General features: G+C 58.8%; 102 protein-coding genes and 6 pseudogenes (1 of these 108 running past the window's edge). 38 read left to right on the plus strand and 70 right to left on the minus strand.

Annotation, left to right across the window (positions count from 1 at the left end):
• On the plus strand, positions 1-161 hold a 161-nt coding region (locus WM40_RS28805), incomplete at its 5' end, for a transposase domain-containing protein (RefSeq protein ID WP_162199079.1).
• A 132-nt stretch (positions 162-293) separates the two neighbouring features.
• A pseudogene (locus tag WM40_RS14680) lies at positions 294-628 on the plus strand (DDE-type integrase/transposase/recombinase); the annotation flags it as partial.
• A gap of 137 nt (positions 629-765) precedes the next feature.
• On the opposite strand, the gene xopB reads toward WM40_RS14680, so the two are convergent.
• The 4 genes and pseudogenes from xopB to WM40_RS31465 all read right to left on the minus strand — a co-directional run bounded on the left by xopB (position 766) and on the right by WM40_RS31465 (position 3,717).
• The gene (gene xopB / locus WM40_RS14685; RefSeq protein ID WP_082102804.1) at positions 766-2,493 is read right to left on the minus strand and encodes a XopB/HopD1 family type III secretion system effector; all 1,728 of its coding nucleotides are present in this window, start codon (positions 2,491-2,493) and stop codon (positions 766-768) included.
• Between the two features lie 24 nt (positions 2,494-2,517).
• Positions 2,518-2,736, minus strand: a complete 219-nt coding sequence (locus WM40_RS30155) for a hypothetical protein (RefSeq protein ID WP_157685806.1) — start codon at positions 2,734-2,736, stop codon at positions 2,518-2,520.
• 244 nt (positions 2,737-2,980) lie between these two features.
• Positions 2,981-3,365, minus strand: a pseudogene (locus tag WM40_RS14690) (DDE-type integrase/transposase/recombinase); the annotation flags it as partial.
• Positions 3,366-3,534: 169 nt separating this feature from the next.
• A complete protein-coding gene (locus tag WM40_RS31465) occupies positions 3,535-3,717 on the minus strand; it encodes a hypothetical protein (protein WP_157685807.1) in 183 nt (60 codons plus the stop codon).
• Between the two features lie 349 nt (positions 3,718-4,066).
• On the opposite strand from WM40_RS31465, the gene WM40_RS32105 reads away from it, so the two are divergent.
• From WM40_RS32105 to WM40_RS14705, 5 genes and pseudogenes are all read left to right on the plus strand, one after another.
• The gene (locus WM40_RS32105; RefSeq protein ID WP_082102776.1) at positions 4,067-4,735 is read left to right on the plus strand and encodes an integrase core domain-containing protein; all 669 of its coding nucleotides are present in this window, start codon (positions 4,067-4,069) and stop codon (positions 4,733-4,735) included.
• Positions 4,734-4,956 (plus strand): annotated as a pseudogene (locus WM40_RS32755) (IS6 family transposase); the annotation flags it as partial. The gene WM40_RS32105 and the pseudogene WM40_RS32755, both read left to right, overlap by 2 nt.
• Before the next feature lie 202 nt (positions 4,957-5,158).
• Positions 5,159-5,650 carry a hypothetical protein gene (locus WM40_RS14700; protein WP_157685809.1) on the plus strand — a complete coding sequence of 164 codons (492 nt, stop codon included), beginning with the start codon at positions 5,159-5,161 and terminating at the stop codon, positions 5,648-5,650.
• 48 nt (positions 5,651-5,698) lie between these two features.
• Positions 5,699-5,875 (plus strand): annotated as a pseudogene (locus tag WM40_RS29580) (transposase); the annotation flags it as partial.
• Between the two features lie 28 nt (positions 5,876-5,903).
• Positions 5,904-6,200 (plus strand): annotated as a pseudogene (locus WM40_RS14705) (integrase core domain-containing protein); the annotation flags it as partial.
• A 19-nt stretch (positions 6,201-6,219) separates the two neighbouring features.
• On the opposite strand, the gene WM40_RS14710 reads toward WM40_RS14705, so the two are convergent.
• From WM40_RS14710 to WM40_RS14725, 4 genes are all read right to left on the minus strand, one after another.
• Positions 6,220-7,248, minus strand: coding sequence for a hypothetical protein (locus WM40_RS14710; protein ID WP_036009588.1), 1,029 nt, complete (start codon positions 7,246-7,248; stop codon positions 6,220-6,222).
• A gap of 101 nt (positions 7,249-7,349) precedes the next feature.
• Positions 7,350-8,525, minus strand: coding sequence for a porin (locus WM40_RS14715; protein WP_024903362.1), 1,176 nt, complete (start codon positions 8,523-8,525; stop codon positions 7,350-7,352).
• Positions 8,526-8,607: 82 nt separating this feature from the next.
• Positions 8,608-9,882, minus strand: coding sequence for an enolase C-terminal domain-like protein (locus WM40_RS14720; RefSeq protein WP_236693525.1), 1,275 nt, complete (start codon positions 9,880-9,882; stop codon positions 8,608-8,610).
• A 23-nt stretch (positions 9,883-9,905) separates the two neighbouring features.
• On the minus strand, positions 9,906-11,252 hold the full coding sequence (locus WM40_RS14725) for an MFS transporter (protein WP_081764903.1): 1,347 nt from the start codon (positions 11,250-11,252) through the stop codon (positions 9,906-9,908).
• 393 nt (positions 11,253-11,645) lie between these two features.
• Between WM40_RS14725 and WM40_RS30165 the strand changes: the two genes are divergently transcribed.
• Positions 11,646-11,807 (plus strand): hypothetical protein, encoded by a 162-nt coding sequence (locus tag WM40_RS30165; protein WP_157685007.1) that lies wholly within the window; start codon positions 11,646-11,648, stop codon positions 11,805-11,807.
• A gap of 182 nt (positions 11,808-11,989) precedes the next feature.
• On the opposite strand, the gene WM40_RS14730 is transcribed toward WM40_RS30165, so the two are convergent.
• On the minus strand, positions 11,990-12,880 hold the full coding sequence (locus tag WM40_RS14730; RefSeq protein WP_024903359.1) for an SDR family oxidoreductase: 891 nt from the start codon (positions 12,878-12,880) through the stop codon (positions 11,990-11,992).
• A 98-nt stretch (positions 12,881-12,978) separates the two neighbouring features.
• Between WM40_RS14730 and WM40_RS14735 the strand changes: the two genes are divergently transcribed.
• Positions 12,979-13,857 (plus strand): helix-turn-helix transcriptional regulator, encoded by an 879-nt coding sequence (locus WM40_RS14735; protein WP_046153234.1) that lies wholly within the window; start codon positions 12,979-12,981, stop codon positions 13,855-13,857.
• Positions 13,858-14,315: 458 nt separating this feature from the next.
• Here WM40_RS14735 and WM40_RS32505 read toward each other — a convergent pair whose 3' ends face one another.
• Both WM40_RS32505 and WM40_RS32510 read right to left on the minus strand, forming a co-directional pair.
• Positions 14,316-14,825 carry a DapH/DapD/GlmU-related protein gene (locus tag WM40_RS32505; RefSeq protein ID WP_366520204.1) on the minus strand — a complete coding sequence of 170 codons (510 nt, stop codon included), beginning with the start codon at positions 14,823-14,825 and terminating at the stop codon, positions 14,316-14,318.
• 12 nt (positions 14,826-14,837) lie between these two features.
• Positions 14,838-15,215 (minus strand): annotated as a pseudogene (locus tag WM40_RS32510) (tetrahydrodipicolinate N-succinyltransferase N-terminal domain-containing protein); the annotation flags it as partial.
• 602 nt (positions 15,216-15,817) lie between these two features.
• Here WM40_RS32510 and WM40_RS14745 point away from each other — a divergent pair.
• Positions 15,818-16,873, plus strand: a complete 1,056-nt coding sequence (locus WM40_RS14745; RefSeq protein WP_024903356.1) for a methyl-accepting chemotaxis protein — start codon at positions 15,818-15,820, stop codon at positions 16,871-16,873.
• A gap of 183 nt (positions 16,874-17,056) precedes the next feature.
• Here WM40_RS14745 and WM40_RS14750 read toward each other — a convergent pair whose 3' ends face one another.
• Positions 17,057-18,016, minus strand: coding sequence for an alpha/beta hydrolase (locus tag WM40_RS14750; RefSeq protein WP_236693526.1), 960 nt, complete (start codon positions 18,014-18,016; stop codon positions 17,057-17,059).
• 554 nt (positions 18,017-18,570) lie between these two features.
• On the opposite strand from WM40_RS14750, the gene WM40_RS14755 reads away from it, so the two are divergent.
• Positions 18,571-19,536 (plus strand): stealth family protein, encoded by a 966-nt coding sequence (locus tag WM40_RS14755; RefSeq protein ID WP_046153235.1) that lies wholly within the window; start codon positions 18,571-18,573, stop codon positions 19,534-19,536.
• 105 nt (positions 19,537-19,641) lie between these two features.
• Here WM40_RS14755 and tssA read toward each other — a convergent pair whose 3' ends face one another.
• From tssA to tssE, 15 genes are read right to left on the minus strand one after another with little or no spacing between them, the layout of a single operon-like run.
• Entirely contained in the window at positions 19,642-20,991 is a 1,350-nt protein-coding gene (gene tssA, locus WM40_RS14760; RefSeq protein ID WP_046153236.1) for a type VI secretion system protein TssA, read from the minus strand.
• A 17-nt stretch (positions 20,992-21,008) separates the two neighbouring features.
• Positions 21,009-22,307, minus strand: coding sequence for a hypothetical protein (locus tag WM40_RS27950; protein WP_052738337.1), 1,299 nt, complete (start codon positions 22,305-22,307; stop codon positions 21,009-21,011).
• On the minus strand, positions 22,307-25,315 hold the full coding sequence (locus WM40_RS14765; protein ID WP_052738338.1) for a type VI secretion system protein: 3,009 nt from the start codon (positions 25,313-25,315) through the stop codon (positions 22,307-22,309). The genes WM40_RS27950 and WM40_RS14765 overlap by 1 nt, the downstream gene beginning before the upstream one ends.
• Positions 25,305-26,252, minus strand: coding sequence for a DotU family type IV/VI secretion system protein (locus WM40_RS14770; RefSeq protein ID WP_236693527.1), 948 nt, complete (start codon positions 26,250-26,252; stop codon positions 25,305-25,307). Before WM40_RS14770 ends, WM40_RS14765 begins: the two co-directional genes overlap by 11 nt.
• 3 nt (positions 26,253-26,255) lie before the next feature.
• Positions 26,256-26,693, minus strand: a complete 438-nt coding sequence (locus WM40_RS31480; RefSeq protein WP_236693528.1) for a hypothetical protein — start codon at positions 26,691-26,693, stop codon at positions 26,256-26,258.
• Positions 26,690-27,598, minus strand: coding sequence for a type VI secretion system baseplate subunit TssK (gene tssK, locus WM40_RS14775; RefSeq protein ID WP_236693529.1), 909 nt, complete (start codon positions 27,596-27,598; stop codon positions 26,690-26,692). Before tssK ends, WM40_RS31480 begins: the two co-directional genes overlap by 4 nt.
• Positions 27,595-28,092, minus strand: coding sequence for a hypothetical protein (locus WM40_RS14780; RefSeq protein WP_046153237.1), 498 nt, complete (start codon positions 28,090-28,092; stop codon positions 27,595-27,597). Before WM40_RS14780 ends, tssK begins: the two co-directional genes overlap by 4 nt.
• A complete protein-coding gene (locus WM40_RS14785; RefSeq protein ID WP_157685810.1) occupies positions 28,089-28,385 on the minus strand; it encodes a hypothetical protein in 297 nt (98 codons plus the stop codon). The genes WM40_RS14780 and WM40_RS14785 overlap by 4 nt, the downstream gene beginning before the upstream one ends.
• Positions 28,386-28,413: 28 nt before the next feature.
• Entirely contained in the window at positions 28,414-28,800 is a 387-nt protein-coding gene (locus WM40_RS14790; RefSeq protein WP_024903348.1) for a DUF4280 domain-containing protein, read from the minus strand.
• Positions 28,797-29,537 (minus strand): toxin-antitoxin system YwqK family antitoxin, encoded by a 741-nt coding sequence (locus WM40_RS14795; protein WP_236693530.1) that lies wholly within the window; start codon positions 29,535-29,537, stop codon positions 28,797-28,799. Before WM40_RS14795 ends, WM40_RS14790 begins: the two co-directional genes overlap by 4 nt.
• An 8-nt stretch (positions 29,538-29,545) precedes the next feature.
• Positions 29,546-31,477 carry a type VI secretion system Vgr family protein gene (locus WM40_RS14800; RefSeq protein ID WP_046153239.1) on the minus strand — a complete coding sequence of 644 codons (1,932 nt, stop codon included), beginning with the start codon at positions 31,475-31,477 and terminating at the stop codon, positions 29,546-29,548.
• Complete coding sequence (tssH, locus tag WM40_RS14805; protein ID WP_046153240.1) at positions 31,474-34,287, minus strand: type VI secretion system ATPase TssH; 2,814 nt, start codon at positions 34,285-34,287, stop codon at positions 31,474-31,476. The genes WM40_RS14800 and tssH overlap by 4 nt, the downstream gene beginning before the upstream one ends.
• Before the next feature lie 15 nt (positions 34,288-34,302).
• Complete coding sequence (gene tssG, locus WM40_RS14810) at positions 34,303-35,499, minus strand: type VI secretion system baseplate subunit TssG (RefSeq protein WP_024903344.1); 1,197 nt, start codon at positions 35,497-35,499, stop codon at positions 34,303-34,305.
• A complete protein-coding gene (gene tssF / locus WM40_RS14815) occupies positions 35,496-37,409 on the minus strand; it encodes a type VI secretion system baseplate subunit TssF (protein WP_024903343.1) in 1,914 nt (637 codons plus the stop codon). The genes tssG and tssF overlap by 4 nt, the downstream gene beginning before the upstream one ends.
• Complete coding sequence (gene tssE / locus WM40_RS27955; RefSeq protein WP_024903342.1) at positions 37,402-37,959, minus strand: type VI secretion system baseplate subunit TssE; 558 nt, start codon at positions 37,957-37,959, stop codon at positions 37,402-37,404. The genes tssF and tssE overlap by 8 nt, the downstream gene beginning before the upstream one ends.
• Before the next feature lie 233 nt (positions 37,960-38,192).
• Here tssE and WM40_RS30170 point away from each other — a divergent pair, with 233 nt between their 5' ends.
• The gene (locus WM40_RS30170) at positions 38,193-38,537 is read left to right on the plus strand and encodes a hypothetical protein (protein ID WP_157685005.1); all 345 of its coding nucleotides are present in this window, start codon (positions 38,193-38,195) and stop codon (positions 38,535-38,537) included.
• Positions 38,538-38,645: 108 nt separating this feature from the next.
• Here the strand turns inward: WM40_RS30170 and WM40_RS14830 are convergent, their stop codons facing one another.
• Both WM40_RS14830 and WM40_RS14835 read right to left on the minus strand, forming a co-directional pair.
• Positions 38,646-39,569 (minus strand): transporter substrate-binding domain-containing protein, encoded by a 924-nt coding sequence (locus WM40_RS14830; RefSeq protein ID WP_082102808.1) that lies wholly within the window; start codon positions 39,567-39,569, stop codon positions 38,646-38,648.
• Between the two features lie 179 nt (positions 39,570-39,748).
• On the minus strand, positions 39,749-41,071 hold the full coding sequence (locus WM40_RS14835; protein ID WP_236693531.1) for a citrate synthase family protein: 1,323 nt from the start codon (positions 41,069-41,071) through the stop codon (positions 39,749-39,751).
• 397 nt (positions 41,072-41,468) lie between these two features.
• On the opposite strand from WM40_RS14835, the gene WM40_RS14845 reads away from it, so the two are divergent.
• Positions 41,469-42,827, plus strand: coding sequence for an MFS transporter (locus tag WM40_RS14845; RefSeq protein ID WP_036009583.1), 1,359 nt, complete (start codon positions 41,469-41,471; stop codon positions 42,825-42,827).
• 37 nt (positions 42,828-42,864) lie between these two features.
• Complete coding sequence (locus WM40_RS14850) at positions 42,865-43,803, plus strand: 2-hydroxyacid dehydrogenase (protein WP_036009582.1); 939 nt, start codon at positions 42,865-42,867, stop codon at positions 43,801-43,803.
• 53 nt (positions 43,804-43,856) lie between these two features.
• Here the strand turns inward: WM40_RS14850 and WM40_RS14855 are convergent, their stop codons facing one another.
• On the minus strand, positions 43,857-44,804 hold the full coding sequence (locus tag WM40_RS14855) for an NAD-dependent epimerase/dehydratase family protein (RefSeq protein WP_046153242.1): 948 nt from the start codon (positions 44,802-44,804) through the stop codon (positions 43,857-43,859).
• Between the two features lie 163 nt (positions 44,805-44,967).
• Here WM40_RS14855 and WM40_RS14860 point away from each other — a divergent pair, with 163 nt between their 5' ends.
• From WM40_RS14860 to rutD, 5 genes are all read left to right on the plus strand, one after another.
• On the plus strand, positions 44,968-45,906 hold the full coding sequence (locus tag WM40_RS14860; RefSeq protein ID WP_082102810.1) for a LysR family transcriptional regulator: 939 nt from the start codon (positions 44,968-44,970) through the stop codon (positions 45,904-45,906).
• 191 nt (positions 45,907-46,097) lie between these two features.
• Complete coding sequence (gene rutA / locus WM40_RS14865; RefSeq protein WP_024903334.1) at positions 46,098-47,192, plus strand: pyrimidine utilization protein A; 1,095 nt, start codon at positions 46,098-46,100, stop codon at positions 47,190-47,192.
• A 26-nt stretch (positions 47,193-47,218) separates the two neighbouring features.
• Positions 47,219-47,947 (plus strand): pyrimidine utilization protein B, encoded by a 729-nt coding sequence (rutB, locus tag WM40_RS14870; protein WP_024903333.1) that lies wholly within the window; start codon positions 47,219-47,221, stop codon positions 47,945-47,947.
• Positions 47,948-47,983: 36 nt separating this feature from the next.
• Positions 47,984-48,373 (plus strand): pyrimidine utilization protein C, encoded by a 390-nt coding sequence (rutC, locus tag WM40_RS14875; protein ID WP_024903332.1) that lies wholly within the window; start codon positions 47,984-47,986, stop codon positions 48,371-48,373.
• A gap of 9 nt (positions 48,374-48,382) precedes the next feature.
• Complete coding sequence (gene rutD, locus WM40_RS14880; RefSeq protein WP_046153244.1) at positions 48,383-49,180, plus strand: pyrimidine utilization protein D; 798 nt, start codon at positions 48,383-48,385, stop codon at positions 49,178-49,180.
• Here the strand turns inward: rutD and rutR are convergent.
• Positions 49,177-49,875 (minus strand): HTH-type transcriptional regulator RutR, encoded by a 699-nt coding sequence (rutR, locus tag WM40_RS14885; protein ID WP_024903330.1) that lies wholly within the window; start codon positions 49,873-49,875, stop codon positions 49,177-49,179. The genes rutD and rutR overlap by 4 nt on opposite strands.
• Positions 49,876-50,242: 367 nt before the next feature.
• Between rutR and WM40_RS14890 the strand changes: the two genes are divergently transcribed.
• Both WM40_RS14890 and WM40_RS14895 read left to right on the plus strand, forming a co-directional pair.
• Positions 50,243-51,247, plus strand: a complete 1,005-nt coding sequence (locus WM40_RS14890) for an AraC family transcriptional regulator (protein ID WP_052738341.1) — start codon at positions 50,243-50,245, stop codon at positions 51,245-51,247.
• Positions 51,248-51,523: 276 nt separating this feature from the next.
• Complete coding sequence (locus WM40_RS14895; protein WP_046153245.1) at positions 51,524-51,892, plus strand: hypothetical protein; 369 nt, start codon at positions 51,524-51,526, stop codon at positions 51,890-51,892.
• Between the two features lie 28 nt (positions 51,893-51,920).
• Here the strand turns inward: WM40_RS14895 and WM40_RS14900 are convergent, their stop codons facing one another.
• Entirely contained in the window at positions 51,921-52,568 is a 648-nt protein-coding gene (locus tag WM40_RS14900; RefSeq protein ID WP_024903327.1) for a glutathione S-transferase family protein, read from the minus strand.
• Between the two features lie 295 nt (positions 52,569-52,863).
• Between WM40_RS14900 and WM40_RS14905 the strand changes: the two genes are divergently transcribed.
• Both WM40_RS14905 and guaD read left to right on the plus strand, forming a co-directional pair.
• Entirely contained in the window at positions 52,864-54,846 is a 1,983-nt protein-coding gene (locus tag WM40_RS14905; protein WP_046153246.1) for a hydantoinase/carbamoylase family amidase, read from the plus strand.
• 49 nt (positions 54,847-54,895) lie between these two features.
• Positions 54,896-56,254, plus strand: coding sequence for a guanine deaminase (guaD, locus tag WM40_RS14910; RefSeq protein ID WP_024903325.1), 1,359 nt, complete (start codon positions 54,896-54,898; stop codon positions 56,252-56,254).
• A 107-nt stretch (positions 56,255-56,361) separates the two neighbouring features.
• On the opposite strand, the gene WM40_RS14915 is transcribed toward guaD, so the two are convergent.
• From WM40_RS14915 to WM40_RS14930, 4 genes are all read right to left on the minus strand, one after another.
• On the minus strand, positions 56,362-57,558 hold the full coding sequence (locus WM40_RS14915; RefSeq protein ID WP_081764901.1) for a BMP family ABC transporter substrate-binding protein: 1,197 nt from the start codon (positions 57,556-57,558) through the stop codon (positions 56,362-56,364).
• An 81-nt stretch (positions 57,559-57,639) separates the two neighbouring features.
• The gene (locus tag WM40_RS14920; protein ID WP_046153247.1) at positions 57,640-58,566 is read right to left on the minus strand and encodes an ABC transporter permease; all 927 of its coding nucleotides are present in this window, start codon (positions 58,564-58,566) and stop codon (positions 57,640-57,642) included.
• Positions 58,563-59,669 carry an ABC transporter permease gene (locus WM40_RS14925; RefSeq protein ID WP_024903322.1) on the minus strand — a complete coding sequence of 369 codons (1,107 nt, stop codon included), beginning with the start codon at positions 59,667-59,669 and terminating at the stop codon, positions 58,563-58,565. The genes WM40_RS14920 and WM40_RS14925 overlap by 4 nt, the downstream gene beginning before the upstream one ends.
• A gap of 47 nt (positions 59,670-59,716) precedes the next feature.
• The gene (locus WM40_RS14930) at positions 59,717-61,378 is read right to left on the minus strand and encodes an ABC transporter ATP-binding protein (RefSeq protein ID WP_082102780.1); all 1,662 of its coding nucleotides are present in this window, start codon (positions 61,376-61,378) and stop codon (positions 59,717-59,719) included.
• 124 nt (positions 61,379-61,502) lie between these two features.
• Here WM40_RS14930 and WM40_RS14935 point away from each other — a divergent pair, with 124 nt between their 5' ends.
• The 4 genes from WM40_RS14935 to WM40_RS31490 all read left to right on the plus strand — a co-directional run bounded on the left by WM40_RS14935 (position 61,503) and on the right by WM40_RS31490 (position 64,344).
• Positions 61,503-62,486, plus strand: coding sequence for a LysR substrate-binding domain-containing protein (locus tag WM40_RS14935; protein ID WP_024903321.1), 984 nt, complete (start codon positions 61,503-61,505; stop codon positions 62,484-62,486).
• A 131-nt stretch (positions 62,487-62,617) separates the two neighbouring features.
• On the plus strand, positions 62,618-63,028 hold the full coding sequence (uraH, locus tag WM40_RS14940; protein WP_046153270.1) for a hydroxyisourate hydrolase: 411 nt from the start codon (positions 62,618-62,620) through the stop codon (positions 63,026-63,028).
• 63 nt (positions 63,029-63,091) lie between these two features.
• Positions 63,092-63,940: an FAD-dependent monooxygenase gene (locus WM40_RS31485; RefSeq protein ID WP_236693532.1), complete on the plus strand. Its 849-nt coding sequence runs from the start codon at positions 63,092-63,094 to the stop codon at positions 63,938-63,940.
• Between the two features lie 8 nt (positions 63,941-63,948).
• Positions 63,949-64,344, plus strand: coding sequence for an FAD-dependent monooxygenase (locus tag WM40_RS31490; RefSeq protein ID WP_236693533.1), 396 nt, complete (start codon positions 63,949-63,951; stop codon positions 64,342-64,344).
• A 106-nt stretch (positions 64,345-64,450) separates the two neighbouring features.
• Here the strand turns inward: WM40_RS31490 and WM40_RS14950 are convergent, their stop codons facing one another.
• Together WM40_RS14950 and WM40_RS14955 are read right to left on the minus strand one after the other, a co-directional pair.
• Positions 64,451-65,521 (minus strand): aromatic ring-hydroxylating dioxygenase subunit alpha, encoded by a 1,071-nt coding sequence (locus WM40_RS14950; protein ID WP_036009577.1) that lies wholly within the window; start codon positions 65,519-65,521, stop codon positions 64,451-64,453.
• A gap of 254 nt (positions 65,522-65,775) precedes the next feature.
• Positions 65,776-66,891, minus strand: coding sequence for a porin (locus tag WM40_RS14955; protein WP_024903317.1), 1,116 nt, complete (start codon positions 66,889-66,891; stop codon positions 65,776-65,778).
• A 755-nt stretch (positions 66,892-67,646) separates the two neighbouring features.
• On the opposite strand from WM40_RS14955, the gene WM40_RS14960 reads away from it, so the two are divergent.
• Both WM40_RS14960 and WM40_RS14965 read left to right on the plus strand, forming a co-directional pair.
• Entirely contained in the window at positions 67,647-70,778 is a 3,132-nt protein-coding gene (locus WM40_RS14960; RefSeq protein WP_046153248.1) for a CheR family methyltransferase, read from the plus strand.
• Between the two features lie 188 nt (positions 70,779-70,966).
• Positions 70,967-71,659, plus strand: a complete 693-nt coding sequence (locus tag WM40_RS14965) for a hypothetical protein (RefSeq protein WP_046153271.1) — start codon at positions 70,967-70,969, stop codon at positions 71,657-71,659.
• A gap of 54 nt (positions 71,660-71,713) precedes the next feature.
• On the opposite strand, the gene WM40_RS14970 is transcribed toward WM40_RS14965, so the two are convergent.
• The 8 genes from WM40_RS14970 to WM40_RS15005 form a co-directional block, all read right to left on the minus strand.
• Positions 71,714-72,235 carry a hypothetical protein gene (locus WM40_RS14970; RefSeq protein WP_024903314.1) on the minus strand — a complete coding sequence of 174 codons (522 nt, stop codon included), beginning with the start codon at positions 72,233-72,235 and terminating at the stop codon, positions 71,714-71,716.
• A 12-nt stretch (positions 72,236-72,247) separates the two neighbouring features.
• Complete coding sequence (locus tag WM40_RS14975) at positions 72,248-72,733, minus strand: CesT family type III secretion system chaperone (RefSeq protein WP_046153249.1); 486 nt, start codon at positions 72,731-72,733, stop codon at positions 72,248-72,250.
• A gap of 91 nt (positions 72,734-72,824) precedes the next feature.
• The gene (locus WM40_RS14980; RefSeq protein ID WP_082102782.1) at positions 72,825-74,681 is read right to left on the minus strand and encodes an EAL domain-containing protein; all 1,857 of its coding nucleotides are present in this window, start codon (positions 74,679-74,681) and stop codon (positions 72,825-72,827) included.
• Positions 74,682-75,028: 347 nt separating this feature from the next.
• Positions 75,029-76,498: an efflux transporter outer membrane subunit gene (locus WM40_RS14985; protein WP_036009619.1), complete on the minus strand. Its 1,470-nt coding sequence runs from the start codon at positions 76,496-76,498 to the stop codon at positions 75,029-75,031.
• Between the two features lie 128 nt (positions 76,499-76,626).
• The gene (locus tag WM40_RS14990; RefSeq protein WP_082102784.1) at positions 76,627-79,929 is read right to left on the minus strand and encodes an efflux RND transporter permease subunit; all 3,303 of its coding nucleotides are present in this window, start codon (positions 79,927-79,929) and stop codon (positions 76,627-76,629) included.
• 9 nt (positions 79,930-79,938) lie between these two features.
• On the minus strand, positions 79,939-81,213 hold the full coding sequence (locus WM40_RS14995) for an efflux RND transporter periplasmic adaptor subunit (protein WP_024903309.1): 1,275 nt from the start codon (positions 81,211-81,213) through the stop codon (positions 79,939-79,941).
• 205 nt (positions 81,214-81,418) lie between these two features.
• On the minus strand, positions 81,419-82,864 hold the full coding sequence (locus WM40_RS15000) for an ATP-binding protein (RefSeq protein ID WP_081764898.1): 1,446 nt from the start codon (positions 82,862-82,864) through the stop codon (positions 81,419-81,421).
• Positions 82,861-83,727: a response regulator gene (locus tag WM40_RS15005; protein WP_046153251.1), complete on the minus strand. Its 867-nt coding sequence runs from the start codon at positions 83,725-83,727 to the stop codon at positions 82,861-82,863. Before WM40_RS15005 ends, WM40_RS15000 begins: the two co-directional genes overlap by 4 nt.
• A gap of 296 nt (positions 83,728-84,023) precedes the next feature.
• On the opposite strand from WM40_RS15005, the gene WM40_RS15010 reads away from it, so the two are divergent.
• A complete protein-coding gene (locus WM40_RS15010) occupies positions 84,024-84,200 on the plus strand; it encodes a CsbD family protein (protein ID WP_024903306.1) in 177 nt (58 codons plus the stop codon).
• 154 nt (positions 84,201-84,354) lie between these two features.
• Here the strand turns inward: WM40_RS15010 and catA are convergent, their stop codons facing one another.
• Genes catA through WM40_RS15025 form a run of 3 tightly spaced genes read right to left on the minus strand, consistent with a single transcriptional unit; the run spans position 84,355 to position 86,772 of the window.
• The gene (catA, locus tag WM40_RS15015) at positions 84,355-85,266 is read right to left on the minus strand and encodes a catechol 1,2-dioxygenase (RefSeq protein ID WP_024903305.1); all 912 of its coding nucleotides are present in this window, start codon (positions 85,264-85,266) and stop codon (positions 84,355-84,357) included.
• Positions 85,267-85,308: 42 nt separating this feature from the next.
• Positions 85,309-85,599, minus strand: coding sequence for a muconolactone Delta-isomerase (gene catC, locus WM40_RS15020; RefSeq protein WP_024903304.1), 291 nt, complete (start codon positions 85,597-85,599; stop codon positions 85,309-85,311).
• A 27-nt stretch (positions 85,600-85,626) separates the two neighbouring features.
• A complete protein-coding gene (locus WM40_RS15025) occupies positions 85,627-86,772 on the minus strand; it encodes a muconate/chloromuconate family cycloisomerase (protein WP_046153252.1) in 1,146 nt (381 codons plus the stop codon).
• A gap of 95 nt (positions 86,773-86,867) precedes the next feature.
• Between WM40_RS15025 and WM40_RS15030 the strand changes: the two genes are divergently transcribed.
• Positions 86,868-87,746 (plus strand): LysR family transcriptional regulator, encoded by an 879-nt coding sequence (locus WM40_RS15030; protein ID WP_024903302.1) that lies wholly within the window; start codon positions 86,868-86,870, stop codon positions 87,744-87,746.
• 8 nt (positions 87,747-87,754) lie between these two features.
• Here WM40_RS15030 and WM40_RS32515 read toward each other — a convergent pair whose 3' ends face one another.
• The 3 genes from WM40_RS32515 to WM40_RS15040 form a co-directional block, all read right to left on the minus strand.
• Entirely contained in the window at positions 87,755-88,270 is a 516-nt protein-coding gene (locus tag WM40_RS32515; protein ID WP_413783807.1) for an IS5 family transposase, read from the minus strand.
• Positions 88,162-88,572 carry a transposase gene (locus WM40_RS32520; protein WP_413783806.1) on the minus strand — a complete coding sequence of 137 codons (411 nt, stop codon included), beginning with the start codon at positions 88,570-88,572 and terminating at the stop codon, positions 88,162-88,164. Before WM40_RS32520 ends, WM40_RS32515 begins: the two co-directional genes overlap by 109 nt.
• A gap of 213 nt (positions 88,573-88,785) precedes the next feature.
• Positions 88,786-89,436 carry a helix-turn-helix domain-containing protein gene (locus tag WM40_RS15040; RefSeq protein WP_024903301.1) on the minus strand — a complete coding sequence of 217 codons (651 nt, stop codon included), beginning with the start codon at positions 89,434-89,436 and terminating at the stop codon, positions 88,786-88,788.
• Between the two features lie 98 nt (positions 89,437-89,534).
• Between WM40_RS15040 and WM40_RS15045 the strand changes: the two genes are divergently transcribed.
• Entirely contained in the window at positions 89,535-90,770 is a 1,236-nt protein-coding gene (locus tag WM40_RS15045) for an NAD(P)/FAD-dependent oxidoreductase (protein ID WP_046153273.1), read from the plus strand.
• A gap of 124 nt (positions 90,771-90,894) precedes the next feature.
• Here the strand turns inward: WM40_RS15045 and WM40_RS15050 are convergent, their stop codons facing one another.
• From WM40_RS15050 to phnG, 16 genes are all read right to left on the minus strand, one after another.
• Entirely contained in the window at positions 90,895-91,248 is a 354-nt protein-coding gene (locus WM40_RS15050; protein WP_024903299.1) for a RidA family protein, read from the minus strand.
• Positions 91,249-91,251: 3 nt separating this feature from the next.
• Entirely contained in the window at positions 91,252-92,778 is a 1,527-nt protein-coding gene (locus tag WM40_RS15055) for an amidase (RefSeq protein WP_024903298.1), read from the minus strand.
• Positions 92,779-92,795: 17 nt separating this feature from the next.
• Positions 92,796-94,091: an MFS transporter gene (locus WM40_RS15060; RefSeq protein WP_024903297.1), complete on the minus strand. Its 1,296-nt coding sequence runs from the start codon at positions 94,089-94,091 to the stop codon at positions 92,796-92,798.
• Between the two features lie 143 nt (positions 94,092-94,234).
• Positions 94,235-95,299: a phytoene/squalene synthase family protein gene (locus WM40_RS15065; RefSeq protein WP_024903296.1), complete on the minus strand. Its 1,065-nt coding sequence runs from the start codon at positions 95,297-95,299 to the stop codon at positions 94,235-94,237.
• 118 nt (positions 95,300-95,417) lie between these two features.
• A complete protein-coding gene (locus WM40_RS15070) occupies positions 95,418-96,005 on the minus strand; it encodes a pyridoxamine 5'-phosphate oxidase family protein (protein WP_052738343.1) in 588 nt (195 codons plus the stop codon).
• A 146-nt stretch (positions 96,006-96,151) separates the two neighbouring features.
• Positions 96,152-97,174, minus strand: a complete 1,023-nt coding sequence (locus WM40_RS15075) for an LLM class flavin-dependent oxidoreductase (protein ID WP_046153275.1) — start codon at positions 97,172-97,174, stop codon at positions 96,152-96,154.
• A 315-nt stretch (positions 97,175-97,489) separates the two neighbouring features.
• Positions 97,490-98,356 carry a phosphonate ABC transporter, permease protein PhnE gene (gene phnE / locus WM40_RS15080; protein ID WP_024903293.1) on the minus strand — a complete coding sequence of 289 codons (867 nt, stop codon included), beginning with the start codon at positions 98,354-98,356 and terminating at the stop codon, positions 97,490-97,492.
• The gene (phnC, locus tag WM40_RS15085; protein WP_236693534.1) at positions 98,353-99,174 is read right to left on the minus strand and encodes a phosphonate ABC transporter ATP-binding protein; all 822 of its coding nucleotides are present in this window, start codon (positions 99,172-99,174) and stop codon (positions 98,353-98,355) included. Before phnC ends, phnE begins: the two co-directional genes overlap by 4 nt.
• A 41-nt stretch (positions 99,175-99,215) precedes the next feature.
• Positions 99,216-100,121: a phosphate/phosphite/phosphonate ABC transporter substrate-binding protein gene (locus tag WM40_RS15090; protein WP_024903291.1), complete on the minus strand. Its 906-nt coding sequence runs from the start codon at positions 100,119-100,121 to the stop codon at positions 99,216-99,218.
• 203 nt (positions 100,122-100,324) lie between these two features.
• Positions 100,325-101,587 (minus strand): alpha-D-ribose 1-methylphosphonate 5-triphosphate diphosphatase, encoded by a 1,263-nt coding sequence (locus tag WM40_RS15095; RefSeq protein WP_024903290.1) that lies wholly within the window; start codon positions 101,585-101,587, stop codon positions 100,325-100,327.
• A gap of 97 nt (positions 101,588-101,684) precedes the next feature.
• Entirely contained in the window at positions 101,685-102,530 is an 846-nt protein-coding gene (locus tag WM40_RS15100) for a phosphonate C-P lyase system protein PhnL (RefSeq protein ID WP_046153279.1), read from the minus strand.
• 2 nt (positions 102,531-102,532) lie between these two features.
• Positions 102,533-103,309 carry a phosphonate C-P lyase system protein PhnK gene (gene phnK, locus WM40_RS15105; RefSeq protein ID WP_024903288.1) on the minus strand — a complete coding sequence of 259 codons (777 nt, stop codon included), beginning with the start codon at positions 103,307-103,309 and terminating at the stop codon, positions 102,533-102,535.
• Positions 103,306-104,229 carry an alpha-D-ribose 1-methylphosphonate 5-phosphate C-P-lyase PhnJ gene (locus WM40_RS15110; protein WP_046153280.1) on the minus strand — a complete coding sequence of 308 codons (924 nt, stop codon included), beginning with the start codon at positions 104,227-104,229 and terminating at the stop codon, positions 103,306-103,308. The genes phnK and WM40_RS15110 overlap by 4 nt, the downstream gene beginning before the upstream one ends.
• Before the next feature lie 14 nt (positions 104,230-104,243).
• Positions 104,244-105,434: a carbon-phosphorus lyase complex subunit gene (locus WM40_RS15115; RefSeq protein WP_024903286.1), complete on the minus strand. Its 1,191-nt coding sequence runs from the start codon at positions 105,432-105,434 to the stop codon at positions 104,244-104,246.
• A gap of 1 nt (position 105,435) precedes the next feature.
• Positions 105,436-106,194, minus strand: a complete 759-nt coding sequence (gene phnH / locus WM40_RS15120; protein WP_052738344.1) for a phosphonate C-P lyase system protein PhnH — start codon at positions 106,192-106,194, stop codon at positions 105,436-105,438.
• 5 nt (positions 106,195-106,199) lie between these two features.
• Entirely contained in the window at positions 106,200-106,781 is a 582-nt protein-coding gene (gene phnG / locus WM40_RS15125) for a phosphonate C-P lyase system protein PhnG (RefSeq protein WP_082102789.1), read from the minus strand.
• A 285-nt stretch (positions 106,782-107,066) separates the two neighbouring features.
• Here phnG and phnF point away from each other — a divergent pair, with 285 nt between their 5' ends.
• From phnF to WM40_RS15150, 6 genes are all read left to right on the plus strand, one after another.
• Positions 107,067-107,792 (plus strand): phosphonate metabolism transcriptional regulator PhnF, encoded by a 726-nt coding sequence (gene phnF, locus WM40_RS15130; RefSeq protein WP_024903283.1) that lies wholly within the window; start codon positions 107,067-107,069, stop codon positions 107,790-107,792.
• Positions 107,793-107,941: 149 nt separating this feature from the next.
• Positions 107,942-109,231 (plus strand): alpha-D-ribose 1-methylphosphonate 5-triphosphate diphosphatase, encoded by a 1,290-nt coding sequence (locus WM40_RS15135; protein ID WP_046153283.1) that lies wholly within the window; start codon positions 107,942-107,944, stop codon positions 109,229-109,231.
• A 19-nt stretch (positions 109,232-109,250) separates the two neighbouring features.
• Positions 109,251-110,210, plus strand: coding sequence for a DUF1045 domain-containing protein (locus WM40_RS15140; RefSeq protein ID WP_236693535.1), 960 nt, complete (start codon positions 109,251-109,253; stop codon positions 110,208-110,210).
• Entirely contained in the window at positions 110,207-110,872 is a 666-nt protein-coding gene (phnN, locus tag WM40_RS15145) for a phosphonate metabolism protein/1,5-bisphosphokinase (PRPP-forming) PhnN (RefSeq protein WP_081764896.1), read from the plus strand. The genes WM40_RS15140 and phnN overlap by 4 nt, the downstream gene beginning before the upstream one ends.
• 93 nt (positions 110,873-110,965) lie before the next feature.
• Complete coding sequence (locus WM40_RS30180; protein WP_157685003.1) at positions 110,966-111,133, plus strand: hypothetical protein; 168 nt, start codon at positions 110,966-110,968, stop codon at positions 111,131-111,133.
• Positions 111,134-111,142: 9 nt separating this feature from the next.
• The gene (locus tag WM40_RS15150) at positions 111,143-111,379 is read left to right on the plus strand and encodes a hypothetical protein (protein WP_024903279.1); all 237 of its coding nucleotides are present in this window, start codon (positions 111,143-111,145) and stop codon (positions 111,377-111,379) included.
• Between the two features lie 9 nt (positions 111,380-111,388).
• Here the strand turns inward: WM40_RS15150 and WM40_RS27960 are convergent, their stop codons facing one another.
• Together WM40_RS27960 and WM40_RS15160 are read right to left on the minus strand one after the other, a co-directional pair.
• Positions 111,389-115,015 (minus strand): EAL domain-containing protein, encoded by a 3,627-nt coding sequence (locus tag WM40_RS27960; protein ID WP_052738345.1) that lies wholly within the window; start codon positions 115,013-115,015, stop codon positions 111,389-111,391.
• On the minus strand, positions 115,012-115,343 hold the 3' portion of the coding sequence (locus WM40_RS15160; protein ID WP_024903277.1) for a hypothetical protein. It continues 124 nt past the right edge of the window; only the last 332 of its 456 coding nucleotides appear in the window; its start codon lies beyond the right edge, outside the window; the stop codon is at positions 115,012-115,014. Before WM40_RS15160 ends, WM40_RS27960 begins: the two co-directional genes overlap by 4 nt.

The following is a 115,343-nucleotide window of genomic DNA, read 5'->3' on the forward strand; positions in this document are numbered from 1 at the left end:
AACGTGCGGCCGCCATGTACAGCCTAATCGGTACGGCCAAACTCAACGGGATCGAGCCAGAGACGTATCTGCGCGAAGTGCTAACGCGTATCGCTGATCACCCGGTGAATCAGATCGACGATCTGCTGCCGTGGAACATCGCTTCCAGCAAACCCCGCTAAGCTTAAAAGGCTTATTAAAGTGCCCATTTATTTTTAAATGGGCACTACCGGCATGCCGCCATTCGATACCCGGCCACATGAAATACGCGGCTAACAAGATGCCTTCGGTCGACGCTTACTCTGAAGGCAGACGATGTGATTGATGACTTCAATCGGAAGGATTGTGCATCGATGTAGATTTTTCGATGCCCGCGTTGCGCGTAATTAAGTCATTGAATCAAGTCATTGAATGGCGCGGAGCACCCTTAAAAATTCGGTGCGACCACGGGCCAGACTATGTCAGCGAAGCACTGAAAGACTGGGCAGAAAAGCGTGGCATCCTGCTGCAATTTATCCAACCCGGAAAACCTCAACAGAATGCCTACATCGAGCAATATAACAAAACCGTGAGATACGATAGGCTTGCGCATTACCATTTCGACACCGTCGCGCAATTGCAAGACTATGCGACGAAGTCGCTATGGTCATAAAATCACCAGCGGCCCGATACAGCCATTGGTGACGTTCCGCCGAAACAGAAGTGGACAATCTTAGCTTAGCCTCTACCCTTGAAGACCGTTAATAATGGGGGGGACTACCCCCTAGGGGCAGGTGGCGGCAACTCCTATACCGTTTCTTGTGGCTGCGACGGTTCGGCTGTGACATCCTCATAGGGAATGCGTTCGCCAAACGGCCGTTCGTTGAGGCCGAGGCGGTCGGATACCGACTCTGGCGCGTAACGTCGGATCATGGCCGGAACCGCGTCGAAGGTAGCGTTCATGCCATCGACGACCGCTTGGCCCACATGACGCAGGAACTCATGGTGCGGCGCGAGCATGGCGTGCAGTTCTTCGGGACTGATGTCCCGTCCTGCTTGCGCGTCACGACCTGCACGCGCAAGAATTGTCTGCACCACCCGCGCATGCCGTTGATGGTCAGAATGGAACAGACCCGGAATGCGGACACGCGAGCCGAGCACGAGCAGGTTTAACGCTATTGCCTCGATGGGATTAAAAACTGTGCTACGGAAAATCCGCAGCATCGATTCCGGTACAACATTGAGCGCGCGATCGCCGGCAAGGAACGGTATCATGCCGACAATCATGGCGACGCCCATAGTCTTGACCGCCACGCTATCGCCCGGAGCGATATCGAGTGCGTGTTTCGTGGCGGTCGTGATATAAGCTTTTGGCGTTTCGTCACCATCCGGTCCAGGCATCACGCCATCCTTGATGCTCTGGACCAGCGCCGCACTCATCTTCTCGCGCGCCTCTTTCACTTCAGGCGGGATACCAGATGCGGCGCCGGCGATGGCCACCTCTGTCGCTAGGGCGCTCGCGGTAATGTCGACTGGCTTCGGGCCAGCGTGCCAGTACTGCAGGATGTTGTTCGGGAGCGCCGCGATCGACGAGATGACGCCCGCCTTGCTGGCTTTCTTGCCGGTATCTTTCAGGTCGTCCATGATTTCGCTACGCTTCCACGGTGCCTGCTTGCGAACAGCCTGGAGGATCATCGTGAGCCAGGTTTTGGCACCCCGCGCGGAATTTATGCTCGTAAGGACGAACATGGTGTCGAGCGTTTCGATGACTACCGGCGGCACAGAATCCACGACGGCCGCCGGCAGGATATGGCGTGCCGGCGAGAAGTGCTTGCCGAACAGCGCATCCTTGAGTTTTTGCGATGCCCACAACTCCCATGCCGACCCGATGCCGGCGCTCACCCCAAGGCTGCCCGCCAGGGGAATCAGTTGGGGTTCCTTCTTTGTGGCTGTTTCCAGCATTACTTCCGCGCCGAGACGCACCCTCAGGTCTTGGTTCTGACGGAGGCGGCTGGCGATTTCGGCTTCGAGGAAATCGTCATTGGACGAGACCGTCGGGGCGTGGGCCGCCAGAAAAGCTTCTGCGCGCACCGAAAGCGCGTCGCCCATGGACATCGTTCCGTGCGGCCCGAACGCAAATTTGCCGCTTGCGCCGTTGCCCCGTTCGACGGCCTTTTGCAACAGCGGGATATCGATTTCGGCCTTGAGTTTTTCTTCGACGCGGCTGGCTACGCCGCTGGCGTGCACTTCTTCATGGCGGCTCGCAGGCTTGAAATTCGCCTTGTCCACCGAGAATACCTTTTTGAACTTTTCGAGCGCCGCTTCCGTGTCGGGGTGGGCGTGCAGCGTGACGCGCGTTCCGTTGATTCTGGCGAGCCGCCTCGACTGCTCCAACGTTACTTCCGGGAGTGCATAGTCTAGCAAACTTTGAATGGTCTTATCCGACGACACGAGCCGCCCGTTCTTCCATGAAACGGTGCCCGAGTAGAGAGCCTCACCGTGGCGGACTGGTAGGACGGTGGCGGTATCCTGCACCAGCAAGTGCCCACTTTGCGTCTGTCAGGCGGGGAGCGATGCAAGCCGCCGCAACTGCTGTGGACGGTTGTTGTCGATGCTGGCAGTGGCGCGTGGGGCAGGCATCGACTGCGAACGCTCCAAAGTGCGGGACTGACGGGGGTAAGTGTTGCCAGCGCGCGACGAGGAGGCCTCTCCGTGCTCGATGGAGGACATCGGTGGCGCGTGGTCGACCACCGCAATAGCATTGCGTATTTCTTGCATAGAAAATAAGAGTGGGTTACGGGTAAGACTGTTGAAAATACCTCGCTTATTGAACGGATGCGAACGCGGCACGACTCTACCGAACGCGCAACGCACTAGTGTGTTCCGCACCGAACGGGGTGTGCTATCACCAAAACGTTGTAAGCGCGCCGTGATCCAATCTGTTGCGGAGTTCGAGCGGATATGACGGTTCTGTCGCAATAAGAAATTAGTGTTGTAAGAAATATTATATGTGTAGGAATACTTATGAAATTAAAGAGTCGAATTGCTGAGCGAGCGAGAGTGCCTTAAAGCAGCCGTTTTGACCTTTGCGAATTATAGGCATGGTCTCGATTCCACCAAGGATGATGCGTGCGCAGCGAAAATTCTTGAAGCCCATCATTGGCCGCGTTCGCCGCTTGATCGCGCCGGTGATCCTGTTCGACAAGGTTGTTCAAATACTTTCGCTGGCGAATCTTGATCGGTGTTTTGCGCTTGGCGTTGATCGCTTTCAAAGCGGCGAGATTCAATCCGCTCTTATCGATCGTCACGGTCTCGGGGTCGCCGTTTAGCGCGATTGCTCTCTCGAAATAAACCTGCGCGGCAGCTTTGCCCCAGCGTGCTCGTAGCAGAAGATCAACCGTGTTGCCGTTCAATTACGCTAAACAGCACCGCGCCGTAGCGCCGTAATTCACCTCAACTGTCTAATACCCGCTTTCCCGAATGGGCGTGTTCCGATGCCCGTTCAGTCGGGGAGAAAGTAGCGCTTACCCTATTGCCAAAGCACCTTCGCCGAGGCAACAGAACCCCTTGACTCCCTCAGTTGCAGTCGATACACGCCGCTGCGCCCCCTCCGTCACCACGCGAAGCTGATCCAGCGTAGCCTGCGTCGCCACCTGAAGAGGAGTCGCCAATATTGGCACTGGCACCAGCATATGAAGATTGAGTAAAGATCGCGCTAGTCAACGCGATCAGCAAGCAGCAGAAAACGTTCTTTTTCATCGTTTTTCCCCTATTTAAGCTTCCGTACAAGCTACTTGAGCTAGCGTTTTACAGTACCAAAGCATCATACGGCTGCAGTACAATCAGTTGCGGTGCACCACGATAAGTCAGAGCAAATTGAATAATATTCAAAGCAGCGAAAAGATGTAGCAAGATGCGAAGGTTCTGGCGCGATAAGGCGGTTTGGTATTCTGACGCATGCGAGCGAACAATCCGATCGATAAAGCAAAACCTGACGCCGGCGATGTCGAAAGTGTTTAAACGGCTCCACTATCCGCTGGACGTGATGTTGTTATGCGTGCATTGGTAGGTTGCGTATCCGTTGAGTTTGCGCCACCTCGAAGAGAGGATGGTAGAGCCTGGTATTGCGGTCAACCCCATCCGACCGTTCATCGCTGGGCGCACAGACTGTTGCCGCTACTGGAAAAACCGTTCCGGCTGTGTAAACGCACGGTCGGCAGAAGTTGGAGGATGGGCGAGACGTGCGCTCGATGCGTGGCAATATCTCTACCGTGCTGCCGACAAAGCCGGCAACACGGTTGATTTTCTGCTACGAGCACGCTGGGGCAAAGCTGCCGCGCAGGCATATTTCGATAGGGCAATCGCGCTAAACGGCGACCCCGAGACAGTGACGATCGATAAGAGCGGATCGAACCTCACCGCTTTGAAAGCGATCAACGCCAAGCGGGAAATGCCAATACAGGTAGATATCGGAAGTGAATTTATCTCGCATGCCTTGTATCACTGGGCATATAAAAACGGCGTAATGTTGGACTTCTCACGCCCGGGCAAACCGACGGATTATCCGTTTATCGAGTCGTTCGATGGAAGCTTCCGGGATGAATGCCTGAACGTGCATTGGTTCATGTCGTTGGACGATGTGCGGGACAAGATCGAGCAGTGGCGACAGTATTACAACGAATTCAGGCCACATAGTTCACTGGACAACCTGACGCCGTGCGAGTTCCCACTTGCACACCTAGAAGCCGGAAACCTCCAGGTCAATGTGCTCGGTTAACCGGGGGGAGGTCACTCCGAGCCGAGAGTGGGAGCGCCGCATGGGCGGCTTCAGGGATCGGCGACGAGCCCAGCGTTTCCTATCGAGCTTCGGTTCGATTCGACAGCATTTTGCTCCGAACCGACACCTGCTGGGCACGGCCGAACAGCAGTTTGCTTACCATTCGCTTCGAATCGTGGCGGCAGTTTACGTGCGACGGTCAAAATCCGTGCTCGTTCTGAGCAGCATCACTAACAACCGGTTTTTCAGACTATGCTTATTAACGTGACAATGCCAAGGTGGGAAGCGATGGCCGCAGTAAATAGATGACGGTTTCACGTGTCAAGCTTACCCGGCCGCTTCGCCCACGCGACGATGCCGAACATGGTCGTGCCGTATCCCTACGTGCCAATATGACCTGCGTCACCTCTTGCTGTTAAATTAGTGAGCGACGAGGGGTATCTTATGCCTGTCAATCATACCCACGAGCGCGTCATGGCCGAAGCCCCCAAGTCGCCTGATTCCAAAGGACCGACGTTGTCCAGTGATGACACAAGCAGCGTCCATTCGGAGGTCGTCCCGCGAGCGCAGCGCCGCCGCTTCTCGCCAGCCGATAAGAAGCGCATCCTGGAAGCGGCGGATCGGTGCTCGATGCCTGGTGAAATCGGCGCATTGATGCGTCGCGAGGGCGTCTATTCATTGTCCTTGAGGACATGGCGTCGCCAACGGGAGAGCCCCGGACTTGAGGCTTTGGCTCCCAAAAAAAATGGCCCTAAGCCCTATGAGGCGCGTATTGACGCGCGTCAGCTCGCTCAAGTAACCCGTGAACGTGACCGTTTACAAGCACGCTTGAACAAAGCCTTGCTGGTGATCGATGTCCAAAAAAAACTGGCTGCCTTGCTGGTGACTCCGATCGAATACACCGAGAAATCGTAATGGCGGCCGTGGCGCAACTCACACCGGCGCTCGGCGTGGCCGCTGCATGATGAGAATACGAACGGCCTTCTACGGCGATACTTCCCAAAAGGCGCCAACCTATCCCGATGGAGCGCGAACGAAATTCAAACCGTGGTTAACGCACTGAATACTCGGCCGCGCAAAACACTAGGCTGGAAAACACCTGCGGAAGCGCTGGACGAATACCTAAAGTCCGCTCAATAATCGAGTGTTGCGGCGACCGGTTGAATCTACTCAATATGCAAGCGGCCTGTACCAAGCACTTTTGCGACGTCACAAATTTATCTGCAGCATGAGCCGCAAGGGAAATTGTTGGGATAACGCGGTTGCTGAACGCTTCTTCTTAAATCTGAAAATGGAGCGCGTATGGCAGCGCGACTACACGAATCATGCTGAGGCCAGGAATGACATTGCGTCGTACATCGTCGGTTTTTACAACACCAGGCGCTTACGCTCGGCCCTCGGAAATCAATCGCCGGTTCTGTACGAACGCCTTGCAGCTGTAAAAGAACCTATCGTAGTGTCCTAAATTAGTTGACCACGACAGTTTACGCTGAATGCTCGAGGGAAAAATAATAATCGAGACGCAAGGGTCGACTAGGTGAGAAGGCAACAGCGGTAGCGACGCCACGAGCATTGATCGGATTGGATACGCACGCTGCGCGGCTACCCAGGTCGAATGCGCTGGCCACGGGCTCCACGCCAAGGCATACATTACGCCCATTCCACGGGCCATATTTCCTTCCCCGGTTGCTTATCCATAAAAGGACCGAAGGGAGTAACGCAGCATCCCATGTAAGCAAATAAGTCGCGCATGTCTGCTCGTCAACTAGTTTTATACGGCCATCTACCCCACATAGTTGAACGATCTCCTCGGTATCGTGCGCAAAAGGGTAGCGGTTGAACGCTTCCGTGCTTCCGTCGCGCAGTGGTACCTGTTCCAGCGTGTTGAATAAGCGGCCAGGCATGGCGCGCGATATGCCGGGCTCTGGCCCTCCCGGGTGCGTCATGCCAAAGCGAAACGCGCCAGGTTCGACTCGGAACGCTCCAGGCGCAGCCGGCAGCGCCAGAATGGGATGCAGCCCGATTGGCAGCCTGGCCTCGCGCCTTGCTTCGATTACAACGGTGAAGTGGATCGACGGGGCGCCAGGCAGAACACGTACCGTGCGGATAAGACGGATTATGGGCGAGTCTTGGGGGTAGCGGGTTTCAAGTGAAACGGTCGTGTCGTTAATAAGTACGGGGTGCCAATCGGCGACGCAGCCGTACCCGTGTGAGCACGGATCGTTGTAATCGAGCCCATCCAGGCTATCGGGCGAATCTGTGAGCGATGCCTGCCAGCTCGTCTCAAGGATTTCAGGTGCGGCTGACATGCCAAATGGCACGCATGGAAATTCACCGCGCAGGTGAGCGAGTAACCCGCCAGCATCGGGTGCGATTTCGTCAAGCCACGGTGCCTCGTAGAATGGACGAACCCACCCATGGCCGTGCCTTAGCGCAACGCTGCCCAGCATTGCACCGCGGGAATGCACGAGCAACTCGCCATGAGACCATTTTAGTTGCCAGTGTTTTGTCAATTTTGTCCTCGCTTACGGAACAAATTTAAGGAGACAGCAAATGCGTCAAAACGCCCCGCTCATATCTGCGTGGTGGTGCGGTGCGCGTTGCCATCATCCACTCAGAAAGCGCTCTTGATGCCAAACATTGTCACAAACTGACGTCCGTTCGACGAAGGCGTCGCGTTTTGTGAATCTCCCACGCTCGCCGTGGCCGCAACGATTGCTCCTGCGGCGTTGAGGGTCTGGCCGCCACCGAACTGGTAGGTCTCGAGCAGATAAAGCGTTGTACGTTTGGACAAGTTGTAGTTCTGGGAGAGCGCAATCTGGTGATAACGTGCCGCATCCGTGATCCCGTTCGCGCTGCTGGCGCGGGTGTAGCTGTAACCCACCATGAGGAGCGTCTCGGGAGAGAGTGTGTAGCTCGCGATCGCGCCATACGTGTTGAAAACGGCCGTATCGCGGAACAGCGATGCGCTGCCAGGCTTGAAACGCACATTGCTGTAATTCAACCCCACCATCCAGTTCTCAGCCGTGTAACGAGCCAGCATTGCCGCATACTGGACCGATGCGGCCGATGTGTAGCCAGTGTTCAATGACGATATGCCAAAGCTCGATGCAGAAGCGGCATTCCAGCTCGGCGAGCCGGCAACGTTTCTTAATTGCTGGTAGGCGACGGCAAAGCCGGCCGGGCCGTGGTCGTAATGCAGACCTGCACTGAATGCGCTACCGTTCGTAAGAGATCCTGGTTGTCCGCCCAGCGCGTACATTAGTCCGCCTTGGAGTTCCGACCATTTAGGAGACATGTACTTGACAGAGTTGTTGTATCGGATCCCCGTGTCGAAACCATCGATATCCCCAGGGTGGGCTCCTGTAGCGCCTGTAAGGCCATTGAGCGGCGTATAAGGCCCGATCACATCCCAGTAGACCGGATACTGCCTGCCAACGGTGACCGTGCCGGAAGCGGTATTTGCCAATCCCATGTACGCCTGGCGCTGGAATGCCATGTTCGAACCATTGGCAACGCCTGTATTAAGGTTAAAACCCTGTTCAAGGCGGAAGATCGCAGAGTAGCCACCGCCTAGATTTTCGGTCCCCATCAGTCCCCAACGGTTGCCCGCATACACCCCGGCATTGAGATAGATGTTTTTCGAACCGTTCTGATTGCTGACGTAAGCAAGGCCGTCGTCAACGACGCCATAGAGGGTGATATTCGACTGTGCATGCGTGGCGCTCACGAAGCTCAAAGCTGAAACGACAACAAGTCCGTTTGAAAAGAGATGTTGGGTTAGTTTCATGATTTCGCTTTATTTGATCTATTTTTGAGATAAATTGGACCATCGGAGAAATCGCTACTTGTCAACATGGTGGAAAAATTTATTAAAAATGCGGACGAGAACGTTGTAGGTAATCGGGCTGATACTTTGTCATTTCTGCTCCATCGTCGCGATGAGTGATACCGCACCTCATGTATTGCGCGTGCAACTGGGCTAGCGCATCCTGATCGATAGTGACGCCGAGGCCGGGAGAATTTGTGACGGATACCTTGCCGTCCACGATCGGAATTTTTCCACCGGCGATGATCTCCTCTTCCTGCCACGGATAATGCGTGTCGCAGTCGTAGTTGATTTGCGGGATGGCCGCGCCGAGATGGGTCATTGCCATCAAGCTGATGCCCAGGTGCGAATTTGAATGCATTGAGAGGCCAATGCCGTGTAGCTCACACATGCGTGCAAGAAGCTGTGTGTCACGCAATCCGCCCCAATAGTGATGATCGGAGAGGATCACCTGAACGCCGTTGAGCGTGAGGTTGCGCCGGAATGCATTGAAGTCACATACGACCATGTTTGTCGCGAGAAGCAGACCGGTATCGCGGTGCAGCGTTGACATGTCTTCAAGTGTTGGCGCGGGGTCCTCGAAATACTCGAGAATATTTCCCAGTTCGGCGCCAAGTCGATGCGCGGTTGCGAGTGACCAGTTCCCGTTCGGATCGATGCGTAAAGGGTAGCCGGGAAATGCGGCGTGCAGGGCACGTAGCGTTTCAGCTTCACGTTCAACTGGAAGCGCCCCCGCCTTCAGTTTGATGCTGCGGAAACCGTATTGATCGATCATCCGGCGAGCCTGTGCCACCACTTGTGCGGGTTCGAGCGCGGCGCCCCACGAGTCCGGCTCGTAAGGGCAATCCGCATGCTGCGCATATTTGAAGAAAAGATAAGCGGAGTACGGTACTTCACGACGGACCGCGCCACCTAGCAGTTCACATAGTGGAATGCCAAGATGCCGGGCATGGGCGTCGAGAAAAGCCACTTCGAATGCCCCATAGAGCTTTGCTACCGCGCGGGCCGGATCGCTGCCGGGAGGTGGGCGCTTAGGATCGGGATAGCCCTGCAGCGCCGCATCGGCAACCTTTTGAGCGAGCGCTCGCAGTCCGTTCAGATCCGTAACGGCGTGGCCGTGCAAACGCGCGGCCATCTGTTCCAGCATTTGTACGAACGGCAGATCGCCGTAGGTTTCACCCAAGCCGATCGCACCGCCGCGGGTTTCGATTTCGATAATCGAGCGAAGGGCGAACGGCTCGTGAATCCCGGCGGCGTTAAGCAGCGGGGGGTCCTTAAAAGCGATTGGCGTAACTTTGATGGATGCGATTTGCAACATCATTGATCTCCGGATGAGTGTGCTTAGTAGCGACCGGATCGGTCAGTTTTTTTTAACAGCAGCCACAGGATCAGCATGCCGCCCAAGTCGAAAAGTCCGAGTACAAAAAAGAATGGGGTATAGCCGACTGATGTGACGAGTCCTCCCATCAACAAGAGGAATGCAGTCGAGCCAACGCCACCGACGGTACCCGCCATACCCGTTGCCGTACCCACTTCATTGCGCGAGAACAAATCGGTCGACAGAGAGATGACCGTGGTTGAAATAAGTTGATGACAGAAACCACCTACGCAGAACGCAGCCGCGACGAGATAAGGGCTGGCCAGGAAGCCAATCGTGCTCATGCAGGGCATGATTAATGCGCCGACGGTAACCGCGATGCGCTTGGAATCAATGACGTCCACCTTGAACCAACGCATGGCCAGTCTGCCAATCACACCGCCGGCAATGGCACCGAAGTCAGCGGCGAGAAACGGTAGCCACGCGAGCATCGCCATCTGTTTCATGTCCAAGTGATGAACCTTGACCATGAAAAGTGGCAGGAAAAAAGTCATGGTCGCCCATGCCGGGTCTGCAAGAAACCGCGCGAGTGCCATCGCCCAGAAGTTTCGGCTGTTCAGGATTATCCGGAAGCTGGCCTTGCGCTCGGCAGGGGCCTCGCGAGCAGCGTCTTCGCGCAGCAACGCCAGTTCATCGGGTGTCACAAAACGATTGTGCTGCGGATCGTTATAAAAGAAACACCAAATTAACGCCCATGCCAGGCCCACAGCGCCCGACAGGTAGAACGCATATCGCCAGTCATAGCGGAGGATTGCCCACACGATAAGAGGCGGGGCGATCATCGCGCCAAGAGATGTACCGATATTGAATATGCCAGCGGCGATTCCTCTTTCTCGCGCGGGGAACCAGTTACTGACTGTCTTCATGCCTGCGGAAATCATGCACGATTCGGTAACTCCCATGCCCGCCCGTCCCGCAAGCAGCGCGTTCCATGAACCCGCGAGCCCGTGGCTCATATTCACAAGCGACCAGGCAATGGCAAAAATCGCGAGACCCACTTTTAGCCCGATCACGTCTAGCAAGTAACCCGTGAACATCTGAGTGCCGGCGTAAGCGAATTGAAATGCGCTGACTGCATATCCGTACTGCTCGGTTGTCACATGCAGATCCTTCATAAACGAAGGGGCGGCGACGCTAAACGAAAATCTCGACAGGTAATTGGCTATCGTGCCAAGCATGACGAGGGAGATCATCCACCACCTGAGGCCTTTGACTTTCACTGCTTCTGTCTCCGTGCATGTTTTTCTACGAGCCAAGAAACGCGGTTCGACTCGGGAGGCTGTACGTTGGGAAGCTGGAGAAACGAGCATCACCTTGTTGAGCCGTGACGTCAGTCATGGTATCACTTAGTTTTACTATAGGCTGTGGTTGTCGTATTAAGGCTAACCCTAAATAATGGCTTGTATTATGAATTTATTTTGCAAAAAGTATGTTGTTCCTTTTCACGAATGACCTTATTTTCAACTGGTACGACAACTTATCTATAGGGGATTTTTATAGGACTAGAAAACGTCGTACCAAATTAAGTTGGTTTCGCTCATGCAAGACAACACGCCGCCATTGCCATGCCGATATCCTTCCTGGTGTTTATTTAGCGTTGTCACGTTCGTGTCACAGAAATGAAGTTAGCCTCTGGACGCGTTGGCAACGAATAGCAGGCGAGGCGATGACGGGGAAACGCGAAAGCGTACAAAGCGCTGCTAATGAATGGCTATGATGATCAAGCCGACATTGCACTTGCCTTCTGCAGCGGCGAAGAGATAATGTATGACTACCGCAATTGCGCGCAGCAGTGCTGCATGCTCCACGACCATTTCAGCGGGCTGGGCTGGAAAGTGCCCGATATGCTCGCGCATCTGGAATAGCGACGACGGCTTTTATAATGTTTTTCTCCGACGAGGCTTAGATGGCCGAGCGTGACCGTGTAATTGGCAAAGCAGCAGGGACGGCGGTACAAGATTGTGAATCGTGCTTGGTTACCAACCCGGTTTCTGGAGCGCGATTGACAGGGAAGACGTCGTGCGACGCTAACTGAAAGTAGCGACGTTTATATGCTGTACCGCGCTTCTTCGAGATCTGCAATCAGTGTTGGTCCTGTCGGGTGCCAATTCAACCGCGCTTGTGTCCATGCGCTCGAAGCGGGCATATCCATCCCGACAAACATTCCCATCCATCCGAAATGCGATGAGGCTTCCTCCGGGGCAATCGACGCGGTCGGTAATTCGAGGCCTCTACCCAGCGCTTCGGCGATTTCGCGACTGGTGATGCCTTCTTCGCCGACCGCGTGATAACGTGCGCCCGGTTCAGCTGCCTCCACGGCCAGTCGGTAAAGACGCGCGACGTCGGATAGGTGGCCAGCTGGCCAGCGGTTGCTTCCGGCACCCACATAGGCGACAACGCCTTTTTCACGCGCCACGTCGATAAGCGGGGAAATAAGGCCTTGCTTGAAAGGATTGTGAACTTGCGGTAGCCGTACCACTGATACGTTGATACCCTCTTGCAGCAGTGCCTGTCCCGTCAGCTCGGAGACAATACGTGGATTGGGGTGACCGGGATTGAAGACGTCTTCGGTCGCGGGTTCGCCGTGCTGGCCGCTGCCCATGCCGGTCCCTGACGTGATGATCAGCGGTCTATCGGAACCCGCGAGTGCGGCGCCGAGGGCGGTGATCGCACGCCTGTCCTTTTCGCAATTCTCGGCGAACCGGCTGAAATCGTGGTCGAACGCCACGTGAATAATGCCGTCTGCCTTTGCGGCCCCGCTGCGCAAGCTTTCCGGCTCCTCGAGCGTGCCGCGATGCGGCTCGGCTCCCGCGTCGATGAGCGCTCGCGCGCCCGCGTCCGAGCGCGTCAAACCAATCACCTGATGACCGGCCTGAATGAGTTCGGGGACGAGTGCCGAACCGATGAAACCAGTTGCCCCTGTGAGGAAAATCCGCATGGTGAAGCCTCCTTGGTCGTCAGGCGTCTACTATCCGATTGTTTGCTATCCCGTTAAAGTAGTGATTTCATCATAGTAAAGTGACTAACAGGTTCACTATGCCAATCAACACCCCCGACTCGCTTGGCGCTTTTCTGAGAAACCGCCGTACGCGCCTTGATCCTAAGAGCCTTGGATTGACTGGGCGCAGGCGAACGCCCGGGCTTCGCCGTGAAGAAGTTGCTCAGCGCGCGAATATCAGCCCGACGTGGTACACATGGCTTGAGCAGGGGCGGGGCGGCGCACCTTCGGCGGAAGTGCTGGATCGGATCTCCGGTGCCCTTATGCTGACGCTTGCCGAGCGCGAGCATCTTTTCATGCTAGGGCTTGGGCGACCACCCGAGGTGCGGTACAACCCTGTTAGTACTGTCAATCCCAGGTTGCAGCGGCTGCTCGATTCGTTTGACGCCAGCCCGGCGATCATCAAGACTGCTACCTGGGATGTCGTAGCCTGGAACCGTGCTGCCGCGGTGGTGCTGACGGATTACGGGACCTTGCCGCCCGGTCAGCGCAATATTCTTCAATTCTTGTTCCGCAATCCCGCCGTTCGCGCGAAGCAGCACGACTGGGAGAGCGTTGCCCGTGTCGTGGTCGGTGCCTTCAGAGCAGATGTGGCTCGCGCCGGTCTCGCGTCCGAGGTCGGCAAGCTGGTTGCGGAATTGCGCGGCCTGAGCGCGGAGTTTGACGCACTATGGCAGGACAACGAGATACTTAACCAGAGCGAAGGAGACAGCATCAAGCGACTTCAGCATCCCACGCTGGGGCAGGTCGAATTGGAGTACTCAGCATTTTCCGTTGACGGTAGACCGGACCTGGGCTTGATTGTCTATACGCCGCTCGACAATGGAGTTGCCCAACGAATCAGGGCGCTCGCCGCGTTACATCGACGTGACCTTGTAACCTACGATATTGCCGAAAATAGCATCTCAGTTGAATGATTTCGACACGGTTCAGGGCCGTCGAGTAACCTTCAGCTTGTTTTCCTGAAGTTTGTGACCCGACGACCGTTGTCCGACCAAATTCAGCTGCTCGCAGTAGCATTGTCAACGGCTGCGGTGGTTGCGTAGAGTATCTTTGCCAACGCCTCTCCTTCCACCTAGCAGCCTTTTAAGGAACGAACGGTGAATAGCGGATGATCCGCGATTAGCGGACCTCCGTGTGGCGCCGCTCGATACCCATAAAACGGCGCTTGTGCTTGGGTATTAGAATCGGTTCGAAGCTGGCATTGCAGTCTCGTGCAATCTGTAAATGCAGAAGGCCATCGGATGCATCTTCTTGGCACTGTGCCCGTTGCAAGCTTCTCAGCCCCGGGCTATTAGATTTGATGTGATGTACTTCCAGGCTTTGTCGTGGGTGTCTGACATCAAACCATCAAAAAGAACGGCGCACCTGACATTCAGTCGTTGCTGTGCAGGTTCACGTTCAGCCCTCCCCATTGCGCGGCATTCGTTGGAAATGCCTCGACTGTCCCCGTTTGGCTATTTCGACGGAACAAGAGCCCTGGTCGGCCAGACAACTGTTTTGCCGCGACTACGCTACCATCTGGCATCTTGACCTTTGTACCGGCGGTGACGTATAGACCCGCTTCGACGATACATTCGTCACCGAGTGAAATACCGATACCGGCATTCGCTCCAAGCAGGCTTCGCTCGCCAACTGCATTTTTAGTTTTTCCGCCTCCTGACAAGGTCCCCATGATGGAGGCGCCAGCGCCGATATCCGCGTTTTTTCCGATGACTACGCCTGGCGTTACACGACCTTCAACCATGGATTCTCCAAGCGTACCCGCGTTGAAATTGACGAAGCCTTCATGCATGACAGTCGTACCGATCGCCAAGTGTGCTCCGAGCCTCACGCGGTCTGCGTCGGCAATCCGCACGCCATCAGGTACGACATAATCTGTCATCCGAGGGAATTTATCGACGGATGTGACAGTGAGGTGGTGGTATTCTGCGGCGACCCGCGTGCGTAATTCGCCTACAGCGCTTGGAAGTACGGGCCCAGCCGATGTCCATGCGACGTTTGGCAACAACGCAAAGATTCCATCGAGGTTGACTTCGTTAGGTTTGACAGATCTTTCGGAGAGCAGGTGCAAGCGTAAGTAGGCGTCTTCCGTAGAAACTGGCGGTGCGTCAAGGGATTCAATCACGACGGTGGTTATATCGCTTGAGATCAACCCGACCTTCTCGGCAAGACAACCTCGACGCTGTTCGATCCCAAAGGGTGGAAACCAGACGTCGATGGTTCTGCTGGTTTTCGCATCTTTATAGCGGTGGCCCTTTCGTTGAATAACCATGAAGACTCCGTTCTTATGCCAAATGGGTAGGAACTGTTAAAGTCCAAACGCCGGATTGGGTGATCATAACCCGAACGTGTTTTAGGGAAGATGGCTGACTGGCTTAGCTCATTGATTCTTGTGCTAGTGCCATGGTTGCTTTGTGCGTTGCTGTCTGGGTTTCCCAATCTGTAATTCTTTCCGATAATTCTCAATCGACGGATGCGCCAGATGTGACAATTTCCAACAGATTAGTGCATGTAAAACGCAAAATTAGAAGTACATCTGCCAAAAAACGACCTTTTGCATCATTTCACTTGACCGGGTAATTCTTTCCGATAATTCTAAGCAAGGCGAATCTTTTTCGGTTTGGGTCAGTCACGAAACGGCAGTAGCGGGTTGCCGTTTCGCAAACGCGGTTTTCGTAACAGCGCAATGCACTCAACTCAGGCGCGGTTGGATGCCCGACGCAGTTGCCGTCAGGCCACGCCATACGCCCCTTTTCCCGAAAGCACTTTCGCGCTGTACTCAAATGTTCAACAGACAGTCCGTTAATTTGAGTAGTACTGCAGGACAAGTAGCACATCGCAGCTGGTGGAACGAGAAAATTCTAAAAATAGACCATGGCCACAATATCAAGAAATGACGCTCAATCACCGAAAGGTACTGTTATCGCGGAGTTGACGACGGCAGTTCGCAGGATATCGAGGAACAAGATCGACGAAATCGATCTGATCAATCGCGAGGCGACCTATCTTGCGATCAATGCCCTGATCGAGGCGGCACGCGCAGGGGAAGCTGGCCGCGGCTTTGCAGTCGTGGCGAACCAGGTGAAAGACGTTTCCCGCCGGATCGGGCAGCTCACCGGCGAGTTGGGCGCTGAACTCTCGACAATCAGTGAAGCGATGGTCGCGGAACTGGAGCGACAGCAGGTTCAGCGCCTCACCGATCTTGCACTGAACATGATCGACGTGATTGATCGTAATCTTTACGAGCGCTCATGCGACGTCCGTTGGTGGGCGACCGATGCGGCGATCGTTGATGGAGTGGTGAAGGGCGCTGATGCTGCTGCTTATGCGTCCAAGCGGATGTCGGTGATACTCGATAGCTATACAGTGTATCTCGACATCTGGATGCTAGACCTTGAAGGCCGAGTTCTCGCGAATGGGCGTCCAGCAAAGTTTCCGGTCGCGGGAGTGGTCAATGCCAAGGGCCTGGAGTGGTTCGAAGCCGCGCTGCGTACTCGCTCGGGCGAAGAATATGCCACCGCCAACGTGGACGTGGTCGCAGGCCTGGACGGAGCACAAGCGGCGACATACGCGACCTCGATTAGGGAAGGGGGGGCAAGCAACGGTAAGATCACTGGTGTCCTTGCGGTTTTTTTCGATTGGACGAAGCAGGCATCGGCGGTGCTTGATAACGTGCGGTTGAATAACGAGGAACGCGCCCGCACAAGGTGCATGATTGTCGATGCCACCGGCCGTATCATTGCCGACTCGATACAGACGGTTCAGGATGCGAAGCGATATGCATTACAAGTTCGGAGTACGAATACGGGTGGCTATCGCACAGCCGAAGGGGCGTTCGTGGGATATGCACTGACGCCTGGTTATGAAAGCTATCGGGGAATGGGGTGGTTCGGGGTGATCGAGCAAAGGCCACATTCTGTTGATGGGTGATTTGTGTTGCCCATACGGCTCGCGATGGAGCCGCATCATCACAGCATCAGTCATTGAACTGATAAATTCGGGCGAGCATGTATGACGTGCCTGGTTGTCAGGCGCGGTTTCATGGCGAGTATGTCTCGTCTGAATCGGGGGATGCACCAGATCTCTGCAAACTAGCGGTTTGCGTCGCGCCGCTTAGTTCGCAAGGATGCCAATCGTATGCAACCACACGTCAGCCTGTGCAGGCCATCCCGTGATTGGCAGTGCTGTTCGTCGCAGCCCGAACGCATGGCCACCTTGCGCGTATAAATGCATTTCGGCCGGCACGTGTACCTTCGACAGCGCAATATAATAAGTCAGCGACTGCTGCACGCCATCCACATAGTCGTCTTCTGCTTGCGCCAAAAACGTTGGAGGCGTCTGACTGGACACGGGGATATTCGCGTTGAGCGTGCCATCGGCATTTGCCAGGTGTCCAGGATAGATTGGCATGGCGAAATCCGGCCGTGCACTTTCATCGTCGGCGTCATCCACCTTTGGATATAACTGGCGGTCGAATAGTGTGCTGATTTCCGCCACGAGATAGCCGCCCGCCGAGAACCCCAGGACGCCGATCTTGTGCGGATCGATATGCCACTGCTCTGCATGATAGCGCACCATCCTCATCGTCCGCTGCAGGTCCTGCAACGATGGTGCCGATATCGATCGATTTTGCAGGCGACAATCACATTGCCAAACATAAGGCGCGCTGGGAACGCGATACTTCAGTAGCACACATGTAATACCTTTTACTGTGAGCCAATCACAGACCTCGGTGCCCTCCAGATCAATGGCAAGGGCTTGGAATCCTCCTCCAGGAATCACGACGACCGCTGCTCCCGTTGCGTTTCCTTTCGGCGGATAAACAGAGATCGTTGGGTTCGTCACGTTGGTAACCTCGGTATAGGGCTTGCGCCCTATGTCTCGTGCACTGATTGAAACGTCTTCAGGACCCGGTGTGGGCTGTGCACCGGGCACGGCTCCAGGCCATACTGCAATTTCCGCAATCCCCTTAGCTGCCTGCCATATCATCGGCTTGGCTTGCACGCTTTCTCCTATCACCAGCAGTCCCAAGGCGATGCTCACTTGTTTCATGAAACGCCATTTCTGCAGCATATACATTCCTCTTCAATAACGTATTTCGGTGAAGCCGAACGATCTGTTGGATTTGATGTTGCGCGGTGTCGAGCTTGGATTTTTCATCACTTTATGCAATTGAAGCCTGAAGAGATATACATAAGCTCCGATGCGAACGAGACAAAATATCGCCTCTTCGCAAAGGAATGGCAAACGACATTAAATTGCACTTGAGTAAAGAAAATGTTGTGACGTTATGAAGATACGTCCTTATCTCTCCACTTCATTCACCGCCAGTATCTGCGTGATGCCAGTCGAGCCGCGATCATCCGCGCGATCGTCCGGCGTAAATTCTTGAATGACTCGTAGCCAGGACACCCTGTCGCATTCGGCCCGGATAACGCGCCGTGCTGTCATGTCGACACGATGAATCAATGTCTCGACGACCCGACTGCAACGGCGTGCGTTCCATTGGACATTGCTTCGTGCGTTCGCACGGCCGTTACCCGGGCTATCTTATATTTCGCAGTGATCGCTTGCTTTCAGGGAACGCGGCGCCTTGGTTTTTGCGCCCATATGGATTTCAACCAATTATGCCGAAAATAGATATTGTCTATTTGTGGGTAGATGGACGCGACGCTGCCTGGCAGCATAAACGACATGATGCGTTTCTTGCGCAGCAAACGGCGATGCCATCCGATACGACGCATCATGCGCCTTATGGAAACGTCGCTGGCCGATATCGCGACAACGGCGAGCTTCGGTACAATTTGCGAGCGCTGTCACGTTTCTTCCCTGATCATGGAAACATTTTTATCGTCACGGATCGTCAGGTACCGCATTGGTTATTGCCTGCCCGAGATATCTTCGTGGTCGATCACGCGACGTTAATACCTGCGGGTCGGTTGCCGGTCTTCGATTCCGGCAATATTGAATCGTATGTTCATCGAATACCGGGCCTGTCGGAGCAGTTTATCTACTTGAACGACGATGTTTTCTTCGGGGCGCCCGTCATGCCTCGGAACTGGTTCGATCCTTTCCCGGCGCTTCCGTGCGACCTGGCCCGGATCAATGATGGCATGACGTTGCAGCCCGAGCACCTCGCACCTGTAAATGGCGCGATCATGGCCGGGCAATGGCTGAAATCTCGCTATAGTGACTATGTTCAGGACGCGCGTTTATTCGCGCATGCGCCGCGCGCCTTGTGCCGATCAATTCTCTATGACTTCGAAGTCATCGCGCGAGATGTATTTGATGCAGTGCGCGCCACCACATTCAGGGACTGGCGCGTGCCGCCCGTAATCACTGAGTTGTTGCCGCGTTGGATGTGCCACATTGGCCTTGGTCATCGCATTGAACGAGACACGCTCTACATCAGTTCCGGCGATATTGATGCGGAGCGGTCTTGGCAAATATTATGCGCCCGCTTTGGCGACTTGCCATTCTTCTGCATCAATGACACTTGCGACAATGCACCGGACAATGACCCCCGTCTGACACGCGTTGCGGACGTGTTACAGCATGTACTGCCAACGCCCTCGCTTTACGAGCGGCATTGACCGTAGGGTATCGGGTCTCGTCTGACCCGTCACCGATGTTGCTGTTCCGCGGCCGAGGCGATGCGTGCGTTTGCGGTATAGGTATGGTGGGTAGCCGAGACGTCGCTATAGTTTCACCCCAACCGCGGCGAAATAGCGCTGCATGTCGCCGTCTTCCTGCGAGATATCCTGCATCAGTTCCAGTAGCGACATATTGCCCCATGAGGCGCCGCGCATCAGCAGATAGGGTGTGGGACTGTGCGGCTCTCGTTCGATGAGATAGTTGGCAAGCGCTTCGATCAATTGGTAGGCGTGTCGCCGGTCGTGAACGATGACCGGCCCGGAGGGCGTATGCAACATGACCGACGTCGGTGCCATCGCCTCCGAGCTTTGCTCGGGTGGCGCTGTGCCCGTGTCGGCGTACCCCGTGGGGTCGGGGATGGCATGGAACCGCTCCGCATCAATCGGCGCCAAGTGTGTTGACATGGCCGTCGCCAGTGGATGACCCTCGGCATCTGTAAATGTGTCCGCGTCGCCGTCTTTGCCGGTCCCAACGCGCTGACTTACCGGGGCAACGACGTGTGGGGCACCTTCCGGTATGCGACCTGCAATCAGGCTGATAGCCGCGCGTTGCAGCCCCGACAACGCCACCGCGACCCGCTCGAAACTTGGCGTATCCTGCCCCGCGGCCAGGTCAAGCTTGCCGATCATGCTCGGCAACAACGCCAGCGCCACACCGCAGGACGCGCGCAGTCGTTCCAGCCGAAGCAGCACCTCGCCTCGCGCGAAATCGATCAAGGCTTCACGGCGAAGCGGCGGTGGTCCGTCATCGGGGTCACTGCCGTCATCATGCTCGATGTGGCCGTCGTCGTCGAAGTCGATGTCACGTACGGGTTGGCGTGGTCGGTTCGGCGGGGTCATCAGCAGACGTTGCCAATCGTCCAGCGTTATCACGCGCTCCTCCATTTCCAGCAACGGAAGATAGCGCGTCACGGAAGCGGCCAAGGTGTCGCGTAACCACGTGAACACGCCGAGGCGCGCGTCCAGTTCTCCCTCTCTGATCGACGGATGACCATGAGCCCAATCCTGCTCGATCATGGCCTCGAAAAGCATCAGTCCCGCGCAGACGCCATCGATGCCATGATAGCGGGACCAGGCTTCGCTAAGCCAGCCGGCCAATTGAAAATCCCTTGATTCGGTCCGCAGCGCAGCTTCGCACAATGCGATCACCCGTGGCCAGTCGGCGCGTTTCAACGGTCGGGTCCATTCCCCGCGTGGCAATGTCGGATCGTCCTCCTCGCGCGCCACGCGGATGGTCTGGTATGTCTGTGAGTAGCGAAGCGACGCACCACCGGATCCCTGTGCTGCCTGTTGTGCTTCAGGCAATGGCTGACACACGCCGGCAAGAGTGGCCGCCAGCGGCGCGGGAAGCGTGTAATCGGGTGTCGACGGCAACGCGGTGGCGTGATCGCTCATGATGTTTTCGTTGATTATCAATCGACGCGCGCGCCATGCCAGCTCGGTGCCTGGCGGGGAAAGACACCGGGCCAGGGCAACGTATTCTGCTTCGCGGCCGGGGTGATCTGTATTTGCACGAACACCGTGGCCTGACGCCGTGCCGCGTTACGAGCAATGGCATCCGACGGCGCGGGCGTCTTGCGCGTATTGGGGGCGACCGGTTGTGGCGCCGCGCCCATCGGGAACGATAGCTGCAGCGTGACGGCGCGCGGCGTGTCGCCCAGGCCCGGCTCGGCCACGCGTAGCGTCTGGATCATCGTCATCAGTGCCCACGGATCGGAAAACCGATAGCGAATCGTGCGACCGTCCGTGTCCATCGCCATTTGCGCGTCATCGGGCTGGGCGATGAAGAGGGCGTTTTTCGCGATCCGCAGCGCCAGCGTCAGTGGCATTCCCGGCGTCCAGCGCACGGGATGCGGCATTTCGCTTGCGTGTACTATCTGTGTGCCCGACTGCAAAGACCAATCGATGATCTGATTGCCTTCGCTTTCTTCATCGCGATTCGTGCGGAACGACAGGTGCAGATCGTAGCCAGGGATATCGCCCGGCGCCGTGCCGTCGACCCCGTCGGTGGGATTGGCCTCCGCCGTATGCGGCAGCAGCGGCGACAGGAATCGCCTCACGGCTTCCATCTGCAATGTGAAACGCCTGACTGCCGGGCCGCCGTTGTCGGTATCCACGGCTCCTGCGGTTTGCCGTGCCAGCAGGGCGGAGGCGGCGTCTCGCCACCGCGCCATCACTTCTGCTACTTGTCCCAGGTCGGCAGGCTTCGTCCCCAGCGCGCCAAACGGTGCCATGCCTGCCACTTGCTGGTTGAACGTTGTCGCGAATGCCTCCCATTGCTTGCGGTTCGATTGCGCCTGCTGTTGCGTGCATCGGTTTGACAATTGCAGCCACAGGCGCTGATAGATCTCGGAAAAGTAGTCGCCGTCTAGCGTGGGTACGCTGCCTTCCAGGCGATCCATGCAGTTACTGCCGCGAGCAGAGGGCGGACCGGCGGGGGCGGCGACCGCGGCACCCCCGCCTGGGGCACCGGCGAAGCGCATCAAAAACTGCTCGATGCCCAATAGCGAGCTGTTTGGATTTTTCAACTTATAGCGTCCGATATCCCGCGTGATGGCTTGCCAGCGAACGGCGGTCGGCGATACGGCATCCGCCGGCGTCAATGCCGCCAGATAAATTTCCGCCTGCTGCCCCAAGGCTTGTGCGCGAGCCGATTGCTGTCCGAGATAGGCGGCAAGACCCGCGGCATCGCGTACGCCAAACGTATACATCAGAATGGTCTGTGCCGAAACGCCCTCTTGCGGGGGGCGATCCGCGATGCCGCGTACAGTTCGGAGGCGGTGAGGGCCGTGTCCACGGTCCGCAGATGTTGTAGCGCGTCGCTGGACACCATGGCGCGAACCGCATCGGCTTGCGGTCGCGCGCTGAGTGCATCGAGGAAACCGGCAATATGCAGCAGGCGTGGCAAGGCGGCCTGGAATGCCGTTGCGTCGGCGTCGTTCCCCGGTGCGATCGGGGTAGCGCTGGCGGCACCCGCCAGTTGGTCCATCGCGCTGGCTGCAAACTGCGCGTCTATCGCCGTTTGCAACGCGGGGAGGATGTTCGGGGCGATATGCGCCAGCCCCTCTGTGAGATAGCGTTTGCGGAGATCGGCCAATGCGATGATCTGGTCGAGTTGCGTTTCGTCCCATGTCAGTACGGTGCCGGGTGCTTCAGTCGGCAGGGTTCGGCCTTGCGATGGCTGCATGAACGGTTGGTTGATCAAATTCGTCAACGCCTCACGCAATGCGGCACGCTCGGGCGACAGGGCAAATCGATTCTCCTTGGCCTGCCAGCGTACACCGCTGTCGGGCGCGTCAAAGTGCTGCGCCGTGATTGCGCGGAATGCCGATAATGCCGTCTGCGTATCGGCGCGCATCCGCTCCGAGGCCTCTTGCCCAAGCAATGCGTTGTGGGCGACATGGGCCACCAATCGATCGTAGCCGCTGCCAAGCGATGGACCATCAGGCCGTATCCACGCGCCGCCGCCGCTGGCGACCAGATCGCTCTCTTCCTGAATGCCCACGACGATCTGCGCGTAACGTTGCAGCAATGCCGTTGACGACGTACCGGCACCGCGGAGCATGATGCCATTCAGACCATCGCTCACCACGCGATCCGCTTGCAGCAGTGGATTGTCGTCGAATAGACGCTTGTCCAGGCGCGCATTGCCTTTGTCCAGCGTGCACCGCACGGCGGCGCGCATCACTGGTACGTCAGTGCCGAGCAGCGTATCGATTTCCGTGGCGTGTTGATAAAAATATGGCAGACTCCGCGTGATTTCCCCCTGCGGCTGCACGCCCAGTGTGTAGCCGATGACGATGCGCAGATCCTCGGGACGCGAGGTACTTGCGCGCCGCAGCCGCTGCAACGCGTCCAATGCCGCCTTCAGTTGATCGACCGATGCGACATAGCTTTGCAATGCCGTCATTTCCGGCTGATTGTCGACGTTGAGGCCGATGTGTCTGCCCAGAGCATTGTTCGGGATGACCGGCGGACGGCAATCGGCGCCAATCACCAACTGTCCCGTACTCGGATCACGGTCGGTGCCGGTCAGCGCGGCGACCCGCGCCATGAATTCGCGCCGCACCAGCGTCACGGCGGCTTCTCCGAACGTCCGCTCGAACGCGTCCCCTACCCGATGCTGTAGATCATCGAAGAGCGGCCAGGCGCCGGGCATGAAAATGTACGCCGCTGTCACCGGCGTGAAACGTTCATTCAGGCGCAGCAGCGTCAATGCGCCGTGGCGCTCGCCGTCCGTTGACAGCGGCGTGCCATCCTGCGGCATTGCGGCGGGCATCATGCCGTTTCGGTGCAACTGCCTCAGCGCCTCGACCCATTGCGCGCCTCGCCCGTGCAACTGAGCGCCGGCGAAAACAATGCCTGCGCCCCAGGTCACCAGCAACGCCAATGTACCCCAGCGCAGGCCGCGCCGTAGCGCCGGGTGGCGCAACTGCTGCGTCCGCGACGGCCGTGTCAGCCCGCGCTCCTCGAAAATCTTGCGCTCGAATAAATCGCGCAGGAAGGCCGGCTGCAGTGACAACTGCCCTAGCAGGTCCTGACGTGTTGCGGCGCGCGCGACCGCGTCATCGACCGTTGCGCTGGGCGCGGCAGGCGCCTCGTCGGTTTTCGCGGCATCGGTGTTGCCAAGTGGTACCGTGAATGTCGGTTCACGCCAGTCTGCCTCGACCTGCGGGGCGGTGCTTGCCTGTCGGCGAGCGTCGTCATCAAGCGCCGCCGCCCGCGCCAAGGATTCGCTGCAGTCGCCGGTCAGATACAGACCACGTAGCAGAAAAGGTTCATGATAGGCGCTGGGCCGCATCAGTTCGTCGGTGTAAAGCCGAACCTGCCCGCGCATGGCGTCGATGCGGGCAGGCAGCATGCAGATCGCATTCGCCTGTTCCGGGGAGACGTCCAGTGCCAGCGCCTCGGCGCTGATATCCGAGACGGTATGCAGGATGCCATCGAAAGCGGTATCGATGCGATCTGTCTGGTATTGGCTGTCAAGATCATACGGGGAGGACCATCCCAGCATGCTCGCGCGCATGCCATCCGGTAGTGCGCGCGCGAAAGTGGCGAGGCCGGGCACGTGCTCGCATTCGCAGATCACCAGATAGACCGCGAAGCGCATGGCAAAACGATTCTGCGCGAGCCACAGGCGACGGTGAGCAAGCTTCGCACGGCGTGTCACTTCAAGACGGGCATCGACGGAGTCGTCGAGCAGCAGTGCGGCGGGAAGCGTGAGCACCAGTGAGTCGAATGGACGCTGCGGGCGGTAGGTCCGGCACATTCCCAGGAACGCATCCCATGGTTTTTCGGTGCGATCGTCGTCGGGCGAACCGAGATAGGCACCTTGGATGTCGATGACGATGCCGCGATCGAAGAACGCCCAGGTAATGCCCTGCGTCGATGCTGCCGACGCCGCCTCCGTGCCAAGCATGCTGGAGACCCCTGATTGCGCGACCGGCAGGCGCGTGGCATCTTCGCCTTCGTTCAGCACCAGGACCCAGGGAATGGTGTAACGTTCGTTGCGCGCCGCGATATTCGCTTCGATCAGGGCGACTGCTTCACGGAACGACGCCCGCAACGATTCCTGGCGCAACGTCACGGTACGTGGCGGTTTTTGCCCGGTCTTGCCGGCGTTTCCCTTCATGGCGAAATACAAGATGCCACCGAGCCCGGCGAGCATGGCAAGCGCCAGAAGCGACAGCACAATAAGGAAAAGGCCGTTACTCAGCATGGGACGTCCAACCAGATGGGGAAGGGGCGCCGGCGTCGATGGCAACATTGCCGGAGGTCTGGCTGAAGTGGCCGCGCAACGCATCGCGCACAGGCCAGGTGGTGGTCAGCCAGACCATTTCCGAGAGCGCGAGCAGCACCGCGGCGGCGATCAGGACGCACAGCAGCCAACGGCTCATTGGTGGCAGTTTCCGCGGCGCATGATGCGAGAGCGTATACGCGTAAGTGGCGTCGTCGAGCACACGGTCGCGGCCGCCGAGATCGGGACGCCGTTGAAAAATAAACTGGAACAATGCTTGGCGGTAAGCAAGCAGGCGGGTGTCGATGCCCTCCTGTGCGTCCTGCTGCGGGGGGCGTGGCGTGCTGCTATCGCCATGCACCACGTTCCCGACATCGGTGCCGGGTTTGGTGGCGCCGAGCCGATGCCGCCCTTCGAAGCCCATGGCAAGCGCTAGCAGATACAGCCGCGCCATTTTGCGACGCGACGGCTCGCGATCCGCAAGTAAGGCGTCAATGCGTTGGAAGATAAGATCTCCCGCGATGTTCGACCGATACAGTGACGACTCCAGCAGAAAGCCGGTCCATTCGTCCCGACCGATCCATGGAATGGTCAGCAAGAGTTCATCGGCCAGTGCCACCTTTAGATATTGAGCGTCGGCGACATTGTCGAGTTCGAGTCGGCTGACGTCATGTTCGATCTGCGCGGTCTGTAGTTCGATGAAGCGCAGCAAGTGGCGGTTTACCGTCTGGGCCGCCAGCACGGGGTCGGTCTCGCGCGACTCGGACGTGCGTTGTGGCGTGCGCAAGACCTCGTCCATGAAGGCGCGGAACTGTTCGCTCATCAGGTCGTCATCGTTTTTCATGCGGGCGCGGGCCGGTGAAGTCTCGGTGATGCTATTGAGCGGCGGGATCTGCCTGAGGAACAGGTGCGAAATCATGATCTAGTCTCGTGAGAACAGCACGATTTCATGTGGTCTTTGCGCAGTCGCCCCTTCATTTGGATGACTGATCACCAGTGCTTCACCAGGAAGAATGTCTCCACGGGCGGTGTCCAGCGCATACAGCAGGTATCCCGAACCCGCCCGCACGCCGAAATCAACGACCTCATCGACGCGATGGCGCGCCGCGCCCAGTACGCGGCGCGCGCGCAGTGACGGATACAGCCCTGCCGCACCAATCACGGCGCCACCAATCCACGTGTCAAGATCCTTGTCGGACTGCCCACGCAGCCCGATGTACAAACGTGCGGGGAGTGCCGCGGTGGTTAAACCCAACGAGAACGCACCGGCCTGCAATTCGAATTTCTGTTCGCGATATTGTTGGCTGACTTCTTCAATCGTCGCATCCAACCAGTCGAGCAACGGCGCGAATACCTTCAAGGGGTCCGCATGGTCGTATGGAGGGGGGCCGGGGGAACGGCGCCTGGTTTCAACAAGCTCAACGAACCCAGCATTCGCGATAGCGCGTAATACAACGCCAGCGGATGAAGATGGGGAGTGCGCAGCACCGCTTCGAGTTGTGGCAACTCCGTCAGAAGGCTGCGCAATCGATCTTTCCACTCCAGTTGCGTCAGGCGTTCATCGATGCGTGATGACGGGTTGGCCGTCTGTTTTGCGATGAAAGCCGCTTTCGCACGCAGTTGTGCCACCAGCGCCGCCACCCGCTGCCAGAGCCGGTTTCCCGGCGTGTGCTCCGCGCTGATTTCGAGCAGTGGTGGTAATGTATGGTCGAGTAGAAAGATGTCGTTCTCGCGTACCGCCGCGCCGAGTCGAAGACGCGTGTAATGCACCGAGGGCACGGACCCGGCATGAAGCGCAAGGTTGGGTAGCTGCAGCGACAGATCGACAGGTGGCGCCTCGGACACCTGGTCTTCGATCAATGGCCCAGGCACCGAACGAAAGCGTCGTATCGCACCTTTATGGCGCATGGTTTGCGCAACGGGCAAGGTGAGGTAGATATCGAGCGCCTGCTTATCGAGCTGCTCCGCGTGCGATTGCAACGCGATCTCGAGTGGTGCGTGCAGCGGGTTGGCACTGTCGTAATCAATGGCGGTGCCGTCGGGCAGGACGGCGTCGAGTGCAACAATGCGTAGCGCGCCGCCTGGCAGCATGCCCGGATCGATGATGATGCGGCGAACGCCCCAACTGAATGGCGAGGCCGCCAGGGTCTGCCAGCCGACCAGCGTGTCGAGCCGAGCGGACAGTTGCTGAAAATGTTGCGGCGAAAGGATCATTCCCTCGTGCCACTCGACGCGTTCGACGAGCGGCAGGCGCAGCTCCGTCATGGCAGGCTCTCCAGCGTGTAAGTGGTTGTTTTCATCGTCAGGACGAGACGGCCTTTATATATGTCGATGCGCTGGCGGTGCGCACCCGGCGAGGCATAGCGGGCGAAGACGAGCACGCCGGCCACGCGCGGGCCGGAAAAAGTGCGACGGTCCACATGGAGCGTTTCGTTTGGCACCACCTCCCAACTGCGGTAGCGAAGTGCCTTGGGATAGGTCGTGATCAGGTCTTCGCGATCCTGAAACCATTGTGTCGCCCGCAGCGACAGCAACTTGTCCAGAATCGCAGGGTCACTGACCATCACGATGTCGATGGCCACCGGGCTGTCGTTGTTGGCGTCTTGTGCCGCGATCAACGTCACCTCGCGCCAGTCCACGCGATGGCCCTTCATGCCGAACATCGCGCAGCCACTGAATGCCATGCACAGTAGCGCCGCGCAAAGTAGCGCCCTGCACGACGACGCACGACACCGGCTAGTAACGGAAAGAGGCATCATGGCCGCTCCGTATCCGTGGCGACACTGTCGGACACTGTGGACGGCGTTGCTGCGTCATCGTGGGTGACGACACCTGTGGCGTCATTGCACCCTTCAGGTGACAAGGTGGCAGCGGGTGGTGTGGGCAACGTATCGGCGGCTGCAGCCGTGGCGGCACCTATTATCCCGTTGCCGGGCAGGCCGAATCGCGTACCGATCTGCATGCCGAGCAGGAACACGACGATGGAGAACAGCAGCGCGCATGCGCCGGCGATACCAGCCATTCGAGACGTCATCGTGAAAACGAGCGGCATGACGATGCTCCTGTAGCGTAACGTTGCGTTATGGCAGCGTGGTTGTAAATTGCGCCGGTGTCACGACGCGGATCAGTCCACCCCAGGAACACATCGCTATCGACGCATCCTGCAACGCCGGAACATTGCCGATCGATACGGCGGGCGAGCCCGGCACCCAGGGCGTCAGGGTATTGGGCAGGCAGGGCGCGGGAGTCGGGACGCCGAGTGCGCTTGCCGTCGCGATCGCGACCATGGGGTTGGACGGGCAGTTGCACATGCCGAAGGACGGTATGTTGACAAGGGGCAGATGATCGGCGATCGTCGCCGCCGGTGTGCCGCTTACCACGCGTTTGAACAACGGCACGCCCAGGGTGCTTTGCACCTGACCAAATGCACATCGCAACTGGGCACCGGCGGTAACCAAATGCGTCATGAGCGGCTCATCCATTTTTTGGTGTCGCGTGTGGCGGCGGGCTGTGACGATGCGGATGCAGGGACGGCCGGCGAGGCAGGCGCTTGTGCCGCCGGCAACGCCTTGCCCGCTTGGTCGAATCGTTGCCAGTCCTCTACCCGTTGGCCATCGCGGTAGACGGTGCGTTCTCGAAGGCCGCCATCGGGCCAATAACGCCTTACGGTTCCGTGCAGCATTCCGGCGCGATAGACCGTGTCTTGCGTGACGTTGCCATCGGCATCGAAGTCCCGGCAGGGACCATCGAGCATGCCGTCGCGATAGACGGCAATGCGTGCGGGGCGACCTTCGTTGAAGAACCGTGCTTCACCGTCGAGCTTGCCTTGCCAGTACGGCAAGATCGCGGTAACGACGCCCCCCGGTCCGAAGCAGCGGGTCTCGCCATGCTGGACACCCTGCACGAAGACCTGACGCGCGACCGGCTGCCCAGCCTGATACAGCATCGTCACGCCATGCTGCTGGTCACCCCGATAGTCCGCGCGTCGCAGGCATTGGCCGTCGGCATCGAAATGTTGCATCTCGCCATGCCGCTGCCCGTTTCGGTAACAGGTCCGCGCAACCAGCTGTCCATCCTGGCTGAAGTGTTGCACCTCGCCTTCGAGAGGCCTGTCGTATGACGGCGCGCGATGCACTACACGCTCCGCGTCGTCGTTCTGTTCCACTACATGGGTGGCGGGATACGTTGGAAACGAGAGGGGCATGGCGTGCATTAGTTGATCGACACGAGGCCGCCTCGCAATGTCAGCAATCCGCCGCCGTCCACCGTTTGGGCGGCACCGGCCTTGCTCTCGATCGTCGGTGCTTCATTTGTCATGGTCGTGCCGGCTTTGTGCGCCGCCGAGGTCCCTGCCGTGGCGGTCAACGCAGTGCCGGCGATCGTCGAGAATGTGGTGCCCGAGCGCAATGCGACGGCGCCCTTGACATCGATCGTTAGATTGCCCGATATCGTCAGCGTCATATTGCCTTCGACCGCATGATCCAGATTCGCGTGGTTTGTGCGGATCTCGGCGCCGGTCACCGCCACCTCCCGGGTGCCCTTGACGCGCAGCGTATCGTTGCCGGTTTCGAGCGTGGTCGTGCGATTGCCTTTTTTCAAGATGCGGGTTTCGTTGCCCGCAACGAGGAGGGTGGCGAGATCATTTTCGATATCCACCTGCATGTCCTTCTGTGCGTGCATGAAAAACTGTTCGGATTCGTGCTTGTCTTCCAGTCGTATCTCGTTTCCGGCGTTGCCGTTTTTCGACGAGCGCGTCCGGATGACGCTTTGCGTCTGCGCGCCGGGCAACGTAACCGGCGGGGACTGTGTATCGTTGTAGGCGCTACCGGTGATCAACGGACGGTCCGGATCACCATCGATATAACTGACCAGTACTTCCTGCCCGATACGAGGCAGGAACAGATGTCCCCAGCCCTGGCCGGCCACTGTTTGCGCCACGCGTATCCAGCAAGAGGACGTTTCGTCATGCTTGCCGTGCTGGTCCCAGTGGAACTGCACCTTGACCCGGCCCAACGTGTCCGACCAGATTTCCTCGCCGTGTGGCCCGACCACAATCGCGGTATGCACGCCAAAGACGCGGGGCCGAGGCGTCCGCAATGGCGCGCGAAAGATCGTAATGGCGTCGAAGGACTCGAATGCATTCGAATACGCGCGATCGGTTGCGTGGTGCGTGACGGCGCGTAGCACATGGGCAGTGTTCAATGCGTCCCGCGGATGCCCGGCCACGGTGAAGCGGCCGCCGGCGCGCATGGCGTGATATCGGCTCGCGCCCTGCGCGGTGAGGCTGCCGGCCTGCTGCGCATCAAGGTGGATCCGTGCCAGCCGGGTACCGTCGGTGACGCTGCGATGGCGGCCTGGATAGACGTACCGGGAACCACGGCCACCACTATGCGACGTCTCGGCGCCCAGTGCCGTTGCCGACGCCTGGTAGTCGTAGTCATTGAGCATGACGCGCTGTATGACAAGTGTGTTGACGAGGTCGAATTGGGTGAGCGCGTTGATGGGCGGCACGGGCACGTCTTCCGGCGCAAACGTCAGCGCGTCTGTTTGTGCCAACGGCTGGTGTGCCGACGGACTATCGGCAAGCACCATCGTGTGTGCATTTTGCGTGTAGGTGAAGAAGTAAAAGATGCCTTCTTCTTCCATGAGCCGCGAGATGAATGCAAACGGCGCTTCGTCATAGCAGACGCAGTAGTCCCGGACGGGATAGGTGCCGGTCAACTTGTCTTCGAATGTGATACCGCCCGCGCGCAACACCTGTTTGACGATGTCGACCACAGACTGGTCTTGATAAATCAGGCGGTCCGTGCCCAAGGTCAGCAGGTATGCGCGCGGCGCCATGTCAGCCAGGTAGGTGGCATCGCGATTTTCACCATTGCGGTTGCAGCCGGCGTGCAGGAAACGCGTGACCACGCCGTTGAAATAGCGGATGGGCGCGGTGCCCTGGGACAACGTGACGGTGACCGGTACGCCGATAATGCGAGCCGGGTCCAGATTGGCATCGTTCGCCTGCATCGTCAGTTGAAACTGAAACAGCTCCGACATGGCTTCGCGTCCACTGAATTGCGCAAGCCGCAGCACATCCTCCCCGAACGGCGTACTGACGGACAGATACTGGCTAGCCTGGGTAAACAAGTCGCTCATCGCAACGACCTCTGCGGATGCCGCATCGAGAACGCAAAGGCATAGCCACCGGTTGCGTTCATCGTCATGCGCACCGTGTCGAACGGCTCATCCACCGATATGCGTTCGAGCACCATGCGTGATAATTCCGGCAGGACCATTTGCGTCAGAATGAAATCGATATTGCGCGCGCCGCTGTCCACTTCGGTGCAGCGGCGGGCAATGGCATCGGCCACCTCCGCGCTCCAACCAAAATCCGCGCGATGGTGGCGTGCGAAACGATCGATCAGCGTCGACAGCTTCAGCGTGACGATCGCGCGGATCTGTTCGTCACCTAGGGGGTAGTAAGGCACCAGGACCAGTCGGCCGACAAACGCCGGACTGAAACGTTGCTGCAACGCCGGGCGCAGCAGTGCATTCAGGGTAGTCGGGTCCGGGCGCTGCGTGTTGCGGCAGGCATCGGTGATGACGTCCTGCGCCGCGTTGGACGTGAGCAGGATGACGGTGTTGCGGAAGTTAATGGCAACCCCTTCACCATCTTCCATGATGCCTTTGTCAAACACCTGGAAGAACAATTCCAGCACATCCGGGTGTGCTTTTTCCATTTCGTCCAGCAGTACGACGCTATAAGGGCGACGCCGTACGGCCTCCGTCAGCACGCCGCCGCGACCATAGCCGACGTAGCCTGGCGGCGCGCCCTTCAGGCCGCTGACGCTATGCGCTTCCTGGAACTCGGACATGTTGACGGTAATCAGATTGCGCTCGCCCCCGTAGAGAATGTCAGCCAGCGCCGTCGCGGTTTCCGTCTTGCCCACACCGCTCGGCCCGACCAGCATGAACACGCCTACCGGCTTCCCAGGGTCGTCCAGGTTCGCCCGCGAGGTGTGGATGCGACGTGCAATCGCATCAAGCGCCTGGGGCTGCCCGATCACGCGCTCGGACAGTTTCGATTTGAGATGCAAGACCGTGTGCATTTCATCGGCCAGCATTCGGCCGACCGGTATGCCCGTCCATCCTGAAATAACGTCGGCGACAATCGAGGCATCGACACAGACCGGTACCAGCGGCTCGTCATTCTGGATTGATTCGAGGCCTTTTTCCAGACGATGCAAATGGACGGCGAGATCGGCGTCGCTATCGTTGTCACCGAGCGGTTCGCTGTTTTCTTCGCGGCCTTTGTCCTTTTGGAAAGTCGTGTCGTGCGCGTCGATCTCAGGTTGACCGGTCGCGTCTATCGGCGCATCGACTGGTTCGCTATCCTGCTTTTCGACGCTATCTCGAAAATGTGCCGCGATGCGGCGGCGCATGGCAAGGATTTCATGTACCACGGCTTTTTCCGCAAGGAGTTTTTCGGATAGTTTCCGATGCCGCAGCCGCGCCTCGTCGCGTTCGCTCGCCAAGTCGACAAGCTGGTGCTCGCGATCCATGCCCGTGGCTGCCTCGTGTCGCGCAATACGGATCTGGTTCTCCAGGCTTGCGACAGTTCGTTGCAATACCTCGACTTTCGCCGGGGTGCCGGCCTGCCCGATTGCCACGCGCGCGCAGGCGGTATCAAGTACGCTCACGGCCTTGTCCGGCAGTTGCCGCCCGGAGATATAACGTTGCGATAAGCGGACCGCTTCACATACGGCTTCGTCGAGGATCTCGACGTTGTGGTGCGCCTCCAGTTTGGCGACCACTGCACGCAGCATGTCTATCGCGGCGGTTTCGTCCGGCGCGTCGACCTTGACGACTTGGAACCGGCGGGCGAGGGCGGGATCGCGTTCGACGTACTTCTTGTATTCGGCCCAGGTGGTGGCGGCGATCGTCCGCAACTCACCGCGCGCCAGCGCCGGCTTCAACAGGTTTGCCGCGTCTCCCTGGCCTTCAGCGCCGCCTGCGCCAATCAACTGATGCGCTTCGTCGATAAAGAGAATGATCGGAACCGGGGATGCCTTGACTTCGGCGATGACGGATTTCAACCGATTTTCGAATTCGCCTTTGATGCCGGCGCCTGCTTGCAGCAGGGCGAGGTCCAGCGAGCGCACGCGGACCTGTTGCAACGCCGATGGCACGTCGCCGTCCGCGACACGCTGTGCGAAGCCTTCCACCACCGCGGTCTTGCCCACGCCGGCGTCTCCGGTGAGGATCGGATTGTTTTGCCTGCGCCGCAACAACACGTCGACAAGCTGTCGTATTTCCGCGTCGCGTCCGGTTACCGGGTCGATGCCGCCGTCGGCGGCGAGCCGGGTCAGGTCGATCGTGAACTGATCGAGGGATGGCGTGACGCCAACTCTGCCGATATCCCGCGACGGCAGCCCACCGGCCGCGCTGGCGACCGGTCCGGACAGTGCGCCGGCGCGTGGTGAACCGGCGGGCCCCGGCATGCCGCCAAGGATCGACGGCAAGCCTTCCCGCAAACGATTTCGCGGTATCTTCAGCAGGCTAGGACAGGATTCGAGCAAAGTGCCGCGAAGGATGTCTACTTCGAGTGCCGCGAGCATCAACGTACCGGCGCGCACCTGTTGCTGCCCCAGCAGTAGCGACGACAGTAGCCACGCCTCCTGAAATAATGGCGCGAAATGTGGCGAGAGTGCCGGCGTACGGCCATTCCCTCGCTTGAAAAGATCGACCGCGTCCTGCAATTGTTTTTCGACCAACTCGCGTCTGACATCGAAGACGCGCAGGATTTCCAGAAAATCCGGAACATCGGCGCGCAACAGATGTAGCAGCAGATGCTCCACTTCAACATTGAAATGGGTCTGTTGGACGCAAAGTTCGGCGGCTTTCTCCATCCCGTGTTTGCATTCGGGGTCGAGCCTTGCTAGCAGTTCGCGAATGTCGACTTGCATGTTTTGTCCGATGGGCTAGGCGATAGACCGGTCGCTCAAGGTCAGGCGCGCAGCGGGCAACGCACCCGTCAATTCCGTGCGGTGTGCCAACCATGAGGACCATCCGAGCCGCATTGGTTCCGTCGCCGTCAACCGAACCGGCTGCGCGGCTTTCAGCATCAGGCGCAATACCAGATGTACGTCCATCGGCGATTGCAGATATCGGCGTACCAGCCAGACCATCAGCGCATGCGTCTCGCCGCCGGGCAGGAACGCATCGTAGCGTGCGCGGTCGTGCAGCACGCAGGCTAATTCGATACCCGCTGATTGATCCCAGAATCGCTGACCGAGCCCGCATTGACCGTCGAGACGGATGGTCGTGCCATATTCGCTGCCGGATGTCGCGGCGTTGCCGGCGTCGTGCGATGGCGTGCGATCACCCAGTGTCAACGGGGAAGCGCGATCCAGCGGTACCCATGCGCCAACGAACTGCCTGGCGGTGAATGCCGTGCCCAGCCGGTCATGCAGCAGCGTGAGCAAGCCGATAATCGACCGTGGCGCCGCGCCTAGCAGTCCCGCATGTTGCAGCCACGGCCGCGGTCCGGCGTCCCCCGGCGCGGCGGGGTCCCCAAGATTGGCCAGCGCGGCGGCGCTACGAACCAACGGTGCGTCCCGTAAAGGCGCCGTGTGCAACGATGCCGTATGTTTCTTTCGGCTCCGATAAAGAAATGACAAGAAGCGATGGTGGAAGATATCGAGAAATGCCCCGGTGGCATGATCGCGGGCAGCGTTACGCTGGAGGATCAGCTCCGTGAACGCCACCGGCAACGGCCCCTGAACGCCAGCCAGAGACATCACCGGGGTGGACAGCAGGTAGGCGGGATCCGGCGTCGAGGTCGGGCGCGTTGCGTATCGCGCCGTCCCCGCTCGCACCGTGTGAATATCGGCGCATGGGAACCGCAGCGCGATATACGCGCTGAAACGCACGCCTTCGTTGCGGCCATCGCCCGTTCCCAGCGCGACCCTGCGATCGTCTTCCCGGGTTGCCGCGCGTTCGAGAAGGCTGATCGCCTGGAACAGGTTGTAGCGGTACGGCGCGGCCAGCAAATGCGAAACGCAGGCCGCAAGCGGCGTTGCGGGTGATCGCGTCAACAGCGCGCCGTCATCGTCGCTCGTTGCATCCTCGCCGGTTTCATGCGGTGCAACCGCGTCGAGAGCAATGAGCGTGTTCATAGCAGTTGCTGCAAGCCACTCATCGGTGGCCATTTCTTCCACGTTTCATCCCTGCCGCGCGACACCAATTGCACGAAGGCGTTGATCGATGTGTACATTGCAAAAAAACGACTGAGCACGGCGCTGAGCAGAAGTGGCGAACTGCCTACGAAAGCGTCGGCATCGAATTGCAGGACGATCTCGGTGCCGCGACAAAAGCCACGCCAGCCGTCATGTCCGATATGCGCGGTGGTCGGACGTGTGCCGACGCGGCGGATGCCGTGTATTTGTTTCTGGTTGCGCTCGCTCTGAGTGGCGAACAGCATCAGCAAATCGTGCAGCCAGGCGGCGTGCTGGTCGTCTGTCGCGGCCTTGCCGTGCGCAGGCGAGGTATGCTGCCCGTCGGCTGGGTGCGTATGTGATGCTGACCTGTTTCCTTGTAGCAGGGATTGGTAGTTCAATGTCAGCAGCGATACAAGATGCCAGAGCGTGGCACTTCCAAGCGGCGGATCGAATTGGGATGTCGGGGCGTAAAGGCAATGTGCGCGAACATGCTGGGAGACGGCTTCGAGCAACAGTGTCGCGCCGCGGGTCACTTGTTCCGGCAGGCGACGGTTGGTACAGATCACGGTTGCATAGACGGTCTGTTCCGCAGGGGCGGCTGGCGTATTGTCGTGATCGGAAAATGCAAGATAGATTTCCGTGCCGGACAGGTCCACGCGTAACGCGCGTTCGCGGCGCGCGCTCCATCGTACCCCGGCATCGGGCGTCACCGCTTTTGCGCCATTGCCCGTCAGCGGCGGGATCGTCATCGTGCTGTCCGACAGCGGGTCGATGCCGATAACGGATTCGACGGAATAGATCTCGGTTTGCGCATGGTTGCGCTGATCCGCGACAAGGTGATATTCGTACTGCCGCTGGTCGACGACGATCGGCTCGCTGGTACGCGAGAAAAGATTGATGGCCGGCACGCAGCCGAGCACGAAATTCGCGGCATGCACGGCAAGCGCCGCACCCGCGTTCGATGTCAACGTTGCGTCACCGGTGCGCGACAGCGTGGTCGTCAGGCGTAATACGATATCGACATGGCGCCCTCTGCCCAGCGCACCATCTGGCACGGTCAGATCGAAAAAAAGAAACTTGCGCGGAAACGCGAAGTATTCTTGCAATAACGTATAAGGCAAGTAAGCATGGTCCGGTGGTGCCAGTACCGTTTCATCGGGTGCGAAGCCGACTTCGCGCCATGCCGATGCGGGCAGCATCGTGTTCTGCGGCTCGACTGTCGATAGAGGGTCATCGCGCATCGAGGTTGGCGCGGCATGGATCTCCACCCCCCGGATATTTGCAATCAGCAGGTCGTACAGTGGCATTGTTTCAGTCCAATCGCCATTCAGATGGAATCTCAGCGAGTGGATATCCAGTTCTGAAAAATCGGTGTCGTCACTGGTCGCCAACGTCAGCCGCAACGCATCGGTACCTTCGAAATAAGCGTCTACGACTGTTACAGGCCATAATATGCAGTCCCATGCAGTACGGAAGCGACATGACGCGTCATGCGTGGTGCGCACTTGCATTTCGGTATGGCGCGGCACGCGGTAACCCGCGGTGACCTTGCCTTGCGCCGGATCAAGCGCCATCCGTGCAATCGTCATCGAAGGCACCGGTTGACCGAGCGAGGGACAGGCGTTGGCAAGCAGTGCGGCAGGTACTTGCGGAAAAGATTGATCGAGATCGCGATGCACGCGTGCCGCGAGAAAGGCGCTGGCCTCGATCAGCCGCTCGACGTGCGGGTCGCGCACATCGTCGCCGTGTAGCGCGAGGCTGTTGGCGACCTTCGGATAGCGCTGCGCGAAGGCGCTGCCTTGTTCGCGAAGATAGCCGAGTTCGCGTTTGTAATAATGCAGCAGATCGTCGGATGGCGTGTCATGCATCGCGTGAGTCCGTTGGCAACGCTTGGGTGTCGGGCTGCATGGCCGCGTCGGGTCGAGGAGGGGAGTTGGCGTTCGCCCTGGAAGCCGCGTTATCCGGTCCGGTTCCGGCTTCTGGTGCGATGTGCCCGCTCGTACTCATCGCAAATGTCGTGCGCTGTTGCGCCCGTTGCCCCCACAGCATGCCTTCTATGCGGACTCGCGCATCAGCGCCGCGCTCGGGAGTAGGGGTGATCTCCACGGTCACGTCATGCAGGCGTGGCTCAAAGACGGAGATCGCATGCCGGATCGCTTTTGCCAGCATGGCGCGATCATGGATCGACGCCATTGTCATGGCGGAACTGTCTGGGATCCCGTAGTCGAGGAGATCCGCGGCTTCCGACACGAAGACGTCAAACGGCAAGCGCGAGCGACTGGAAAGCAGGCGCTGTAATTCGTGAAGGATGGATTGCTTCAGAAAGGTGTCTGCCACGTGCGGACGTGTTGCCGCGTGTGCTGGCAGGGCGAGGCGATCGAAAAGCGGCAGGCTGGCAGCAAAGGAATTTTTGGGCATCGAATCACGCGGGTCTAATGAAACGCTTCCCCTACACAGGTAGCCTGTCTGTGCGGCGTGCCGTGAAAAAGTTCCATTTCGCCAACGGTGCGCGGACGTGCATCGGGCTGAATATCGCGCATCTGCCGCGGGACCGAGCGGCGAAGCATTATAATTTGCCCATAGCACGGTGTTCGTGTCCGCGTTTTGCGCGTGCGCACCGAATTTACCCCCTCCGTGATGACTGTCGTTTTATGAATTTTTGGGAAGACGTGTGGCGTCAGACGCCACTCCAATTGTCGGATTTCCCGGTGCTGAAGGTCACTGACGACCACCATGATGGCTGGCTGGCATTCTGTATCATGTTGACGATGCCGGACCACTGGCACGCCAGGGAACGGCGCAACGCGGCCGAACGCGGCCGGCGCGAGCTCGCTCAGGCCATCGAGACCGCATGCCACATAGACATCGACGATCCGACACGGGTGTCGATCGTGAGCATGGGGAATGCCAGCGTCAGTCTGTCATTGCTGGTATCGTTCCGGGACGCGCCGGACGCCGCGCGATTCGCGGCGGTCGCGAAGGTCTTCATGGGGTAGGCGCACCGCATGATTCCGCCGTGCCGTGCTGCGCCCGCTGCCTGGCACGCCCGAGGGCGCCGACGCACGCGACGTACTGCACGCCGCGCAGGCGAGGGGAGACGACTGTTATTGCAGCGGCTTGTCGTTCGGTTGGGTATTGAGCGCTCTTACGTCGTCGCTCATCGGAAAATCGAGATTAACGTTCTTTGGCGGCGTGGGTGACATGAACCATTTCGTGTAGCTCGCCGTCTGTACTCCGGAGTGCTGCCGTTCCGCGATAACGCTATCCACTAATTTCTTGAAGGCCGTGTCCCCCTTCGGCATCATGCAGCCATACGCTTCGCGCGACATCGGCGTACCCACTATTTTCCAGTTCGCGGGCTTGTGCGCCGTGGCGCGATAGCCTGCCAAGACGGGATCGTCCATCATATATGCCGCCACCCGCCCGGTCTCCAGGATCAGGAATGCCGAGGCAGCATCGACTGAACTGACCACATTCATATGCAGGCTCTTGGTTTCGTTGAGCCCTCGCAGCAAACGCTCCGATGTACTGCCCGCGACCGTCACCACGCTCTTACCCTTTAAATCGGGGAAATCGTTGATCGATGACGACGTTGGCACCAGCAGGCGGGTGCCGATGACGAAGAACGTATTGCTGAAATTGACCTGATTTTCTCGTTCGACATTATGTGTGGTCGAACTGCATTCGAACTGGATCTGGTTGTTCTGCACCAACGAGATCCGATTCTGCGAGGTGATAGGCAATTCTTTTACGGGCAGATTGGGCATATGCAACCTCTGCTTGATCGCATCGACGATGGCCATGCTGAGGTCCATCGAGAATCCCATATAGTGACCGTCCTCGCCAAGATACGAGAACGGAAACGAGTTGTCGCGCACCCCCATGGTGATGACGCCGGATTGCCGGATACCGTCGAGCGTCGGCCCGTCCGCGTCCACCGCATGCGCGTTCGGGGACAGCAGAGCAAAGGCAAGCACGATAGTGGGCAGCAAAGGGGGAGTAAACCGCAATAGCGAGCAGCGCGACATGGCCATCCTTGTGGAAGTACGGATAAGGTGAGGGATCAGCGAGGCATCGTTGCCGGACAAATCCCAAAAATCCAGGGTGTCAAAAAGATTCGCTGTTTTCGCGTCGCAAAATGGTCGAGATGTTCGACCTGCTGGCGGCGGTCGACGGTGCCTGGATGGTGATGGCGTAATAAACCTCGTCAGGAGGACGGTTCCTCGGCTATTGGAGGTCCCAGGTAATGCGCACGCGGACGCAGCAGCGTGCCACTGTTGACTTGTTCCATCGCATGCGCCATCCAGCCGACGCTGCGTCCGATGGCAAACAGGGCAAACGCGGCGTCATCGGGCAAGGCGCAATACTCGGCCAGCGCCACCAGCGCGACGTCAATGGTCGGTTTTCGGCTAGTACGCCGATCCACGTATTCGATGGTTGCGCGAATCACATCGGGCACCGGAAACGCGGCCAGCAGAGAGGCCGCCCGCGGATCCCCTTGTGGATAGAGTGGATGCCCGAAGCCGCTCAGCGGCGCCGTGGCGGGATCGCTGGCGGTCAGCGCCGCCCCAATGCGGTTTTCCACACCGTCCCGCGCGGCCTCATCGAGAAAGCGGCGGACCCTTTCCGGGGCGCCGCCATGCCGGGGGCCGGACAATGCAGCCAGACCTGCCAACGCACACGCACCCAACGAGGCACCCGTGGACGCGGTGACGCGCGCGGCAAAGGCCGATGTGGTGAGTTCCTGGTCTGCGAGCAATACCAGGGCACGACGCAAGAGATCGGCATGCCGATCGGCTCGCCATGCCGCGGCGATACGCAGGTGTAATGCGCGCATGTCGAGCACCTGCCGCGGCCTGCCTTTCTTCTCCGGCGCGTTTGCCGTCGCGGTGACATCGAATGGGACAAATCCGCTCGCCAGTCGACCGACAAGGCGTGCGGCTTCGCCAAGCATATCGGGAAAACCCTGGGTATCCGAGGGTACGCCTTCGGCTGCGGCGCGTCCCAGCATCGCATAGGCGCGTGCGCAGGACGGGGGCATGCCGCCCTGCGGCCAGTCGCTTGAAAAATATGGCGGCGTGCGCGAGCACGTGTCGCGATCACCGATGATATCGTTGCGATTGGATCGAAGCGACAAAGCTGGCCTTCCAGCTTGTCCGTCCGCCTCGCCCCACCACAGCCGTTGCGCGGTTTCCTCTAGCGTGTCTGTCTCGGAAAGCTGGATGGCATCAAGACCCCGGTAATAGAGCCGCCCACGGACAACGGTGGAGATACGTGTACTGACGATGGGTTCGCCCCACGCCATCGTACTTGCGGCGATTGTCGTGCGGGCGCGTCCGCGATTGCGTTTGTGGAGTAAAGCCCGCACGTCGGAGGCGGAATAGCGGTTGCGCCCCACGCGCGACGGGTCGCGGCGGACTTCGATCTGGCCTCGGCTAACGTAGGCGTAGAGGGTCTGCTGGCGGACGTCCAACGCAGCGCACGCCTCCTCCTGCGTCATCCAGTCCTTGACGTTGATTGAATCAATCAAGATTGACGCTCATTGGGCAGACCAGTTTAATGCACTAACGGACTGTCTTGCGATGGTCTAAAAAAAGACGACCCGCTACGACGAGAGTGGGCAACTACACAATATAAGAAAAATGGCGGAGCGTGTCGGCACGCGTCGCCAAGACGGAGACATCAACATGATGAGAAAGCGCCAGCCTTCGGCTTCCGTGCGCCGTTTCCTCGCGAGCGGCCCATTCCTGCCAAACCTTGCCTGTCCACCGCTGGACCCCTGAACGCCGCTCGTCCGAACCATTTATTCGATGCGAGCTCACCGCACGCGAGCTTGCCACGTACGGCATGCCATTCGCTTTCGTGACCAGCATGGGATGCGATACCGGTCGGTCCCGCCGGCCTGGAAATTTCCAAGGAGGAGCAGCATGTTTTCCAACAATACGACCCATGCCGTGTCGTCGTCCGCGGCGGTGCGTGCCACGCACACGCGATACGGGATCCTTGCCGCCATTCTGCTATTGGCCACGATCGCCTACGCCGATCGCGCCATCCTATCGATCTCCGGACCAGGCATTGCCAAGGAGTTTGGGCTCAACCACATCCAGTTGGGCTATATATTGTCCGCATTCAGCTGGGCCTACGTGATCGGCCAGATTCCGGGTGGCCTGCTGCTCGACCGCCTGGGCACCAAGACAGTGTACGGCGTGACGTTGATTCTGTGGTCCATCGCGACGATTCTAGTCGGCGTGGTCGGGAAGATCACGACGGACCTGTCCGCGGCGCTCAGCCTCCTGTTTGCATTACGTTTCGCGCTTGGTTTGATCGAAGCCCCCAGCTTTCCAGCGAACGGCCGCGTCACGGTGATGTGGTTTCCGAAGTCCGAACGGGGTTTTGCCACGTCGTTGTTCGCCTCGGCATCGTATTTCGCCGTGGCGATTTTCTCGCCACTGGCGGGGTGGTTGGTACAGCACTATGGCTGGGCGGCGCCATTCTTTACGTTGGGCGTGATTGGCCTCGCCGCGGCGGTGTTGTGGTATGCGGTCATGCATGAGCCGCGCAAGCATCCGCGTGTCTCGGCCAGCGAGCTGGACCTGATGGTTGCCGGTGGCGCGATGATCGATATCGACGCGTCACACGAACGACGTGCACGCCCGGCGATGTCGTGGGGCCTCGTGCCGATGTTACTGGGCAATCGCATGCTGTGGTGTGCCTATATCGGGCAATATTGCACGATTGCATTGAGCTATTTTTTCATCACCTGGTTCCCAATCTACCTGGTCCAGGCACGAGGCATGAATATCGTCAACGCGGGCTTCGCGACGATGGTCCCGGCCGTTTTTGGTTTTCTCGGCGGCATCGCGGGCGGTGTCATCTCGGATATGCTGATCCGAATGGGGTGGAGCATTTCATGGGCACGCAAGACACCGTACATTGTCGGCATGATGGTCGGGTGCTCGCTGGTGCTGTCCGCCTATGTTGACAGCAACGTACTGATCGTCGCCCTGATGGCGTTGGCGTATTTTGGTAAAGGGGCGGCCGCGGGTGCCGGCACCTGGGCCGTCGTCAGCGACACGGCGCCCCGCGAAGCCGTGGGGCTGGCGGGCGCGGTGTTCAATTGCGTGGGGAACATCGGGGGCATCGTGACTCCGATCGTGTTTGGCTACATCGTGCAACTGACCGGTGGCTATACGGTCGGCCTGTACTTCGTTGGCGCGCACTGCTTGCTCGCGGCCATTGTGTATCTGTGCTTCATGGGTAAAATCGAGAGAGTCAAGATGCGCTGAATGCACATCGCCTTATTCCTCCATTCATTCTATCGATATGACAAAGCCCATTATTCTTAATGCCGCGGACTTGCCGGAATGGACGCATGACGAGTTAAATGCATATTTTTCCGTCCGCGACTTGCCCAGGCACGCGGATCAGGTGGCCGCTTTTCTACGCGAGCATGGTCGGTCGATTCGTGGCATCGCACTGCGAAAGACGAAAATCGATGCCGCGTTTCTGGATGCGATGCCGGAGTTGGAAGTCATTTCCAGCTATAGCGCCGGACTTGATAATGTCGACGTGGCGGCGGCACAGGCTCGTGGCATCAAGATCGAGAATACCTCGCATATTCTTGCCGAAGACGTTGCGAACACCGCCGTGGCATTGGCCCTGGCAGTCACACGGCGCCTCGTCGATGCCGACGCTTTCGTGCGCGCCGGGTCATGGTCTGAGCATGTGGCATTTCCGCTGGGCAGGTCGATATCGCGGATGAAAGTAGGTGTCGTGGGGTTAGGCGCAATTGGTTCCGCGGTGGCGAAGCGCCTTCAGGCGCTGGGTGCCGAAGTGGCTTACTTCGGGCCGAACCGTAAGCCGGTCGATCTCCCGTATTACGATGACATCGCACGCCTGGCCGCGGATTCGGATATGTTGATCTTGACTTGCCCATTGTCCGAGGCGACGCATCATCTCGTGAACGCGCGCGTCATCACCGCCCTGGGTCCTCGCGGCTATATCGTCAACGTCGCGCGTGGCCCCGTGATTGATGAAAAGGCGCTGGTCGCTGCCTTCGCGAACAACGCGCTTGCCGGTGCCGCGCTTGACGTGTTCGAGTACGAACCGTCGGTGCCGGAGGCGTTCATCCAGGATCGCCGTCTCGTTCTGGCGCCGCATATCGGCTCGGGAACCGAGGAAACCCGTCGGGCGATGGCCGAGAATGTCGTAGATGCATTGGCGCGGCATTTCGGCGTCGCGGGGCCGCGCTCGAAAAGCTGATCCCGGCGGCGTTACACTCTGTTTGCGCCGGAACGCTCCGGGGCGTGCGATCTTCAGGCGTCCCGTAGCGCGGCGAGCGTGCGCGCGATACCTTCGGGATACGGTGTTTTCGGGATGGGGCCAATGAGCGCCTGTAGTGCCGTGTCATCCAGGATGACCGGATGCGTCAGCAGGTAGTGCATTTCGACAAATTCACGCATGAAGGGATTGAACAGTCCGACGAGCCGCAGCATCGTTTTCCCAGCAACGCGCGTCTTGATGTTTCGACCGGTCTGCCGCGCCATTTCTTCGACCAGCGCTTGCTGGGTGGTCACGCCGGCACCGCCGAGATGCCAGACGCGGCCATACGCCTGTGGCGTTTCCGCTAGTTTCGCTACTACCGGACCCACATCGGGTACATAGACGAATTCATGGGGGCGGTCGATCGGTCCGACCATGTCGGCCTTGCCGCCGCGCACCGCTGCCACCGCTGCCCCGTGTAACAAGCTGGCCGATATCGATGGTCCGTAAAAATCCGGCAGTCTTAGCACAGCGGCATTGATGCGGCCATCGGCATGTGCTTGCAAGACGAGATCTTCCTGCGCTTTTCGCATTCGTCCTTTGAACGTATGCGGTGTCCGTGGATGGTCCTCGCGGAGGGGGAGCGTGCGCGGCATGCCGTATGGATAGACGGTGCCGATCAGGATCACATTGCGGACGCCGGCAGCGATGGCGCCCTCCAGCGTCTTGCGCATCAATGCCGGATGCAGCTCGAATTTCCAATAAGGTATCCCGACCAGGTAGATGATCGTCTCGACGTCCTTGGCCGCCGCGATGATCGATGCGGGTGTATCGGGATGCCAGGTGCGAATGTCGGCAAGTGGGTCCTTGCCAAACAGGCCGCGTAGCAGCTCGGCGTCACGGCCCACCACGCAATAGGATTGACCACGCCTGCCAAGTGCCGATGCAATGCTTTGGCCGACGGCACCCGTGGCGCCGAACAGGGCGATCTTCGGATTCATATGACACGCTATATGTTGGGGTGGATTATCTAGCCGCACCGATGGATTTTTGCGACACGCGGCGCGACGGCGTTCTCGTGCGATCAGCCCAGGCAGTGTGCGGTAATGCGGAGGTAAATGAAATCAGCTAAATTAGCGTTGCAGCTATACAAAAATGCATATCATGTCCAATAGCGAACCCAGTTGGGAGTGGTACCGTACTTTTCTGCAGGTGCTGGCGACGGGATCGCTTTCAGGCGCCGCACGGGCCATGGGCATGACGCAGCCAACGGCCGGTCGCCATATCGATGCATTGGAAGCGTCGCTCGGTGTCACCTTGTTCACCCGTACCCACGACGGATTTGCGCCGACGGACGTGGCACGCGAACTTGAACCCTATGCCGTCAATCTCGCATCGAATGCCGCGGCGTTGCGGCGAACCGCCAGCGGGTACGGTACGGCAATACGCGGCAGCGTACGTCTGAGCGCCAGTGAGGTAATTGGCGTCGAGGTGCTGCCGCCAATTCTTGCCGCGCTGCGCGCCCGCCATCGTGAATTGCGAATCGAACTGGTGTTGTCGAATGCGCCGGACGACCTGCTCAGGCGTGAGGCCGATATCGCCGTACGGATGTTTCGCCCGGAGCAGGCGGCATTACTGGTGAGGCGGGTAGGCGCCATCGAGGTCGGGCTATATGCTCGGGCCGACTATCTAGCGCGGGAAGGGATGCCTGAGTCGCTCGAAGCGCTCGGACGACATGCCACTATTGGCTTCGATCAGGAAACCGCCTTTATTCGTGCGCTTCAGCAGCGCCATGGCGAGAGCCTGCGGCGCGATACCTTTTCGTTGCGCACCGATAGCGATCTCGCTCACTTGGCCGCAATACGCGCGGGTTTTGGTGTCGGTTTCTGTCAATGTCATCTCGCGGCGCGAACGCCGCGGGTGGTCCGCGTACTTGCCGATGCGTTCGTCCTGAAAATGGATACCTGGATTGCCATGCATGAAAACCTGCGAGGCAGTCCACGTTGCATGGTGGTATTTAATGCATTGGCGGAAGGCTTGAAAAGTTATATCGAGCATGGTGCCGACGCTCCGCAGGTTTCCATCGGTCCGGAAACGGGTTGACGTCACGGCGTCCTCCTTTTAGTGCGTCATGCCCATGCATGGGGCGATCACGCACCAACCATGTGATCCAACATGGACCATATAGTCCATGAAAATCAGAGTGATTTTTGTCAAGTTATTGAATCATTGGAATTTCTTCTTTCTGGCACGGAACGTGGATGGGTATTCCCATACTACTGAGGAGCCGCGACATGAAAGTTGGGGTGTTTCTTCCTATCGGTAACAATGGATGGCTGATTTCCAGTAATTCACCGCAGTACATGCCAAGTTTTGCGTTGAATCGCGACATCACGCAACGTGCCGAGCACTATGGCATGGACTTTGTGTTGTCGATGATCAAGCTGCGCGGCTTTGGTGGGAAGACGGAGTTCTGGGATCACAACCTCGAGTCCTTCACGCTGATGGCGGGTCTCGCCGCGGTGACGTCGCGAATCAAGCTTTATGCCACTGCTGCGTCGCTGGTAATGCCGCCCGCGATCGTGGCGCGCATGGCGTCGACCATCGATTCCATTGCCGAAGGGCGGTTCGGCGTCAACCTGGTGACTGGCTGGCAGAAGCCGGAGTATTCACAGATGGGCCTTTGGCCGGGAGATGCTTTTTTTGGCTCGCGGTACGCATACCTATCCGAATACATTCAAGTCATGCGGGATTTGTGGACGACCGGTAAATCGGACCTGAAGGGCAACTATTTCAAGATGGATGATTGTCGACTTAGTCCGCGCCCCAAAAAGCCGGTCGAGGTTATTTGCGCCGGTGCGAGCGACGCCGGCATGGCGTTTTCCGCGCAGTACGCCGATCACAACTTTTGTTTCGGCAAAGGGATCAACACGCCGACTGCATTTGCGCCATCCGCGCGGAGATTGATCGAGGCAACGCGTACTACGGGTCGCAAGGTCTCAACCTATGTGCTGATGATGGTGATCGCCGATGAAACCGACGAATTGGCCCGCGCCAAGTGGGAGCATTACAAGGCAGGTGTCGATCTCGACGCCGTGTCCTGGCTGGGCGAGCAGGCTGCCGCTGACAAGCAGTCCGGGGCCGATACCAATGTCCGGCAGATGGCCGACCCGACTTCGGCGGTGAACATCAATATGGGGACGCTGGTGGGCTCGTATGCCAACGTCGCGCGGATGCTCGACGAGATCGCGACCGTGGAAGGCACGGAGGGCGTGTTGTTGACGTTCGACGATTTTGTCCAGGGGATCTCGCATTTCGGCGAGCGTATTCAGCCGTTGATGCAAAGCCGTGTCGGCGTGGCCTCGCCAGTCACCTCACTGGCTGCCTGACTTTCCTTTCTTGTCCGGAGAGCATCATGCATGATGCAGCACCATCCCCCATCGCCACGTACGGCACGCGTGCGCCCGAAACCGTCGTGGTTCTGCCCTGCAAACCGGAGCCGCTGTCGCTCGATCCAGCAGCTACGGCGCTGATCATCGTTGACATGCAGAATGCGTACGCATCGCTTGGAGGCTATGTCGATACAGCCGGCTTCGATATCTCCGGCGCGCAAGGTACGATTGCCAATATTGCCGCTATTGCCGAGGCCGCGCGTGTGGCTGGCATCCTCGTGGTTTATCTCCAAAATGGCTGGGATGCGGCGTACCAGGAAGCGGGTGGGGAAGGGTCGCCGAATTGGCACAAGTCCAATGCATTGAAGACGATGCGTCGGCGCCCGGAACTGCATGGCCAATTTCTTGCAAAAGGGGGGTGGGACTACGCGCTCGTGGATGCATTGCAGCCACGGCCGGGCGATCTTGTCGTGCCCAAGACACGCTATAGCGGCTTTTTCAATAGCACACTGGACAGTACATTGCGAGCGCGCGGTATTCGCAGTCTTGTCTTCACGGGCATCGCGACGAACGTGTGCGTGGAATCCACGGTGCGGGATGCCTTTCATCTCGAATACTTTTCGGTGATGTTGCGCGACGCCACACACGACCTCGGCGGCAAGGCGATGCAACATGCGAGCGAGTACAACATCGAAACGTTCTTCGGTTGGACATCGGACACGAATACCTTCATCGAAGCCATCAAACGTTGAATAACCCCAGCCAAAGTAAATGCAAGGATATGTCCCATGAAGAAATCGATCATTCCCGCGGGTTCGGGTACGCCAATCGCTCCATTCGTGCCTGGCGTGCTTGCACAGAACACGCTGTACGTATCCGGTACGCTGCCATTCGATGAGAAGAACAATGTGGTTCATGTGGGTGACGCCGCGGGACAGACTCGGCATGTGCTTGAGACGATTTCGCGCGTCGTGGCGGAAGCGGGCGGAACAATGGCCGATGTGACGTTCAACATGATCATGTTGCGTGATTGGTCGGACTATGCCGCCATCAACACGGTCTATGCGGAATTCTTTCCCGGCGAAAAACCGGCTCGATATTGCATTCAGTGCGGTCTGGTCAAGCCGGACGCGCTTGTCGAGATTGCCTCGATTGCGCATATCGACCGCCCGGTCTGAACGCGCGCCATGACCCACTCACTCCATTTCGAGGTACACGGGCCGCGCAATGAAACAACGCCTGTCGTGTTGTTGTCGTCCGGTCTTGGCGGCTCGGCGAACTATTGGCGGCCGCAGATGGGGGCTTTGCGCGAGCAGGGTTTCCAGGTCATCGTCTACGATCAACGGGGAACGGGCCGGAGTCCCGCGACGCTGCCTGACAATCATACGATAGGCGCAATGGCCTCCGACGTTATCGATGTCATGGAGGCAACCGGCGTCGCCAGTTGTCATTTTGTCGGGCACGCGCTGGGGGGACTGGTTGGTATGCAACTGGCGCTAGATGCACCCGAGCGGCTGAACAGCCTCACGCTGATCAATGCATGGCCCGCGATGCGGTCTGCCACGCGACGGTGCTTTGATGCACGGCTGCAATTACTCGATCACGCCGGCGTCCGACCGTACGTCGAAGCGCAACCGATTTTTTTGTATCCCGCTACTTGGATAGAGGCGCACCCTGCACAGGTTGAGACGGAGGTCGAACACGCTATTTATGGCTTCCCGCCGATTTCCAATATGCGGCGGCGCATTGCGGCGTTGAAGGCGTTCGATGCGACGGAGCAATTGTCGTCGATAACGGTGCCGACACTGGTAGTTGCCGCGCAGGATGATGTGTTGGTTCCCAGCAGCGCGTCGCATGCCCTATGCGCGGGTTTGCCCGCCGCCACGCTGCATATGATGGCGCATGGCGGTCATGCCTGTAATATTACTTGTCCTGACGCGTTCAATTGCACGCTGCTGGATTTTCTCGCTGGTCTGAGGTGTTAAGACGTGCGACTGCCTGGCAGGACGCCGTTCAATACGATTTCACAAAGCGTACGTTCGGTCTCTGCAAAGAACGTCGCATCTCTTAGCGTGCTGCCGGTCAGCGCTTCTACCTGAAACGAAAAGTCCGCATAGTGCTGCGTCGTGGCCCACAGAAAGAAAATGAGATGATGCGGCGTGACCGGGGCCAACTTGCCTTGTGCAATCCATTGCTCGATGACCGTGCGCTTTTCCTCCACGATCAGCTTCAGGTTGGAGAGTAGTTCCTCGCCAAACACCGGTGCGCCTTGCATTATTTCAATACAGAAGAGGCGGGACGCCGCAGGATTGTCGCGAGAGGCAAGCAGTTTTTGATGGATATATTCGCGCAACGCGACGGCGGGATTCTGGGCCGGATCGAACGCTCGTAAAGGCAGCAGCCAGATTTGGAGCAGGTCACGCAGCAGGGCTGCATACAGCTCTTCCTTGTTGTTGAAGTAGTAGAGCAGATTCCCCTTCGACACATCCGCGCGCTCGGCGATCTGGTCGACACTGGTTCCATGAAAACCGTATGTTGAAAACAGATCCAGTGCTGCGGCAAGAATCGTTCGACGCTTGGTGTCGATCTGCCGCTGACGCCGGAGTTGGCTCGCTTCGCTGGGTGCGCCGCGCTTGCGTCGCGGCACGCTTTCATCGTCATTACCGCGCAACTTCACCATTGTCTGCCCTGATGTTTTTGATATGGCATTAAAAATAGCAAGCGACTATAGCACATGCATTGCGCCGGTACTTATCACGCGGGAGACGGCGCGTGAACTGCTCAGGGTGCTCTGCGCGGTATGTTTCGAGCCTTCGATTCAAGCACCTGGGCAGAGGTCGCGGCATACAGGGTGGCGCAGGAAACAACGATGACTTGCGCCGCTTGAATAAACCGCGTAAAAATCGGCACATAGACGACACGTCGGCGGTGCGGGATCAGTGACCCCGGCGTGTCCGGTAAGGCGTTGCCAATCCGGATGTGGTCGTAAAGCCGGCTGTGCGACCGAATCGGTCGTCGGCTGCGGTCCATTTCGTATTTGTTTGCCGATGCTGTTACCTTTTTCCGCCTCATCTGGCCTCGTGACGCCCGTCCGTGAGGTCATCGTGCCGGTTCGCTTCGATGTCACAACGCTATCCGCTTCGGCACAGTTATTGGCGTGGCGTGAACGGGTCGGCCAGTTCGTTGACGTGGAAGTATCGCGTGCCAGGACGCAAATACCATTCAATGCGTGGTTCGATCGTTATGCAGTGGGTGACTACGTCTTCGTGAATTGCTATTCGGATCATGTGGCGCTCGAACGATCGATTGGGCGCATCTCGCGTGATAATGCCCGTAGCATCACGTTCCACGTATTCTTTCGGGGCGAGCCCGCCACGATCTTGCGCCATCGGGGGAATCGACACGACGCTCCCGCCGACGTCGGAGTGCTTGCCGCGGATCTGGAGCAGCCACTGCGGTGGGCACGTCAGTTAAGCTGGCATGCCAATATTTTTGTGCCAGCGCGTCGCCTGCAGGCGCAATTCATCGATCCGGGTATTTTGCATGGTCGTTGTCTGGTTGTCGGCTCGCCGGATGTGTTGCTGATCACGGAGATGACTCGGGCGTACGCTCGCGATGTCCGTCAGATGACCGTGCAAGAAGCCCACTTCCGGCTGGAGCGCATCATCGACTTGATCGGCAACGCGTATGGCAAGGACCTTGGGTTGGGTCCGAGCGCACAAGCCGTTGCGCGGGAGCGCGCCATGAATCGGGCCCGCCGGTACATCCATGAGCATTTGTTTGAAAGTGATCTTACGCCGGAGCGCGTCTTGCGAGTATCGGGACTGTCGCGAGCCTCTTTGTACCGGTTGTTCGAACACCAGGGCGGACTCGCTGCCTATATTCGGGATTTGCGCCTGAGAGCGGCCGCGACCGACCTGGTCCGCTTGCCGGACCTGCCGATCAAGGATATTGCGTACTCGGTGGGTTTCAAAAGTGCTTCGGACTTCTCGCGTGCTTTTCGCCGTGCCTTTGACACGACTCCCCAGGAACTGCGCGGCGAGTTGATCTGAAATCAGTCGAAAGCGAGACAATTGCACGTTAAAAACGCCACGGGCAGATGCTAAACCGATGTTTTTCTCAAAAAAATGAGACGCATTGTCAAGCTGCTGAAATCCGTACTGCTAGGATCGACCCGTGCTGGCAGTCCGCGTTCATCGCCATTCTGCCGAGAGAGGAAGGGGGACGCCGAAGTAGGCGAGCGGGCCTGCCGGCGACACACCGGTTGACGGGTAGCAGCATCTGATCCGTCGTTCGGGAATGATATTTCGTTCTTCGAGTGTCTGATAATGAATCACGCCGCGCCGCTTTATGTCCAGTTTCTGCAAGCGTCGAACCTGTCTACCGCTGATTTCGGGTTGCCGAAGCTCGACGCCGTGGAAGAGGAAATTCTGAATACCATCGGTCGATTCCAAGCGGCCGGGCAGCCTTTGTGCGTCAAGGAACTGTTACATAATCCACATCTAGGGTCGCCAAGCCGCATTTTCGACCGACTCCGCGCCATGCGCTCGAGCGGGTGGCTCGCGATGGTGGACGCCGATGACAATCGGCGGAAGCGTGTCATGCTGACGGAAGACGCATTGCGGTTTTTCGATCATCTTGGCGATTGCATCAATCGCGTTGCCGCGGGTCAGCAGCCTTTCGCCGACGACCACTGATCGATTGCCGCCGTAGCGCCAGCATGGCTCATTGGGCGGCGTTTTGCCACTCCGACAGCCCTTCGCGCGTGTTGAGTTCGAGGAACGACGGACGGGCGCGCATCGCAGTGATATAGCGCATCAGGCAAGGCCATTCCGTCGCCGGCCGCGGCATGTGCCGTGACCATCGCATCAGCATCGTTGCCAGAAAATCGACCGTGGTCAGCGCTTCCCCGAGCAGGAATGCACGGTCGTCCGATAAATGTTGATTCAATTTTTCCCATGCCGCTTCAATGCGGCGCCGTGCGAGCGCTTTGACCGCCTCCGCGCCAGCCGGATCGCCATCAGTGGCGGCGTAAAACCAGTCACGCATGGCTGGCAATAGCGTATTTGCGAGATAAATCATCATCTCGAACCACGCGGCGCGATCAGTGGCGCCTGGCGCCGGAGCCAGTGCCGCTTCCGGATGTCGCTCGGCCAGCAGCATGAGGAGTGCGGCTGACTCACCACGGGGAGCGTCATCGACGATCAGCGTCGGCACTCTCCCCTCCGGGTTCAGGAGTCGATATTTCGGGTCATGCTGTGCACCGTTATTGATATCGATGCGAACGGCTTTAAAGGGCAGACCCAATTCCAGGAGCATCCAATGAACGGAGAAGCTGGCGGCGCCCGGGGAATAATATAGGGTATAAGACATCTTTATATTCCGATACGTGTCATTGACGTCATCATAAACGGCTGGAATACAGCCGTCGATCCGTTGCCGGGCAAGGAGCATGAAATCGCCAACCACGGTTGTAACGCAAAGCGTTCATGTGTTGCTGCATAAGCCCTTCATTGTCGCTGCGTTATATTCCCTTTGTTCCGACACGCTATGATCCAAGAATATCGGCGCGCTCGCGTGGCGCTTTTTCCGAGTTTCGCTTGCAAGCGCTGCTTAGGCCAAGGCATGGAACGGCGCGATCCCTTCTCTACAGGGCAGACGAGAGACAATGCAGATGGACAACGACCTCAGCCTTGCGGCATTGAACACCGCCGACCCGTCTACCTTCGTGGCATTGCTCGACGGACTCTACGAGCACACCGAGTGGGTCACGTCTCGGATTGCCGCGCAGCGCCCCTTCGTCAGTGCGAACGCGTTGCTGCATGCTCTCTGGCGCTGTGTGGCAGAGGCCAATGACGACGAACAGCGCGCGCTGATTTGCGCACATCCCGAATTAGGTGTGTTGGCTGGCTCCGTCAGCGATGATGCGGTCCGCCCATCAGAGGTGGTTGACCGTCCACGGAACGGAGACGGGTTGCCTGTGCGTGGCAATCCGACCCTCACGGCTGCATCTGCCTATGAACAGCAAGTTGCTGGGTTGCGCAACGCGCTGCCGGATGCACTGCGTGAGGCATTGCAACACGACAACCGTGCATATCGCGCGCGTTTCGGGTTTCCCTTCGTTTTGGCGGTTCGCGGTTCCGATGGGGCCGGTATGACTCCAGAAAACATTCTCGCGGCGCTGCGGCGCCGTCTGCGACATAACGCCCATGACGAGCAGGCGGAGGCACTGCGGCAAATCAACCGGATCGCCGAGCTGAGGTTGCATAAACGCCTTGGTATTTTACCCATGCGGGGCCTGGCGGTATTGCGTTGGTGCGACCAGTTGGCGATGCATAGCGAAGATGCGGACGCGTTGACCTGTACCTATTTGACGCCCGCCCATCGGGCAAGTGCACGGGATATCGCGCAATGGATGCGTGAAGCCGGTTTGCGCACCCATATCGATGCGTTCGGGAATGTCATCGGACGCTATGTATCAGATGTACCCAACGCCCGTACGCTGTTGACCGGATCGCATTACGATACGGTACGCAACGGCGGAAAATACGATGGGCGGGTAGGCATCCTGCTACCGATCGCGATGATCGCCGGATTTCAGGGCAGGAAAGTGCGCCTGCCGTTTCATCTGGATGTGGTCGCATTTGCCGAGGAAGAAGGTGTCAGATTTCGAACGTCGTTTCTTGGTAGCAGTGTGTTGACCGGTAATCTTCCCGATGCGCTGCTGGCGCGCGCTGATGAGTCGGGCGTACGTCTTGATCGCTTGCTTGCGGAAGCAGGATGGGGTGATGGCATCCACCGCGAGGGGCAGGACGTCGAGACCCCCGCCGCCACACCGACGATCGATGCGGCATGGCTGGCTGCAGTGCGCCGTAAGGCATTGGCACCGGAGTCTTTGCTGGCATATCTTGAAATGCATATCGAGCAAGGTCCTGTGCTGTTTACCGAAGAGGTGCCATTAGGCGTGGTAACCGCTATCTCCGGCAGCAAGCGGTATATCGTACGCTTGGATGGTATCGCTGGACATGCCGGTGCCATGCCGATGACGATGCGGCGCGATGCGGCCGCGGCCGCGGCTGAAATCACGTTGTACGTCGAGTCGCGTTGCAGCGGCATCGCTACATTGGTTGGTACGGTCGGTCGACTGGAAGTGCCAAACGGCTCGGTGAATGTCGTACCGGGCCGTTGTCTGATGTCGATCGATATCCGCGCTGGCGACGATGCGACGCGTGACGCGGCGGTTGATGATGTGATGGCGCACATCGCCGCCATTTGCGCGCGCCGCGGTGTGGAAGTCGGGATCGACCTCGTGCTTGCATCCGATACGGTCCCCTGCGCGCCGGCATTGCAGCAACGCTTCGCATCGGCGCTCCGCGAGTTGGGTCTTCCTTCACGACGCTTACCATCCGGCGCCGGCCACGACGCGGTGGAAATGAGTCGAATCACCGATGTCGGCATGTTGTTCATCCGTTGTGGCAATGGCGGGATCAGCCATAATCCGCTGGAGACGGTGACAGCCGACGATTTGGAACGGGCAGGGCAGGCCTTCGAATGGGTTGTGCATGACCTTGCCAAGGACGAATGGGCAACATTGGATCTCGTGCAAGCGGCGTGTCGGCGCGCGGACGTCGCCGAGGGCGGGAGTCTTTGAACAAGGTGCCGTCACCCGAAAGCCGCGCGACGATGCGCCATGGATAAAGATGACAGAGAACGAAACCCTTTCCGCACCGCACGACGGCGCACCGCTGGCCGCGATCTACCGTGCGTCGTTGTTGTATTTCACGAATGATCCTGCCATCGATGCCGGCGCTTTACAGTGGCATGAGGATGGCGCGTTGCATGTTTGCGGCGGTCGTATCGTGGATGTCGGCGACACCGCCGACGTGCTTGCGCGCGCGGCGATACCAGTGGAAGGACGGGCCGACAAGCCCGTCATGCATGACTGGCGTGGCCGAATCATCATGCCGGGCTTCATCGACACGCATCTCCATTTCCCACAAATCGAGATGATAGGCTCGCCTGCTCCCGGCCTGTTGCCCTGGCTCGAACACTATACGTTTCCAACCGAGAGGGCTTTTGAGGACCAGAGCCATGCCAAGGCCATCGCTGATGTTTTCGTCGACGAACTGTTGCGTAACGGGACGACGACGGCGATGGTCTATTGCAGTGTTCACCCCACGTCGGTCGACGCTTTGTTTCAAACCTGTGCCAAGCGCGACCTGCGAATGATTGCTGGAAAGGTCATGATGGACCGACATTGCCCCCCCTGGATTGCCGATACTGCGGAGCGTGGGGCGCGGGAAACGGAGGCATTGATCCAGCGGTGGCATGGCAAACAACGGCTGGCGTATGCCATCACGCCGCGTTTCGCCCCGACGTCAACGCCTGAGCAACTGGGGTTGGCTGGTGCGCTTGCCCAGCAATATAGCGATACCTACGTCCAATCGCACGTGGCGGAGAACCAGGACGAGGTAGCGTGGGTGCGCGCGTTATTCCCCGCATCACGCAGTTATCTGGATGTCTACGACCACGCTGGTCTGTTGCGGGAACGTGCGATGTACGGTCACTGCATCTACCTCGACGATGAGGATCGCAGGCGGATGGCCAGCACAGGCGCAGCGGCGGCTGTCTGCCCTACATCGAATCTGTTCCTGGGAAGTGGTCTGTTCGATTTCGAGAAAGCACGGGCATCGAAGATGGTGACCACGCTGGCGACAGACGTTGGCGGTGGCACCAGTTTCTCGATGCTGGCAACGATGAACGAAGCGTACAAAGTCGCGCGAATGGGTGGCTATTACCTCGACGCCACGACAATGTTCTATATGGTGACATTGGGTGCCGCGCGCGCCTTGCGACTGGAGGGCACCGTGGGTAGCCTCGGTGTTGGAAACGACGCGGACTTCATCGTCGTCGATCGTCACGCGACGCCTTTGCTGTCTCGTCGCACCGATCGCTGCACCTCCACTGACGAGGTACTTTTCGCTATCGCGATGCTGGGGGACGATCGCGCGATTGCAGCCACGTTTTCTTATGGCCGCTGCGTGCATCGCCGCGCTTGATTCGCATCACGTTGTTCCAAGCGGGGTATGACGCCTACCTTTGCATGCCTGTTGCAAAAATCCGGTCGCGGCACGCGATGTTGTCGCAACTGACCGCGACCGATATGTTACTTCGGCAGACTGCCGTCCACGCCTTCGACATACCAGTTCATTCTCTGTAGCGCGGGATCGTCGAGTTTCTGTCCCGCTGCAATCTTGACATTACCCTGCTGATCCTTGATTGGTCCGGTGAACACGTCCCAACTGCTGGATTCCATGGCTTGCCGCTTGCTGTTCACTGCACTCAGTACCGTGGATGAGAGGGCTTTCGTGTTGACATCCTCAAGCGAGACGGCATGTTGCGCCATGCCCCACCAGACCGGATCCGATTGCCATTTACCATCCAGCACTTGCTGAATCAGCGCGGTGTAATAGACGCCCCAATTTCCTACGACCGATCCGAGATGCGCGGAAGGTCCGTACTTTTCCATATTCGAATCCCAGCCGAATGCATGCACGTGTTTCTCTGCCGCTGTTTGCAGCGTGGCGGATGAATCCGTGTTCTGTATCAGGACATCCGCGCCTTGTGCGATCAACGTCTCGGCGGCTTGTTTTTCCTTGCCTGGGTCGAACCAGCTATTGATCCAGATGACTTTCGTATGGACCTTCGGATTTACCGAGCGTGCGCCCAGCGTGTAAGCATTGATATTGCGAACGACTTCAGGAACGGGTATCGAGGCGACGAATCCAAGGGTATTTGACTTGGTTGTCTCGCCGGCAATGACACCGGCGAGATAGGCGCCCTGATACATGCGGACATCATAGGTGCCGAAATTCTTAGCACGTTTGTAGCCAGTGGCATTGACGAATATCGTGTCTGGGAACGAGCGGGCCACTTTCAGCGCGAAGTCCTGGTATCCAAAGCTGCTGGCGATGACCAGCTTGTTGCCGCGGGCCGCGAGGTCTCGGAACACGCGCTCGGCATCCGCCGATTCTGGAATATTCTCGACACGCGTGATCTTTACCTTATCGCCGAAGGCGGCTTGTGCGGCCTTTGAGCCGGCATCGTGTGCAAAGGTCCAGCCCGCGTCGCCCGGATTACCCAGGTACACAAACGCGACTTCCAGCGGTTTGTTCTCCGCGGCGCTGGCGACAGAGCCCCATACGGTACTCGCGCCGCCGAGTAATGCGCCGGTACAGGTGACCGCAATGGCGTGCAATGCGGCGCGTCGCCGGGACGACGATGCCGATGACACGCCAGCGACGTCGGCCGCATCGGTTGCCTCGATGGAAGTGATGTCGCGGTAAGCGCGGGTGCGATGCATTGTAAACTCCTGGTTTTGCGTGGAATGAGTGGTCGCCGCAGTGAAAACGAGCGCGACGCGAAATCTCGAAATATTTGCGGTTCAGTTGGTGGGTGAAGACTTGCCGAGTGATGCCGGTGCGTTGAGGCGAATCATTGTTTCATTGCGCGATATCAATACGAGGACGACGATGGTCACGACGTAGGGCAGCATTGCCAGGAATTGCGTCGGGATGGCTAGCCCGCTGCCTTGCGCGAAAAACTGGCCGGCGGTAACGGCACCGAAGATCAGTGCGCCTATCAGGAGTCGGCCGGGACGCCATGTTGCAAATACCACCAGTGCAAGGGCAATCCAGCCGCGACCGGCAGTCAGTTGTTCCTGCCAGACATGAAGATAGACCACCGCGTAGTAGCCCCCGGCGAGGCCCGCCATGACCCCTCCGAAGAGCGCGCTGGCATAGCGAATGCCCTGAACCGGAAATCCCATTGCATGTGCCACGTCGGGCGCTTCGCCAACGGCACGCAAGGTCAGTCCGGCCTTCGTGCGATAGAGAAACCATCCAACGCACGGGAACGCCAGGAACGCCAGATACCCCACCGGCGACAACGAGAAAAAGGCGGGGACGACCACCGGAATATGCGAAAGGCCGGGTATGGGCAGTCCCTCGATCGTATGTGGCAGGGTCGCCGAGGTATAGGGCTTGCCGATATAGGCGGAAAGACCCGTCCCGAAAATCGTCAGCGCCAGGCCGGTCGCAATCTGATTGGCGCGCAGTCCAATCGCGACGATGGCGAACAAGAGCGCCATGACCATGCCTGCCAGCACGGCGCAACCCATTCCCAACCAGGGATTGCCGCTGGTGGCGGCCACGGCATATCCCGTAACCGCGCCCACAAGCATCATGCCTTCGACGCCGAGATTGATCACGCCTGACTTCTCGACGACCAGTTCCCCCAGTCCGGCGAGCATCAACGGGACCGCGGCGACAACCGTGCTCGACAGCAAGGCGGACGTTTCGTGGCCGTTCATGATAGTTCCTTTCCGATGGCGGGAGACGTAGGTGTGCCTGGCATGGCTTGCCGGATGGCCTGTGCATGCCGCCACCGTACCCGGTAATGAACCAGGACGTCGCAAGCAAGCAGGCAGAACAGCAATAGCCCCTGGAAAACGCCACTCAATGCTTGTGGTAGCTGCATCGATAACTGGATGGACTCGCCGCCGAGGTAGAGCAGCGCCATCAACATGCTGCCGAGGACAATACCGAATGGATGAAGACGTCCTAGAAAGACGACGATAATTGCCGTAAATCCATAGCCTGGCGACCACGTTGCCTGCAGTTGTCCGATGGGACCGGCTATCTCGCCCATCCCCGCAAGCCCCGCCAAGCCGCCACTGACAAGCAAGGCGGTCCAGGTCGCTCGCGTTGCCGAGAATCCGGCGTAGCGAGCGGCGGCTGGCGCCATGCCGCCGACACGGAGCCGGTAACCGACGGCGGAGAATTTCAGGGTTGCCCATGCCACGGGGATTGCAATCAAGGTAACCAGCACTGATGCATTCAGTCGCGTGCCTTGCCAGAAGACGAGGTGCCAATCACCGGAAAATGTCGGGTAGAGCGCGTTGACGTCGAACATCTCGGATAGCGGGAAATTCATGCCTTGCGGGTCTCGCCATGGCCCACTGACCAGATACACCATCAATTGCGGTGCCACGTACGTCAACATCAAGCTGACCAGTATCTCGCTGGTATTGAAGCGCGTACGCAACCATGCGGGAATGGCGGCCCAGAACATACCAGCGAGCACGCCCGCAGTCATCATCGCGGGCAGTAGCATCATGCGTGGTGTATCGCCACCGTAGATGGCAACACCGCTGGCCGCGATGCCCCCCATCAGCAACTGCCCTTCGGCGCCAATGTTCCAGACATTCGCGCGATAGCAGAAAGCAAGTCCGAGACCGATCAGGCATAGCGGAGAGGCTTTCAACAACAACTCGGACCAGCCATTGCGATTCGATAAGGGCTCTATAAAAAACGCATGCATTGCCGCGCCGGCGTCGGCGCCTGCGGTGCGGAAAAGAAGATAGCCCGCCAGCAGGGTCAGGGCCGCCGCGACCAAGGGTGCCCCGTATCGCATGGTTCGTGCCGGGATGGGGCGAGGTTCCAGACGTGGGAGCCAATTCTTCAACGCGAACCTCCTGCGGTCATCCACTGTCCAATTTCCTCGGGGCTGGTCGCTGCCGTCTCGTACGATTCGGTCAGGCGGCCGGCCGCGATGACGGCGATGCGATCCGACAGTGCGAACAGTTCGGAAAGCTCTTCAGATACAAGCAATATCGCGGTACCCTGGGCGGCCATGTCCAGCAGACGTTGGCGTATCAGCGTTGCCGCGCCGATATCCACGCCCCACGTGGGCTGGGCGACCAATAATACCCGCGGCGTTCGGGTCAGCTCACGTCCGACGATGAATTTCTGCAAGTTACCGCCGGACAGACTCTGTGCCAGTGCATTGGGGCCACCGCATCGCACATCGAATTCATCGATCCAGCGCGCGGCGCAAGCGCGTGCAACGCTGCGGCGAAAACGGCCGAACCACCGTGCTCCGAGCATGCGCGGGCTGCGGTCGGCTGAGTCGGTAAGTGCCGCGTTTTCGGTCAACGACATCGCGGGCACGGCGCCACGGCCCAGTCGTTCTTCTGGAACATATGCCAGACCTTGCGCTCGCCGCGTCTTCACGCCTGCCCGGCTTATCGGCTTGCCGCATAGTTGAATCGTATCGATCGCGGCATTGCGATCAAGGGCCTTTTCACCGGACAATGCGGCGAGCAGTTCCGCCTGACCATTTCCCGAAATGCCCGCAATACCGAGAATCTCGCCTGCGTGCAAGGATAATGTGACATCTTGCAGATGTGCGCCGAATGGGTCTGGATTGGTCACATTGAGATGACGAACCCGCAGGGCGACCGGCCGTGTGACGGTATTGTCCGTTTTATCAAGTAGGCGTTCGTGTGCGCCCGCGCGGCGATAGGCAGGGATATCGCGGCCCACCATCAGTGATGCAAGGCTTTCAACGCCGTGCTCGGCGGGATACACGACACCGGTCACCTTCCCGCCGCGCATGACTGTCGCACGGTGGCAGAGTGTGCGGACTTCGTCGAGCTTATGGCTGATATAGAGGATGCTGCAGCCTTCGGCGGCGAGCCGGCGCAATACTGAAAACAGCTTTTCCACCGCCTGTGGCGCGAGCACGGATGTGGGTTCGTCCATGATCAACAGGCGCGGCGACTGCAGCAGGCAGCGGACGATCTCCACGCGCTGTCGCTCACCCACGGTAAGTGCATGAATATGGCGCTGGGGAGCGATATCGAGACCGTAATCCTGCGAGACCCTGGCAATGCGTCTGGACAGCGAGGGCAGGTCAAATGGCGCTTCCAGCGCAAGGGCGATGTTTTGGGCGACGGTCAGTGTCTCGAACAGTGCGAAGTGCTGAAACACCATGCCGATGCCGAGACGCCGTGCCGCGGCGGGTGAGCCGATCGTTACCGGTTCGCCGTCCCAGAATAAGCCGCCGCTATCCGGCTGAACGGCACCATACACAATTTTCATCAACGTACTTTTACCGGCGCCGTTCTCCCCGACTACCGCATGAATCTCGCCTGGCTGGACCGTCAGGTCGACGCCATCGTTGGCGCGCACCAGTGGATAACGTTTCGAGATGCCGCGCAATGCGAGGCGCGGCGATGTGCCGCCGGGATCGGCCCCGGCCCCTGCCGTCGACGGCTTGCCATCCTTTGCCGCATGTACGGTACCAACGGGATGGACATTTGACGCGCTAATTTTGTTCATACTCAATACCGTATATGTCTCCGGACTATCATTTCAATGTCGATATGGTGGATGCGCGGGTCGTGCGCTCACCATACCGCCAAAAGACACGCCGTACGCGGCCCGCCCTGTAGCGAGACACACCATGAGCCAGCAACGAGAGGCAATCGATACGTATTTGTTGCGGGTCCTTCACACGCTGCTGAACGAACGCAGCGTGACCCGTACCGCCATCAAGTTGAACCAATCGCAACCCGCGGTCAGCGCCGCATTGCGTCGATTGCGCGATATCACCGGTGATCCGTTGCTGGTGCGCGGCAAAGCGGGCATGGTGCCCACCGATCACGGCCTGTGGTTGGTCGAGCCGGTGCGCAATGCGCTTGCGGAAATCGACCGCATCTGCCATCACCAGCCGGTGTTTGATCCTGCAACATCGACGCGCTGTTTCCGTGTGGCGTGTCCTGATTACTTGAATACGCTGTTCATGCCGATGATTGTCGAGCAGTTTCGTCGAGCGGCTCCGCATGCCATCCTTGAAATGCACTCGCTCGGGCCTGCCTATGATCATCAACAAGCATTGGAGACAGGGCAACTGGACGTGATTATCGGCAACTGGACCGAACCGCCCGAGCAGATGCATTTGTCTAATCTCTTGACCGATGAAATCGTCTGTCTGTTGAGTGCCTCTCACCCGTACGCACGCGGCGGCGTGATGACGATGGAGCAATATCTGAAGGCCCCGCATGTCGTACCCACCCCGTACACGGTAGGCAAGCGCGGCGCGATCGATACGTTTCTTGGCCAGGAACGACTGAAGCGAAATGTCGTGGTCACGCTCCCATATTTCAATCTCGTCCCCTACGCCTTGGTTCAATCGGATCTGATCTTCACCACCACCCGCTTGTTCGCCGATTACTACGCCAAGCAGTTGCCGCTGGTCGTGATGCCGGCACCGCTCGCGTTCCCGCCAATGCATTACTATCAGTTGTGGCATGAACGCGTGCATCATTCCAATGAGGTGCGGTGGTTGCGCGGGTTGATCGGTGACGTCGTGCAAGCCTTGCGCAAGGCTTACGGCGTCGCAGAGGGAAGTGGCCCGACAATCACGCCAGGCACCGCGCAACATTGAGGTCTCAAAAATACGATGGCAACCCGCGCGCGCGTAATAACCTCCTTCAGCGCTACGATATAGTTGTCGGCGGAAACCGTCGTATGATCCCCGCAAATCGTACGATAGGGCAGGGCATGCGTTGTCATGCAATGGGACATTGCCCATCATGCGTGGCATCACGAAAGGAGCAAGATGTGAACGGCAGGCTTACAACGCATGTCCTTGATACGGCCGCGGGGCGTCCCGCAGCCGGCATGGTAATCCGCCTCACGCGTATTACCGCCCAAGGCGGAGATGAAATGATTGGCACCTTTCTGACCAATGCGGATGGCCGCTGTGCCGCGCCCTTGCTGGAAGGCGCGGCGCTGACCGCCGCCACGTATGAATTGCGTTTTGCCGCCGGTGATTATTTCCGGACGGTGGAAGCCACGCGTGACCTGTCCGAACCTCGCTTCGTCGATATTGTCATCCTGCGCTTCGGGATTGCCGATCCGACCGCGCACTATCATGTGCCGCTGCTTGTTTCGCCCTGGAGCTACAGCACGTATCGCGGTAGCTGAACCGCATACCTGGCCCGTGCTTTTCAACACGGTATTTGAAAGACCAATGAACGAAGAGAGCGGATGGCGAAGAACACGCTGGACATCATTGTTGCGGGCGCTGGAATCGGCGGCCTTGGTGTTGCATTGGCCTTGCAGCAGGCGGGCCACCGTGTGCGGCTTTTCGAGCGCACGCGCGCATTGCGGCCCGTAGGCGCCGCCATCTCGGTTTGGCCAAACGGTGTCAAGGTGCTTCGCGCCTTGGGCGTGGGGGCGCCTCTCGATGCCGCGGCGGGAAAGATGGACCGGATGTCCTATCATGATCGCGATGGCGGCCTGATGGCGCGATTCTCGTTGCAGCCGCTTTACGATAAAGTGCAAGAGCGTGCCAAGCCCATCGCGCGGATGGCGTTGCAACAGTTGTTGCTCGATGCCGTGGGTGCGCATCACGTGCAATTGGGCGCTACGTGCGAGCGATATGAGCAGGACGGAGCGGGCGTTACCGTTCATTTGACGAACGGGTCGACACATCGTGCGGATCTCTTCGTTGTCTCCGATGGCAGTCGCTCGCGATTACGCGATCAGGTAGCCGGGCAAGTGATTTCGAGACGGTATCGCGGCTATGTCAATTGGAATGGCCGCATCCGCATCGCGCCGGAACTCGGGGTTGCCGATGAATGGACGCAGTTCGTCGGCGATCATCGACGCGTCTCTCTGATGCCGATGGGCGGCGATGCGTTTTATTTTTCTTCGATGTTCCGCTTTCTGACCCGTCCGTCCTGGGTATCGAGATGGAACGTCGGCAGATCGCGCCAGACGGCACCGCGTCGTTGGCGGGCGAGGCCGCGTTTCCAAAGCAAGTTGACCCGGAGCGCCATCGCCGCGTGTTATGTGACCATTTCGACGGCTGGGCGCCACCGGTACGGTATCTGATCGAGCGCATGGACCCGGCGGTAATCGCGAACGTTGCCATACACGATACGGACCCGGTGCCTCGGTTGGCCGATCGTCGCGTCGTCATGATCGGGGATGCGGCGCACGCAATGGCGCCCGACCTGGGGCAAGGCGGCTGTCAGGCGCTGGAGGACGCCTGGGTGCTTGCGCGGGCCTTGGACGGCGAACATGTCGGTGACATTGTCGCTGCGTTACGGCACTACGAACAACAGCGCTTGCCGCGCGTGCACGACATCGTGGAGCGCGCGCGCAAGCGGGCCGCCGTGATCCATGGGGACGATCCTGTGCAGACGCAGGCGTGGTATGACGCGTTACGCGCGGAAACGGGCGCTGATGTCATTGCCGGTCTACACAAGACGATCGATGGCGGCCCGATAAGATGAGTCGCGAGGTGCGGGTCGCGCTTCATCTTATATTCATGGGCGAATCGCTAACGCCGACATCGCGAAAAATGTTAGCCGGCGTCGTTTGAAGGGCGCGCCCTCTCTATCAGGCGGTGAAGAACGTACTCAGGCCCATGCCTCGCAGGCCCTTGCGATAAGCGATGGAGCTACGGTCCGCTGGGATATGCGCTTCAAATGACGGATCGAGCGGCAACCACTCGGGACGTTGCGCCTCTACGATCCAACGGTCCTCTTCGAAGACACGTCGGTTGAATTCATGTACCGCCGACACTGGAAGATCCAGATCGAAGTTGCGAGCGATCGGCGCGAAGAGACGGGTTTTGCGCGCCGATACCGGAGACGCCGCGTTCATGATGACCAGTCGGCCTTCACCGGGAAAATGCACCGTCAAGGTCGCGGTGAAAGGGAGATGAACTTCGAAATGACGCAGCCATTCATAGCCCTCTGGAATGGGCTTGTCCGCGCCCACCGGATAGTTGCCGACATTGCTGCGATAGTCCACGATAAAGCCCTTATCGGTGACTACAGGTGAGTAGGCCGGTACTTCGGTGTTTTCTGGATCGCCGAAGGTGCCGGTGTGAATCCAGCCGAAATGCGCAACATCCAAGAAGCCTTCCATTTGACGTCCGGCAAAGCCGGCGATGTCAAACACAGGGCAATTGATTTGCTGAAAGCCCGCCTCGTCCCAATGTGGCATAACGGGAATGTCAGGTGCGCCGGCCGTATCGTTTTCGGCAACTTCGGTGCTGCCGCGTTTTGCCAGACAAGTCCAGATCAGACCGTAGCGCTCTACGGCAGGGTAGGTGATCAATTGCAGCTTCGCCGCGATCACCGCGGAAGGATTGGCCGGGATATGTACGCAACGGCCTTTCGCGCCAAACTTTAAGCCATGGTACGCGCAGGTGATTGTCTCGCCATCACGCTTGCCCATGCTGAGTGGAACGCCGCGATGCGGGCACACATCGCGTGCGACGATGATGCTGCCATTCGTGCGGTAGAGCACCAGTGGTTCATCCAACAACATCGCGGACACCGGCGCGTCGCCGATATCGCTGGCAATTGCAACGGGATACCAGTGCTGCGCCAGGATGGACCAGTCGTCTGGAACGAAGGTGCTACGAATTGGCGGAGTGAGGTGCGCGAGATCGACGTTCATGTTTGTCCTGGACATTCGTACTGAAGGGGATCTGTTTCCGGTCACGTGGGATCTACCCTGACTATACGTACTTGGTGCGTTTAAATAAATCTCAAAATGAACGATGACGTGTTGTAAAAAGCAATGCGGGCAGCAGCAGTGACGTTGTTTGGTATCCGCTGCCGGCAACCCCCGTGCCGGACCTGGCCGTGCAGTGGTCTGCCGGGGAAGCGGTGACGGGCGCCGGAGGCGATGCCAGCCTATGCTGCGGGACGTCAGAATTTGGTTTTGATACCTGCGCCATACGTCATTCCGGTCGACATATTGTCGTAGTGGTCATACATATACGCCACATAGACGTCAGTCGATTTCGACAGGCGGTAGTCGTATCCAACAGACCAGGTCGAATGTGTCTGGTTCAATCCGCCGGTATCTCGAGAATAGGCATAGGAAGCCATCGCGCTGCCTAGCCCGATAGGAGCCGTTATACCGCCTTGCAAGGTGTTGACGTGCCAACTGCCACTATCTTGCGCGTTCGCCGTGTACATGTACTGGCCATAAAACTTCACGTACTTGAGGTCATAGGTCATGCCCACCTGCGCGATTCCCTGGCTTCGCAGCCCTAGCACGGTTACGTTGCCGCTCACGATGCTGCCGATGTCGCCTGGGGTGGTGTTGAAATTCACATATTGATAGACGGCCGTGGCGGCGAAAGGACCATGGAAATAGAGCAATTGCGCGCTCCATTTCTTTTTACCGCTTTCCCCCGCGGTGTTGCCGAATGCGTACATTGCGGCGCCGGTCAGACCGTTGTAATTGGGGGATTGATACTGTACCGCGTTATTCCAGCCAGAATCCCCTACGGCGCCCTGGTCTGTCGTGTAGGTCGGGAATGTCGACAGGCCGAGATACACATGGGCCACCATCGGGGAGAACGTATAGGAATCCGCGAAAGGATTAAAAAGAATGGTCGATACGAACAGTTGCGTGGTCAGGCGGCCGGCTGTGACTTTGCCGTAGGGCGAGTCAATACCGACATAGGCATTACGCGCGAAAAACGTATCGCCGGAAAATCGACCGTATTGGCCGTTCTGTGCACGGAAAAAACTTTCCAACGTGAACACGGCTTTATACCCACCGCCGAGATCTTCGGCGCCCTGCATGCCCCAGAACGACGTGGACATGCCGCCGCCCCCGACGTTCCACGACGTTTGGTTCGACGGGAACTTCGTCGCGCCGACCCATTCGTCGACTTGTCCATAGAGCGTGACATTCGATTGCGCCGACGCCGGCGCGGCGACCCCGACCGCAACAATAGCCAATGCAGCAAGCGCGACATTGGCGTAACGTGCTTTCTCTGCAAGATGACGCGCGCAGGCGGCAATATTCATGAGTTCTCCTGGATGGGCTAAAAAGAGGCCAGACGATGTCTTGGCGACCGATAGCTTTTGGTGTTGTGTGAATCGGGTCGGGCGCCACTATCTTTGCGGACCATTTTTAAGAAAAAAATAGGTCTTGTTATTGGTCTTATATGAATTTCGATATACCGCATTGCCGCGAAACCGGGCATTTCTGTTCTGCCCGATCAGGTGCCATCGAGGTTTCGTCGAGAAAGACCGGTGCTGTCGTCGAACGCGAGATCGAACGCGTGACTACGTGACTACGTGAAGCGGGATAGTGCGGTCGCACCGCGTGGCCGGCGTTTGGAGCGCAGGATGGCACGCAATTTTGCTTCACAATGACGCGCTCTTTATTAGGCACAGGAAAGCGCGCCATACGGAGATACATGCAGCGCGGTATTTAGCGAAGCATTGGATGATTTCTACGAGGGGCTTTCGACGCCTGCGACCGTGTGCTTGTCTAGGCTTGATGCATTGCCCTGTCGCCCGCTTGTTATTGCGGCCATGTGCGTATTTGATACGTGGTGGCCGCCAAATGGCAATCGGACAACTGCATCGCGCCTATTACCCCGTGGCGTGTGACCTTCGGAAAAATCGAACGACATTCTGGTTTGAATTACGTTGTGTCACCACAACATGTGAGAGAATCAGTTGCAACTTCAATCGCACCGTCGGCCATTATCTGACCGGACAGACCTGTTCCGTCGGCGCGGCAACCAGGTTATGTCAAGGATGAGAGCACAACGATGACGACCCGCGAGGATTTTCTGATTGTTGGCGTGGGCGCTTCGACTGGGGCGGTTGAGGCGCTAGAGGCATTTTTCGGCGACATGCCGCCGGAGCCGAGCCTCGCGGTAATAATTGTTATGTCCGAGGCGTTTGCTCACCACGGCTCACTTGCCGAAACCATGGCGCGCTTTACAAACATGGCGGTCCATCCGATCACCGATGGTATGCCGGTAGAAATAAACAACGTCTATGTGACGGGGCATGCCGCGGTAGTGAGTCTGTCCGGCAGAACCTTGCAAACTGTGCAGCAGATCGAGGGGCCGCGCGAGCGTCATCCCATCGATGTGTTTTTCGCCTCCCTGGCCGCCGATGTGGGGGAACGTTCGGCTGGCGTGCTGCTTTCAGGAGAAGGATCAGACGGCACGCTCGGATGCCGTGCGATCAAGGAGAGCGGTGGGCTGACGTTCGCGGCGATCATCGACGGGAACGGACCGCAGCCTGCAGCGAGGTCATCCAGCGTGCTGTCAAGTGGTGTAGTCGATTTCGCATTGCCTGCCGATGAAATCGGCGGAAAACTTGCGCGACTGGCCGCAGGTACGTTCGAACTTGGCGAGAAGCTGAGTGCCGATACCGAGGCCACCGCATACAACGACGCGCGATTCGCAATTTATGCGGTTTTGCGCAATCAGGTCGGGCATGATTTCAGCGGCTACAAGGTGAAGACCTTTCTACGACGCGTACAGCGTCGCATGCAAGTACTTGAAATCCAGACGACTGAAGCGTACGTCGCGAGACTGAACGATGATGCAAAAGAGGTGGCATCACTGTTCCGCGATCTCCTGATCAACGTAACAGCGTTTTTCCGGGATGACACGGCATTCGCCGCCTTGGCCGACTCGGTCATTCCGAAATTGCTCGAGGGGCGTGGCTCACAGGATACGGTGCGGGTCTGGGTGCCCGGTTGTGCGACCGGTGAGGAGGTGTATTCGATCGCCATGCTGCTTCGGGAGAAGATGGAAAATCTCGACCACGCTCCCCGGGTACAAATTTTTGCAACCGACATTGATGATCAGGCGCTAGCTATCGCGCGGTCCGCGCGCTATCCACTCCCGTTGTTGGAGGGTGTTTCCGAACAACGCCGTCGCCGCTTCTTCGTTCAGGACGGCAGTACATTGGTGGTGGCAAAGGAGGTACGTGACCTCTGCGTTTTTTCTCCGCATAGTGTTCTGCGCGACCCACCGTTTTCCCGGATCGACCTCGTGTCGTGCCGTAATTTGTTGATTTATTTCGGGACAGAGGTCCAGAACCAGGTCATCCCAACGTTTCATTACGCACTACGCCCCGACGGTTATTTGTTTTTGGGGACATCCGAAAACGTCAGTCAGTTCGACGATTTGTTTGTGGCGGTGGAAAAGAAGCATCGGATTTTCAAGCGACGTGCTACTGTTTCGCCGCACGTTCGTTTGCCGTCGGCGGTTACAACATTGAAGGTTGGGCAATTAGCATCACTTACGCCCAGTCGACCACCGCTGGGTGGTGCGTCTCTTCGTCTGGCTGTCGACAGCCATATGCTGGATCGCTTCACGCCGCCTCACGTGCTTGTTACCCGTGATGCTGACGTGGTTTATTATTCGAGCCGCACTGGAAAGTACCTCGAAGCGGCACCTGGCGTACCTACCCGGCAGTTGTTCGCAATGGCGCGAAGAGGACTGGGTATCGAATTACGAGCGGTTTTTCGAGAAGCGGTGGAGTCGGGGCAAGCAGTGACGCGGGAGGGCGTGGTGGTCGAGGGCGAGGACGGTCTGGTTCAAGTCACGAACCTGAGTGTTCAACCATTCGACGAACCCTTCCAGGAAGATCGCTTGTATCTGGTCGTGTTCGAGGACCAGGGCCCAGTACTGACGCGCGAAGAGGCCGTCATGCGTGCGCAAGCCATGCACGACGGAACCGCGGTGCAGTACGAGAAGGAATTACGTGATACGCGCGAACGCCTGCAATCGATGATGGAGGAGTATGAGACGGCATTGGAAGAGTTGAAGTCTTCCAATGAGGAATTGGTCTCCGTCAATGAAGAGTTGCAGTCGTCGAACGAAGAACTCGAGGCCTCGAAAGAGGAGCTCGTTTCCCTAAATGAAGAATTGCACACGGTTAATCTCGAATTAAATGGCAAGATCGACGCCTTGGACCGGTCGAACAGCGATTTGCAGAATCTCTTCGAAAGCACGTCCGTTGCCACCGTATTCCTGGACCGGCATCTCGTCATTCGCTCATTTACGCCAGCGATGGCGGGGATATTCCATATCCGTGCCGTGGATCGAGGCCGTCCCATTACTGAATTGGTAAGTCGTCTGAACTTGCCGGATCTGCAGTCGGATATCGACACTGTTTTCACCAGTGATGAGCCATTGGAACGTCAGGCAAGCAGTCACGATGGCGCAGGGCATTTTCTGGTGCGACTTGCACCTTATCGAGATGGTGAGCGAAAGTCCGACGGCGTGGTCATCTCGTTCGTCGACATCACCGGGATGGTTCATGCAGAACAACGGCAAGATGTGCTGATCGCGGAACTGCAAAATCGCACGCGCAACTTGCTTGCGGTGATTCAGTCCATCGCGCAACAGACGTTAGCCTCTGACCGAACGCTGGAGACCTTCACCAGCCGCCTGGCGGCGCTCGGCCGGCTTCAGGGAATGATCGGCAAGGTCGAGGGCAACCTGGTGGATATCAGCGAGATCATCCGTCTTGAATTCGATGCACTCGGGGTGGGGGATAGCGGTCGGATTACGTTGAGCGGCCCGATGGTACCGCTTGGATTCAGAAATATTCAGACGATCGCACTGGTGTTGCACGAACTGGCGACCAATGCCGTGAAGTATGGCGCACTTGGCGATGAAAATGCGCGTCTTGCGCTTTCGTGGCATATCGTATCCCAGGATGCGGTTCAACCGCTACTGGTGATTGACTGGGTCGAGACCGGATTGCAAAAAGTGCCTGATGACAAGAAGGTTGGATTTGGTCGCGAGTTGATCGAAAAAGCATTGAAATACACGCTTCGCGCGAATACACAACTGACATTCGGCCAAGACGGCATCACCTGTCATATTGAAATTCCTCTGTCCTTGGATGATGATTCGTCGTCGGGATCTTAAGTCAAAAGCGCAGCGTCCGGGCAAAACAGGGCAATCAACGTCGTAGCGTCATCATCGTTATTCGGACCATGACCTCGTACTCAATACGTCGCGTCTCATCTTTTTTCAAGAAATGCCTGTCATGTGCGATCCCGGGCTTGTTCGTTTGCGCATGCGGTGCAACGCCCCTTGATCAGGATATGACGCGGATGGCATCGGCCACCGCGCCGACGCTCACGCCGGAAGGCATGAACGACGCCTCCATGGGTTCCACCGTCCCGGTGTCGCCCATTTCGCGAACAGGGCCGTGTTGCGGTCCGGTCAGTGCGCGTGCGGCGGATGTTCTATCGGTCATCGACACCTCCGATGTCACGCATCGCTGGCGCAAAGGCGAACATATTGCGTGGGATACCGGGTTGCCAGACCGTTCGGAGGAAAGCGAAGCGCGCTACGCGCAGCGTTATCCGAAAGGCACACATTGCAGCGCGTACGTCGCCGCCATCGGCCAACGGCTAGGCATCTACATGCTGCGGCCACCTGCGCACTCCCAGGTTCTACTGGCTTCCGCGCAAACGGCTTGGTTTGGGAGCGGCCAGGGGCGGCAAGCGGGTTGGCTGCCGGTGGCCTCGGCTGTGAATGCCCAAGCGCTGGCGAATGCGGGATATCTGGTTGTGGCGTCTTACCCTTCCCCTGATCCGCATCGTCCTGGACATATCGGTGTCGTGCGCGCCGATGCCGCACGCACAGTGGGGCAGATCGACGCAGATGGCGTGTTGATGGCGCAAGCCGGTGATACGAATGCGGAGCGTATCAGTGCCCGGCTCGCGTTCTCGGCGCATCACGGGGCTTGGCCTGCGCATATTCAGTATTTTGCGCATCCATTAGCTGTCAAGGTAGGATAATCCATCGCGAGTGATATATTCGCATCGTGCCTCTCATCACGGGATGTCTACTTTTTATCTACCATAAAGATTATAGGCTTGTTCAGCTATCGAAATGGTGACCGCCGCGATTGGACTGCCGGTTTGTGCGAGCGTCGCGCACAGCTTTGCGCCGGAGAAAAGCACTTGCGCCATATCGCCTTTTTGCAGGCCCGCGATCATCTTCGACGCATTGACCAATCCGCCTGCCATATCGGTATAGTTCGCGAGTCCGGCGGTGTTGCCAGCCACCTGGTCGAGCACCGCCATGGCATTCAGTCCATGCGCCATTGTGGCAAGCGCGTTGCCTGACAGGGGCGGTCCCCCTTGCATCCATTGCTTGAAAGAGGACACGGAACCGTAAGCATTCGTCAGGGCGAGACCGCCGTTTTTCAGCATGCCCGCGGTATCGATGAAGCTGCGAAGGGTGGTACTGTCGATACCAACTGCCTCGATGGTGCTCGACAAGCCTGTCATGACCGCCGCGCTTGTCGATGGCGTGAGTGCTGCGGTCGTATCGACAGTCCACTGGACAGACGACGTTCCGTTGATTGGCATGGGTGTCTCGTGTCAAGCGAACTGAGGCGAGTGGGCCTCAGGTGGCAAATTTCGCGAAACGTCTAGAATGCTATTTATTTCTCCGTTGATCAGCGACATCGACAAGGCGTCCACATGCTCCGCGAAGGCGGTAAGCACAGCGGTAAAGGCGACTTCGTTCCAAGCGGTTTCCGGAGGTATCCATATCAAAGGCATCAGCAAGGCGTTGTTCTCGGGCGCCATTCCTATGCAGCTCGTGCCGGATAGGCCCGGTGACATATTCAGCGCCAGCAACGCCTTCAGGCTGCGGTGACTTATGCTGTCATCCGCCGTACCGATCTGCCCGGTCAGGATCAGGGCGTGATGATGCGGCGCGACTTCCACGCTTAGCATGGCGTGCCCTTTGGTCCGCAGGGCAAATGCACCGTTCTCGGTAGCGCTTAGCGTAATTCCGAGTGCTGTCTCAATATTCAAGGACCAGCGTCGTAAATCGCCAGTGGCGTCTGCGTTCATCAACATGACCACCCTGCTCGATGCACTGTGATGGCGGTTGTGTAACGCTAAAAAGAGGCGAGTTCCATATACACACACGCCGGTCGCCAGGCCGTGCTTACAGCGGCGTGGCGACCGGCCAGGCGAGTGATGGGGATGTCCAGTCGAGCTTGGTCACGAGGACCAGCAATTGGTCTTGATGCGGGATAGCGCACGCCAGCGCCACGCATGCGCGACCACTGGTCAAGGAATGATACGGTTGACTGAAAACTGGGTGTCCGATCGTGGCAAGCGCCGCGACGAAAAACGGCTTGTTATCCCAGCGGGCATCCCAATTACTTGCCATCGGTGGAAACCGCGGGGCCGGTGGTGGACGATTGCCAGGGAAGGCCGGGTCCAACACCGGCCGCCCCGAAGCGTCCAGCAGGTAGCAGCCATAGCATAATGGCAGTTCGAGCATTGGCAGCGCGTGGAACCCCGGAAAGGGATGTCCATCTGCCCGCAATTGCTCTACGGAGCGACGCATGGCCGACAAATAGGGTTGCAGCTGCGTTTCATACGTCCTGCGTTGCGCGCCATGCATATCCCCGACCTGCTGGAATGCTTGCTCGACGCGCTCGGCACTATCCGATACGGTGATGTTCGCGGCCGTGTCAGGCTGCCCGAGCAGGTAGCCTTGGACGAGATCGACGTTTGATTCTACCGCGAGGATCAGATCCGCCGTTGTCTCGACGCCCTCCACCACGACCAACATGCCGACGTTATGTAGCAAGGACACGAGGTATGGCAGCAGCGGCTGTTTTGTGGAGCGACACCGTGCACGAATCAACCCACCATCCAGCTTGACGATGTCCGGCTGAATACGAAGCAGGCGGTCGAGGTTGGAATGACCGGCGCCAAAATCGTCGATCGCGATCTGGAAACCTCTCTCGCGATAGCGCGCTGCCGCTTCCGAAAGCGCGATGATGTCGCCATCCTGCGATTCGAGGACTTCAATCACGATGTTCGCCGTCGCCAGTCCGGCATGGATGACAAGGTTTTCCAGGAATTCCGGATGACCGGGCAAGATGAAAGTCTGAGGCAGAACATTTAAAAAGAGCCACGCGCCATCGGGCAGCGCATCGTGTGCGTTACTCAGATGCAGCCGCTGCGTCAGGCGATCAAGGGCGGTAAGATCGGCTTTCGGATCAGCGCCGAAAATATGAGGCGGCGATATCGGCGTGCCATCGGCACCGTACCCACGCAGCAGCACTTCGAAACCAACGGCCTTCTGATGCGATAAACTGAATAAGGGTTGAAAATGTGATTTGAGTTCGATGCCTGCCCAAGAGCAAGGCGTGGATGACGGCATAGCGTCAACCGACGCCGCTTGCTGCGCTTTTACCAGATCATCGAGACGTCGCTTCAGTTGGAAATGATGCAAACGGAAGCGATAAAAGCCAGCCTCAAAAAGTACGCAGGCCGAGACACCGACTATGCCCCAGAAAAAGCAAAATATTGCAGCATCGTGACGGAGATCCAGCGTGTTGACCAGGGCGAAACCGATGCCGTAGAAACTTGCTGTGCCGACGATGAAATGCAAGGGGGTGAGCCAGAGCGGCGCCGCAACGACTGGAATCATCACCGCGCTCGGCAGTATCCAGCATAGCGGATCATGTGCGTTGATGGCATTCAGCCACATGCCGCATTCGAGCACCAGCATGAAGGCGGTTCCAATAACGCCGAACTGAGCGGGTCTGTGCGCGCGTGAAAGCAGAAAAACGAGCGCTCCCATGACGATGGCGCAGACCAGGCGATAGGCAACGTAGCCTGCCGTGTCTTGCGTCATCTGTCTAACGAGGGTGGCGAAGACAAAGGCCAGCACCGCGTATGACATCATTGTTGTACAGAACTGGCGTTGCTGCGACAGGGAGTCAACGTGAAAACGCTGCCTGATATCAGGACGAACGACGCTGCTCGAAAAAGCTCTCAGCATGATTTGCCGTACGAAATAGAGGCATCGACATGCCCTTATGTGGCAGCAAGCCGACCCTGTGTAGGAATAAATAACGCATCTCTCCACGAGGGCCGGCGTGTTGCGGGCGTGCCAACGCAGGCGGAGATCATCGATCGACCGCCATCATACCGTATGGAACAACTTATTCCTGTAGCAGCATCATTTCAAGGCTAGACAGAACTGTTATGTTAGTTTTATGAAATATAATTTAAGTGAAATGTAATAATCAAGGGTACGGCAGACAGCCGGTGCCGCATCCGCCGCTTCAACCTGCGGACGGGGTCAATACGCTGTTGTGATGGCCGCTTTGCGATCCGCCATCATACTCACGGTGCTTTTTTTTCATCAACAGTCATCTGCACCGGCGATGATTCGGCGTGAGCATCAGCACTCCACCCGCCACCCAACGCGGTATAAAGCGTTATCAGATTCGATTGCTGACTAAGCCTGTCGGAGATCAACTGCGTTTGCGCGGTATAGAGCGTTCTTTGCGCCGTCAGCAGGGTGAGGAAACTATCCAGTCCGGCTTTATAGCGGCCAAGTGCCGTGTCGTAATACTTTTGCGCCGCATCGACATACTCCTCATCCGCCGCGAGTTGCTCGTCGTATGTCGCACGCCCGGCCAGCGCATTCGACACTTCCTTGAATGCTGTCTGAATCGCTTTCTCATAATCCGCGACCTCGATCTCCTTTTCGACCTTGGCCACATCGAGCGACGCCTTTAATTCACCGAAACTGAATATGGGGACGGAGATCGATGGTTCGAAAGTCCACGCTCCCGTACCGGCCTTGAATAGCTGCGACAACTGCGAACTGCTCGTGCCAGCATTGGCGGTCAGCGAAATCTTTGGGAAAAATGCGGCGCGTGCGGAACCGACGTAGGCATTCGCAGCCTTCAGCGCATGCTCGGCTTCCATGATATCCGGCCGTCTTATCAGCAACTCGGAGGGGAGTCCGGCCGGTATGTTGGCGAACAGCAAACCATCGTCCAATGCCCGGTCGTCGGGAAACCCCTCCGGGAGCGGTGCGCCGATCGCGGCGATCAAGTTATTACGATCCTGCGCCACCGCGCGCTCATACGAGGCCACGCTCGATTTAGCGCTGCTCAATGACGTGCGCGCTTCTTGCACGTCTTCCATGGCTTCGTTGCCGAGCTGCGCCGCCTTTAGCGTTGTTTCATACGTCTCCTGGTTGGAGATCATCGTCTTGCGTGCGACGTTCAACAACGCGCGGTCCGACAGCCAGGTCAGATAGTCCGTGGCGGTAGTCGAGACCAGACTGAGCTGTGTGCTGCGGCGCGCTGCATCTGTCGACAGGTAATTTTCCAACGCCTGGCGCTTCAAACTACGCAACCGTCCGAAGAAGTCGATCTCCCACGAAGACATCCCCAAGCTGACGTCACTCGAGCCACTTGTCACGCCTGACGAGTGTGATCGGGTGTTCGTCCCCGTGACGCTGATGGACGGCCCCAGGTCCGCACGCGCAATGCGGTACTGCGCTTCGTATTCGGCGACTTGCAAGGCGGCCACCCGCAGATCGCGGTTGTTCTGCAGTGTCAACGTGATCAACTGGCGCAAGTACGGATCGAGCATGAACGCTTGCCAGTCAGCGAGAACGGGGGCAGTGGTCTGGTCGTTGTTCGTACTCGCCTCGTCGGCCGCGAGACGCGCGGTAGGTGCGGGCTGCCCCGCCGTGCCACGAACGGTGGCCACACCGCCGGACGGATCATATTGTGTCGACATGGGAGCAGCAGGCCGATGATAAGTCGGATCCATGCTGCAGCCCGCCATGATCATCGCTGTGGTGATTCCGGCGAGGGTGAGCGCTGCGCATCGTGCGCTTTTGCGCCACACGTACGTCGCGCCGCTGCCCTTGGCGCCGAGTGCGTTAGGTTGAGCCATTTTCAAGCTATTTTTCATACGCATCATGTTTGCTCCCGTCGGCCGTTTTCGCCGAGCGCGTTCTCCGGGCCGTCGTGGTGCGTGCCGTCGCTATCATCTTCGTCATCCTGTTCCGCATGCGAGGTAGCAACCGTTTTGCCGGAGAAGCGTCTTACCACGACGAAAAACACCGGGACAAGCAGCACCGCCAGCACCGTGGCAGCGATCATGCCACCGAGTACGCCAGTCCCAAGAGCCTGGCGGCTTGCAGCGCCGGCACCGGAGGCAAGTACCATCGGCAGCACACCAAAGCCGAATGCCAGTGATGTCATCAGAATGGGACGCAATCTGAGATGCGCGGCCTCGATCGCCGATTCGATCAAGCCACGCCCTTGCTCTTGCAGGGTCTTTGCATATTCGACAATCAGAATCGCATTTTTGGTGGCCAGGCCGACCGTCGTCAATAACCCGACCTTGAAATAGATATCGTCATCGAGCCCTCGTAAATGGGCTGCCGCCAACGCACCGACAATGCCTAACGGCACCACGAGGATGACCGAGATGGGAACCGACCAGCTTTCGTACAAGCCGGCAAGGCATAGGAAAACCACGACAAGCGACAACGCGTACAGATACATCGCCTGTGAACCCGCAAGGCTTTCCTGATATGACTCGCCGGTCCATTCCATGCCGATGCCCTGGGGCAGCTTCGCCACCAGTTTTTCGATCTCGTCCATTGCCTGACCCGAGCTGACCCCATCAGGTACTTGCGCGGACATTTCCGACGCCAGCACACGGTTGTATCGCTCTATTTGCGGCGAGCCATAGGTCCAGTGCCCGGTTGCGAAAGCGGAGAAGGGCACCATTACGGAATCGTAGTTCGTCGTGCTGCTGGTCGACGTACTCGATGAGCTGGAGGAGGTCGACGAGGACGACGAGGACGACGACGTGGTGCTGGACGTTGCGTTCGAACTATTCGTGGATGCCGTAGACATCACATACCAGGTTCCGATGTCGAACGGCATCATGCGATATTGCGCGTCGCCCTGAACGTACACCTTCTGAATGCGGCCCGTATCGACATAGTTGTTGACATACGAAGATCCAAATGCAGTCTGCAATGTGTCGTTGATGTTCGCCGCAGTGACGCCCATCGCCGCCGCTTTGAGATAATCGATATCGACTTCATATTGCGGTTGATCGGCCATGCCTTGTGATCGGACCGTACCGAGCAAGGGATTTTTCGCCGCGGCGGCGACCAACTCCTCACGGGCCTTCGCCAACGCCGTGGCGCCCGCGCCGGCTTGGTCTTCCAGCTCGAAGTCGAGTCCGCTGTAATTCCCGAGCGACTGGATGGCGGGCGGATTCATGACAAAAATCTGGGCGGCTTTCTGGCCGAAGAAATGGCGGTTCGCGGCGTTGATGAGCGCTTGCGCCGACTCTTTTCCGCTACGCTCGCTCCAGTCCTTCAGCCGAACGAAAGCCATTGCGTTGTTCTGACCGGAGCCGTTAAAGCTGAATCCACCCAGCATGATGATCTTATCCACGCCTGGGGTCTTCAGGTAGTAATCCTCGACTTGACGGGTTACGACGTCGGTCTGGTTTGCGGAGCTGCCGGGTGGCAGGGCAATGGCAGTAATGAAAAAGCCTTGATCTTCCGTCGGAAAGAATGAACTCGGCAATTTCCAGTACATAAGACCGGCAATGACGCAGATCACCCCATACGCAAGGAATGACCGGAGCGGGCGGGCGATCAGTCCGCTAACCCAACCGCTATAGCGTCGACTGCCATTTTCAAACTTGCGATCGAACCATGCGAAGAAGCCTTTCCGATGATGTTCGTCCTTTGCCGGTTTCAACAGCGCCGCGCAGAGCGCGGGTGTCAACGTCAGCGCGAGCACCACGGACAGGACCATTGCCGCGGTGATGGTGATCGAGAATTGCCGATATACCGCACCAGTCGACCCGGACATGAAAGCCATCGGTATGAATACCGCGACCAGGACGGCCGTGACGCCGACCAACGCGCCCCCGATCTGCCCCATTGCCTTTGCCGTGGCTTTCGCCGGGCTAAGCCGCTCTTCGCGTAATATCCGCTCGACGTTTTCCACGACGACGATCGCGTCATCGACTAGAAGACCGATCGCCAGCACCATCGCGAACAGCGACAGGACGTTGATCGTAAAGCCAAACACGGACATCAACCCGAACGTGCCGAGCAGCGCGACGGGCACTACGACGGTCGGGATGATGGTGGCCCGGAGGCTTCCCAAGAACAGGTACATGACGAAGAACACCAATACCACGGCTTCAACCAGCGTCTTGACCACTTCGCTGACCGATATCGAGATAAATGGCGTCGTGTCGTAAGGGTAGTCGATGGCCACGCTTGACGGCAGTTGCTTCTGCAAGGACGCCATCTTCGCCTTCACGGCCTTCGCTACGTTCAACGCGTTGGCGCCGGTGGACATTTCCACGGCCAGCGTTGCCGCAGGCTTGCCGTTCACGCGTGATGTCGTATCGTACGAATCGCCGCCGACCTCGATGCGCGCCACATCCTTGAGATAGACGCGCGAACCGTCGGTATTGACGCGAAGCAGGATATTGCCAAAGTCACCGGTACTTTTCAGGATGCCTTTGGAGGTGATCGTGGCGTTGATGACTTGCTGACTGGTTGCAGGCGTGCCACCGATCTGGCCGAGAGACAACTGCGTGTTCTGATTCGTGATTGCAGTAGTCACATCGCTTGTCATCAGCCCGTAGCTGCGGAGCTTGCGCGGATCAAGCCAAATACGCATTGAGTGTTGCGCACCGAACAGCTTGACGTCGCCCACGCCGCTGATCTGCGTCAGCGGGTCCTCGATGCGGGTAGCAATCAGATTGCCGAGATCCACATCGTTCATGCTGCCATCGGTGGACGATAGCGACACCATCATCAAGAAACTACTGCTGGCTTTCGAGACCTGAACGCCCTGGTTCTGCACGGCGGTAGGGAGCGATGCGTTTGCCTCCTGAACCTTGTTCTGAACCTGCATTGCCGCAACGTCGGCATTTGTCCCGGCCTTGAAGCTGAGCGTGATCTGCGAGGTTCCGGCCGAGCTGCTCGTCGATGACATGTACAGCAGATTATCCAGGCCGCTCAAGTCCTGTTCAATCACCTGTGTAACCGTGGTGGCGACCGTATCGGCTGATGCGCCCGGATACGTGGCCGTGATCTTGATCGTGGGTGGCGCGATGGTGGGATATTGCTCCACGGGGAGCGTCATCACGGCCGCCCCCCCCAGCATCATGATGACGATCGCAAAAACGCAGGCGAGAATAGGCCGGTGAATAAAGAATCGGGACATCTCGCCTCCTTAGTGCGACGTCGTGCCGGTACCGCTGACGGCACTGGCACTACTGGTAGGAAGCGGAGCGGTTGCTGCCGAAGCAGCCTCTGGGCCGGACGCCGACGTGGCTGGAACGGCCTGTTGCTCGACCGGCTTCACCGTCATGCCGGCGCCGAGAGACTGCAATCCGTCGAGGATCACACGGTCCCCTGCCTGCAATCCCTTTGTGACGATCCACTGGTTGCCATAAGCGGTATCCGCGCTGACGTTCCGGCTGACAACCTTGTTATTGCCGTCCACGATCAATACCGTTGACTGGCCACCAGGGCCACGCGTCACCACGGATTGGGGCACGAGAAGGGCATTGTCTTGAACGCCTTCGCTGAAAGAGGCGCTGACGAACATGCCTGGCAGCAGTTCATGTTGCGGATTCGGGAAGACCGAGCGCAGTGTCACCGAGCCAGTGGTGGTGTCCACCGAAATATCGGAGAACTGCAACGTGCCCTTTATCGGATATTCCGCCCCGTCTTCGGTGGTCAATGTCACGGCGGCCGATGCCGGTGTGATGCGTCCCGCCGCAATCGCCTTGCGCAGGCGCAGACCATCGGCACTGGAGCGCGTCACATCGAGGTACATGGTGTCGATCGACTGGATCGTCGCGAGTGCCGTGGTCTGGTCCGCAGTGACCAAGGCGCCCGCCGTCACCGACGACTTGCCGATGCGTCCGCTGATCGGCGCGACGATCCGGGTGCGCGCCAGATTGACGCGTGCCGTTTCCAACGAGCCGCGGTCGGAGATGACGTCGGCCTCTGCCTCGCGCGCCGAGGCGACGTAGTTCTCGAGGTCCTGTTGGCTGACGCCGTTGATTTTTATCAACGCTTGATAACGCTGGGCAGTGATTTCTGCCGCGCGTGCGGTTGCTTCTGCTTTCAGCAGGGTGCCGCGAGCGGTGTCATAGCTGGCCTGGTAACTTGCCGGGTCGAGCTGGTAAAGCGGTTGCCCGGCTTTGACGGTTGCCCCTTCCGTAAAAAGGCGTTTTTGCACGATCCCGTCTACCTGGGGACGCACATCGGCATCTTCGAAGGCTGACAAGCGTCCCGATAACGTGTCGACAATCGTGATGCTGCGCGGCTGAAGCGTTTGAACAGTGACAGTGGGTGCCTGGCGTGGTGGGCCACCGGGCATGGATTGCGACGTGGATTTGCCGCAGCCGGACAGTGTGGCCGCCACGGCGACACAACTGACAAGTAGCGTCGCATAGTGGTTACGACGCTGCGTGGTCTTTTTTGATTCGAATTGCATACGGCTAACGCCCCCTCTCGGCATGAGTGCAGCTTTCCGGGCTGCCGCGCGTCAGGGGCCTCCCGGCTGGCCAGGCAGACCCTGACCAGCTAAACAGCGAAGATTACAGGATAGAGCCTTACAGAAGCTTAGTCGGCCGTTACCAGGTGTAATGAAGGGAAATAGAAAGAAGCAGCAGCGATGCCGCCGATGGCCACGCCTCTGATCAACGCATGGGGAAAGACAGCGAGACGCGCAGTCCGCCACCTTGGTTTTTACGCACATTCGTAAGCGTCATGTCGGCGTCGTAGGAACGTGCCAAGCGTCGAACGATGGCCAGGCCCAGGCCGGAGTGGGCGCTGTCGCCACGGGCCGCGTCGAGCCGAACAAAGGGGCGTTGCACCCGTTCGATATCGGTTTGCGGAATGCCGGGGCCGTGATCGCGAACCGCAAGCGTGAAGCATCCAGCGGCACGGCGTGTCTCGATAACCAAGGGAGGGGCGCCGTAGGCAAAGCCGTTCTCGATCAAATTCGACAAAATGCGGTCGATATCAACGGTCGGTAATTTGAACGAGGCCCCCGCCTGGAGATCGACGAGAATCAGGGGCGGTTCGTGCGCTGGGTCGCTCGCATCACGCGCGTCGTCAGCGGCGGGCGCATGGGATTCCGCCACGACGACTCCGGATGCGTCTTCCCGACCATATCGTTGCTCGCATAAGACATCGACCGAGGTTAATTCGATGCCGGGGCCGCCCATCGTCGTCGTGAGCGTGCCATCACCCTGCGCACGATTGGACTCGCTGCCGGCAAATGCCAGGAATTGCGAGACGATGCGTGACATCGCGGCGGTGTCATTGAGAAAGCCGTGTTGCATGCGGTCGTCGCCAATCAGTGCTGCACGCACTTGCATTCGCGCCAGTGGCGCGCGCAGGTCGTGCGCCACGCCAGCCAGCATGATGGCCCGTTCCTGGTCCGCATCACAGATGTCGCGTGTCATCTGGTTGAAGTCGGTGATCAAGCTTTTGACTTCGCTGGGTCCGGCGGCGACGACCGGTGCGGGGCGGATGCCGATGCGCAGATCCCGCGCCGCACGGGCCAAGCGACGCAACGGCCGTTGAATTTGCCACGCGCCCAGCAACGCGAACGCGACGGCCAGTGCGAGCATCATCGCCGACGCGCCAATCAGACGTTCAACCGCCGGCGAATCAACCGGCACGCGCAGCCATCGTTTCGCGTCGCCGTAGCGTAGCCAGATTTGCGATGTATGCTTGTCAAGCACGACGCGGCTGTCCGGGGGGAGTTGGCCGCGCAACTGACCGAACACGTCATCGGTTGTATCGGCGCACCCGTCTGGGCAGCCCGGCGGATAGCCATTCGGTCCGGCGTCGACAAAGTTGAAGCGCAATGTTGCGGCCATCGCGTCTTGTTGTGCCTCGGACAACTTCGGCCCGCTGTTGCTGGTTGCGGCGCCATAGACGACCGCCGACACGCGGGCAATGTGCGTAGCCTCGATTCGGGCGTGTTGTCGGCCGACCACGAAAATCCAGATCCACTGGGTCAGCATCAGTAGAACGATCGCCAGTAGCGCGTAACGAACAAAAACGGTGTTCAGGCGTTTGATGCCTCGTCGCAGGCGGCTGTTGATGCGTGGCAAGGCGGGCCGACTGCTCATTGCAGGGCTCCCGGCGCATGTAAGGTCGCGCGGTCTGCGTGCGATGTATCTTGTTCCATCGGAGGCGGTACGAACATGTAGCCCGCATTACGAATCGTCTGAATAATTTCCGGACGCGCGGGATCACGTTCCAAGATTCGGCGTAGCCTGAATATTGGAACGTCGATGCCGCGTTCGCTTGCCGCTGCATGGCCGCCATGCCATAGCGACAATAGCCTTGGTCGGGACAATGCCTCGTGCGGATGACGTGCTAATACGCTTAATAATGTGAATTCACTATTGGTCAGTCGAATCGTTTCGCCGTCGCGTTGCAGTCTTCGCATCACGAAATCGAGGGTGAACCGACCAAAGCAGAATTGCGCGGCGCTTTGCGCCATCACTGGATAAGAATGCGCCGTCGTGGCGACTGGTGCGCGCACCGTTTCGTGCGCTGGCCACGGCACAGTGCCATCTGTTTGGGAGTGACGTGCAGCGAGTTCCGGGATATGACGATGGCGACGTAAAACCGCCTGTATCCGCGCCAGCAGTTCCTGTGGCATGAAGGGCTTGCCGACGTAGTCATCGGCACCGGATTCGAGCCCGACGATACGGTCTACACCTTCATCACGGGCGGTCAGCATGATTACCGGGGTGGCGTCGCCGGATGCGCGTAGCGCGCGCAATGCCTGCAGGCCGTCCACGCCCGGCATCATGAGGTCGAGTACGACGATTGACGGACGCAGTCGCGCAACGTGTCCCGACAGGTCGGTGGCATCCGGCTGCGTCGCAACGCGGATCTGGCGCGACGTGAAGAAGGTCTCCATCAAGGCACGCAATGCGGCATCGTCGTCAATCAACAGGACACTACACGGGATATCGAGCATCGGTTCATACCCAGGCCTGCCTGGGCGCGTTTGTCACAGGCGTTCAAGGATAACTGACGAATGCAGACCCGTTGTTGCGTAAATGAATCTGGATCAGGCGATTTGTAAGAATCGGAAATAAACAGGGGTTGGTGGTGTTGCCTCGTAATACAGTTGTAATGCTGCGCCGCCAAAAGGGCGTCGGTGGTGTCCTACGTGCGTATCAGAGCGTGTAGGACATTTTTTTTTGGTGTGCCTGTTAATCTATTCTCAGAAAGGCCAGCAGGGCCTCTCGCAACGATAGACAGGAGACTTTCATGAACAAGGCACAAACGGAAGGCATCAAGGACCAAGTCAAGGGCAAGGTCAACGAAGTCGTTGGTAAGGTCACTGGTGACAAGGCGCAGCAGGCCAAGGGCAATCTGCAACAGGCAGCCGGCAAGACCGAGAAGGCTGCGGGTGATGCGGTGGAACAGTCGAAGAAGACGCACTGATCGATCCCTGACGATCACAGTGGAATAACCGTGTAATGACGTTCAAACGCGCCTTCGGCGCGTTTTTTTTGGTGCCGCGAGGCAGGTTGTTTCTCGTCTACGGCCCCGTTTCCTTTCACGGCAAAGCGATCAATGTACGGTTGCGCCGCCACGGTCAGTCACTGGCATGCGATCGGACCACTTCCGATGTAGGAACGTTCTCGCTATGCGGATGCAACGTGAAGTCGAAATCGATCGATGCAAAGGCGGTTTCCACGCCGTGCTCGTCCATTGATTTTGCATCGCCGACACGTGTGATCTTTGGAACCAGACCATCCCGTGTGGCAAACGCGAAGTCATCCCACAAATAAGGATCGCCATCGATGTTGATCTGCGTCGTCAGCTTGCGATGGCCGTGTGCGGAGACGAAGAAGTGGATGTGCGCGGGACGGGTACCATGCCGCCCGAGTTGTCGAAGCAAGGTATCGGTTGAACCACCGGGTGGCACGCTATAACCTACCGGCATGATCGTGCGAAAGCGGTATCGCCCTGCTGCATCCGTGCGGATACTGCGCCGCAGGTTGAAGGGACTCTGCGTGGAATCGAAGAAAGAGTAGTTTCCAAGTCGGTTGGCATGCCAGACCTCGACCAATGCGTTTGCCAGTGGCTTGCCGTTGATATCGGACACGGTGCCTTGCATGAAGAGAATTTCGCCTTCTTCCTGGCCGTCGTCGAGGCGCGCTTCACCGATTGTCTCGGGCGCGCCGGCGACGTATAACGGTCCTTCGATCGTGCGCGGCGTGCCGCCTGCAATGCCCGCCTTGGCTTCGGCTTCGTCCATACGCAGATCGAGGAAATGCTCGAATCCAAGGCCTGCGGCGATCAGGCCGAATTCGTTGTTTCTACCTGCTTGGGCAAGATAGTCGAGTGCATGCCAAAACTCTGCAGGCTGGACATCCAAGTCTTCGATCGTATAGAAGAGATCGCGCACGACCCGATTCACGATGGTTTTGACACGTTCGTTACCCGGGCCTTTTTCAACACCGGTAATGGAAGAGAGAATGGCATCGATGGCTTGGCGATTCATATGATGTCTCCTATGAGAGAGGGCTTTTCTAGTTATGAGGGGTTACCGATCGTCATCGTGGATCGATGAGGGATGGCGGCATAGCGGCCGCACGTCTATCTTCATATAGGGAAAAAGGGGCAGGGACATCAGCGTGTCGTGAAGCTGGGTGTTGTCGGCGACATCGAATATGCTGACGTTCGCGTATTTTCCTGTTACGCGCCACAGGTGACGCCACACACCGCGACGCTGCAATCCCTGCGCAATATCGCGTTCGCGCGCCTTCAGGGCATTGGCATCGGCCTCCGGCATATCATGTGGCAGACATACTTCCATATTGACGATGAACAGCATCAGCGGTGTCTCCTTGATGTGGGGCGATTACGTCGAAGACCTGCTGCCGTCGCGGCGGAAACGCGCAACTTTTTCGTCGTCGAGGACGATGCCGAGACCGGGGCCTTGCGGCAGGTGTAACGCGAAATCCTTGTAGACCAGCGGCTCCGTCAGGATCTCTTCAGTCAGGAGCAGCGGACCAAATAGTTCGCTGCCCCATGCCAGGGAGTCGAAGGTGGCGCAAAGATGCGCGGTGGCGATCGTACCGATCGGGCCTTCCAGCATGGTGCCGCCATACAGATCAATATTGCCGGCGCGGGCAATGGCAGCGACATGCGCGGCTTCCAGCAGACCACCTGATTGGGCAATTTTGAGTGCAAAGACGTCGGCGGCATGGTCGACGGCCAGCGCAAAGGCGTCGGCAGTGCCGTGCAGCGCTTCGTCCGCCATGATGGGCACCCGCGCCAGGTCAGTCAGTCGCTTCAGGCCTCGCCTGTTGGAGGCGGAGATTGGCTGCTCGACAAGCTCGACGCCGGCATCGGCGAGCATGGCAATGCCGCTGACGGCCTGCGTTTCGGTCCATGCTTGATTCAAATCGACACGAATGCGCGCGCCGCCGCTCAGTGCCCGCTGGATTTCAGCACAATGCCGTACGTCATCCACCACCGATCGCGCGCCAATCTTGAGCTTGAACACGCAATGCCGACGCGCTTCCAGCATTTGCTCGGCCTCGGCGATATCACGCGACGTGTCGCCGCTTGCGAGTGTCCACGCCACCGCCAGCGCGTCGTGTTGCGCTCCTCCGAATAGCATCGATAATGGGACGTTCAGCCGTTTTGCGGTTGCATCGAACAGCGCTGTTTCCAATGCGCACTTGGCAAAGCGATTGCCTTGCGCGCTTTTCCGCACGGGCGCCATTAATTTCAGGACGCTGCCCATTTCCTTTCCCACGAGCAGCGGTGCGAGATAGGTATCGATATTGACCTTGATGCTTTCCGGGCTCTCTTCGCCATAACTCAAGCCTCCGATAGTTGTTGCTTCGCCCAGGCCAATAGTGCCGTCGGAAAGCCGGATGCGGACGATCACCAGCGTCTGGCCGCGCATTACCGCGACGGAAAGGCGGTGCGGCCGGATCGTGGGGACGTCCAGAAGCAGGGTTTCCACTGAGTCGATTGTTGCTGTCGAAGGTATCATCGTGATTGCCTTGGCTGTTTCACCATGATAAAAACGCCGAGAGCACGTTGTCCAACACCGGCTAAGCATATTTTGATACTTTGAAGGTATGAAGAATGGAGTTGCGTCATCTGCGGTATTTCGTGGCTGTGGCAACCACGCAAAACTTCACGCGTGCCGCGGAGATGCTGAACATCTCTCAGCCGCCGTTGTCCCGACAGATCCAGCAGATCGAAGAAGAGATTGGAGCGCGACTGTTCGAGCGCGGCAGCCGGCCCGTGAAGCTGACCGAAGCCGGCCGTTTCTTTTTGGGACAGGCCAGGCGATTATTGGAGCAGGCCGATGATCTGCCGAAGCTGACGCGTCGTGCCGCCCATGTAGAAAGTCGGCTGGTGATTGGTTTTGTCGGGTCGACACTCTATGGCGCCGTACCAACCGTGGTGCGCCGCTTTCGCGTGGCGTGCCCGCATACCGAGGTGTCGTTGGTCGAGATGTCGACGGTCGATCAATTGAAGGCCTTGCACTCAGGGGCAATCGATGTCGGCTTTGGCCGTATCCGACTCGATGACGTATCGGTCAAGCGGGTCGTATTGCGCGATGAGCGCTTGTTGGCGGCGCTTCCTGATGATCATCCGCTTTGTGGCGTTGGGCCGCTAACCCTTGCACAGCTCGCACGCGAGACGTTGGTCGTGTATCCGCGTCGTCCTCGACCGAGCTACGCCGATCAGGTACTGTCCGCGTTCAAGGATCAAGGGCTGGAGCCGGAAGAAATTCATGAGGTGCAAGAGCTGCAGACAGCGCTGGGGTTCGTCGCCGCCGGAATGGGCGTTGCGCTGGTTCCCATGAGCGTGGAGCGACTGCGCCGTGATGACGTCGTCTATCGGTCGCTCGCCGATGCCTCGGTCGTCTCACCGATTATCATGAGTACCCGTCTCGCTGACGAGTCCGAAGAGTTGGAAATCTTGAAGCGGTTGATCGAAGCGATCTACGCTTAAAGGCCAGTTCAAAAAGGCCGCTGCGTTCGGTTGAAGATGTTCCAGCACACGAGTGAGCAGGCAAGTTTGAGGAATGCTTCATGAATGTCAGATCGGCGTTCGAAGCGAATGCGAAGACGACGGAATCCATGGAGCCACGAATGAGTCCGTTCGACGACCCAACGGAATTTTCCGAGGCCGCTGCCGTGTTCGGTGCGGCGCCTGGCGATGACCGGTCTAATGCCGCGTTCGCGAAGTCGGCGGCGATGCGAGTCGGAGTCGTAGCCACGGTCAGCGTAGACGACCTTGGGCTTGCGAAGCGGTCGGCCGCGAGTGCCGCGAATCGGTGGGATAGCGTCGACCAGCGGTATCAGTTGCGTGACATCGTTGCGGTTCGCGCCGCTCAGGATTGCGCTGACAGGAACGCCGTTCGCGTCTACAAGGATGTGGTGTTTGGACCCTGGTCGCGCACGATCGGTGGGGTTTGGCCCAGTTTTTGGCCTGCCCCAACGGCTCGCACGGACGATGAATCGACAGCCGCATATGAGAAATCGAGCTGGCCTGATTCGCGCAGCTTGTCGAGCAGCAGCCCGTGCAGCTTGTCCCACACCCCGGCCCGCTGCCAGTCGCGCAACCGACGCCAGCAAGTCGCTCCAGAGCCGAAACCCAACCGGGTCGGCAGATGGTTCCATCGCATCCCTGTTTTAAGCACGAGCAGTATGCCATTGAGTGCGGCACGCTCCGAAAGCGGCCGACGCCCGGGGTATCGCTTGCGTCGCGGCTTGGGCCGTGGAAGTAGCGGCTCGATCAGTGCCCACAGCTCATCATCGATGATAGGTGCTGACATTCCTTGATCCGTTGTTCAGGCATCCAAGGTTAACCGTTTCACGGGAAAGTAAACAGCCCCTCCGGGCTCTTTTTGAACTGGCCTTTTAAAGCGTTTGTTCGAGGTACGGCCTCTGGCATGGCGGGCGTCCCGGCAACCTGTGCGGCATCGATGTCGTCGAGCTGTCCATGCGATCATGCGCGTAACACGTGGATTCTTGCCTTGGTAGAAGCGTTAGATTACCCCATCAGGTCGATGTGGATCCGCGTCGACACAGCAAACGAGTACTTCCGCGTCTTCCTTGCCGGCGCTCAAGTAGACGTGCCCGATGGCGCTGTTGAAATAGAGGCTATCGCCACGAGCCAGTGTGAATATCTTGCCGTCCTCGAACTGAAGGCGCAGCTTTCCCGATAGTACGAAGACGAATTCCTCGCCGGCATGCCGGACATAGTCCGCGAAATCTTCCGCTTTCCGCGCATGGATGCGACCGCGCAAGGGGACCATGCGTTTGCCAGACAGTGCATTCGCCAACATGCCATATTCGTAATTCGGCGTGTCATAGATCGCTTGTTCGCCCGATCGTGTTACCGTAGGCGTGATGATTCGGTCTGGTGTGGCTTTCGATGGGCGACCAAAGATTTCGTCAAAATCAATGCGCAGCGCTTGCGCCAACGCCGCGAACTTATCATAGGTCAGTGCGATGTCACCGCGTTCGGCTTTCGATATCGTCGATACGGCAATGCCGGAGCGAGTGGAAAGTTCCGCCAGCGTCAACCTGTGCGCCTTGCGTTGTTTCCGCAGGAGCCCGCCGACCGTCTGCAGATCCAGCACCAGCGGTGATGGATCGGATGCGGTATTACGAGATGTGGATTGCGATGAGGGCATGCGCCAGGGGGTCGTTGAATTATCGTATATGAGAAAAACGTTTTTTCTCTGATATGATAACGCATGTCAAAACGCGCTATGCCGGAGTGATTGAACCCATGAAATTTGATACGGTGGTGCTAGGGGGCGGCATGGTGGGTGTTGCCACGGGCATTCATTTGTTGAAGCAGGGCCGATCGGTTGCGATTGTCGATCGACAATCCCCCGGAAACGAGACGTCGTTTGGCAACGCTGGTTTGATACAAAGGGAAGGTGTTTACCCGTATGCGTTCCCACGTGATGCGGCCACGTTATTCAGATATGCCCGGAACGGGTCCCCGGACGTTCGCTACCACCGTAACGCCATCGGGCGGTTGGCGCCGTTTCTTGCCCGTTATTGGTACCATTCGGAAGCCGCACGCCACGCTGCAATCGCTCGCTCGTACGAGACATTGATTGCGCATTGCGTCACCGAACATCGCGCCCTGTCGCAAGCGGCGAACGCGGATCAATTCATTCGCGCGGGCGGATGGATCAAGGTGTTTCGAAGCGCCGCAGTGCAGGATCATGAATTGCAAGCGGTCGCGCGATGGCAGCGCGAATATGGTGTTTCCTACGAAGCGCTGGATCACGTCGCGTTGCGCTCGCTCGAACCTTGCCTCTCGCACGCATTGCTGGGCGGCGTTCTTTATACAGGGTCGGAAACCGTTAGCGATCCAAAAGGGTTGCTTGATGCCTATCTCGACTATTTTCGTTCGCTCGGCGGAGAAGTCATTGTGGGAGACGCGTCGACGTTGGCCACCGGTTGGCACGTAGCCACGGAAGTAGGTCCGGTCAACGCCGCGTCGATTGTCGTTGCCCTTGGCCCCTGGTCCAACACGCTGGCGGCGCGCTTTGGCTATCGCATTCCATTTGGGCTCAAGCGTGGTTACCACATGCATTACGCGGCGGAGGCAAATGCCTCTTTGCAGCATCCGGTATTGGACGCGGAGAACGGTTATCTGCTGGCACCGATGCGCCGCGGCATACGCTTGACTACAGGTGTGGAGCTGGCGCGTGATGATGCGCCGCGTACACCGCTACAACTGGAAATAGTGGAGCCGATGGCACGGCAGATGTTTCCGCTTGCGCAGCGCCTGGACCCGGAGCCCTGGATGGGTCGGCGCCCTTGCACGCCGGACATGCTGCCGATCATTGGCCCGACCCGTCACGATGGCCTGTGGTTTGCATTCGGGCATGCGCATCATGGATTGACCCTTGGACCGGTGACGGGGCGGTTGATTGCAGAAATGATGACTGGGAAGACACCGTTTGTCGATCCAGCGCCATTCCATGTTCGACGCTTCGATACGTAAAGAAAGCCAGGTCCAGCCCGGTTTCGGCATCGGCTTCGGACTTGCCGATGCCGATGCCGATGCCGCGTGATGCGGCATGAAAGCGGTTGTTGTGTCCACTTTCAGTCAGGGTGCATCAGGGGCGTCAGAGTGCGGCTACCACGGCAACCTCGACATCGATGCCTGGCCGCATCAATAGCGCTTGCACACAGGCGCGCGTGGGTGCGTGACCCTCGACAAGCCATGCATCCCACACGGCGTTGAACTCGGCGAAGTGCTTTGGATCGGTCAGCCAGACGTTGGCGGACACCAGACGCGTTTTGTCCACACCGGCCTGCGCTAGCAGGGATTCAATGCGCGTCAGAATTTCAGTGGCTTGATCGGTGATCGATGCATTGCTCGAATCCGGTACTTGACCAGAAAGATGGACAAAGCCGTTTGCAATGACGATCTGGCTCATTCGTTGATTACTATTGAAGCGCTTGATTTCAGTGTGCATGGTTTATACGATGGAGGGGCCGACATCCGCGATGCCGGCGGGATGAAAAAGGGGCGGCGAGGTCACGATGGACTTCAGTTCGGGGCGTGCCGTCAAAAGATTGTCGAGGTTCGGTCGCGGGCGCTGTAACACAGGGGACTGCGCGAAAGCCTGCTCGAATGCATGGGCGATTGCCAGGGTCTTTTCGTCGCCGTGGAAAGGGCCTACCAGTTGCAGTCCGAATGGCATGCCCTTGTCGTCAACGCCACAAGGCAAGGAAAGGGCAGGGTGCGTCGCCAGCGTCACCACATACGTCAACGCCAGCCAGCGATAGTAGTTTTCCTGTTTGCGGCCGGCAATCGTATCCGCATAAAGCGTACGCCATGGCATGGGCGAGATGGGCGTCGTTGGTGACAGGATTACATCGTATTGCGCGAATGCGCCTTGGAACTTCCTGAATACCCGTGTTTGCTCTGCTTGCGCCCACGCACTGTCGGCAAGCGACATGCTTGCTCCCATCTCATAATTTGCCCGCGTGTTTTCGCCAAGCAGCATGGGATCTTTTTCATAGGTATCCCTTAATCCGGCGACAAAGCTTTCGGCTCGGATTACATCGAAGCAGCGGTGTACGTCGCCAAGGTCGAATTGCACGCGCTCACAGCGTTTGACCATTGGTGCGATCGCGGCAATCCGCTCGCGGAACGTGTCGCGGATATTGTCGTCGACGTCACACGCGTCGAAATCTTCCGTCCAGCCTATGCGCAGTTCGCCAAGGTCGATATCCGCCAGATCCAGGAAGCGTAACGGATTCGTCGGAAAGCTCAGAGGGTCGCCTGCCGAGAGTCCTGCGGTGGCGGCCAACTGCAAGCATGCCTCCTTGACGGTACGCCCCATCGGGCCGACGACCGATATAGGTGTCCAACCTAACAAGCGACGAGAATTCGGTACAAGGCCCGGCGTGGGTCGTAAGCCAACGACGCCGCAGATCGATGCGGGAATGCGGAGGGAACCGCCTGTATCCGATCCGGTACAGACGGGCAACATGTCGCAGGCCAACGCGGCGGCGGCGCCTCCGGATGAGCCACCCGCGTTACGCTCGGGATCGAACGGATTGCCGGTGGCGCCCCATACCGGATTGCGCGTATTCGCGCCTGCCCCTAATTCCGGGACATTCGTCTTGCAGACGAGTATGGCACCTGCTGCGCGCAAGCGCTCGACCAACACGACGTCGGCTGTTGGTACATGCCCCCGTTTGGGTGGTGAGCCATACGTTGTCAATAGGCCGGCCGTGTCTTCGAGATCCTTGACGCCGAGTGGCAGACCATGCAGCAAGCCGAGCGGTTCGCCGCGCAGGACCATGCTTTCCGCCCGTTTGGCTGCTTCGCGTGCTTCAGGATAGCAAGTGGCGGTTACGGCGTTGACGGCGGGATTGATCGCCTCGATACGATCAATGCAAGCATCCAGCAGTTCAACCGGGGAGATGTCCTTGCGCGCTATCATCGCGCGTAGCGTAGGCGCCGGTAGTTGGACAAGCGCGTTGGAATGTGTCATCGATGCATGTCTCTTGGTCACGTAAGTTTTTCACCGGTACGGTCGCGCAGCCAGATTAGCGCGAACAATGACATCAGGCAAGCCGCTGCCACATACCATGCGGGCGCCAATGGATTGCCTGAGCGTGCCGTCAGCACTGCGGCGATCAAGGGTGAGAAGCCACCGAATATCGATGCGCTGACGACATAGGTCATCGCAATGCCGGTGGCGCGGACATTCGTTGGAAACATTTCTGGAATCATTACCAGCACCGGAATGATTTGCCCCGTTACCAATACCGCCAGGACAGCCGACACGCCACATAGCATGATCAGCGTCGGATGCATGCTCAGTAGCAGGAAAGCAGGGTAGACGACAATGATCATCGCGCAGCGCGAGATCAGCAATACCCGTTTCCGGCTGAACCGATCCGCGAGATATCCCATGATCGGTGCGGACAGGAACAACACAAGGGAGCTGACCACCCCGGAAATTGCCGCGTGCGTCGACGACATATGCAGCGTTCGTATCGCGTGCGCAGGCAGGAAGAAAGCGGTGATATAAACCGAGACCGAGCCCCCCAACTCCGCTAGCGTACCAACCATCGTCAAATCGAGATGTTTTGTCAACACCGCTTTCAGTGCACCAAAGGCAGGTTGCCTTGCCGTTGTGCCGGCAGCATCCACGATGAGCGTTTCTTCGAGGCGCGTGCGAATCAGCGACCCCAATGGCGCTGCGACAATGCCGAGCAGGAAGGGAAGGCGCCAGCCCCAGGAAGCGACCAGGTCCTTGTCCAGCAACGTGTTGATCAGCGTGGCGACAATCGATCCGAAGACCAGCCCCAATGCCGTGGCGGCGAAGTTCCAACTGGCAAAGAAGGCCCGCTTTTTGTCCGTGGCGTATTCCATCAGCAATGTCGTGCCTGGACCGAATTCGCCTCCCGCCGCGAAACCTTGTACCAGGCGGGCAATCAGAACAATGATCGGCGCGGCCACGCCCGCGACCGAATAGGGTGGCGCGCAAGCGATCAGCGCGCAACTGATGGCCATCAACATGATCGTCAGGACCATGGCCTTTTTGCGCCCCACCCGGTCCGCATAGGCGCCAATGACGACGCCTCCTATCGGTCGAATGACGAATCCGACACCGAACACTGCAATCGATAGCAGGAACTGGCTGATGGATGAGAACTGCGGGAAAAAGAGTTTGCCGATCTGGATTGAAAAAAAACTGTAGATCGCGAAGTCGTAGAATTCCAGCGCCGTGCCAATCGTCGCCGCCGCGATCACATAGGTCTTGGATACGGGCGGTTTTGCAGCAGTGATGGACGGCACGATCGGCTCCCGGGGAACGCTAGAACATGATCGTTATCTTATATGAGAAAAAATAAATTTCTCAAATACGATAAAACGGCGTGGCACGGGGTCGCTGTGTCGGTTCACGACGCCGTGAGGAACCCGCGGTCCCTGTTCCAGGTTCAGGCAGGCGGCCGCATCGCCATGCGTTTCTCGATGTCGCTGATCAAACCCTCGATCCAGCGATGCAGTGCTTTATCGGACGGCACCTGGATGATGGATCGTGCGATGATCCGATATACTTGCCGGCGCGTTATTTTCGATACGTGGGCGGGGTCGAGCCAGGCGTCATTGGCGATCAGCAAGCGGAGCGTTTCTAGGCCGATCACGATCGGCCATACGCAGGCTAGTCGCAGCCGGATCGACAGGGGTGGAATGGCGCATAGATAGGCGAGGCCTTCGCGAAACAGCGGTAACGATCGTTCAACCAGTGCGAACAGCAGTGGGCGGACGCGGAGACTATTGGTTGGTGCGAGAAGATCTTGCACCGTCAAGCCGTGTTCGGCGGTCAAGTCGGCAGGAAAGTAGCATCGACCGATACGCAAGTCCTTACCGCAATCCCTCAGCACGTTCGTCATCTGCAACGCTTTTCCAAACGCCACGCCACGCGCCATCATCGTTGGTTCAGGCAGCTTGAGGGTCGCGGGCAGATGCACGTAGGTCATCTTCGTCCAGAATTCCCCTACGCATCCCGCGACCAAGTAAGTGTAACGATCCAAGGCCTGCCAATCCGGTAATGCGACGACATCACCAGAGCGCTCATCCGGGAAGGTGCGCAAATCGAATTCCATTCCGTCGGTGAGCGTGGCCACGATGCCGCGTACGGCTTGACGGTCTGTTTCACTCAGTTGCGCCAGGATCGCGAGCGCGGGTTCCAGCGACTCCAACAGCGCTTTCTCATCGGATTGGGTCTGTTGCGAGGCCACTTCCGTTTTCAATTGCAGCAGCGTATCGGTATCGACGGGTGCGCCGGCAACCCAGTCTCGCAGTGAGAGAAGGAACCCGAGCCGCTGTTGCGGTGCGATCAGCGACGTGTCCGCGATCGTGTCGGCAGCGCGGGCAAGAAGGTAGGCCAGGCCGATCGGGTCCCGCATGCTGGCCGGCAAGATATTCAGCGTCAGATAGAACGAGCGGGAAACCCCTTTCAGCAAGGGACCGAGCAGGAATTCCCGAGTAGGGTGGTACATGGCAAATCTGAGAATGGGCAAAATCGCGCAGCAGATTGTAACGCGGATCGTCCATCCTGACGGCTAGCGGTTACCGCCCCGTGGAATGATCGATCGAAAGTGACCGGCAGAGGTGTCTTCACGGTGCGATCCATTCACCTTGCCAGTGTCCCTCTTGATGCATGAAGCGAGCGCGGACATGCCTTTGCTTGTCTGATAGATCGAGCCAATCCAAGGACGAAAGGCGTACGTTGACAATGCAAAAGTTGTCGTAGCCGAGATCGCGCTGGGTTGGTTTATTGGAGCGTGCCATTACCTCCGGACCGTCGACCGATGCCAATGGCGTCCCCGGCGCTACCGTACCGCGATAGTCGATCAGATTGTGCTGCGACAAAGCGTTCCAGGCAGCACGCCGAGCATCGTTATCCGCGAACGTTACCTGTCCTGTCATTCGGAGCTGTGTCCGTCGTTCTGCGTCATAACCCACCAGGGCGATACGCGGGTCGCGCCGCCATTGCGCGATTTTCGGTGACCGGGCATCTGTATAGAAGCGTACCTGGCCGCTTGCGGGATCGACTTCGCGAAGCACGACGGTCCTGAGGGAGGGGGCACCGTCCTCATCGATGCTGGCGGCTTGCAGTAATCCAAACCGGGATCGCGCCGGGCTGTTTTCGCCGATCAGGCGTTTCCAGATGGTGTCGAGCAGGGTCGTGAGGGCGGTCGCCATACTATTTTCCGGTTCTGGCTGCTGGACAGCGGCAGCCATCCGGTGCCGCGTCACGTTATTCTGTGATCCGATGGGTCGTCGAAAGGTCCCGGTACACGGGGCTGCAACGCGCCTGCGCCGTATGCGTTGCCTGCAAGAACGAAGCGCTAGCGCCAGCCAAGCGCCGGCGCCACGTGTTGCAGGATCGATTCCAGGACATGCACGTTATAGTCCACGCCCAACTGATTGGGTACCGTGAGCAGGATGGTATCAGCCTCGGCAATGGCCTCATCCGCCGCCAGTTGTGAGATCAGCGTATCCGGTTCGGCGGCGTAACCGCGGCCGAAAATAGAGCGCTTGTGTTCGTCGAGAAAGCCGAAGTGGTCTTGCGCATCACCACTGCCGCTGAAATAGGCGTGATCGCGCGCATTCACGATGGCGAAGATGCTCCGGCTGACGGAGACCCGCGACGGTCGCGTATGACCCGCCTCCTGCCACGCCTGCCGATACGCCCGTATTTGCTTTGCCTGTTGAATGTGGAAAGGTTCGCCGGTTTCGTCGTCTTTCAACGTCGAACTTTGCAAATGCATCCCTGATTTCGCGGCCCACACGGCGGTTGCGTTGGAGCTGGCGCCCCACCAGATGCGTTCTCGCAATCCTTCGGAGTAAGGTTCGACGCGCAACAAGCCGGGCGGATTCGGAAACATTGGCCGGGGATTCGGTTCGGCAAAGCCTGCCCCACCCAGTACATTCAGCAATACGGTGGTGTGATGCCGTGCCATGTCGGCATCGGTTTCGCCGTCCGCGGGCTCATATCCAAAGTAACGCCAGCCTTCGTTCACCTGTTCGCCGGAGCCGCGGCTGATCCCCAGTTGTAGCCGGCCGCCCGCAATCAGATCGGCCCCTGCCGCGCTTTCCGCCATGTACAGCGGATTCTCGTAGCGCATGTCGATGACGCCGGTGCCAATCTCGATGTGACGCGTCTTCGCGCCGGCCGCTGCCAGCAGCGGGAAGGGGGAACTCAACTGGCGCGCGAAGTGGTGCACGCGGAAATACGCGCCATCCAGTCCGAGCTCCTCGGCTGCGATGGTCAGGTCGATAGACTGCAGAAGCGCATCCTTGCCAGAGCGCGTTTGCGACTGGGTGGATGGATTCCAGTGCCCAAATGATAAAAATCCGATTTTTTTCACGTTTTCCTCGTATTGCGTTATCGCGCGCGGCCTCCCTGCCGCCGATGTCGATAAGACCGGCGTTCTGCCAGGCAGCCCGTGCGGATGCATCAACGCATTATCGATGGATTTGTTTGAACTTGTCTTTTATCCGGATGGCACGCACGGTCATCAACGCCAAGGTGCGCGGGATGCTGCCACGCGCGGCGCCCGGGCTTGCCGGTCACGGCGGTGGCGAGAGGGACGCGGGTGTCATGCGCAACATGCGGACGTCACGTCCGACGACGATTGCCGCCGGAGCGCATTGGCGGACGAATTCGCTCGCCGCGAGTGGGATTACATTACTTTCGAGCGCAGGTATGCGGACAATCGCTCTGCACCGGTAACCAGCACGAAGGTGACGATCAATAATAGTGATACGGTCTGGTAATCGAACAGATTCATTGCCGTCAACAATTCGAATCCGATTCCGCCCGCACCGACAAAGCCCAGAACCAGTGACGAACGAAGGTTTTCGTCAAAGCGATACAAGGCGATACCCAGTAACGATGGCAATACGCCTGGCACAACCGCATGCGTGAATATCTGCAGCTTGCTGGCGCCGGTCAGGGATAGTGCGTCGACCGGACCCATGTCCATGTCTTCGATTACTTCGGAAAACAAGCGCCCCAGCATGCCGATCGAATGTACCGCAAGTGCCAATGCGCCGGGGAAAGGACCCAGGCCAACCGCTGTCACAAACAGCAACGCCCAGACGAGGTCCGGCACCACGCGCGTGATTCCGATAAAAAAGCGCGATGCATAGTAAAGCGGCCTTGCCGGGCTGACATTGCTCGCGGACAAGATCGCAAGTGGAAAAGCAAAAATGACCGCGCCGACTGTTCCAAAAATAGCCAGATCGATGGTTTCCAGCACGGCGCGTGCGCTTGACTGCAACTTGTGCACATTGGGTGGCCAGGAGCGTGACAGAATATCGATCATGCCATGCACACCCGTGAGCAGGTCTTGTGGTCTTGCCTGGACGATGTAGAACGACTGCGCGAGCAGCGCCGCGCCGAGAAGCAACGCCACGAATGTCAATGGCGACATGCGGTTGCGGCGACGCCACGCGTGCGCAACGGCTTCGACTTCCTTCGATGCGGCGACAGGTTCATCGGAGGAGCGCGACACGGTCGGCGCATAAGGGCGAAGCGTGCGGCTCATCGCGCCTCCGATCGATACAGATTGGCGATCTGTTCGACGCTCACCCGCGCCGATGGCGCATCGAACGCGACCTTGCCCTGGTACAGACCGATCAAGCGATCCGCGTAACGCTTTGCCAATTCCGGCTGGTGCAACACGCAAATCACTGCCAGGCCTTCTTCTCGCGCCAATCGCTGCAGCAGACGCATGACTTCGTCCGCGGCTTCCGGATCGAGACTGGCCAATGGCTCATCCGCGAGCAGGACCTGGGGTCGCTGCGTCAGCGCCCGCGCCACCGCCACGCGCTGCGCCTGGCCGCCGGACAGTGTGCCGGCACGCTGGGAGGCGAGATGCAACAGGCCTACTTCATTGAGATAGTTCAATCCAGGCGTGATTTCTTCGCGTGGCAGGCGGCCGAGCGCGGTTCTCCATGTACGATGGCGACCAAGGCTGCCGGTACAGACATTCGCCAACACGCTGCGGCGTTTGACCAGATTTGCGTGCTGTGAGATCAACGCGACCGGCAGACGTGCGACACGCAGTGCTTCGCCGGAGAGTACGGCAAGATCCCGCCCCTCGACGTTGATCTTGCCGGCCGTCGGCTGCAACAGGCCAACAATGCATTTCATCAATGTCGATTTGCCGCAACCGTTCGCGCCAAGTACGGCGATCAGCTCGCCGGGCGCGACCTGGAGATCAATGCGCTGCAATGCGGTATGACCATTTGGATAGCGCATCAACAGTCCCTGCACGTCCAATCCGCATTGCCGCTGTTTTTGGAGACCTGCCAACGCGCCAACGCCGTGCGGAAAGGGAAGCGTCGAATTGGCAGCGCTCACCGCTGCCGATTGACGATCCGCAACTGTTTTCAGGAATCCATTCATAATTTATTGAGATCGATGTGCAGCGTGCTGACGAGGGCGCGGATTGGATCGTAGGCTGCATCCACTTGTGGCACCGTCCTTAACGCCGGTGCGGCATTCGCCACCATGAATTTCTGCGCATCCTCCGGCAGTTGATGCAGATCCAGGTTCTGTAGAATCGTGGTCAGGCGTGCTTTGAAGTCGGCGGGCAGCGAGGCGCGTATGGCGATCGGATCGATGGGGATCGGGTCCGAGAGCCACAGCGTGACGTAAGCATCGGCGTCGTAAGCATTGTGTAACTTGGCGCTTTCGATTTCTTCGCTGTTCAGTTCACCCGCCTTGACCTTGTGATTGCGGATAGCCTCGAAGGACGCGGTATGGCTACCGGCATACAACGCGCGCACGCCCGACTCCGGATCGATGCCTGCTTTCTTGAGCGCGTAGGCTGGGAACAAGTGGCCGGAGGTGGAACTCGGATCGGAGTAGGCAAATGACTGGCCGGCGACATCGGCGAGCTTCGTCACGCCGGATCCCTTCCAGGTGACGATTGATGCGGTATAGCTGGACGGCTTGCCATCGGTGTCTGCAAACGTCGCAACGGCCTCGGCGTGCGCGACCTTGTGCGCCAGTACATAACCAAGTGGGCCGAATTGTCCGATGTCGAGCTTGTTGCTGCGCATGGCTTCGATTTCGGCGTTGTAGCTGGTGGCGACGAATACTTCCACCGGGCAGCCCAGTTGCTTCGAGATCAAATCGCCAATCGACTTGTAAACCGGGATCATCCGCGCGGATGATTCGTACGGTTCCACGCCGAAACGGACGGTGCCTTCGCCCGGACAGGATGTGGTCGCCTGTGCAACGCCCGCGGTCAGCAGCATGCCGACCGAGAGAACCAGTGAGGTGCCGAAAGTCTTGAAATTCACGTCTTTTCCTATTTTTTAAAAAGAGCCGCAGGTGAAGTGCCAGACGCGGAATCGGACCGGGTCGAAGGTTGCATAAGCAGGGAAACGCCAGTTCCCCAGGTACATGTTCGAAGCAGGAAAGGTAGTACGTACGACGAAATAGCGTCCGACGCGCGATACCATCGTAGGGTGTCAATATGTTGCGGATGTGACAGCCTTTTTTGTTAAACGGTCAGGCTCCCTAAGTTGGCTTCAGCGGTTGAAACGACCGATTGGAAGCGGGATGCCCCCTGTGCATCGGTATCGTCCGCCGACGGCACGGGTACGTACGCGGACGAAGGTGGGTATTGCGTTGAAAACACCGGACGTCCCTCGCACCACGTTTGCGTGATCGTCGGCCAGGCGTTGCCCAGGCGTAACGCGACGAGATCGGCACGCAAACCAACGGCAATGCGCCCGCGGTCGTGCAGTCCGCAGGCGGTCGCCGGGTTGCGCGTGACCAATGCGACGGCCTCGTGCAGCGCAAGCCCTGCTTGTTGCGCTGCAATGAAAGCTGCCGGTAGCAGTGCCGATGGCTGATAATCGGAACACAGGCAGGTCGCCGTACCCGCAGTGATGGCGTCGATTGCACGCATAGCGCCGCTTTGGCTTTTCCCGCGCATCACATTCGGGGCGCCAAGTATCGTCGCCATTCCGGCATCGACGGCCGCACGAGCGGTCACCGCATCGATTGGGAACTCGGTCAGACGCACTCCGAGCTTTTGCATGGCCGCCACGCGTGCGACACTGTCATCGTCATGACTGGCGACGTCGATGCCGGTCTTCGTGGCGTGTTCGAGCAGGGCGGTCATGCGTTCCAGCGCGCCCTCGCGGCCAGCCACTTTTGTTTCAGCGATGGCGGTGGCGGTCTGCCGGTCGAGCGCGTGGTTGCCGCACATATAGTCGACATAGGCATCGACGGTACGAAACTGCCCTTGGCCCGGAGAGTGGTCCATCACCGAGAGCAGGCCGATGATACGTTCATCAAGCAGCATATGCAGGATATCGGCTGCGCCGGCATCAGTGACTTCATAGCGACAGTGGATCCTGTTGTCGACAAGACCTCTGTGGCCATAAGCCGACAAGGCGCGAACCAGCGCCGTCGCAGTGCCGAGATCCCGGACGCCACCATCGGTATTGGCAAAGGATATGGCGTGGAACGGTGTTGTAATGCCGGCCGCCGCGTTGCGCCGATCGATCTGTTGGACTGCGAAGTCCAATGGGAACATCACACCCGCACGGGGGGCCACTTCCTTTTCAATGGCATCGCAATGCAAGTCGACAAGACCGGGCAGCAGCATTTGGCCATGCAGATCGATCTGCGTGGCGTCGCCGCCGCCGCCTGGTTCGATCGCAATGATACGTCCCGCTTCGATCAGCAAGGCGCTATCTTCCAGGACGGTGTCGGGCAGAACGATACGCGCACTGTGCAGGTAATACCGTGGCATCGTGAACTCCAGGAATGCGTGGTGAAAAAAACATTGAAGGGTCTCGGCATGACGCGCCGCCCGTCCGCCGCGGAAGAGGAACATGCCGCCCGCGCGGTTAGCCGCGAAACGCGATCGTGCGGGAAGGGACGACGTGCTCCGCCGTCGCGGCGTCCGGCGTTTCGCCCAACGCGCGCATGGGCAATGTCCGGGTGCCCACCGCCTCGCCGACCGATGCATCGTGAAAAATCCCGATCAAGCAACGGCCGGATGCACGGGCTTCCAGGAGCAACTCGACCACGACGGCGCGATTGTCGCCGTCCAACGATGCCGTGGGTTCATCAAGAAGCAGAATCGGGTGATCGGCAATAAACCCGCGCGCGATATTCACGCGCTGTTGCTCGCCCCCTGAGAACGTAGCCGGTGGCACGGACCACAGTCGTTCCGGTAGCCTCAGTTTCTGTAGTAGTGCCGCGGCACGTCCGCGCGCAGTGTCTCGGTCTATGCCCGCTTGCCGCAACGGCTCGGCAACGACATCGAGCGCACCGACACGCGGGATGACCCGCAAGAACTGACTGACGTATCCAATTGCATGTCGCCGCGCCCAGAGGACGTCTTGTTCGGGCGCGCCAACCAGTTCTAGCCAGTCGTCTTTCGTGTGTGTCGAGGGCGACGCGGAAGGCAGGCGTTCCGGGGAATTGTTGGATGTCGCGTATTGTTGCACCGTCCCATGTTGTCCCTTGCGAACACGAATGCTGCCGCCGCTTGCGAGATAATTGCCATAAAGACACCGGAGCAGTGTGCTTTTACCTGCACCGGATGCGCCTGCCAGAATAAGGCAATCCCCAGCCCCTGCGTCGAATTCGACATCTTCCAGTACGGGAAGTTGCGCACCACCCTGGTTGTGTAAGGTGAAGGTCTTGCTTAGCCCGCGCACACGGATCATCGGTTCGAAATGGTTCATGATCATCCTTGCAGCATCGACGAAACCAACAATTGCGTATAGGGATGTTGCGGGTCATCCAATACCTGATCCGTCAGCCCGCTTTCCACGACGAGACCGCCTTGCATCACCAATGTCCGATGGGCAAGCAATCGCGCGACGGCCAGGTCATGCGTCACGAAAATCACGGCCAGTCGCAGATCATTGACCAGTTGCCGAATCAGGTCGAGCAGGCGGGCTTGCACCGAGACATCAAGCGAGGCTGTGGGTTCGTCCATGAACAGCAGACGCGGATGGGTGACGAGGTTACGTGCGATCTGAAGGCGCTGCTGCATGCCGCCCGAGAAAGTGTCCGGTTTGTCGTCGAGCCGCTCCGCATCGATTTCCAATTTTTCGAGCCAGAGCGATGCTTCGCCGCGCAACGTGTCGTAATGACGTTCGCCAACACCCATCAGCCGTTCAGCGATATTGCCGCCGGCGCTGATCTGCATCCGCAGTCCATCGCGGGCATGTTGTCGAACAAAGCCCCAGTCCGTGCGTGACAGCAAGCGCAACCGCGCCGCGCTCAATGTGGCAAGATCGATCATGCCGTTACCGTGCATCGCGTAATGGACCGAACCGGCGTCAAGCGCGGTCTGCGCGGAAATAGCTTGCAGTAGCGTCGATTTCCCGGAACCGGACTCACCGACGATGCACAGCACTTCGCCGGGATATAAATCGAAGTGAACGTCGCGGCAGCCCCGGATGCCGTCCCAGGTTTTACGCAATGCACGAACGCAAAGGAGAGGATGGTTGTTCACGGGTGACGCCCCTCGAGCCGCGCATCATGAATGCCGAGCGCCGCGACCCGTTCCGCACAATATTCGCTATCGGAACAGACAAATTGGCGCCCGCCCTTGTCATCGACAACGATTTCATCGAGGTAGCTGTCCGCCGCGCCGCAGATGGCGCAGTGGTGCGGCCACTGTTCAACCGTGAATGGGTGATCGTCGAAATCCAGGCTTCGCACGCTCGTGTATGGCGGGACCGCATAGACACGCTTCTCTCGACCCGCGCCGAATAGCATCAATGCCGGGCAGGCGTTCAGTTTCGGGTTGTCGAATTTCGGGATGGGCGACGGGCTCATCATATAGCGGTCGTTGACGATGACCGGATAGTCGTAGGACGTTGCGATGTGCCCATATCGCGCAATATCTTCGTACAGCTTCGTGTACATCGGACCGTATTCGCCCAGCGCGTGCATTGTGCGCGTTTCGCGTTCGCTCGGTTCGAGCCAGCGCAGGGGTTCGGGCTTGGGTACCTGGAACACCATGACCTGACCTTCCCGTAGCGGCGCCTCGGGAATGCGATGGCGTGTCTGGATAATGGTTGCCGCGGCGGTGCGGTCGGTGGTGGCAATGCCGGCCACCCGGCTGAAAAAACGGCGGATGTTGACGGCATTCGTCGTGTCGTCGGAGCCTTGGTCGATTACTTTCAAGACATCCTCGGTGCCGACAATCGCCGCCGTCACCTGAATGCCGCCGGTTCCCCAGCCGTATGGCAACGGCATTTCCCGGCTCGCGAACGGTACTTGATAACCGGGAATCGCCACGGCCTTCAGCAAGGCGCGACGCAGCATGCGTTTTGTCGACTCATCCAGGTAGGCGAAGTTGTAATGCGTATCGCGCGACGCCGCGGCATCATCCAACCGCAGGGCATCAACCGGGGCATCGAACGTCATATCGGTCTTGGTACTCATGCAGGTGTCTCTGTCGGAAGCGGCGGCGACTCGGTCTCGGCCGCCTGCGCTTTTTCTTTCTCATAAATGGCTCGCAGCTGACGCAACACGCTGAGATCGGCCTGGAAGTCGACGTGGTGGGGGAGCTTCAAATGCTGCACGAAACCCGAGGCCTCGACGTTATCGCTGTGATACAAGACGAACTCCTGGTCATTCGCGGGTGATGTATCGGTCTCCCCGAATTCCGTGGCACGCATCGAACGGTCCACCAGTGCCATCGACATCGCCTTTCGCTCGCCATAACCAAAGCTGACGCCATAGCCGCGCGTGAATTGCGGTGCATGCGTGGCGTCGCCGGCGAACGTATTGATCATCTGGCATTCGGTCATCTCGATTTCGCCGATGACGACCGGCAAATCCAGTTCTGGCAGATGCAGTTCGACTTCGACATTGCCAAATCGAATTTCAGCGGCAAAGGGATGGGTATTGCCATAACCGCGCTGTGTCGAATAGCCCATTGCCAGCAGGAAGCCTTCATCCGCCCGCGTCAGGTTTTGTAATCGCGCGGAGCGGTCGGCCGGTATCGACAGCGCGCTGCGTGTCAAGTCGGTCGGCTCCGCATGCGCAGCCGATACTTCCTCACGCTCCACCAATCCTTCCCGTTCCAGAATGGCCGTCACCCCGGGTGGCGCGACACCAACGCGATTGTCCGGCGAGACGCTATCGCCGTCCGGTACCGTGGGCGTGGTGGTTGGCGCCGGTTCCGTAGCATATGCAGGGTCCGGCGATGAGGTCTGGTCTTCGGCTTCCAATGAGAAATCCAGCAAACGCTGCGTATAGTCGAAAGTGGGGCCAAGCAATTGACCGCCGGGCACGTCCTTATACGTGGCGGAAATACGGCGACGCACCTGCATGCGGTCCGTTTCCAACGGCGTTGCGTAACCGAAGCGCGGCAGCGTTGTTCGATACGCGCGGAGCAGAAAGGCCGCTTCAACGAGATCGCCAGCTGATTGCTTGATCGCCAATCCCGCAAGGTGCCGGTCGTACAACGCCCCTTCGGTCATCACGCGCGAGACGGCAAATGGCATTTGCTCGACGATTTGCGCCACCGACAGAGCAGGCAGGGTGGTATCGCCGCGCCGATAGGCGTCCAATAGTCGATAGGACGCGAGAATGGCCTTCTCGCCCCCTTTTACGGCAACGTACATATCAGGCCTCCCTTTGTGTGGTGCGCGGCAAACCGCAGAACGTCGCGCCGCATACCAGGAATACATCCACGCCTAGCGGAAAATGCGTTTGGTTTGCGCGCCATTGCGTCCAGAAATCGGCCGGTAATCCGATGGCATGCAGCGTTTGCGTCGTGGCGATGCCCGGGCCGTGCAGGATCACGCGTTCGGCCGAGCGGGCATCATAAGATGTGTTCGTGGACGGCGACGACGCGGTGTCGTCGAGCATCGGCAGCTCGATCAACAGCGTGGTGGAGGTATGAGGGTTTGCCGCGTCTCCCTGGGCAAACGTACGCAACGCCGGCCACGGGTCTCCGGAGCGTGCCGAGAGGACGGCGAACGCCGCTTTTTCGGGGCGATCCGTCAACGTGCAACCGTTGTGGAAACGGAGAAACCGGCGTATCGATTCGTCGAATTCGGATGCAAGCCAGATTGGCGTATCGCCGTCCGCCAGTGTCAACAACAACGCGGCCATCGCCATCGATAATGGCGCGGGCGCCTCGCAGCGGGCGGCATCCGGCATGGCATGCAAACGTCCCGGATGGGCGAGCGCGTGCAATGCCGTTCGGAACGCTGCTTGCGACCCTTGTACCGGATCAGCAAATCCGGACAGCATCCAGGCGCTTGTGGCGTCGCTGGGGCGGGACGCTTCGGCGCGATGGCGATCCGCGCCGGTATCGATCAACGACGTCGCATCGGTTTGCGTGCATGCCGCTGCATGCGTGCGCGTTTCATTCGGCATGGGTATCATCCTTTGGGCGCTTTGGGTTGGCTGGACCCAGGCACGCCGTTGTTTTCGCCTGCGTCGCCGACATCGTCCTCGGCATCACCTCGCGCGAGCGTAAAGAAATCAACGCGCGATGCCGCGTTTTCCGCTGCGCGTCGTGCGGCACGGGTCGCGCGCGCCGTCTGGAGCGGCGCCAGCACCGCGGCCTGGGTGATCGCATGCCAGTCACTGGTCTGCAGCAATGCGTCGGCAAACGCCGCATGCTCCGCGTGCTGGCGGTTGCGGCCTTGCACGTAGGCCAATCCCAATTCTCCGTTCGGCAATGCCAGCGCGCACCGGGTGACCGTCATTTCACCTAGATTGAACGGCGCGCCATTTCCCCCGGCGCGGCCGCGCACCATGGCCATTCCGGTTTCCGGCGCGCGGATGACACGGAAGCGTGGCAGGTCGTGCGTCCGAGACAGTACATCGAACGCGGCGGCGAGCGCGGCACCGTCAGCGAGGGCCAACTCGCGCATCCAGGCGGTACGGGCCGTGGCGATGTTGTCATGATCGGCCGAGGGTCTGGCGCCGTCGTTCGCGGCGGAGGATAGGGTTTGCATAGGTAGATGTCTATACAACTAGATCGGAGGGACGGTGTCGTGATCGGTTTCGAATGGGCTCATTCAAACGGATCGATATGAAGTTATCGTGACAGCGCGATGCTTTCTAGCGCGATTTCTTCCGCCTGTTTCGCGTAAAATTCGTCATCGATCGGTGGGAAGTCAGGCCCTTTAAGGCGGTACGGTTCTGAAGCCATCGCATGACACGGCACAGGCGCGGCGTAATGCGTCGGATGCAATCGAACTCAACAGGCCCGCTCATGGGGGCATGGCTGGAAAGGCAATATGGTCGAACGTGACACAGGCGTTGCAGTATGGCGGCAAATTGGCGAATCGCTGGCCGAGGACATCCGGGCGCGGCGATATCCGCCAGGCGCGCAGTTACCTACGGAAAACGCGCTTGCAACGCACTATGCGGTGAATCGTCATACGGTTCGTCGCGCGATTGGCGAACTGGCGCAGCATGGACTGGTGCGTATCGAGCGGGGGCGCGGCACATTCGTCGAATCGAGCGCATTGCGCTATGCGATTGGAAAGCGCACGCGTTTTACCGAAACATTGCGGCAACACGGCATGCACGGACAGACCACGGTGATCGATAGCGCCATGTTGACCGATGCAACGATCGCGCGTCATCTTGGTTTGACCCGCCAGGCAAAACTGCTCTATGTGCGTATATGTCGCCACGCGGAAAAAAACCCGGTCAGTGTTTCCGACAACTATTTCGATGCGCGCCGCTTTCCTGGTTTTGTCGATGCCCTACGGGAAACGGCTTCCGTTTCCGTAGCATTCGAACGACACGGTGTCGACGATTACATCCGGCTCTGGTCGCGAATTACCGCGCGCCTGCCGGAAGCCGATATCGCCCGTCTCCTTGACCAACCGAAAATGCGGCCCATCCTTCAAGTCGAGGCCTTGAACGCAGACTTGCAAGGCGCGCCGCTGCAATACACGATTGCCCGTCTCGCCGGTGACGGCGTTGAATTGATGGTGAGTAACGAAGACGTCTAGACATCCGAATGTCATAGTGGGACGTCAGACTGTCCTCTGGCGCGATCGGCATGGTCGCGATCCTGGACGACACTGACCTATCGGAGTACCACATGACGGACGCCCACGCATTGTTATCGCCGCCAGGAGTGGCTTCTGGTGCGCGCGGGATGACACAGCCGCACACCACGCACGGGGTTACCACACTGCGGCCCGCCGCGTTGGGAGGGATCGTTGGCCGTCGTGTGCTGACGCGGGACGGCGTTGGCGCGGCGCGCATGTGTTTCGACGGCGAGACAATAGCCGATGTCGTTTCGGACGCGGGAGCCGGCGCGGCCACCGTCATGTCGCGGTATGACAATATCGATTTCCTCGATGCCGGTGACTTATTGGTGCTGCCGGGCATCGTCGACATCCACGGAGACGCCTTCGAACGTGCGGTCATGCCTCGTCCCGGTGTGCATTTCGACTATGGACACGCTTTATGGGATGTCGATCGGCAGTTGCTGGTCAACGGTATCACTACCGCATTTCACGGCGTGACTGTGTCATGGGAAGGCGGATTGCGCGGAGCATCATACGCCGAGCGCATGTTTGATGCGCTTCATCGGCACGCCAATGTGTTAGGGGCGCGGCATCAGGTTCACCTGCGTTTCGAGACACATAACCTCGATGACGTCGATCGTGCGTGCGCATGGATCGACGAAGGCCGCATCGGCTTCGTTGCATTGAACGACCATCTGCCTTCGATGTACAAGCGCTTGGGAAATGACCGGAAACTGCTGCAATACGCCGACCGGGCGCAATGCGATCTCGACGCGTTTTCACAGCGGATCATCCATGCGCATGCACGTGCCGACGACGTTCCCGCGGCAATGGCCCGACTGGTGAAAACAGCGTTGTCAGCTGGCTTGCGGGTGGCGTCGCATGACGACCCCGACGAAACGGTTCGCCGCGACTATCACGCATTGGGATGCGATGTCGCCGAGTTTCCCTTGAATGTTCCCACCGCCGCGCTTGCGCACTCGCTTGGAAATGCCGTGATCTTCGGTGCGCCAAACGTCGTGCGTGGGGGCAGCCATGTCAATGCGCCGAATGCATTGGAAATGGTGCGTGCGGGCTACTGTAACGTGTTGGCGTCTGATTACTACTATCCAGCGCCCCTGCACGCGGTGTTCATGCTGGTTGCGCAGGGTGTACGGACCCTTGCGGAGGCCTGGCCCTTGGTGTCGGCGAATCCGGCGCTGGCGGCAAACTTGACGGACCGCGGGATGCTGGCAACAGGACAGCGCGCTGATGTGGTCGTCGTCGACGATAGCTTGCCGGGCTTGCCGCGTGTCGTGGCAACGGTGGTCAACGGGCGCATCGTCTTTGCCGACCGTCACTGGGCATTGCGGTCCGGTTCCGCCTCGGCAGTGTTCTCCGATGGCGCGCTGACCAACGCGCGTGAAGAGGAATAAATCGATGAGGCGTTCGGATATGGCGACTATCAAGCGATGTGACGACGATATGTTGCGTGCCGCTGCCGATGGTGCGGGCCCGCAACGGCTGTCGTCCACTGCACGGTTTGCCGTTTATCTTGCGCCCTCTGGGCCTTTTGATGCGCTAGGACGGCAATGGCTGGGAAGAGACGCGCAAACGGGCCAAGCCTTGGCACGTGACTGGGTTGCTGGATTGGCGTCCGACGATATGTTGTTCGGCGCCGGGGGCGATGCGGGTCAGGACGTGATCACGGCGGCGACCGTGGACGCCTGGACAGACGATCCGCGGCGTTATGGATTACACGCGACGATGAAACCGCCCTTTCGGCTCGCGCATGGCCGATCCGCTTTCGCGCTGGATCAGGCGGTGCGGGTCATCGCTACGTCGACAACGCCATTTGATCTGCCATTGCGCCTTGGTTCCTTGCGTGGATTTTTGGCATGGCAACCTGCCGATACCGTCGTCGCGCAAGGGCCATTGCAGCGACTCGCGGATCAGTGCGTGGCGCGGCTCGACGCCTTCCGGGCCGCGCCGACCGATGCCGAACGTGCAAGGCGAATGGCCAGGGGAGAAGGCAAGGACGCATGTTTTGACGTCCGTCAGCAAGCCAATCTCGATCGATGGGGTTACCCTTACGTTTTCGACACATTTCATTTTCATGTCACGTTGACGAGACGGCTGACACCGGAGGCGGAAGCGCGGGCGCGCCGTGCTCTGATGGCGTTAGCTGTGCGGGAAGAGGCGGGGGGGCGATCAGGGATGGTTACCGCGCTTACCGGGGCGGTGATGCCGGTACGCACAATCTCGATTTTCGTGCAGCCTGAGACGGATGCACCATTCGTTGTCGCACGGCATTATGATTTTGATGGCGGCGTGCAGGACGGCGTTGGTGCATGGGCGTTGTCTGATACGACAGAAAGCATTGAAACAGAAGCAGGGCGGCAGAGGGCGCAATGAACGACATTTCATCCGTGGCGCATTCGCGTTCCGTGAAAAGTGCAACCGCTGATGGCGATGCGTCTGGACGTCGTCATTCAGATGTCGCGTCATTGGCGACATCGAGAGCGTCGGAACGCGGCAGGCTCTTTTATTTGATGGGTGCATCTGGCAGTGGCAAGGACAGTATATTGCGCTGGATCGGATCGCGTCTCGATGACAATGACCGCGTGATGGTGGCACATCGTTATTTGACGCGTGCGAGTGATGCGAACGAAGCGGGGCTTACATTAAGCGAATCGGAGTTCAAGCGTCGCGTTCATCTGGGGTGTTACGCACTTCATTGGTGTACCCATGGCGTGCACTATGGTGTGGGCATCGAGATCGATGCATGGCGTGAAAAGGGGTTGAACGTGCTGGTCAATGGTTCGCGGGGACATCTGGGTGATGCGTTCGCGCGTTATCCGGATCTTCACGCTATTGCATTGCGCGTTGATCCAGAAATTCTGGCAACCCGTTTGCGGAAACGCGGTCGTGAAACCGGTAGCGAGGTTGCAGCGCGCCTGGTGCGAGGTATTCAGTCATTCAACGTGCCGCGGCATTGTCTGATGCATGAGGTCCGGAACGATGGTGCATTGGACGAAGCGGCTGCCGCGGTACTGGCATTGGTACGGAATGAATAGGGCATGGCCATGCGCAAGCTGTCCGTCCAAGGTGGCGACAGAGCCCTGGTCATCGGTTAGCGTCACCGCCTGTCGCGATGGCGATTCGCACAAATGACCACGGTGGAAAATGTCGGGGTTGTTGGTACAACGAGCCGCTGTGTCAGCGCGAATCTTTCGATTCTTTACATGGATTTGCGGGCGATGCGGGTCTACGGCATTGCAGGCCAAGTGGGGCGGCTGCGCGTTGAAAGCAGGCGCGGTATGATGATTTTATTTTAGGAGTTGCCCATGAAATCATCCATCGTTCTCATCTGTGCCGTGTTGGCGGTTGCCGTATCGGGTACCGCTTCGGCGGCAGGCTGTTTGAAAGGTGCGGCAGTCGGCGGGGTTGCGGGCCACGTTGCGGGCAAGCACGCGGTGCTTGGCGCCGCGGCGGGTTGCGCTATCGGGCACCACGAAGCGTCCAAGAAACAGAAGGCGGCAAATCAAGCGGCCGCTGCCGGCAACGCACCCAACGGTCACTGAGCCCACGCGTCAGCGCATGGCGTTGACTGCTTCCTTGTGAAAGCGCATCGCCGGGATAGGTGTTCGAAACGGCTGGGACAGAAACACTCCCGCCTCCGCGACGTCGAGAGGCTTGCTGAACCAGAAGCCTTGAATCGCCGAGCAGCCGTTCTCCATCAAGAATGCCAATTGTTCTGGCGTTTCAACGCCTTCTGCGATGACTTCCAAATTCAACTGCCGACAGAGCGCGACTACGGCACGCGCGATTGTCTGATCGTTCTTGTTATCCGTTACGCCGCGAACGAAAGACTGATCCAGCTTCAGTCGCGCGATAGGGAACGATTTCAAGGCGCTCAAACTTGAATAGCCGGTACCGAAATCGTCGATCGACAGCCGCACGCCCATCTGTTGCAGCACGCGCATGCGGGATACGGCGCGTGGCACGTCCAACATGATGACGCTCTCGGTAATCTCCAATTCGAGATATCCAGGATCTAGGCCGCTGCGCCGCAACGCCTCGGCGACGGACTTGACAAGTCCATCGTCGGCGAATTGGCGCGCCGAAACATTGACCGAGACAATGACCGAGGGATATCCAGCATCCTGCCATGCCTTGTTTTGCCGACACGCTGTTTCCAATACCCAGGCGCCGATTGGTACGATCAAGCCGTTTTCCTCGGCAAACGGGATAAAGGCCGCCGGCATTATTACCCCGTGGCGGGGATGATGCCAGCGGAGTAATGCCTCCATCCCCACCACACGCGAGGCGGCAAGATCAACTTGCGGTTGATAGACCAATCGCAGTTCACCACCATCCAACGCATGTCCCAGCGCTTCCTTGAGGCGCAACTTCTCATGGGCTTGCGAATTCATTTCAGCGGTGTAGGCGCACCAGGTATTGCGACCGTTTTCCTTGGCGCGATACATCGCCGAATCGGCGTTCATCAGCAGTGCTTGCGTGTCGTCACCGTCTTCAGGGAAACGCGCGGATCCGATACTGGCGCTGACACGATATTCTTCGTTCAACAGCTGGACGGGTTCGGCGATGATCGTCCGGACATAGGCGATCGTGCTGGCAAGACCGTCGCCATCATGGGCGGCCGCGCATAGTACCAGCACGAACTCATCGCCGCCGAGCCGCGCGACCATGTCTGCCGGATCGAGTGCCGCCGTCATCCGTTTCGCGATGGTCTTTAATAGTGTGTCGCCGGCGTGGTGACCCAGGCTGTCGTTGATCAGCTTGAAATTATCGAGATCGATAAAGACGATGGTGACGCTGCTGCGATCCTGCCGGGCCTGCGCGAGGACTTCCACCAGCCGCTCGGACAACATCAAGCGGTTTGGCAGCCCGGTGAGCGCATCATGTTTTGCCATATGGCGAATCGTGCGCTCCACTTCGGAGCGTTCGACGGCAATGCCGATCAAGCGCCTTGCTGCCCCGATGGCGTCCAGTTCGGCTTCCGTTGCGTGCCGGGATTCACGCGAGAAGACCACTAATGCGGCAAGCGGACGTGGACCGAGGGGGTGCGCGGCCTGGTTGTCGCCGCGCGCACTCGACGTCCCCCCGTTCTGCTGCGATGCATTGCTATGCGCGAGCACCGGGAACGCCCAACTATCGGTGAAATCGTCCAGGCCACACTGCGTCATGCCGCGATCGAAAGCCGCATCGGTGGCCCGCGACACATGAATGGACTTGCGAAAGTGAATGGCTCGTCCTCCCGGACCCGCACGCGGGCCGACTGGGGCGCCATTCGCTACCTCATAGTATGCAACCGGCAGTTCGCCGATCGCGCCGACTCGCATCGTGGAACCATCCTCAGAACATAGCAGAATCGCGCATCGTGCATTCTCAAGCTGCCCATCGAGCTGTTCGATGAGGTGCGCAAGTATGCGGTCCAGCGGTGTGCTGGTTGCAATCATCTCCAGCAGTCGATTTTGCTGTACGCGCCGCACGTCGGTGAGTTTTTGCGCGCTGATATCGCGTATGATCGACACTAGGCCATCCTCCAACCGCACAACCTGACGATGTAGCCAGATTTGCGTTCCATCCGCACGGTGATGGAGCCATTCCGTGGCGTCGGTCTGACCAGTGATGGCGACCGTGGTCAATGCGGCATAACCGTCGGGGCCGCAGAGATTGGACGATACCGGATCGATACGCCGCCCAATCAGCGACATTTGCGACTCACCGAGCAATTGGGTTGCACGCCCGCTGGCGGCGGTAATGATGAAGGCGGTGATGCCTTTTTGTGAGCGCCACAGCGTGCGTAGTACCACGAAGCCATCGAGGCTTGCCTCTGACGCGGCGAAGTAGGTCCGCTGGATGCGTCGCGTGTTCCGGCGACTACGCGCGAGCTGCCAGCTCATTCCGGTCAGCGTCGCCGTGAGCAACGCCAAGGCAATGCTGGCAATGCATGCCGATAACAAATACGTTTGTCGGCTGGCCCGATACCCGGCCATCTGCTCGTCCGCGGACAAGCCAACCACGGCTGTCAGGGGGAAGTCGTGCAGCGCCCGCACACTGGTAAATCGCAGGATGCCGTCCCCCCAGCGTGTCAGCGTGACCTCATCCGATAAATGGGCAATGGCATTGGCCGCAGCGTTATCGATCAATGTATTGTTCCAATCGGTGCGACTGCCGATTCGTGCCGCCCGGACTCTTGCATCGTTGTCGGCGAGCAGGAGCATACCCGCCTCTCCCATGCGGGTATCGTCATAGCCGCTGGTGAAGTAGTCCTTGTCCACGCACAACACCACGACACCGACAAATCCGCCAGCTGCATTGTGCAACGCCCGGGTGAACGTCACTTGCCCTTTTCTCATACTGGGGTCTTGCGTGCTGTCCGTCACTGCCGTTGGGTTCTCGTCGGCTGACGCGTCGACGGATAGTTCGCGGGTCACGTCGCGCGCCCGCGCTTCCGGCAGCTTGCCATCATTCAATCCGGTACGTCGGAGCAGCGGGGCGCCCGTGCCGTGATGGCGCATGGTGGCATGCTCGCCAGTAGACGCGTGTGCGCGCGGGTCTTTCCGCCCGCCCAGCTTGCTTTGATGATCACGCGCGGCCTTGTGTGTTTCCGTGTCAGCATGGTGACGCCTGACATTGTGCGGGGAGTGGCGTACGGCATCTCGCCAATTGTCCAGTGTCGTCTTGGTGGCCAGCGTCGGTTTGACGGGGGGCAATGGATTGCCTGACCGTGCGCGCACCGAGGTGAAAAAAAACCGGTCTGCGATACTGTTGCCGTCATGAAGAAATTCGCCATTGCTATCTCGTACGATCCCGTGGGCGTCGGAGATCGCGAGCGCGAAGACCACCGAGGGCGGCAACAGGCCACGTTTTTCGTAATCGCGCAGTCGCGTATGAGGAGACTGCTTCACATTGAACTCCAGCATGCGGAGCGTCTGATCGATATACACGAGGTTGCGTTGCAACTGCGCTTCATACGTATCGGATAATTCCCGGACGTTTTGCATCGCGGCCCGGGATGCCGCCACTTCCTCGACGCGTAGCAATCGATAGACGGAGAGCCAGCCGACGGCGAGCAGGATCAGACAAAAGATCGGCAACAGAATATGCGTATCGGTGAGTCGCGAGCGTGCGCCGCGTGTTTCCACGCGTTCGCGAAAATGATCCGGACGCAATGCACGTGTGTACTTCATCGCAGATGCAGCACGACTTTGACTGTACTGTCTACGTTACTCGCTTCGAGGTAACCAATGCCGCCAGGGGTGGTTCGCACGAAGTTTTTCACGGCATCAGTGCTGCCTGCTTCGCGAGGCGGCTTGCCACGCCCCGTAAATATCAGGCGCGACCAATAGGCTTTCATCTGCGCCGGCGATCGGCCGCAGAGTACGATGTAAAAGCGATCCCGCACTTCGCTGCGCTCTGGCGCGTCTGTCGGCAGCGCGGTTGTCCCGTTCGGAAGACTGGCGCTTCGATCGAGGAAAATGTTGGCAACCTGATCCTGATCCAACTGCGTGACGGTGC

Origin of the sequence: Robbsia andropogonis, assembly GCF_000970345.1 — a bacterium.
GTDB lineage: Bacteria > Pseudomonadota > Gammaproteobacteria > Burkholderiales > Burkholderiaceae > Robbsia > Robbsia andropogonis.

Excerpts from the sequence above, each read along its gene's own strand:
- WM40_RS14790 (WP_024903348.1), bottom strand. The coding sequence starts at position 28,800 with ATGACGCATTTGGTTACCGCCGGTGCCCAGTTGCGATGTGCATTTGGT.
- WM40_RS15010 (WP_024903306.1), top strand. The coding sequence starts at position 84,024 with ATGAACAAGGCACAAACGGAAGGCATCAAGGACCAAGTCAAGGGCAAG.
- WM40_RS14730 (WP_024903359.1), bottom strand. The coding sequence starts at position 12,880 with ATGCGGATTTTCCTCACAGGGGCAACTGGTTTCATCGGTTCGGCACTC.
- WM40_RS14785 (WP_157685810.1), bottom strand. The coding sequence starts at position 28,385 with ATGCCGCTCGTTTTCACGATGACGTCTCGAATGGCTGGTATCGCCGGC.
- WM40_RS14930 (WP_082102780.1), bottom strand. The coding sequence starts at position 61,378 with ATGAACAAAATTAGCGCGTCAAATGTCCATCCCGTTGGTACCGTACAT.
- WM40_RS14905 (WP_046153246.1), top strand. The coding sequence starts at position 52,864 with ATGCAGATGGACAACGACCTCAGCCTTGCGGCATTGAACACCGCCGAC.
- WM40_RS14920 (WP_046153247.1), bottom strand. The coding sequence starts at position 58,566 with ATGAACGGCCACGAAACGTCCGCCTTGCTGTCGAGCACGGTTGTCGCC.
- uraH (WP_046153270.1), top strand. The coding sequence starts at position 62,618 with ATGGGACATTGCCCATCATGCGTGGCATCACGAAAGGAGCAAGATGTG.
- WM40_RS15000 (WP_081764898.1), bottom strand. The coding sequence starts at position 82,864 with ATGAGCAGTCGGCCCGCCTTGCCACGCATCAACAGCCGCCTGCGACGA.
- WM40_RS30170 (WP_157685005.1), top strand. The coding sequence starts at position 38,193 with ATGAATTTTTGGGAAGACGTGTGGCGTCAGACGCCACTCCAATTGTCG.
- guaD (WP_024903325.1), top strand. The coding sequence starts at position 54,896 with ATGACAGAGAACGAAACCCTTTCCGCACCGCACGACGGCGCACCGCTG.
- WM40_RS14970 (WP_024903314.1), bottom strand. The coding sequence starts at position 72,235 with ATGCCAATCAACGGAACGTCGTCTGTCCAGTGGACTGTCGATACGACC.
- rutR (WP_024903330.1), bottom strand. The coding sequence starts at position 49,875 with ATGGTGAAGTTGCGCGGTAATGACGATGAAAGCGTGCCGCGACGCAAG.
- tssH (WP_046153240.1), bottom strand. The coding sequence starts at position 34,287 with ATGCAAGTCGACATTCGCGAACTGCTAGCAAGGCTCGACCCCGAATGC.
- WM40_RS14770 (WP_236693527.1), bottom strand. The coding sequence starts at position 26,252 with ATGATTTCGCACCTGTTCCTCAGGCAGATCCCGCCGCTCAATAGCATC.
- WM40_RS15040 (WP_024903301.1), bottom strand. The coding sequence starts at position 89,436 with ATGCCCTCATCGCAATCCACATCTCGTAATACCGCATCCGATCCATCA.
- WM40_RS15095 (WP_024903290.1), bottom strand. The coding sequence starts at position 101,587 with ATGCCACGGTATTACCTGCACAGTGCGCGTATCGTTCTGCCCGACACC.
- WM40_RS14935 (WP_024903321.1), top strand. The coding sequence starts at position 61,503 with ATGAGCCAGCAACGAGAGGCAATCGATACGTATTTGTTGCGGGTCCTT.
- WM40_RS14985 (WP_036009619.1), bottom strand. The coding sequence starts at position 76,498 with ATGATCATGGCGGGCTGCAGCATGGATCCGACTTATCATCGGCCTGCT.
- WM40_RS15135 (WP_046153283.1), top strand. The coding sequence starts at position 107,942 with ATGACACAGCCGCACACCACGCACGGGGTTACCACACTGCGGCCCGCC.
- WM40_RS14855 (WP_046153242.1), bottom strand. The coding sequence starts at position 44,804 with ATGAATCCGAAGATCGCCCTGTTCGGCGCCACGGGTGCCGTCGGCCAA.
- WM40_RS14745 (WP_024903356.1), top strand. The coding sequence starts at position 15,818 with ATGGCCACAATATCAAGAAATGACGCTCAATCACCGAAAGGTACTGTT.
- tssA (WP_046153236.1), bottom strand. The coding sequence starts at position 20,991 with ATGAGCGATCACGCCACCGCGTTGCCGTCGACACCCGATTACACGCTT.
- tssF (WP_024903343.1), bottom strand. The coding sequence starts at position 37,409 with ATGCATGACACGCCATCCGACGATCTGCTGCATTATTACAAACGCGAA.
- WM40_RS14795 (WP_236693530.1), bottom strand. The coding sequence starts at position 29,537 with ATGCCCCTCTCGTTTCCAACGTATCCCGCCACCCATGTAGTGGAACAG.
- WM40_RS14900 (WP_024903327.1), bottom strand. The coding sequence starts at position 52,568 with ATGTCTTATACCCTATATTATTCCCCGGGCGCCGCCAGCTTCTCCGTT.
- WM40_RS14890 (WP_052738341.1), top strand. The coding sequence starts at position 50,243 with ATGCTGTTACCTTTTTCCGCCTCATCTGGCCTCGTGACGCCCGTCCGT.
- WM40_RS14860 (WP_082102810.1), top strand. The coding sequence starts at position 44,968 with ATGTCCAATAGCGAACCCAGTTGGGAGTGGTACCGTACTTTTCTGCAG.
- WM40_RS15140 (WP_236693535.1), top strand. The coding sequence starts at position 109,251 with ATGGCGACTATCAAGCGATGTGACGACGATATGTTGCGTGCCGCTGCC.
- WM40_RS14960 (WP_046153248.1), top strand. The coding sequence starts at position 67,647 with ATGACGACCCGCGAGGATTTTCTGATTGTTGGCGTGGGCGCTTCGACT.
- WM40_RS15150 (WP_024903279.1), top strand. The coding sequence starts at position 111,143 with ATGAAATCATCCATCGTTCTCATCTGTGCCGTGTTGGCGGTTGCCGTA.
- WM40_RS15050 (WP_024903299.1), bottom strand. The coding sequence starts at position 91,248 with ATGCACACTGAAATCAAGCGCTTCAATAGTAATCAACGAATGAGCCAG.
- WM40_RS15065 (WP_024903296.1), bottom strand. The coding sequence starts at position 95,299 with ATGTACCACCCTACTCGGGAATTCCTGCTCGGTCCCTTGCTGAAAGGG.
- phnN (WP_081764896.1), top strand. The coding sequence starts at position 110,207 with ATGAACGACATTTCATCCGTGGCGCATTCGCGTTCCGTGAAAAGTGCA.
- WM40_RS14715 (WP_024903362.1), bottom strand. The coding sequence starts at position 8,525 with ATGAAACTAACCCAACATCTCTTTTCAAACGGACTTGTTGTCGTTTCA.
- WM40_RS15045 (WP_046153273.1), top strand. The coding sequence starts at position 89,535 with ATGAAATTTGATACGGTGGTGCTAGGGGGCGGCATGGTGGGTGTTGCC.
- tssE (WP_024903342.1), bottom strand. The coding sequence starts at position 37,959 with ATGCCCAAAAATTCCTTTGCTGCCAGCCTGCCGCTTTTCGATCGCCTC.
- WM40_RS14950 (WP_036009577.1), bottom strand. The coding sequence starts at position 65,521 with ATGAACGTCGATCTCGCGCACCTCACTCCGCCAATTCGTAGCACCTTC.
- WM40_RS14995 (WP_024903309.1), bottom strand. The coding sequence starts at position 81,213 with ATGCAATTCGAATCAAAAAAGACCACGCAGCGTCGTAACCACTATGCG.
- WM40_RS14850 (WP_036009582.1), top strand. The coding sequence starts at position 42,865 with ATGACAAAGCCCATTATTCTTAATGCCGCGGACTTGCCGGAATGGACG.
- phnG (WP_082102789.1), bottom strand. The coding sequence starts at position 106,781 with ATGCAAACCCTATCCTCCGCCGCGAACGACGGCGCCAGACCCTCGGCC.
- WM40_RS15100 (WP_046153279.1), bottom strand. The coding sequence starts at position 102,530 with ATGAACCATTTCGAACCGATGATCCGTGTGCGCGGGCTAAGCAAGACC.
- WM40_RS14965 (WP_046153271.1), top strand. The coding sequence starts at position 70,967 with ATGGCATCGGCCACCGCGCCGACGCTCACGCCGGAAGGCATGAACGAC.
- WM40_RS14990 (WP_082102784.1), bottom strand. The coding sequence starts at position 79,929 with ATGTCCCGATTCTTTATTCACCGGCCTATTCTCGCCTGCGTTTTTGCG.
- tssK (WP_236693529.1), bottom strand. The coding sequence starts at position 27,598 with ATGACGGAGCTGCGCCTGCCGCTCGTCGAACGCGTCGAGTGGCACGAG.
- WM40_RS14765 (WP_052738338.1), bottom strand. The coding sequence starts at position 25,315 with ATGCTGAGTAACGGCCTTTTCCTTATTGTGCTGTCGCTTCTGGCGCTT.
- WM40_RS14735 (WP_046153234.1), top strand. The coding sequence starts at position 12,979 with ATGCCAATCAACACCCCCGACTCGCTTGGCGCTTTTCTGAGAAACCGC.
- WM40_RS30155 (WP_157685806.1), bottom strand. The coding sequence starts at position 2,736 with ATGCAAGAAATACGCAATGCTATTGCGGTGGTCGACCACGCGCCACCG.
- WM40_RS14925 (WP_024903322.1), bottom strand. The coding sequence starts at position 59,669 with ATGCGATACGGGGCACCCTTGGTCGCGGCGGCCCTGACCCTGCTGGCG.
- WM40_RS14725 (WP_081764903.1), bottom strand. The coding sequence starts at position 11,252 with ATGCTCGTTTCTCCAGCTTCCCAACGTACAGCCTCCCGAGTCGAACCG.
- WM40_RS32105 (WP_082102776.1), top strand. The coding sequence starts at position 4,067 with ATGGTAGAGCCTGGTATTGCGGTCAACCCCATCCGACCGTTCATCGCT.
- WM40_RS15005 (WP_046153251.1), bottom strand. The coding sequence starts at position 83,727 with ATGCTCGATATCCCGTGTAGTGTCCTGTTGATTGACGACGATGCCGCA.
- WM40_RS31485 (WP_236693532.1), top strand. The coding sequence starts at position 63,092 with ATGGCGAAGAACACGCTGGACATCATTGTTGCGGGCGCTGGAATCGGC.
- WM40_RS14915 (WP_081764901.1), bottom strand. The coding sequence starts at position 57,558 with ATGCATCGCACCCGCGCTTACCGCGACATCACTTCCATCGAGGCAACC.
- WM40_RS15055 (WP_024903298.1), bottom strand. The coding sequence starts at position 92,778 with ATGACACATTCCAACGCGCTTGTCCAACTACCGGCGCCTACGCTACGC.
- WM40_RS32505 (WP_366520204.1), bottom strand. The coding sequence starts at position 14,825 with ATGACAGATTATGTCGTACCTGATGGCGTGCGGATTGCCGACGCAGAC.
- WM40_RS15110 (WP_046153280.1), bottom strand. The coding sequence starts at position 104,229 with ATGACGTTCGATGCCCCGGTTGATGCCCTGCGGTTGGATGATGCCGCG.
- tssG (WP_024903344.1), bottom strand. The coding sequence starts at position 35,499 with ATGAACACGCTCATTGCTCTCGACGCGGTTGCACCGCATGAAACCGGC.
- WM40_RS27950 (WP_052738337.1), bottom strand. The coding sequence starts at position 22,307 with ATGTATACGTTTGGCGTACGCGATGCCGCGGGTCTTGCCGCCTATCTC.
- rutD (WP_046153244.1), top strand. The coding sequence starts at position 48,383 with ATGACCCACTCACTCCATTTCGAGGTACACGGGCCGCGCAATGAAACA.
- WM40_RS31490 (WP_236693533.1), top strand. The coding sequence starts at position 63,949 with ATGGACCCGGCGGTAATCGCGAACGTTGCCATACACGATACGGACCCG.
- WM40_RS14755 (WP_046153235.1), top strand. The coding sequence starts at position 18,571 with ATGCCGAAAATAGATATTGTCTATTTGTGGGTAGATGGACGCGACGCT.
- WM40_RS14955 (WP_024903317.1), bottom strand. The coding sequence starts at position 66,891 with ATGAATATTGCCGCCTGCGCGCGTCATCTTGCAGAGAAAGCACGTTAC.
- WM40_RS32520 (WP_413783806.1), bottom strand. The coding sequence starts at position 88,572 with ATGTCAGCACCTATCATCGATGATGAGCTGTGGGCACTGATCGAGCCG.
- WM40_RS31465 (WP_157685807.1), bottom strand. The coding sequence starts at position 3,717 with ATGAAAAAGAACGTTTTCTGCTGCTTGCTGATCGCGTTGACTAGCGCG.
- WM40_RS15070 (WP_052738343.1), bottom strand. The coding sequence starts at position 96,005 with ATGGCGACCGCCCTCACGACCCTGCTCGACACCATCTGGAAACGCCTG.
- rutC (WP_024903332.1), top strand. The coding sequence starts at position 47,984 with ATGAAGAAATCGATCATTCCCGCGGGTTCGGGTACGCCAATCGCTCCA.
- WM40_RS14750 (WP_236693526.1), bottom strand. The coding sequence starts at position 18,016 with ATGCTGCAGAAATGGCGTTTCATGAAACAAGTGAGCATCGCCTTGGGA.
- WM40_RS15025 (WP_046153252.1), bottom strand. The coding sequence starts at position 86,772 with ATGATACCTTCGACAGCAACAATCGACTCAGTGGAAACCCTGCTTCTG.
- phnH (WP_052738344.1), bottom strand. The coding sequence starts at position 106,194 with ATGCCGAATGAAACGCGCACGCATGCAGCGGCATGCACGCAAACCGAT.
- WM40_RS14980 (WP_082102782.1), bottom strand. The coding sequence starts at position 74,681 with ATGCTGAGAGCTTTTTCGAGCAGCGTCGTTCGTCCTGATATCAGGCAG.
- WM40_RS27960 (WP_052738345.1), bottom strand. The coding sequence starts at position 115,015 with ATGAAGTACACACGTGCATTGCGTCCGGATCATTTTCGCGAACGCGTG.
- WM40_RS14975 (WP_046153249.1), bottom strand. The coding sequence starts at position 72,733 with ATGTTGATGAACGCAGACGCCACTGGCGATTTACGACGCTGGTCCTTG.
- WM40_RS30180 (WP_157685003.1), top strand. The coding sequence starts at position 110,966 with ATGACCACGGTGGAAAATGTCGGGGTTGTTGGTACAACGAGCCGCTGT.
- WM40_RS14895 (WP_046153245.1), top strand. The coding sequence starts at position 51,524 with ATGAATCACGCCGCGCCGCTTTATGTCCAGTTTCTGCAAGCGTCGAAC.
- WM40_RS14720 (WP_236693525.1), bottom strand. The coding sequence starts at position 9,882 with ATGTTGCAAATCGCATCCATCAAAGTTACGCCAATCGCTTTTAAGGAC.
- WM40_RS14830 (WP_082102808.1), bottom strand. The coding sequence starts at position 39,569 with ATGTCGCGCTGCTCGCTATTGCGGTTTACTCCCCCTTTGCTGCCCACT.
- WM40_RS30165 (WP_157685007.1), top strand. The coding sequence starts at position 11,646 with ATGAATGGCTATGATGATCAAGCCGACATTGCACTTGCCTTCTGCAGC.
- phnE (WP_024903293.1), bottom strand. The coding sequence starts at position 98,356 with ATGAGCCGCACGCTTCGCCCTTATGCGCCGACCGTGTCGCGCTCCTCC.
- WM40_RS14780 (WP_046153237.1), bottom strand. The coding sequence starts at position 28,092 with ATGATGCCTCTTTCCGTTACTAGCCGGTGTCGTGCGTCGTCGTGCAGG.
- rutA (WP_024903334.1), top strand. The coding sequence starts at position 46,098 with ATGAAAGTTGGGGTGTTTCTTCCTATCGGTAACAATGGATGGCTGATT.
- WM40_RS14845 (WP_036009583.1), top strand. The coding sequence starts at position 41,469 with ATGTTTTCCAACAATACGACCCATGCCGTGTCGTCGTCCGCGGCGGTG.
- WM40_RS14800 (WP_046153239.1), bottom strand. The coding sequence starts at position 31,477 with ATGAGCGACTTGTTTACCCAGGCTAGCCAGTATCTGTCCGTCAGTACG.
- catA (WP_024903305.1), bottom strand. The coding sequence starts at position 85,266 with ATGAATCGCCAAGCCATCGATGCCATTCTCTCTTCCATTACCGGTGTT.
- WM40_RS15030 (WP_024903302.1), top strand. The coding sequence starts at position 86,868 with ATGGAGTTGCGTCATCTGCGGTATTTCGTGGCTGTGGCAACCACGCAA.
- phnF (WP_024903283.1), top strand. The coding sequence starts at position 107,067 with ATGGTCGAACGTGACACAGGCGTTGCAGTATGGCGGCAAATTGGCGAA.
- WM40_RS15115 (WP_024903286.1), bottom strand. The coding sequence starts at position 105,434 with ATGTACGTTGCCGTAAAAGGGGGCGAGAAGGCCATTCTCGCGTCCTAT.
- catC (WP_024903304.1), bottom strand. The coding sequence starts at position 85,599 with ATGCTGTTCATCGTCAATATGGAAGTATGTCTGCCACATGATATGCCG.
- rutB (WP_024903333.1), top strand. The coding sequence starts at position 47,219 with ATGCATGATGCAGCACCATCCCCCATCGCCACGTACGGCACGCGTGCG.